The organism is Mesorhizobium metallidurans STM 2683, assembly GCF_000350085.1.
Taxonomy (GTDB): Bacteria; Pseudomonadota; Alphaproteobacteria; order Rhizobiales; family Rhizobiaceae; genus Mesorhizobium; species Mesorhizobium metallidurans.
In genome coordinates, this window is record NZ_CAUM01000055.1 from 1 (window position 1) to 112,516 (window position 112,516).

A 112,516-nucleotide genomic window follows, 5' to 3' on the forward strand; every position below is an offset into this window, starting at 1 on the left:
AATGCTTCTGAGGCACATTCCGCCGACGAGCCATGGGGGAAGGTTCGGCCTTGATCTTCGGGTTGGAACAGGATGGCGGAAGTGGAGAGACCAGTACGCGGCAAACGCAAGCCTCGCAAGACGGTGGCGCGTGGCCGCAGTGCGCCGTCGTCGGGTGAAAATAGAGGTTCTGCGAAAGCGCTTCGCGAACTGGTCGAGGCCGGTTCGGACTGGATTTGGGAGACTGATGCCGAGCTGCGCTTTTCCTGGCTTTCAGAAAGCTTTCAGACGGCCACCGGCATCGATCCGGCGAGCGTTCTCGGCCGCTTCTGCTTCAACTTCCTCGAACAGGTCCTGGTCGGCAACCGAAATGCCGCGGACCACCTGGAGGATCTGCGGGCACATCGGCCATTTCGCGATTTCGTCTTTGAGCTGAAGCGTGGCCGGGCGGATTGCCGTTGGGTTTGCATCAGCGCCTTTCCACGTTTCGACCCCGAGAAGAAATTTGCCGGGTATCGCGGCGTCGGCCGTAATGTCACAGCGCTCGCCGCTGCATTCGACGAGTTGAGGCGGACGCAAGAGCAAAATGCTGCGTCGACGGACGGCGAGACCGAACAGATCCTGTCCGACGTGGCGCGCACGGTAGCCACCGTGCTCATGGATGACGGACCCTATACGCTCGCCCCCAGCCAAGCTCATCCAGGGGTCTCCGGAACGTCCGAAAGCGAAGCGGCGGCCGAGCCCTTTGCCACCCTTCGCACAATGGTCGATTCGATGCCGATCGGCATTGTCCTCCTCGACGCCGAACTGCGCGTGGAAATGATCAACAAGGCCTTTTACGAGCTTTGCAAGGTCGACCCCCGGCGCGCCGATATAGGCAGCTCCTTTCGCGACGTCATGGAGGCCAGCCGGGATGTCGATCCCAATGGTTCCGATGAGGAGGCCTGGCGGAAGCACATCGCCGGGCGCGAGACGGAAATCAAGGCGGGCGTGGTGGGATCGCGACAATTGCCGCGCAATGACGGGCGGACGCTGGTCTCCTCGATAGCCTCGCTTGCCGACGGCAGGCGGCTGATTTCCTATGTCGACGTCACCGACATCAAGGACCGAGAGGCGGAACTTGCCGAGGCGCTGGAAAAATCGCGGCTTGCCGAGGCGGTGATCAACGACGTCAAGGATCCGATCTTCGTCAAGGACGACAATTTGCGCTTCGTGTTCGTCAACGAGGCGTTCGCCGCGCTGTACGGACAGCGGCCGCAGGCCATGCTCGGCAGGCCTGGTGGCGATTTCGTCAAGCCGGAAGAGGCCACACGCTTCGAAGAGAGCGAAAGGCAGGTCCTGGCGAGCGGCCGCCCCTATGAGGCGGAGGAAGACTTCGCCTATTCGGGCATCGGCAGCTCCCGCATCGTCAGGAAAAACCGTGTCTCGATGGCGAGCGGCCGCAATTATGTTGCCGGCTTCATCTTCGACATTTCCGGCATGAAGCGCCGCGAAACCGAAGCCGAAGATGCGCGCAAGCATCTCGCCACCGTGCTGGATTCACTACCCGCCGGTGTCCTCATCTACGATCGCGACGATAATTTCGTCTTTGCCAATCGCAAGCTGCAGGACATGCTGCCCGCCTTGAAATCCGCTTGGCAGGCTGGACATACATTCCGCGAGGCGTTGGCGCTCGGTCATTCCGCCGGCTATTTCCGCACCAGCGGCGATCCCGAACTCGACAAGCTCTATGACAGCGATCCCGGCCGTTGGCTCGACGGCATATTGGCCCGCTACCGCCTGCCCAGCGCGTCCTTCGAACGCGTCAATCCCGACGGCCGCTGGTATCAGGTCCACGACATGCGGACCGACGACGGCACGTTCATCGGCGTGCGTATCGACATCTCCGAGATCAAGAGCCGCGAAAAGGCACTGAATGACAGCATGCGCGAGAATGAGGTGTTCCGCAGCCTCATCGACAATGTGCCGGTGTCGATCTACGCCAAGCGCTCCGACCTCAGGCTGTTCTACGTCAACAAGCGCTGGTGCGATCTCACCGGCTTCAGGATGGAAGAGGCGATCGGCAAGACCGACATCGAGATTTTCGGGACGGATGGCGAAGCCTTCGTCAAGGGCGATCTTGCGGTGCTGCGCAGCGGTGAGACCCAAGAGATCGAGGAGACAGTAACGCTGGCCGATGGCAACTTCCGCCATCAGTTCGCACGCAAGGGCGCGCTGATCGCGTCGGACGGTTCGCACTATCTGATCGGCTCGACCACCGACATCACCGAGATGAAGCAGCGCGAAGCCGAACTGTGCGAGGCACGGCAGCGGGCGGTGCTTGCCGACCGCGCCAAGTCGGAATTCCTGGCCAATATGAGCCACGAGATCCGCACGCCGATGAACGGCGTGCTCGGCATGGCCGAGCTGCTGGCCAAATCCAATCTCGACCCGAAGCAGAGGATCTTCACGGATATCATCGTGAAGTCGGGGAACGCGCTGCTCACCATCATCAATGACATCCTGGATTTCTCCAAGATCGATGCCGGTCAGCTCGTGCTCGATCCGGCGCCCTTCAACCTTCGCGAGGCGATCGAGGACGTGGAGACGCTGGTGTCGGCGCGCGCCAAGGAGAAGGATATCGAGCTCATCGTGCGCGTCGAGCCTGGCCTTGAAAGCCTGTTCGTCGGCGATGCCGGCCGCATCAGGCAGATCGTCACCAACCTGCTCGGCAATGCGGTGAAGTTCACCGACGAAGGCCACGTGCTGGTCGATGTGAGGGGCGAAAGCGGTCCGGCGGGAACCAGGCTCACCATCTCGGTGACCGATACGGGCATCGGCATTCCGCAGGACAAGCTGAAGTTTGTCTTCGAGAAATTCAGCCAGGTCGACACTTCGTCGACAAGACGGCACGAAGGCACCGGGCTTGGCCTTGCCATCACCTCGCGGCTCGTCGATCTCATGGGAGGCGAGATCGGCGTCGACAGCGCCGAGGGCGAGGGCTCGACCTTCTGGTTCAAGGTGACACTGCCCGCAGCCGGGAACCAGAACGGGCAACGTATCATGCCGGTGGACGTGACCGGCGCGCGGGTGCTGATCGTCGACGACAATGCCGTCAACCAGACGATCCTGACCGAGCAGATGATTTCTTGGGGTTTCGATTCCTGCGCGGCAGAAAGCGGCGACGTGGGACTAGACGTGCTCGTCACCGCCGCTGCCTATGGCGTGCCGGTCGACTGCGTCGTTCTCGATTACCAGATGCCGGGGATGAACGGCGCCGAAATGGCGCGGATCATCCGCAATACTGCCGGCCTCGCCGGAACGCCGATCATCATGCTGACATCCGTCGACCAGTCGCTGGCCAACGCCAGCTTTCATGATCTGTGCATCGACGCCCAGCTGATCAAGCCGGCGCGCAGCTCGGTGCTGCTGGAAACGCTGGTTACCACCATCCAGCGCCGCCGCCACATCATGACCGGCACCGGCGCGCGGCCGACCGGTTCGGGAAACGACATGTCGCAGCCATTGCCGGCGCAATCGCCCGCCGCGGCGTCGAGCGCGTCCGAACAAGCGCTGCTTGAGCCACCGCCGGTTCGCCTCCGCGCCTCGTTGGGCGCCGAGCATCGGCTGGACATCCTCGTTGCCGAGGACAACGAGGTGAACCAGCTGGTCTTCAACCAAATTCTCGGAGAAACCGGCTACCGCTTCGAGATCGTCGACAATGGCCGCAAGGCGCTGGACGCAGTCGGCAGGCTTGATCCGCGCATGATCCTGATGGATGTCTCGATGCCTGAGATGAACGGCCTCGAAGCAACCGCCGCGGTTCGCCGGCTGGAGGAAGAGAGCGACAGGCATGTTCCGATCGTCGGCGTCAGCGCGCACGCGCTGAAGGACGATCGCGAGCGATGCCTGCAGGCAGGCATGGACGATTATCTGTCCAAGCCCATCAGTCCGAGGGCCCTGCTGGAAAAGGTCGAGCGCTGGCTCGACGCAGATGGCATGGTCCAGAGCAACGCGGGATAGAACGCTACAGTACCCGCGCGTCCTTTGGACGCCCCAACGAAGCTGGGGTTTTTGATTTTTGCACGTAGTCCTTTTCGAACCTTCGGTTCGTGGGTGATGCGCTAATTCATGAAGATTGTCGCAAAATCAGCCGAGATTCGGGTGGTGCCTGGCGGACGAGACTATGGTGCGATCGCACCATACCAAAGCGCACGCCCAGCCGGAACAATGAGTGCATTCGAGTTCCGCCCCTCCAGTTACGGGCGGGAGCAGCGACCGCCGGCAAGAGACAGCGTCAAATTCTACCCCAACGGACCCTGTTTCGGCGATGGCACGGGCCATGACATCCTCTGGCCGCATGCAACGCGCTCCCGCCCGGATTTTCTTTTTTGACCAGGGCGTCCGACCAGCGAACTGCCGGAAATCGTGCAAGTCGCTGATTCCAGCGGCAAACCGAGGCTATGCCGGCGAGAGCCCACGATCAATCCTTTCGACGTGGCTGTGCGGCGTTACCGGGGTGACATGAAACTGTCATGCAACTGTAATAATCGAAGGCTATTGGCCTCGGCGGGTGCCGACACACAATGGCGCCGAGAGACCATCTTCCGAACAGGAGCAGGCCATATGAAAAAATTCCTCCTTACGGCGTCGGCCGCGGCGCTTGCGCTCGCCGCGTCGGCTGGTTACGCCGCCGCGCGCGACCAGATCCAAATTGTCGGTTCGTCCACAGTGTTCCCCTTCACGACGGCTGTCGCTGAAAAGCTCGGCCAGAGCGGAAAGATCAAGACCCCGGTCGTCGAGTCGACTGGCACCGGCGGCGGCATGAAGCTGTTTTGCCAAGGCGTCGGCGAAAATACCCCCGACTTCACCAATGCCTCGCGCGCGATCAAGGACAGCGAACTTGAAACCTGCAAGGCAAACGGCGTGACGCCGGTCGAGATCAAGGTCGGCTTCGACGGCATCGTGTTCGCCAACTCGAAGGCAGGGACTGTCGTTGATCTGACCAAGGAACAGGTTTTCAAGGCGCTCGCCAAGAACGTCGCTGTTGACGGAAAGGTCGTCCCCAATCCCTACAAGAACTGGTCGGATGTCGATGCGTCGCTTCCCGCGACAAAGATCGAGGTGCTTGGCCCGCCGCCCACGTCTGGCACCCGCGATGCGTTCGTTGAACTCGTCATGGATGCGGCCTGCCAGAAAGAAGTGAAGGCGGCTAATGAAAAGGGCTGCGGCGAGATCCGCGAAGACGGCGCTTTTGTCGAAGCCGGCGAAAACGACAATCTGATCGTCCAGAAACTGGAAGCCAACTCCAATGCCTTTGGCATCTTTGGTTTCTCGTTCCTTGACCAGAACGCCGACAAGCTGCAAGGCCACAAGGTCGACGGCATCGAGCCGACCTTCGAGAACATCGCATCCGGCAAGTACGGCGTTTCCCGCTCGCTCTACATCTATGCCAAGAAAGAGCATGTCGGCGTCATCCCCGGCATGCAAGAGTTCATCGCCGAGTACACCTCGGAGGGCGCATGGGGTTCCGAGGGTTATCTGGCCGACAAGGGCCTGATCCCGATGCCGGACGCCGAGCGCGCCACTTGGGCCGAAAACGCCAAGGCCCTGAAGGGTATGGGCTCCTGATGTTTCGGGGTCCGGGCAAATATCCGCTCTGACCCTCATGCTCTAAAGCACAAAGCGCGGGACCAACGTCCCGTGCTTTGAGCCGGTGAATGACCGGCGGTCGAGGGGACGTCCTGAATCATGGTCGGTTATCTCGTTGTTCTTCTCTTAATTCTGGCCGCTGCGGCCTATTGGATTGGCCGGACACGCGCCGTTGCCAGTGTCAATGGCGACGTGGCGCGACTGCATTCGCTGCCTGGCCAGCATGGCACGTTTCTGGCGCTTTTTGCTGCCGGTCCCGCGTTGTTTGCGATCGTGTTGTGGTCGATGGTGACGCCGGGAATTGAATCGTCGATCATCGCCGACCGCTTCTCCGCCGAGTTGTCGGGAATGGGCGTTCCGCAGGCCGAAGCTTTCATGCGCGACGCTCGCGCGATGGCCTTTGGCGGGCTTGTCGGCTTCGCCGATCCCACGAAAGAGGCAGCCGCAGCCGTCTACAAATCGATTCATGCGACCAGCGCCTGGATCATCTGGGCCGTCGCGCTAATGCTTTCCGCGTCCGGATTTTACTGGGCCTATTCGCGCATCGCACAGGCCTACAGGGCGCGCCACGTGGTCGAGCGCGTTCTTCGCGCGTTCTTGATCGTCTGTTCGGCGGTCGCGATCCTGACGACGATCGGTATCGTCTTGTCGCTTATCTTCGAATCCTTGCGGTTCTTCCAACAGGTGCCGCTCTATAAATTTTTGTTCGGCACGCATTGGTCGCCGCAGAGCGCCTTCACCGGCGCCGGAGCGGAAGCCGGGGCGGTCAACCAGGACATTTTTGGCATGGTGCCGCTCTTTGCCGGCACGTTGCTCATCACCTTCATTGCCATGCTGGTCGCTGCGCCTATCGGGCTGATGGCTGCGATCTATCTTTCGGATTACGCCTCCAAAAGCGTCCGCGCGCTCGCAAAGCCGGTACTGGAAATCCTCGCCGGCATTCCGACCGTCGTCTACGGCTTCTTCGCCGCGCTGACGGTTGCGCCCTACTTCCGCAGTATGGGCGAAAGCCTGGGCCTCAACGTTGCGTCCGAATCCGCGCTCGCCGCAGGCGTGGTCATGGGTATCATGATCATTCCCTTCGTTTCCTCGCTTTCCGATGATGTGATCAACGCCGTTCCGCAATCCCTGAGAGACGGCTCTGCCGGCCTCGGCGCGACCAAGTCTGAAACCATCCGCAAGGTGATCCTTCCCGCGGCCCTTCCGGGCATCGTTTCGGCGATGCTGCTCGCAGTCAGCCGCGCAATCGGTGAAACAATGATCGTGGTCATGGCCGCGGGGCTGGCGGCAAATCTCACGGCGAACCCGCTCGAAGCGGTAACCACCGTGACAGTGCAGATCGTGACGCTGCTTGTGGGCGATCAGGAATTCGACAGCGCCAAGACGCTTGCAGCCTTCGCACTCGGCTTGGTGCTGTTCTGCATCACGCTTACCCTCAACATCGTCGCTTTGCGCGTCGTCCAGAAATACCGAGAGCAATATGACTGATGCGATCGCGTCATTCGGCGCCGGCAGACGGCCGGTCAGCATTCATACCGACGATGCCGCGAAGGCGCGGTTGAAGGGCCGTTACCGTGCGGAAACGTGGTTCAAATGGCTTGGCGCCGCAGCCGTCGCGTTGGCCGGCTTGTTCCTTGTGCTGCTCCTGTCGACGATCGTCACGCAGGCGATCCCGGCGCTGCGGCTGAACTACCTGACGCTGCCGATCGACCTTTCGGCGGCCAAGGTCGACCCGGCGAAGCTCGATGCCGTGAATTACGACGCCATTGCCCAGGAAGCGCTTGCGGCAAAATTTCCGGATGTGACGAGCCGTCAGGACAAGCGCCTGCTGCGCGGGCTGATTTCCACTGGCACCGGCGTCTTCCTGCGCAAAGATATTGCGGCCGATCCGGGGATGCTCGGACGAACGGTGAACTATGCGGTTCCACTTGACGATTTTGCCGACCTCTATCTCAAGGGTTTGCTTGCCGACGTCGGTTCGGACGAGGCGATTTCGACAAGCGTTACGCCTTCGGAAACCAGCGGCGACATCGATCTGACCTTCGGCGACGATACCATGCTGGCGCTGGCGCGTGGCTGGGGGGCGACCGAGGGCGAAAACGGCATGCTCACGCTGACGAGCGGCGCGTCGTCGCTGCTGGTCGCGTTCAATGGCGGCACGGTCAAGCTCACCGCGCTGTCGCCTGGCGCCAACGGAACGGCGGTCGCAAAGGGCACGGTGATCGAGGCGTTGGACAGCACGGCGCCAGCCGCGAGCGGCCAGGCATTCCTGCGTGTCATCGATACGCCGGAAGCGTCGCGAAAGATTTCAGACAAGGAGATCGCCTGGCTCGACACGCTGAAGAGCGCCGGCCTGATCGAAAGCCGGTTCAACTCGATCTTCTTCTTCACCGGCGCAAGCCGCGAGCCGGAACTGGCCGGTGTCTGGGGTGCGGTCGTCGGATCGTTCCTGACCATGATTGTAACGCTCGCCATCGCCTTCCCGATCGGTGTTTCGGCGGCGATCTATCTTGAGGAATTTGCGCCCAAGAACCGGCTGACGACGATCATCGAAGTGAATATCAACAATCTGGCGGCGGTGCCTTCGATCGTCTTCGGCCTGCTTGGACTTGCCGTATTCCTGAATTTCTTCGGCCTGCCGCGCTCGGCCCCGGTGGTCGGCGGCATGGTGCTGGCGCTGATGACCCTGCCGATCATCATTATCGCCTCACGCGCTTCGCTGCGCGCCGTGCCACCGTCGATCCGCGAGGCGGCGCTTGGCATCGGGGCGTCCAAGGTCCAGACCGTATTCCATCACGTCCTGCCGCTGGCGATGCCGGGTATCATGACCGGCACCATCCTCGGAATGGCGCATGCGCTGGGCGAAACCGCGCCGTTGCTGATGATCGGCATGGTCGCCTTCATCGTCGATATTCCCGGCGGCTTCACCGATCCCGCGACGATCCTGCCGGTGCAGATATTCATGTGGGCCGATTTTCCGGAAGCCGGGTTCCAGCAGAAGACTTCGGCGGCGATTTTGATTTTGTTGGTGTTTTTGGTCATCATGAATGCCATCGCGGTGATACTGCGCAGGCGCTTCGAGCGGCGCTGGTAAGGAGTAGAGGATATGAACATCATGACGGAAGCCAGCGTCGAACAGAAACTGGGTAGCGGAACCAACGAACCTTCGATCAAGATGAAGGGCGAAAAGGTCTCTGTTCATTACGGCGAGAAGCGAGCTCTGTTCGACGTGGATCTCGATGTCCGCGAGAACCAGGTGACGGCGCTAATCGGCCCGTCCGGCTGCGGCAAGTCGACCTTCCTGCGCTGCCTCAACCGGATGAATGACACGATCTCGATCGCCCGGGTCACCGGCAAGATCACGCTCGACAGCGAGGATATCTACGACCCGAAAATCGATGTCGTCGAGCTGCGAGCTCGCGTCGGCATGGTGTTCCAGAAGCCGAATCCGTTTCCGAAGTCGATCTACGAAAACGTCGCCTACGGTCCGCGCATTCACGGCCTGGCCAGGAGCAAGGCCGAGTTGGACGGCATCGTCGAATCGAGCCTGAAAAAGGCCGGTCTGTTCAACGAAGTGAAGGATCGCCTGCTCGAGTCGGGTACCGGTCTCTCCGGCGGACAGCAGCAGCGCCTATGCATCGCGCGCGCCATCGCTGTGTCGCCGGAGGTGATCCTGATGGACGAACCCTGTTCGGCGCTCGATCCGATAGCCACTGCCCGCGTCGAGGAACTGATTGACGAACTGCGCCAGAACTACACGATCGTCATCGTCACCCATTCGATGCAGCAGGCGGCGCGCGTGTCGCAGCGCACGGCGATGTTCCATCTCGGCTATCTGGTCGAGGAGGGCGCCACCGACAAGATGTTCACCAACCCCGACGACAAGCGAACCCAGGACTACATCACCGGCCGGTTCGGTTGAGCGGTCCGGCGGCGAATTTCGAACACGAGGACAGGATCATGGGCGAACATACCGTCGCGTCTTTTGACGAGGATCTGGCGCAGATCAGCAAATTGATCAGCGACATGGGCGATCTGGCCCGTTTGATGGTCAGTGGTTCGACCAAGGCGCTGCTGAACTCGGACAACACGCTGGCGCAGCGCGTCGTTTCCGACGACGCCATCATGGATGCGCGCCAGCGCGAGCTGGACGACCGCGCCATCACGCTGATCGCCAAGCGCCAGCCGATGGCCAATGATTTGCGTGCCGTGGTCGGCTCGATCCGCATGGCCGGCGATCTCGAACGGATCGGTGACCTTGCCAAGAACATCGCCAAGCGCGTCGGCACCGTCGGCCTCAGCGTCACGCCGCGCGACCTGTCGCATTCCATCGACGCGATGGCGCAGCTGGTGCTCATCCAGGTGCAAGGCGTGATCGAGGAATATGCCGCAAAGGACGCGTCGGCACTCGCCAAGCTCCGAAACGAGGATGAGCGCATCGACGTCAAATACACCTCGGTGTTCCGCGAGTTGCTGACCTACATGATGGAGGATCCGCGCAACATCACCGCTTGCACGCATCTCCTGTTCTGCGCCAAGAATCTTGAGCGCATCGGAGACCATGTCACCAACATCGCCGAGAACGCCTATTACGTGCTGACCGGCTCGCAGCTGCCCGCCAATCGTCCGAAGCAGGACGAAACGGCGATGTCGGCGCCCGCGGCATGACAGGGGCGACCGGTCGATGATCGCGCCACGCATCATGGTGGTGGAGGACGAGGAGCCGCTGGGAGTACTGCTCCGCTACAACCTCGAATCAGAGGGCTACCAGGTCGAAGTGGTGACGCGTGGCGACGAGGCCGAGATCCGGCTGCAGGAGAACGTGCCCGATCTGTTGGTGCTCGACTGGATGGTGCCGGCGGTTTCCGGCATCGAGCTCTGCCGGCGGCTCAGAATGCGGCCCGAAACCGAGCGGCTGCCGATCATCATGCTGACGGCGCGTGGCGAGGAGAGCGACCGCGTGCGCGGCCTCTCCACCGGCGCCGACGACTATCTGGTCAAGCCGTTCTCGACGCCGGAGTTCATGGCCAGGGTCAAGGCGCTGCTGCGCCGCGCCAAGCCCGAAGTGCTGTCCAGCGTGCTAAAAGTCGGCGATATCATGCTCGACCGCGAGTCGCATCGGGTCTATCGCAAGAAGAGCGAGATCCGGCTCGGGCCGACCGAATTCCGACTGCTCGAATTCATGATGCGGCACCCCGGTCGCGTCTTCTCGCGCAGCCAGTTGCTCGACAATGTCTGGGGCGAGACGATCTATATCGACGAGCGCACGGTCGACGTGCATGTCGGCCGGCTGCGCAAGGCGGTCAACAATGGCCGCATGCCCGATGTCATCCGCACCATCCGCGGCGCAGGCTACGCGATCAGGGAAGACTAAACGTAGCCTCTGAGTTCAGGCCACGTCTTTCTTTCCAGGCTTTGCCTGGATGCCCGGCGCGAAAATCTCCTGGTCGACGAAGCTCAGCGCCCGCATGGCGCAGCCTTCGCGGATCAGCGGCAGTTCATTCGGCTCGGTGTCGAAGGAGATCGAACCCGAATGCTGGCCGCCGGCGGTCTGGGCGATGGCTTCGCGCAGCGCCGGTTCGATCAGGTCGAAGGCGCCGGCGCTGACGCCGACCATGGCGACCGGCGCCGGATCGATCAGCGCAAACAGGCTGCCGAGGCCGAAGCCGAGTGCTTCGCCGGCCTTGCGGTAGGCTTCGCGTTCCGGCCCATCCGCCTCACGCGCCCGGACGGCCAGCGCCCGCATATCGGCGTCGCTGACGTCGGCGACCGGCTCGGCATCCTCACCCATCTGTCTCGCATTGCGCCAGATGGCGTAGTTGCCGGCATAGGCCTCGACACAGCCGCGCCGGCCGCAGCGGCAGAGCGCGCCGCCCGGCCGATGGATCATGTGGCCGAACTCGCCCCCCGAGGAATGGGTGCCGGTGAACAGTTCACCCTTCAACACCAGTCCCATGCCGATGCCGTGCGAGAGCAGGATGGCGATGAAGTCGTCGCGATAGCGGTTCGGGTCGCGCCAGCGCAACGCGACCGCCATCATGTTGCAGTCGTTCTCCATGGTGGCGGGAATGCCGAACTCGGCTTCCAATATGTCGGCGAAGGCTATGTTCGTCTGCGGCGTGATCGGCGACCACAGCATGGCGCGGGCATGGGAATCGGTGATGCCCTGGATCGCCAGCGCGATGCGGGCGATGCTTTGCACATCGAGGTCGGGATCTTCGAGCCGGCGCCGGACTATTGCCGTGCATTCGCCGATCAGTTCGTCACGCGGCATGGTCAGCGTGTCCAGCCGGCGCTGCTCCTCGGCAATCACCTGTCCGGCATAGTCGATGACGGCGACCGACAGGAAATTCAGCGACAACACGACGGTCAACACCGCCGCCGCCTCTGGATTGAGGGCGAGGCCCACCTGCGGCCGGCCGCGTTTCAGCGAAACGGCCTCGCCTGCCTTGCTCTCGCTCAGGATGCCTTCCCCGATCAGGTCGGAAGAGATCGCCGATATGGTCGAATGGCTGAGGCCGGTGGTCGCCGCGATCTCCGTCCGCGACGGCTGGCCGGCCCGGCGCACGGCCGAAATGACCATCGCCCGATTGCGCCGGCGCAAATCGTCATGGCGGATTCCAACCGACATTTTTCTCCTCCCTGTTTGCCTCCACCCGATTGCCGCGGCCGCTCATGAAATTGGCTGCCGTCGGCAATGTCCGACAAATACTGTCAGAAGGACTAGGGTCTGTCATTATTTATTCCGAGTCTCGAAAAAAACTCGGCAAGGCATCAAAATCCATCAGAATCGATGTTGACAGCGCCCAGGTGTTGGATCAGTATTTTTTCGAGGCTCGAAAAAATAGAGCCTTTGTGCCGACCTTCGGGTTAGTCTAGTCACGCCATACGTGGCGCAGGGAGGATATTATGAAGAGATTCGCAGCCGCCATCCTGGCGGGTGTCGCCATGTCGCTGACGCTCGCGTCGGTCGCGCAGGCGAAGGACAAGGTCATCGGCGTTTCGTGGTCGAACTTCCAGGAAGAGCGCTGGAAGACCGACGAAGCCGCGATGAAGGCAGCCATCGAGGCCGCCGGCGACAGGTATATTTCCGCCGACGCGCAGTCCAACCCCGGCAAGCAGCTCACCGATGTCGAGAGCCTGATCTCACAGGGCGCCAATGCGCTGATCATCCTCGCGCAGGATGCCTCGGCCATTGGGCCGGCAGTGCAGAAGGCGCTGGACGAAGGCATTCCGGTCGTCGGCTACGACAGGCTGATCGAGAACAAGGACGTGTTCTACCTGACCTTCGACAACAAGGAAGTCGGCCGCATGCAGGCCCGCGACGTGTTCAAGGCGAAGCCGGAAGGCAATTACGTCTTCATCAAGGGCTCGGGCGCCGATCCGAATGCCGATTTCCTGTTCGCCGGTTCGATGGAAGTGCTGAAGGCGGCAATGGACAGCGGCAAGATCAAGAATGTCGGCGAGGCTTACACGGACGGCTGGCTCCCCGCCAACGCCCAGAAGAACATGGAACAGTTCCTGACCGCCAACGACAACAAGGTCGATGCGGTGGTCGCAGCCAATGACGGCACCGCCGGCGGCGTCGTCGCCGCGCTGACGGCGCAAGGCCTGGCCGGAACCGTCCCCGTGTCTGGTCAGGACGGCGACTATGCCGCGCTCAACCGCATCGCGCTCGGCACGCAGACCGTGTCGGTGTGGAAGGACGCGCGCGAGCTCGGCAAGAATGCCGCCGAGATCGCCTCGCAGCTCGCCGACGGCAAGAAGATGACCGACATTGCCGGCGTCAAGGATTTCACCACGCCTGGCGGCAACACCGTCACCTCGCTGTTCCTGACGCCGATTGCCATCACCAAGGACAATCTCAACGTCGTCATCGATGCCGGCTGGATCAAGAAGGAAGAGGTCTGCGCCGGCGTGGCGACAGGCAGCGTCGCGGCCTGCAACTGATCTGGTCCATTTTGCAAGGTACGAGGCGCCGCGGCGGTCACGCCGCGGCGTTTTTTCAAAAAGATTTGTGTTTCAGCCGCGGACGGATAGCTTCTAGGCTGCGTTCCGGCATCCGCGGCAGACGGCAAACCGGTGGGAGGACATCATGACCGACACGACCTCTGGCCAGCCGGCCGATACCGCGCGTGCCTCTGAACTCGGCGCCGTCGCACGTTTCCTGAAAGCGACGGAGCTCGACACGCGCATGCTCGGCATGGTCGGCGCGCTGCTGGTCATCTGGATTGGCATCCACATCCTGTCGGGCGGGCTTTTCCTGACGCCACGCAATCTCTGGAACCTGTCGGTGCAGACCTCTTCGGTCGCGATCATGGCAACCGGCATGGTGCTGGTCATCGTGATGCGCAACATCGATCTGTCGGTAGGCTCCGTCGAAGGCGTGATCGGCATGGTGATGGGCGTGGCGCAGGCCGAATTCCTCATCCGCGTCATCGGGTTCCAGGTCGGAAATCCCTGGCTCTGGATCATCGCGCTGGCCATCGGCGTGGTGCTCGGTCTTGCGATCGGCGCCTTCCAGGGCTTCATCATCGCTTATCTCGAAGTGCCGGCCTTCATCGTGACGCTGGGCGGCCTGCTGGTCTGGCGCGGCATGGCATGGCTGATCACGAGCGGGCGCACGGTTGCGCCGCTCGACACCACCTTCCAGCTCATGGGCGGTGGGCCACGCGGCTCGATCGGCGCCACCGCGAGCTGGATTGTCGGCGTTCTGGCATGTGCGGCCGTGGCCTTCATGCTGCTCAACGGCCGTTCGCAGCGCAAGCGGTTCAATTTTCCGCTGCGTCCGGTCTGGGCGGAGACCTTGCTTGGTGTTGTCGCCTGCGCCGCCATCCTTGGCGCTGTGTGGGTCGCCAATTCCTATCCCTGGCCGATCGGCATCGTGCGCCAGTACGCCCAGCAGAACGGCATCACCGTTCCCGAAGGCGGCCTGTTCATCGCCCATGGCATCGCCATACCGGTGCTGATGGCGGTCACCGTCGGTATCGTCATGACCTTCATCACCAGGCGGACCCGCTTCGGCCGCTATGTCTTTGCCATCGGCGGCAATCCGGAAGCGGCGGAACTGGCCGGCATCAACACGCGCTGGGTGACCATGAAGGTGTTCATGATCATGGGCGTGCTGGCGGCGATCAGCGCGGCGATTGCGTCGGCCCGTCTCAATGCGTCGACCAATGCGCTGGGTACGCTGGACGAATTGCTGGTCATAGCCGCAGCCGTTATCGGCGGCACCTCGCTTGCCGGCGGCTCCGGCACGGTGCTCGGCGCGATGCTCGGCGCGCTTTTGATGCAGTCGCTGCAGTCCGGCATGGTGCTGCTCGGCATCGATTCGCCGCTGCAGAGCATCGTCGTCGGCGCGGTGCTGGTCGTCGCCGTCTGGCTCGACACCGTCTATCGCAAGCGGGTCTGAGCATGATCCCGAAAAGTGGAAACCGGTTTTCGGACAAGATCATGCTCAAGCAAGATCTATAGGGAGAAGCTAGAATGGACAAAACCGCTCCCACAGGCACGCCGCTGATCGACATGCGCAACATCTCGATCGCCTTTGGCGGCATTCGCGCCGTCGACGATGCGTCGATCGATCTCTTCCCGGGCGAGGTCGTGGCGCTGCTTGGCCACAATGGCGCCGGCAAGTCGACGCTGATCAAGATCCTGTCCGGCGCCTACAAGCGCGATGCCGGCCAGATCTTCGTCAATGGCGAGGAGGCGTCGATCTCCAATCCGCGCGACGCCAAGAAATACGGTATCGAGACGATCTACCAGACGCTGGCTCTTGCCGACAATGTCGACGCCGCCGCCAACCTCTTCCTCGGCCGCGAGCTGATGACCGGCTGGGGCACGCTCGACGATGTCGCCATGGAGGCCGAGGCGCGCAAGGTGATGGGCCGGCTCAATCCACGCTTCCAGCGCTTCAAGGAGCCGGTGATCAAGCTCTCGGGCGGCCAGCGGCAATCGGTGGCGATCGCGCGCGCCATCCTGTTCAACGCCCGTATCCTGATCATGGACGAGCCGACAGCGGCGCTTGGACCACAGGAGACGGCGCAGGTCGGTGAGCTGGTCAGGCAGCTCAAGGCCGACGGCATCGGCATCTTCCTGATCAGCCACGACGTCCACGATGTGTTCGAGCTTGCCGACCGCGTCTGCGTGATGAAGAACGGCCAGGTGGTGGGCACGGCGCGCACCAGCGACGTTACTCAGGATGAGGTGCTCGGCATGATCATCCTGGGCAGGTGCCCGCCCGGCGCCATCCCGGGGCCAGGCGCGCTGAAGATCGCCGCCTGAGGCGCGGCGATACTCGTTGCCCGACGACGAGCAAGGCCGGCTCGGAGCTCCGACAAGCGAAACGAGTTCGAAGTTGAAAGGCCGCCGCATGTCGCGGCAGACGGCGGCCTTCGCGGGCCTACCCCCGTCCCCGTTGGCGCGCTTGCGCATTACATTAGCGGTATCGAAAACACCAAATCAATATCATTTGCCATGGCAAATGAGATCCGTATCCAACCGTGACAAAAATGCCGCGTGGGAACGAAGGCGCGGTCGAAAGAGCCTTACTCGGCGGTCAGGTTCCTGGTCGGGCAACATCTTAGTAAGCCGGCTAAATTACTTCTGTGTGATAGGCCAGCCGTCATGATGAATTGGCCTCGCCATTGTGTTGACGCGGGGAGTTGCCCATAAAGGTTGCGAACCGATCATGGGCCGCATCCGCAGTTGAAGAAGTTCTTCCCGATTGTCGCTTTCATTGCCGTCGCGCTGATCAGCCTAACGATGGCGGGATTTGCCTATTTCGCCACGCAGGAGGCGGCTCGCATCAAGTTCGAGGCGACGGCGGACGACGCGCTCAACCGGATCGAGGGCCGCATCGACCTGCATCTATCGCTGCTGCGATCGACCCAGGCGTTGTTCGACGCCCGCAATGGCGATATTTCGCGAGGCGAGTTCAAGGCGTTCTTCAGCGCGCTCGATATCGACAAGAATTTCGCCGGCCTGCGCGGCATCGGCTTCCTGCGGCTGGCGAAAACCGGCGACGAGGCAGCGATCGAGCGCGACGTTTTGCACGACCATGGCACGGCGCATGCGATCTATCCGGATACGACACTGCCATGGCGCACGCCCATTGTGCTTTTCGAGCCGCTCGACCCTTCCAATCAATCCAGCATCGGCTACGACATGTTCACCGACCCGGTGCGTCGCGAGGCGATCGAAAAGGCAATGGCCGATGACCAGCAGCATGCAAGCGGGCTCGTCAAGCTCGGCCAGGAGACGGGCGCCGCGCAGACCTTCACCGGCTTCCTGGTCTTCGCGCGGCTCAATGTCGAAACCGCGCCGGACGTCATCAATGCGTCCAGGTCTTCGACATCAGGCTTTCTCTACGCGGCCTTCCGCGCTCGGGATCTGTTCCAGACCGCGCTCAGCCGCACGCCACTGCTGCCGGTCAACACCGAAATCTATGACGGCAAGATGGACGCAGACAATCTGTTGTTCCAGTCGGAAACGCCGCCGGTCTCGACCTTCGGCGACAGGCTGCTGGTTTCCCGCAAGATAACCGTCGCCGGCCGCCAGTGGACCGTCCTGTTTCGGCCGACAAGCGCCTTCTCGCAACCCTCCTCGCGCGCCATCCCGGTGATGCTCGGCCTGTTCGGGCTGCTGCTGGCAGGCGCGATCGCGCTGGTGGCACGCTATCAGGAGCGGGCCTATGACGCGGTGTCGCTGCTGCACGAGACGACGGAAAAGAGCCTGCTGGAAAAGGATCTGATGCTGCAGGAGATGAAGCACCGCATCAAGAACTCGATCACGCGGGTGCTGGCGATCGCCCGCCAGACGGCATCGCACGCCACCGACGTGAAGGAATTCTCCTCCTCCTTCTCGGCCCGGCTGCAAGCGATGGCGGCGTCCCAGGACATGCTGACACGTTCACGCTGGCAGAAGGCCGATCTCGGCGATCTCCTGCGCATCGAGCTTGGCCAGGTGTTCGGCAAGGAACTTCCCGACGGCATTCTGTCCGGGCCGCAGGTTTTGCTCGACGAGACGACGACGCAGGCGCTCGGCCTGACTTTTCACGAACTGGCGACGAACGCGCTGAAATATGGCGAAGCCGGCTCAGCCAATACCCTCAAGGGCGACTCGGCGTTGAAGGTCGACTGGTCGCTTGAAGGCCGGGGGCGCGACAGGATGCTGGCCCTCAACTGGCGCGAAGCCGGCCAGAAGCAGCTCGAAGCGCCGGCAAAAACCGGGTTTGGTACCAAGCTGATCGATCTGAACGTCACGCGCGAATTGAGCGGTACGATCAATCGCCATTTTCGCGATGACGGGTTGAGTGTGGAGATCAGGATTCCACTGCCGGCCTGAAACGGCATTGCCGCAATGACGGCATAAGCCGGCGCGCAAATGCGGAGACCGGGGTCTCCGCATTTGACGTTTCAGCTATCGAGCAAGTTAATTGCAGCGAGCGGTGTAGATCCGGCCGCGACGGTCTCTGTACTGGCAGTAGCCATTCTGCAGACGGCGCACGAGCAGACCGCCAATCGCACCAGCGCCGGCGCCAATCAAAGCGCCCTTACCGCCACCAACGGCGCCACCGATGAGAGCGCCGCCCACGGTGCCGATACCCACGTTTTCCTCCGTGGTGGTACAGCCGCTGACCGCGACCACGGCAACCATGGCAATAATCATATTCCGCATAGAGTCACTCCTCGCTTTGTCCTCACTTTAACAAGCTCCAGCCGCCATTTAGCACGAATTTGCAGCCTTTGCCTGCCCGATTTCATTGTTGGCTAAGATAGTCTTTTTCGGGGCGCGCGCCGTTCGATGCAACCATCAGATTGGAAATCTCCACCGATGCATCGAGCGTGCCGTCGGGACGAACGTTCCAGACGATCTGATCGTAATCATCTTCCAGAGCGGGGTCGACGGGAAGGCATTTGGCAACTATGCGCGCCGCTTGATCCTGCACGTCGCCCAAGGCGAAGCGACGCTCGGCAGTGCATTCCGCGGCGGTTTCGAAAACACTCACCGGTACGTTGAGTTCGCGGCACTCGGTCATGGTGTTCGAACAACCGATGACCAGCAACACGGCGGTGATGTGTTCCATGGCAACTATCCTCCCGCAACAAGAACGGCCCACAACAGCCAAAGTTCCTGTGCGAGCGACATGGCCAGTGAAACAATTGGAGGCGCGACACAGCCAAGTAACTGACGACGAGCCTCATTTGGCGCGGCAGTCAGCCTGAAGAAGTCTCGATCCGAGGTCAGGTCAACTGCAATGCCGCTATCAGCACGATGGCCGCGATCAATACGACAATTGCGAAGCGAAGCGAAGGATGACGGGACGTATGGGGTGAGGCTGGTACGTCGAGATCCTGAAATCCTCCCATCGAGACACGGGCGGCCTGCTCCAGCCTGTTCATATCTGAAACCGTCAAGATCATTCCTACCATACTGCGCTGCGAACGGCTGCCAAAACGTCGGGTGGATCGGCAAGTTTCCAGCTGTATCTGGGACCAATAGCATCGGACTTCATGGTGAACAGCCGGTTAACTTTCGGCTGCCATCCTCCGCGACCTTTCCAAGACAGTCATCATCTATTTGATCAATCCGTCTCGAAATTGCCGTGGGGAACGACAAGGCGGTATTCGAGGCGGCCGTCCGCGATTTCAAGCGTCGCCGTGCCGTTCAGCGATGAAGGCACGACGCGTTCGAGCGCGACACTGCCGAACCGCTTCTTGCTGCGCCTGATTTCGCTGGCTCCGATGGCCTCGGCCCATGTCAGCGACAGGGCGGTCTCGTCGGCGTGGGAGGCTGTCATATCCGCGGTCACCTCGACGAAGCCGTCGGCTCGCGACAGAGCGCCATAGCTGACCGAATTGACGGCGAGTTCATGCATGGCCAAGCCGATATGCAGCGCCGCATTGGGGTTGAGGTATGGATTCGCGCCCCGAAAACGCAGGCTGCGCAGCGGATCGGCCCCGTAGCGGCTGACCTGGCCGGACACGAGTTCGCGCAGTGCGGCTCCGCGCCAGTTGGACGACGTCACCAGGTCCTGGGATGAGGCAAGCGACTGCAACCTGCCGCGAAAGCGTGTCAGGAAATCAGGGAGCGTGTCCGAGTAACGGCCGGTCTGGGTGGCGATGCTCTGGATGATGGCCAAAAGGTTCTTCGAGCGGTGGCTGACCTCGCGCAGCAGCGTCTTCAGGGTCTGCTCGCGGCGCTTCTGCTCGGTCGTTTCGACCATGGTGGTGACGACGCCGATCACGGCATTGCCGTCGCCGTGATCGGCGTCTACCCACACCTGGAACCAGCGGACGCCATCGTCGGCGGGGACGCTGAGCTCGAGATGTTCCGGATTGCCGGATGCGATAACGCCGCGTTTGGCCGCGCCTATGCGTTCCGCCTGTGCCGGTGGCAAGATGCCGTTGCTGTCGGCCGTATCGACGGCCCATGGCGCACGCATGTTGCGCGCCCATACGGTTTTCATCTCGCGATCCTGGTAGAGAACCGAAATGCCGGCGTTGTGAAGCGCATGAAGAAGGGCGCGGCCAAGCTGCATTCCGCTCTCAGCGGGATGCAAAGCGATGATCTCGTCACTTTGTCCGCTGACTTTCATGTCTCCGGCTTTGGAATGCATGGTTCACGTCGCCCACCCGGTTTGACGCTGAACGGCTCACCGACAAATGGGTTCCCTAAAACGGTCCGCCGGACGGCGCTCCGTTGGGAACTCCGTCCGGCGGTGGCTGGAAACCGTTTGAGGGGTGCGGTCTCCAGTGTTCGCCCAGGCGACCATTGCGCCTCACGCCCGTTTGAACAGACCGGCGACAAGCGAAATGATCAGGAAAGCGAGAAAGATGAAAAACAGTATCTGCGCTATACCGGCAGACGTGCCGGCGATGCCGCCGAAACCAAGCGCACCGGCGATAATCGCCACGACGAGAAATACGAGCGCCCAGTAAAGCATGGTTTATCTCCTTCGACTGATATGCGAAAAACGTGGTTCGCTGACGTTTGTTCCACCAATTCCCGAAAAAGACGATCCATTAAAGGGGCTTTGCGATCTGAATTTTCATCGCAAGGAGATAGCCTGCTCAGCCCAACCGAGCGTCCGGAAAATGACGAGATGCGGGGCCTGCCCAAATCCTAAAGCGCGTCGAACTGAAAGGTTCAGTCAACGCGCTTTGAGTCTTTTCAAGCGTTAGGCAGCGGCTTTTGCATGCCGGTCGAAGAACAGCGCCTGGCTGATCAAGGCTTTGACCATATCCGGATTGAACGGCTTGGTGACAAGGAAGGTCGGTTCCGGCCGCTCGCCCGTGAGGAGGCGCTCGGGGAAGGCGGTAATGAAGATCACCGGGACCGACGTGGACGACAGGATCTCGTTCACCGCCTCGATGCCCGAGCTGCCGTCGGCAAGCTGGATGTCGGCGAGCACCATCCTTGGCCGCGTCTTGCCGAACATCGTCACGGCCTCGGTATGGGTGCGCGCCGTTCCGACGACGCGATGGCCGAGGCTTTCGACCATTTCCTCGATGTCCATGGCGATCAGAGGCTCGTCCTCGATGATCAGAACGTCGGTCGCCACCTGGCGGGAAATCTCGTTGCTCGCCTGGGCGAGAAGCTCGGAGAATTCCTGCTCGTCGGCGTCGAGGATCTCCGCCGCCTCATCCTCGCTGAAGCCTTCAACGGCGACCAGCAGGAAGGCCTGGCGGGGACGGGGCGCGATCGCATTCAGATTGGCTGCGGCGCGCTGTTCCCACGCCGACTGCGCATGTTCCTGCGGAACGCGGATGGCGACCGAGGTGAACAGCCTGGCGAAGACCTTGTAGAGCGCGATGCGTTCGGTGGATGCCTTGGGAAAGACGTCGATGTCGGCGATGATGGCTTCAAGCATCGCGGCGACCAGCGCGTCGCCACTCTCCTGCGATCCGGAAACGGCCCGCGAGAAGCGGCGCAGGAACGGCAGGTGCGGAGCGATGGTTGCTGACAGGCTCATGGCGGACGTCTCCCTCTGACGCGATTGCTTAGATTGCAGGTCAAGCCGATTGCAAGCCCCGAAAACACAAACGCCGATTTTCCGAAAAAGTTCCGACGGTTGCGGAACTAATATAAGCGGAAGGCGTTTGAAGTCGGGATGGGCAACCAGACAAGGATGCCGCTTGTGTTGAATATTGTGCGGCTCGGATGCTGGGAATGAAGGGCGAACCAAGGACATGACGAAGAATATTACGGCTGGCGCCGACAGGCGCCGGGCTGCTTCCGGCGACCTGCTCGGGCCGAACTCGGAAATCGGCCGCAAACTCAAACAATATTATGACGAGCTGGTCTCCGACCATGTGCCGGATCGCTTTGCCCAATTGCTGAGCCAATTGGAACAGGCCGAACCCGCACAGAAGAAGGACTGAGGCATGGCGGCCGTCTCCCAAGGCTTCAAGACCGATCTGCTCGGCTCCATCCCGAGCCTGCGGGCCTTTGCCGTGTCGCTGACGCAAAATGCGGACAAGGCCGACGATCTGGTGCAGGAAACGCTGGTCAAGGCCTGGGACAAGCATGAGAGCTTCCAGCCCGGCACCAATCTCAAGGCATGGCTGTTCACCATCCTGCGCAATGAATTCTATTCGCAAATGCGCAAGCGCGGCCGCGAAGTGCAGGACAGCGACGGCATCATGACGGCCCGGCTTGCCGTTCATCCGGCCCAGCATGGCCAGCTCGACCTCAAGGATTTTCGCGGCGCGCTCGAGCAATTGCCGGAAGACCAGCGCGAGGCCATTATCCTGATCGGCGCGTCGGGCTTTTCCTACGAGGAAGCCGCCGAGATCTGCGGCTGCGCGGTCGGAACGATCAAGAGCCGCGTCAGCCGCGCCAGGGCGCGGCTGCAGGAGATACTTAAAATTTCCGGTGAAGACGAGTTCGGCCCGGACGCGATCTCGGCGCAGGTGACTGGCTCGAACGCCGCTTGAAACATGGCCCCGATAGCGGATCGGCGAGCGTTTCAAACAAGAGGTCCGCGGCCACATGCCGCCGCCACCGCGCTGATGAGATCGTCCCCCGAATAGGGCTTCGTGACCAATCTGACATCCGGGAAGGACGCCTTGATTTCGTCCGCGTCCGAATAGCCCGAGGCAAAGACGAAGGGCACACCCGATTTGCGCAATCCCGAGGCGAAATCGAGCGTCGAGGCGCCGCCCAGCAAGAGATCGACGATGGCCGCGTCGAACCGTGAGGCAACGTCCTTTCGATCGATCTCGGCCAGATCGCGGGCAATAACCACGTCGCCGGCGCCATAGTCGCGGCAAAGCTGCTCGACATCCATGGCGATCAGAAATTCATCTTCCAGGACGAGGATCCGCAATCCGTCTAGCAGTGGGGGCACGTAGCAATGTCTCCTTCAAAGCGGGAGGAGTCATGAGCGCTATTTGGCATCCTGTCATTTAAAAAAGACATGCTGATCGTCGGTGGAGGAACCTCGATCCCCGCAAGGCGTTTGCACTGCGCCCTTTCGAAGAGGGTTTTCGAAGAGGGGTCGAAATGCCTGGCCAGAACGGTCGTTCCTTTTCCAGTCGACAATATCCATGCGAGAAGTGCCCGCTTCGGCCATTGCCAGCCTTTCGCGAGTTCGAGAAGCAGGAACTCGTCTTCGTCAGCACGTTCAAGAAAGGCGAGCTCGCCGTCGACAAGGGCGCCACTGTCCTGGTCGAGGGCAGCCACAGCGCCCATCTCTACACGGTGCTTTCCGGCTGGGCTTTCCGCTACAAATTGCTGTCGGACGGCCGCCGCCAGATCCTGAACTATTCCATACCGGGCGATCTTATCGGCTTGCAAGGCAGCCTGATGGGCAAGATGCAGCATTCCGTCGAGGCACTGTCGCCGATGCTGCTCTGCGTCTTCGAGCGCGAACGTCTGCACGAGCTCTAACGCAACCATCCGGGGCTCGCCTACGACATCACCTGGATCGCGTCGCGGGAGGAGCGCATGCTGGACGAGAACCTGCTCAGCATCGGTCGCCGCACCGCGCTCGAACGCGCCGCCTATCTGATCGCCTTCATCTCCAGCCGCGCCAGAGCGGTCGGACTGAATGGCAAGACGCCACTGCAGATCCCGATCGCCCAGCAGCACATCGCCGACACACTCGGCCTGTCGCTGGTCCATACCAACAAGACGATCCGCAAGCTGATGGACCGCAAGCTGATCGTCTGGCGCGACGGCGGTTGCGAGGTGGTTGACGGTGAAAGACTGAAGGACTTCGCCCGTTGGGAAGCGTTGGGAGAGCATCGCCGGCCGCTAATCTGAACACCCAGGCCAGGATGTTCTTGCCGGGCTGGACTCGGGTGCGGAAACGCCCTTTCATAGGCCCTGTGCCGATTTCGGAACCTTGACGTGCATCAGGCGTTTGAAACCAAGCAAACGCAAGGAGTTAAGCAATGGCGACTGCCGCAGGAAAGACCGCGAACGAAAGCCGGGCGAATTCGGATCTCGAAGCCGACATCAGGCAATTGAAAGCCGATATCGAAAAACTCACCAAGCAATTGGCCAAGACCGGCGAACATGGCTACGGGACGGCCCGGCGGGCTGCGACCGAAGGAGTCGAGCAATTGCGCGCCCAAGGCGAAGCAGCCTTCAAGAGCCTCAGCAGCAATGCCAAGGACATCGAGGCGCAGATGGTGGCGAGCGTGCGCGAAAAGCCGGTGACGTCGCTGGCGATCGCGGCCGGCGTCGGCTTCCTCTTCGCGCTTCTTGCACGGCGCTAATTCGACCGTGGGAATGCTGGCAACCCTGATCTCGGGTTTGGCTTCAGGGGAAACCGCCGCCGCCGTGCGCCGCGCGCGCACGGCTGCCGTCGTTTACGCGTTGGCGGGACTTGCCGCCTTTTGCGGCCTCGGTTTCCTCGTCGGAGCAGCCTACATCTGGGCTGCGGGCCGCTTTGGGTCGATGGCGGCCGCTTTCGGATTCGGGATCGGCTTCCTGGTGATCGCGGGGTTCATCCTGCTTGTCTATAAAGTATCGGCCGGCTCACGCGCCCGGCGACGGACCGAGCGGCGCAAGGCCGACATGAGGGCGATCGGCATTGCGGCCGCGCTCGCCGTGTTGCCAACGCTGCTCAAGGGGAAATGCGGCCTGGGTACCGTTCTCGGCCCGGCGATTGCGCTCGCCGCCTACGCCATCTATCGCGAGAACGTGAAACCCGGTCCCGACGATCCGGATGCCGGTGACACGAAATAATTCACTTCGACAGATCCTCCAGCGGCATCGATATTTCAGCGAACACGCCTTCGGGCCGGTATTCGTGGATCACTTCGCTGGAGATGACCTTGGCCAGGCTGCGGCGGATCAGGATCGAGCCGAAGCCGTGGCGTTCAGGCGTGACGACCTCAGGGCCGCCGCTCTCGCGCCAGGTCAGCACAAGGCGCCGCGCCTCTCTCTTGCCCAGGGTCTTCCAATCGAGATCGACCTTGCCCGAAGGCGCCGACAGCGATCCATATTGCAACGCATTGCTGGCCAGTTCGTGCAGGATCAGGCCAAGCCCAACCGCCTGGTCAGGTGTAAGCAGGAGATCGGGGCCTGAGATCGTCATGCGCGGCTGCTGGATGCTGTCGAACGGCTTCACCTCGATCTGCACGAGTTCGCGAATGCCGATGCCACGCCATTCGCGGTCGGACAGGAGGTTATGGGCGGCGCCCAGCGCCTGCAGCCTGGCGCCGAAAGCCTGGAGGAATTCGCTCGGGTGGCGGGCGTGGCGAACGGTCTGCGTTGCCAGCGCCTGCACCGTCGCCAGCGTGTTCTTGACGCGATGGTTCAGCTCGCGCAGCAGGAGCCGTTGGCGCTCGTCGCCGAGCTTGCGTTCGGTGATGTCGTAGTTGACACCAAAGATCAGCGTCGGCTTGCCGTCGCCATCGCGCTCTATGACACGGCCGCGCGTGGCGATCCATCGCGGCGGATCGAAGCCCTTGACGCGGTATTCGCCAAAATAGTCGTCGCTGCCGGTCAGCGCGTCGCGAAAGCGCGTCTCCGTCTGGTAGACGTCGCGCGGGTCGATGGCGGTCAGGATGACGCGCGCCTTCAGCCGGTTCGAGCGCGGCAGATTGAACAGCTCGGACAGGAGGACATCGCATTCGATGATGTCGGTGCGGATATCCCAGGCCCAGCTGGCGAGCGAGGCAGCGTCAAGGGCAATGGCGCGGCGCTTTTCCTCACGCGCGAGCGCGGCCTCGGCGATGGCAGCGCTGCGGGTGGCGTCCTTCAGCGTGAACAGGCTGGCGGCAAGGCCGGCCAGCGCTTTCAGTTGCCCGAGCCTGGCAGGAGATGGAAATGCATGCGGCTTGCGATCGAGCACACAGAGCGTGCCGATCCGAGCGCCAGCCACCACCATCGGGGCGCCGGCATAGAAGCGGACATGGTGCGCGCCGGTGACCAGCGGATTGGTTGAGAAGCGGGGATCGACGGCTGCATCGGTCACCACCAATGGTTCGTCGCCCGCTGCGATGGCATGGGCGCTGAAGGAAATGTCGGTCCCTGTCTCCGTCTCATTCAGCCCAACACAGGACTTGAACCATTGCCGCTCGGCATCGAGCAGCGTGACCAGCGCGACAGGCGCTTGCATCATCGCGGCGGCAAGCTCGCTGATCCGGTCGAAGTCAGGGTCAGCGGCTGTGTCGAGCACGTCGAGGCCATGCAGCACGGCAAGCCGGTCAGCATCCTCGACGGCGCGGAGGACGCTGGCCGGCAGTGCCGGTATTTTCTGGACTTGCTTATCCACCAAGCCCCCAAATTCCCCGGCTCGCAGTCATTGCCGCCACGCCGCCATGCGCCGTGGTCTCAGGAACTTTCGTAGCAGGGAATCGTTACCCGACCATGCCTTGCCAGACGGCGGCGCCAACCCACCGGGAGGCCAAACATGGCCAAGATCATTCCTGAAGACAAAGCTCGTCAAGGGCGCTGGGGTCGTCATGGCTTGCGTATCTTGATCGCCGCGCTGCTTCTGGCGTTCATCGCTTGGGGTATCGCCGAAATCTATGGCGAGATGATCGACAAGACGCCTACAGCCGAACAGGGTGAGCTTCCCAAAGGCTGAATCCTGCCAATTGACCGTGCCGGGCCGCATCACGCCGCCTTCGCTTGGGCAGAGCGCGCCGGAATCAGAACGTTCAGGGCGCCGGGATGGATTTCGATCGTCGTTTCGCGATCAAGCCCGACCAATTCGCCATCCATGACGGCGCGGAATTTTCTGGCCGCAGAGTGGATTTTCAGAATGACCCTGTCGGCCTGGTGGATTTCGACATGCTGGCTGGCGCGCCATCTGCCGCGCGCGATGTCGAAGAGGAACCTGACCAGTTCGCCGCGCTGCTGCGCCACCGTGACGTAGATGCCGAGCACGCCGCCGGCGGGATTGTCGGCATAGGGCAGGTGGCCCTCACCAAACAGATTGTTGGTGACGCCGATGCCGGTGGTGCGCGTCACAATCTCGGCCTCGCCGATGGCCAGCGTCACTTTCATTGCCGACGGATTCTTGATCGTCGCCCAGGCGGCCCGTGCGGAGGCCTGCATCTTTCCCAACCGAGATCCGAATTCCATGTTCTGGCGCAGCTGCACCATTCTGGCGTGCAGGCCGATCGAGAACTGATGCACGAATGGCTTGCCGTTGGCGGTTGCCACATCGACCGCGATCACCTCGCCGTCGGCGAAGGATTTCACGGCTGCGTCAAGCGTCTGCGGGATCCCGAGTCCGCGCGCAAACAGGTTCATGGTGCCGGCGGGCAGTATGGCAAGTGCTTTCTTCCGGCCCATCAACCGCGCTGCCGCAGCCGAAATGGTGCCGTCGCCACCACCGGCCAGCACGATGTCGACGCCGCGTTTGGAAGCGACGCTATCCAGTGTCGCGACGATGTCCTTGCCGGCAACGATGTCGATACCGACGGAATGACCAGCGGCCTCCAGCGTCCGGCGCATCTGGTCCGAAAAGGCGGAAAGATCGGTCGTGCGCAACGTGCCGCCGTCCCGGTTCAGCACCGCTGCAAATCGCATGCCCTACTCCGTTCAGGTGGCTGTGCCGGGCAGCCCGCCAAACCAGCCAAAGGCTGCAACGGGGTGGATGAAAAAAGGTTCCGCAAGCCCTGACGAAAATCCAGGAACGAATTCTACCGGCCTGACGCGTGTCTAGGTCTGGTTCAACGCATTCTCCACGACGCCGTTTTTTCGGAACAACAGCGTGCTCACAACGTTGTGAACATGTAGAGATGCCGCGTCCCTCCCCGGCAGCGTTCCAAGTGGGCGCGGCGTGCACGAAATCACGCATGAGGAGAGATGGTCATGGTTCGCACTCTTTTTGCCACGACGGCACTCGCCACGCTGATTGCCACGGGCGCTTATGCCCAGTCGGCAACTACGCCTGCGCCGGCACAGGCGCCCACCACCACCCAGGAAGCCGCCCCGGTCGTGCAGCGCGCCGAGGGTAGCCTTGCCACCAACATCATTGGCGAATCGGTTTACAATGGCACGGGTGATGATGCCCAGAATATCGGCATGGTCAGTGATGTCGTATTTGACGAAACCGGCCAGGCGAAATCCGCTGTCATAGGGGTTGGCGGCTTCCTCGGTATCGGCGCCAAGAACATCGCTTTTGATTATGGCAAGCTGCAATGGGTCGAAAGGAATGGCGACCGCTGGCTGGTCGCCCAGACGACAAAGGAAGAGTTGACGGCTCAGCCGGAATTTGACCGCAAGCCTTACGATCCAACCCCCGCGGCCTCAACCGACGCCGCAGCGCCGGGGGCGCCATCGGCCTCCGATAACACCGCGCAAGGCGGACCGCAGGCACCCGTGGACATGAATGCAGCACCGGCTGAACCGCCGAAGCGCGCCGAGGGCAATCTCGCCACCAACATCATCGGCGAAAGCGTTTACAACGGGACTGGCGATGATGCTCAAAACATTGGCGACGTCAACGATATCGTGCTTACCAAGGAGGGCAAGGCCGAGTCGCTTGTCATCGGCGTCGGCGGGTTCCTTGGCATGGGCGAAAAGAGCGTCGCTTATCCTTTCGACAAGGCTGCATGGGCGGAGAAGAACGGCGACCGTTGGCTGGTGGCCCAAACCACCAAGGAAGAGTTGACGGCGCAGCCGGACTTCGACCGCAAGGCCTATGATCCGGCCCCGGCGACCACAGCATCGAACGACGCTATAGCGCCGGCCCCGACGGCCACCGCTCCGGCCGATACCGCTGCTCCAGCCCCTATGGACAAGACGGCCGAGGCTCCGGCTGCGGCAGCACCTGATGCGAAGGCGACCGATCCCACTGAAACCGCGGCGATCGACAAGTCGACGCTGACCGAGGTGCCGGTCGGCGAAATTCGCGGCGACGACCTCAAAGGCACCACCGTCTATGGCGCCAATGACGCCAGGGTTGGCGAGATCGGCGATGTCGTGCTGGCGCCCGACAGCAAGCCCGATGCGGTGATCGTCGATGTCGGCGGCTTCCTCGGCATCGGTGAGAAGCAGGTGGCGGTCGGCATGGACAACCTCAAATTCATGACCGACAAGGACGGCAAGAAATACCTCTACACGACCTTCACCAAGGAACAGCTTCAGGCTCAAACTGCCTTTGACAAGAGCAGCTATGCCGAAAAGCGCGATCAGCAGCGGATGATCGTCCGGTAGGGCAGTAAGGGAGTATGGCAGTAGGGCAGTAGGCGAATAACGGGTGCCGCGGTGGTGCGGCCCGTAACATACTGCCCTACTGCCCTATTGCAATACTCCCCTACTTACATAGCCGGCAACGCCATCCTCCGTCAGCTCCGCCAGCGCAAGCGACTGGTCGAGATGCTCGGCCCGCCAGGCGAGGAGCTTTTCGGCTAATTCCAGCCGAATGGACAGGTAAGCAGGATTGGCGGCAAGGTTGTTCAACTCGCCCGCGTCGCTCTCCAGGTCGAACAAAAGCGGCGGCAGGCCGCCGCCGAAATGCACATACTTGAATCTTTCGGTGCGGATGACGGCGAGGTTGCACTGGCGTGATGCGATGCCGAAATGGCGTTCGGCCTCGCCTTCGGCAATCGAGCGGAAATCAAACTCCCAATGCGCGCCATCGCGCCAGTCTCGAGGCGCCTCATTGTCGAGGAATGGTTTTAGCGAGCGTCCGTCGAGATGCGGCGGCGGGTCTTGATCGAGCAGGTCGAGCAGCGTCGGCAGTATGTCCACAGCCTCGGTGAAGCGATCGACGCTGGTGCCGGCGGCCTTGCCACGACGCGGGTCGCGGACGATCAGCGGAATGTTGTAACTGCCGTCGAAGAAGCCGCCCTTACCCAACATGAAGTGGTCGCCCATCATCTCGGCATGGTCTGAGGTCAGCACGATGATGGTGTCGTTCCATGCATCCGCCGCCTTGACCGCTCGCCAGATGCGGCCAAGCTGCGCGTCGACTTCCGAGATCATGCCGTAATAGAGCGCGCGGATCCGACGAAAATTGTCGTCGCCCCAGTCGCACACCTTGCCCTTGGCGCCGGGGCGGAAATTGATGCGCTGCTGTCGGCCCATATCGTAAGCGAGATAGGGGTGGCTTTCTGCCTCGACCTGCCAACTCCCAGCACGGCGGAAAGCAGGACCGTCGGCGGGATCGTACATCGTGTTGTAGGGCTCCGGCACGATGAAGGGCGGGTGCGGGCTGATGAAGGAGAGATGCGCGAACCACGGCGCATCGCCCCCCTGCTCGCCGAGCCAGCGGAGGAATTCACCGGTCAGGAAGGCCGTTGGCGTCTCGTCCTTCGAATAGACTGGCGGCGCGCTGGTGACGACCCTGCTGGTGCTGTCCGCTTCACCCGCCGGTCGATGGATGTCGGGAGAGCCGGCGCTGGCATCGACGCCGCGTAATTTGAGCCAGGACAGCCATGGCTTCTGGTGCTCAGGCAAAAACTGGCGCACGGTGAAGCCGGGCAGCACGCCTTCATAGCTCCTCAGCGCTGGGTCGCCCGGCGCCAGGGTGCGCGGATCGAGCGCCACGTCGGTGTAGCCGAACAGGGTCGGATCATAGCCGAGGCCGCGCGAGGACAGCGCGATGTTGCCGTGACGGGCGTCGAGCGGCGTGCCGTTGCGGCAAACTCGGTTGTTCATCTGATAGAGGCCAGTGTAGAGGCAAGCACGGGCTGGCGAACAGGGTGCGGCCCCGCCATAGTGCCGGCGAAACAGCACGCCCTCGGCGGCCAGCGCGTCGGCATTCGGCGTCCTCACCACCTTGTGGCCCGCAGCCGACAGGCAGTCGCCGCGCCACTGGTCGCAACTGATCAGGAGAATGTTCGGGCGTGTGCCTTTTTTGGTCAATCCTGTATCCTCCTCACACGGTCCACGTTGCCGCTCATGGAGCCGAATTTCGATGGGGATGCAATCCTCGCCCTTTTGCAAAATGGTGAACAAAAATCTTTGTAATGTTCATTTTAAATGCACAGTCCATTCTGTGTTTACCGCCTTTGCCACTGATGAGCGGATCCTCATATTGGCGAGGAACAGCGGCATGGGCCGCACAGGAACAAGGGAAGGAGCAAGAAATGCTCGACCAGATCAAGGGACTGCATCACGTCACTTCAATGGCCAGGGATGCGCGCCAGAACAACGAATTCTTCACGAAAAAGCTCGGCCTGCGCCGGGTCAAGAAGACCGTCAATTTCGATGCGCCCGACGTCTATCACCTCTATTATGCCGATGAGGTCGGCACGCCCGGTTCGGTGATGACCTATTTCCCGTTTCCCAACATCGGCAGAGGTCGCCACGGTGTCGGCGAGGTCGGCACCACGGTCTATTCGGTGCCCGAGGGCACACTCGGCTATTGGGAAAAGCGTCTTGCCGACGAGGGCGTCACCGACCTGTCGCGCGACGAGATTTTTGGCGAGAAGCGTCTTGCCTTCGCCGGTCCCGACGGCGACGGTTTCGGGCTGGTCGAGGACAAGGCCGATAAGCGCGCGCCATGGGCGAAGGGCGGTGTACCCTCTGATGAGGCGATCCGCGGTTTTCATTCGGTGTCGCTCAGGCTGAGAGATGGCGGTGCCACCGAAGAGCTCCTGAAATTCATGGGCTTTGAGGAGGTCGACAAGGCAGGCAATGTCAGGCGGCTGGCGGTGAAGAAAGGCAATGGCGCCGACATCGTCGACATCGAAACGCTGCCGGGTGCGGGCTTTGCCAGTCTCGGCGCCGGCTCGGTCCACCATGTCGCTTTCGCCGTCGAGAACCGCGCCAAGCAGCTCGATGTGCGCAAGGCGCTGATGGACACTGGCTACCAGGTGACGCCGGTGATCGATCGCGACTATTTCTGGGCGATCTATTTCCGCACGCCGGGTGGGGTGCTGTTCGAAGTCGCCACCAACGAACCGGGCTTCGACCGCGATGAAGACACCGCCCATCTCGGCGAGGCGCTGAAGCTGCCGTCGCAGCACCAGCATCTCAGGCCCTATCTCGAACAGCACCTGCAGAAACTGGAAGACTGAGAACCCATGAATAAGGATTCCTACATCCATAAGGTGACGCCCGGTTCACCGGGCGGTCCGCTGCTCTTCGTCTTCCACGGCACCGGGGCTAACGAGAGCCAGCTTCTGTCTCTCGGGCGCGATCTTGCGCCGCAAGCGACCATCGTCTCGCCGCGCGGCGATGTGTCGGAACAAGGTGCGGCGCGCTTCTTTCGCCGCACCGGCGAGGGCGTCTATGACATGGACGACCTGGCGAGGGCGACGGACAAGATGGCCGGTTTCGTCAAGGCGCATATCGAGGCGGTGAAGCCATCGGCAGTGCTTGGCTTGGGGTACTCCAATGGCGCCAACATACTGGCCTCGATGGTGTTCGCGGCTCCAGGCCTGTTCGATGCCGCTGTGCTGATGCATCCGCTGATCCCGTTCGAGCCCGAGGTGAAGGGCAGCCTTGCCGGCCGCCGCATGCTGGTCACAGCAGGCCGGCGCGACCCGATCTGCCCGCCGAACCTGACCTCGCGGCTCGAAGCCTATTTGCGTGCCGATGGCGCCGATGTCACAGTGGAATGGCACGACGGCGGCCACGAGGTGCAGTCGAACGAGATCGAAGCAGCACGGCGGTTCCTCGCTGTCGCACTGGCTGAAGGAGCGTAAGCGATGCCTGACCAATTGCCGGAGATCGAACTGGAGGACCGCGGCTCCAAGGGCCGCTATCTCCTGCGTGGGCCTGGTGGCGCCGAGGCGGAGATGACCTTCACCAGGATCGGCGAGCATCAGATCATCATCGACCATACCGAGGTGCCGGATGCGTTTCGAGGGCAGGGCGCGGGGCTCCGTCTCGTCATCCGCGCCGTCGAGGACGCGCGCGCGGCGGGCAAGAAGATCATCCCGCTCTGTCCGTTCGCCAACGCCCAGTTCCGGCGCCACCTTGAATGGGCAGATGTGCTGAAGCAGTAGGCGGCGACGCTTGGTGTGAATGACGCCTGGATTACCGGGAGAAGGGCGTACGGCCTCATCGTGTGCCCTTTTGCCATTCGAGGCGTGTAGTCACAAAAGCATTATCGCCGTGGCATTTGCGCAGACCGCCCGTCTTGCCTAAGTAGATATAGCCGCTGACCGGGCCTGCCGACCAACCAATCGAATGAACCCTTGATGACCGAAACCGACCTCGTTCCCGTCTTCGACGGCCACAACGACACGCTGCTCAGGCTCTACCAGTCGAAAGATGCGGATGTCGAAAAGCTCTTCATCGAGGGAACGCAAGGTGGCCATATCGACCTGCCGCGCGCGAAAAAGGGTGGATTTGCCGGCGGCATGTTCGCGATCTTCCCGCCGCCGATCGAAAAATCCAGGCGCAGCGCGGTTCCGCCGGCACCGAGCGACACCGAACCTCTGCCGCCCGAGGTTCCCCACGCCGATGCGCTTGCTTCCACCATTGCCATGGCCTCCATCCTGCTCAGGCTGGAACGCGCTTCGGCGCTGACCGTCTGCCGGAGTGCCGGCGACGTGCGACATGCGATGGCGCAGGGGTCGATCGCGGCCGTGTTCCACATCGAGGGGGTCGAGGCGATCGACACCGAATTGACCATGCTGGACGTGCTGCACGCCGCCGGCCTGCGCTCGCTCGGCATCGTCTGGAGCCGCCCGAACGCCTTCGGCCACGGCGTGCCGTTCCGCTTTCCCTCGTCGCCCGACACCGGGCCCGGACTGACCGATGCCGGCAAGGCGCTGGTCAAGGCCTGCAACAAGCTCAAGATCATGATCGACCTTTCCCACCTCAACGAAAAGGGCTTTCGCGACGTCGCCGAAATCAGCGACGCGCCGCTGGTCGCGACCCATTCCAATGTCCACGCGATCTGCGGCCACTCACGCAACCTGACCGAATGGCAGCTCGGCGCGATCCGCGAGTCGGGCGGCATGGTCGGGTTGAACTTCGCTACCGGCTTCCTGCGCGAGGACGGCAGGATGAATGCCGACACCAGCCTCGACATCATGGTGCGCCATGTCGATTCGCTGCTGCAGGCGCTGGGCGAGGACGGCGTCGGCCTGGGTTCGGATTTCGATGGCGCCATGATACCGGCCCCGATCGGCGATGTCACCGGATTGCCGAAGCTTATCGATGCGTTCGCCGCGCGAGGCTTCGGACGCGCGCTGATCGAGAAGATCGCCTATCGCAATTGGTTCAATATGCTTGAGAGAACGATCGGGTAAATTCGCCCGCGTCGTTATTTGTAGCCCATCCGCGTCAGCCAGTCCTGGCCGACGCCGCGATCGCGGATGATGGGCAGCGGGTCGGTGGAGTCCAGCCGCGCGCAGACGCGGTAGGCTTCGAGCGTCTCGGTGCTCATCTCGCCGCGCTTGTAGAAGAACATCGCCGCGGCATAGCGCGTGCGGCCCGACCATTTTTCACCGAGCGGCGTGTTGACCAGTTGCCACTGTTCGGCGGCTTCCCCATCGACGTCGTGCTTGTCTGCCTCGTCCGTCACGATCAGAAATCCGCCGGCGGGTTGGCGGTGCGGCGATCGAGCTTGATGAAGGGCCGCGGCACCAATTTGGCCCGCTTCATCAGCTTCTGGTACTGCAATTCGCGCAGGGCGTAGATCTCGACCCAGAGGTCGTCGACCATCGTATCGCCGAACGGCCGCGCCAGCGAGGCGATGGCGATGTTGCGCTTCGCCATCGGCGACCACATGGCGGCGCTGACCAGCCCGACCTCCTGGCTTTTGCGATGATAGACGATGGCGTGTTCGGCCGGGATGTTGCCTTCGATCTCCAGCCCGACCAGAACATGCCGCAGTTTCCGCTTCGCCCGGGCTTCCAGGATGGCGCGGCGGCCGTTTAAATGGCCCTTTTCCAGATCGATCATGAAGCCGAGCCCGATCTCGTCCGGCATGCGTAAGCGGTCGGCGCGGATAGCGTGCTCAGAAGTGACGAAATCGGCATTGGCAACGATCAACCCGGCTTCGAGCCGGGCGCGGTTGAGGGCTGTGTAGCCGATGGCGCGGATGCCGCGCGGTTCGCCCGCCGCCATCAGTCGATCCCAGAGGCTAAGTGCCTGCGCGGCCGGCACGAACAATTCGTAGCCGAGGTCACCGGTGAAACCGGTGCGCGAGATAGTGACCGTGCTTCCATCATGCGGAAAGTCGGCGAGGTCGAAAATCTTCAACCGTTCGACGCCGGAAAAGCCGGCATCGCGCAGCACGGCAAAGGAAGTCGGACCCTGCAACGCCAGACCAGCGACGGCCTCGGTTTCTTCTTCGACGGTGACGTCAAACCCAATGGCGCTGTCGAGCAGCCAGGGCAAATGTCGCTCCTGCGAGCACAGCCGGAACCGCGTTGGCGACAAACGGAACAGCGTGCCGTCGTCGAGGACGAACCCCTCGTCGTCGCACCAGGCGGTATAGTGGACGCGGCCTGCTTTCAGTTTGGTCACGTCGCGCAGCGTGACGCGGTTGAGGAAGGCCTCGGCGTCCTTTCCCTCAATGCGGTATTTCGTCATCGGCGAGACGTCGAACAAAGCGGCCTGGCTGCGAATGGCGAAATATTCGAGCTCCTCATCCCACAGCGAGTGCGGGGCGCGGTAACCGGCCCAATTGTACCAGTCATTGGTGCGGGCCAGCGCCTCGATGCGCGGCTGGAAAGGCGTGCCGAGCCGCAGCGTGCGGAAATGAGATTGCGCTGTGGTGCGGGCTGTCGATGGTTTGATCTTGAGTTGGCGGTTCATGACGGCGTTCCCTCGCGCAGCCTTGGTCGATTGGGTGTTCATAACTAGCCCTTCATCCCAATAATGCGTCTTGCGGCATTCACCCCGGGCGCGCCGGAGACGCCGCCGCCAGGATGCGAGCCGGCGCCGGCGAGGAACAGTCCTTCGACCGGCGTTTCGTAGCCCGACCAGCCGGAGACGGGCCGCGACATCAGCATCTGATCGGCCTGTAATTCGCCGTGATGCCAGTGGCCCCCCGACATCCGGTAGCGCGTCTCGATGTCGGCCGGCGTCAAAAGTTCGGCATGGAGCACGGTCTTGCCGATCCCAGGTGCATAAGTCTCGAGCTGGGCCATGATTGCTTCGAGGAATTTCGGCTTGCCCGCGCCCCAACCTTCTTTCAGCGCATAGGGCGCATACTGCACCACGGCCGACAGCACACTGGCACCTGTTGGGGCGAGCGACGGATCGGCGAGGCTGGGCAGCGTGATCTCCATCACCGGTTCAGGTGAGAACGCGCCGTATTTCGATGGATTGAAGGCGCGCTCGACATGATCGGGCGAAGGCGCGATGACCAACCGGCCCTTGTGGCCGGCGGCATCGACGCCGGTGAATTCAGGCTGCCGGTCGAGCGCCAGATGAAGCTTCGCGGCATCGCCCTTCATGCGGATATTTTTCACCTTGCGCACGAAGCCGGTATCGATCTCGCGCGGCCCGACAAGGTCGAGAAACGTGGTTGCCGGATTGATGGCCGAGACAATCGTCCTGGCGCGAATTTCCTCACCATTGTCGAGCGCAATGCCGACGGCGCGGTTCTTCTCGACGATGATCCTTGCCACTGGCGTCCCCACACGGATCGTCGCGCCGGCCTTTTCCGCCGCTGTGCCGATGGCGGCGATGACCGCGCCCATACCGCCTTTCGGCAATATTTGCGCGCCGGCAACACCAGCGGTTTCGCCTGCCAGCCGGTAATAGAGGCCGAGCAGCGAGGTCGGCGAACGCGGGCCGAGATGGCTGCCCAGCGTGGCGTCGAAGGCGAGCAGGCCCTTCAGGCGGTCGTCGGCAAGTTGCTCGTCGAGCAGGTCGGCGACGTTCATCAACAGCACGCGCAGGAAATCGCGCATGTCTTCCTTGCCGAGTTTCTTTAATGCCAACGCGGTCTGGCCGAGTGCCGCCGTATCGAGCATCGACATGCCACCGAGATCGGGCGGGCGGCGGGAGAGAAACGGCTTCAATATGCCGGCATAGCGCAGCAACTGAGCGCGCAACTCCTTCCAGTCGGATTGCTCAGACGGGTTGGCGCCGGTCAGCACCTCGCCATAGGCGCCATGCAGCACAAGCGGCGGGCCGTTTTTCGACAGTGCCACCGACGGCACGAAGTCGCCGCGCGCGAATTGCAGCCCATGCTTCTCCAACTCCAGCGTCTTAATCACCTCGGGATGCAGACGGTTCAGCAGGTGGGCGACTGAGGAGACGCGAAAGCCGGGTGCGAATTCCTCGGTGCGCGCCGCGCCGCCGACGTCGCCGGCGGCCTCCAGCACCAGCACCTTGCGTCCGGCTTTCGCCAGCGTGGCGGCGGCGACGAGGCCGTTGTGGCCGCCGCCGATGACAACAGCATCAAATGACGTCATGGGCCGGGCTCATATGCTGATTTGGCTTGGCGAGGTCGCGCAGGATTTCGGCCGCGGCATTGCGGCCGGGAGCGCCCATGACGCCACCGCCGGGATGGGTGGACGAGCCGCAGATGTAGAGCCCGCCGACCGGCGAACGATATTGCGCGTAGCCCGGCACCGGGCGGTTGAACAAAAGCTGGTCGAAGGTCAGTTCGCCCTGGAAGATATTGCCTTCGGTGAGGCCAACCTCGGCCTCGATCTCGCGCGGCGTACGCACCTCCATGTGGACGATGCGGTCGCGGAAGCCCGGCGAATAGTCCGCAATCTGCGAGATCACGCTTTCGGCGAAGCCGTCGCGGTCGGCATCGGTCCAGTCGCGGCCATTCACCTTCGGCGGCGCGTATTGTACGAAGCAGCTCATGAAGTGCTTGCCCGGCGGCGCCATGGTCGGGTCGAGCGTAGTCGGGATCACCATGTCGAGGAAAGGGTCCGCCGACCAGCGCCCGGTCTTCCAGTCGTCATAGGCGCGCTCCATGCGCTCCATCGAATCGGTGAAATGCATGTCGCCGCGATAGACCGGCGAATCCTTCGGCAACGCCGGGAATTCGGGCAGTGAATCGAGCGCGATGTTGACCTTGCCGGAGGAGCCACGGATCTTGAAGTTCTTGACCCGGCGCAGGAAGATGTCGGGCAGTTCCTTTTCCTCGACCAGCTTGAGGAAGGTGCGTTTCACGTCGGCGTTGGAAACGACGAGCTTGCCATAAATCTCCTCGCCATCGGCAAGGACGATGCCTTTGGCCTTGCCGCGCTGGACCAGAACCTGGTCGACCTCGGCTCCGGTGCGGATGGTGCCGCCAGAGGCCTGGAAGGAGGCGGCGAGCGCCCTGGTGACGGCGCCCATGCCGCCGCGCGCATAGCCCCAGGCGCCGACCGAGCCGTCCACCTCGCCCATATAGTGGTGCAGCAGCACGTAAGCCGTGCCCGGCGACATCGGCCCGAGCGCGGTACCGATGATGCCTGACAAAGCGAAATTCGCCTTGATCACGTCGGTCTCGAAATATTCGTCGAGGAAGTCCGAGATCGACATCGTCCAGAAGCGCAACGTCAGCGCCATTTCCTCGGCCGACAGCCCGGCGAATTTTTTGCCGAGATAGAGAAGCTCGCCGAGGTCGCGTGGCCGGAAACTTGTCGGGTCGGGCGCCGTGCGCATCAGCAGCGGCTGGATGAAGCGGCACTGCCGCGTCACGTCGCGGGAATAGCGGTAATAGGCTTCGGCGTCGCGCCTGGAGAAGCGGGCGAATTCGCGCCGGTGGGCATCGTGATCACGGTAGTTGGCGAGGTAGTCGCCGCCGCGGGTGAACACCGCGCCGCCCTCGTAGGAAATCACCTGCAGGCCGAAGCGCGGCAATTCGAGGTCGCGCATGATCTCGGGGCGAAACAGCGAGCAGACATAGGAGCAGTTGGAATAGAGGAAACCGGGCGTCAATTCCCTGCTGGTGGCGGCGCCGCCGACCCAGTCGTTCTTCTCCACCACCAGCACGTCGAGGCCAGCGCGCTGCAGGTAGCAGGCATTGACCAGACCATTGTGTCCGCCGCCGATGACGATCGCATCCCAAGCCTTCATATGCGCCGAGCCTTCATGGCGACCTGCTCTTCATTTTTGCGTGATCCGCTCCCGTATGTACGGAATTTGGCATGGCAGCTGCTATTTTGTCCAGTCATTCTGAATGAATGTTCAACAAATGATGTTGCGTTTTCTCCGACATGCGCTAGGCTTTGCCGATATTCGGGAATGGGTTTTCGAGGTTGGGACCGAGGTCTGATGATCGAAACGGCAGACGCCGGGCCGGAATATGACGGCACCGCAATCCGCTTCCTCGAGGCGCTGTGGGGCGATGGTTATCTGTCGCCGGGTGGGCCGGTTGAGGTCGACCGCGTCGTCGAGGGCCTGTCGCTTGAGGGCAAGACGGTCCTCGATATAGGCTGCGGCTCCGGCGGCATCACGCTGCATCTGGTCGAGCGCCATGGTGCTGCCCACGCCACCGGTTTCGATGTCGAGCGTCCGGTGATCGAAACGGCCCGGCAAAGGGCGGCCGCGCGCGGGCTTGACGGTCGCGCGAGCTTCGTCCAGGCGCCACCGGGGCCATTGCCCTTCGCCGGTGCTTCCTTCGATGTCGTCTTCTCCAAGGACGCGCTGCTGCATGTGCCCGACAAGGATGGGCTGTTCGCCGAGATCTTCCGCGTGCTGAAGCCGGGCGGTGTCTTTGCCGCTTCAAACTGGATGATCTCGCATGATGGCGAACCATCGCCTGAAATGAAGGCCTATGTCGCCGCGGAAGGCCTGTCCTTCGCCATGGCGTCGCCGGCGCGCTATGCGCAAGCGATGCGCCGCGCCGGCTTTGCCGACGTTACCGTGCGCGACCGCAATCCCTGGTACCGCGAGGTCGCGCGCGAGGAACTCGCCCGCCTCAAGGGTCCGCTCTACCCGACGGTCGCGGCCGCGGTCGGGGCGGCCTATGTCGACAAGAACATACGAACCTGGGAAGCCATGCAGAAGGTGCTTGACAGCGGCGAGCACCGTCCCACTCATCTTCGCGGTCGAAAACCGGTTGGATAGCCGGCGATGCTGGAGACCGTCACACCCATGAAGACAGCAGAGGCCACTGAAGCCGCCCTTGAATCAGCGCGGAAAAACGAGACCGAAAAACGCGGCCGCAAGGCCTCGAAGGAAGTCAGGCAGCTTCAGCTGATCGAGGCGACGATCGATTCTTTGGCCAAGCGCGGCTATTCGGAGACGACGATGGCCGATGTCGCCGACGGGGCCGGCCTGTCGCGCGGCATCGTCAATTTCCATTTCGAGAGCAAGGAAAAGCTGCTTGTCGCCACGTTGGCATATATGGCCGACGAATATGCCGCGCATTGGCGCGCGGCCCTCACCAAGGCCGGTGACAATCCCGCCCGCCAGTTGCGGGCGCTGGTCGCTGCCGATTTCGATCGCTCGATCTGCAACAAGCGCAAGCTGGCCGCCTGGTGCGCCTTCTGGGGCGAGGCCAAGTCGCGCCCGACCTATCAGGCGCTGTGCGGGGCGCGCGACGCCGCCTACCAGAAGATCTTCATCGACCTTTGCGCGACGCTCAAAGAGAGCGGCGGTTATGCCTATGAGCCCCAAGTGATGGCGCTGGCGCTGAGCGCCATGCTGGAGGGGCTGTGGCTGCGGCTGATGATGGGCACCGAGGACGTCACCCGCGAGACCGCGCTGCAGGCGGCGAACGAATTCCTGTCGGCGGCATTTCCGAAACATTATCCGTGGGCCAGCGGCCCCAAGAAGGCCTGAAGCAAAAAACCAAAAGAGGATGGAACAGCAATGAAGACAATGACCCGACGCCTGACACTGACATTGGCGCTGGCCGGTGCGCTGGCGGCTTCGGCCGCCGCACTTGCGGTTGCCGCAGACAAGGACCTGATCGTCTTCGACTGGTCCGGCTACGAAGACCCCAGCTTCCATCCAAAATATGTCGAGAAGAACGGCGATTCGCCGACCTTCACCTTCTTCGGCGATGAGGACGAGGCGTTCGAAAAAGTCCGCTCCGGCTTCAAGGCCGATCTCGGCCATCCCTGCTCGCAGAGCGTGGTCAAATGGCGCGAGGCAGGGCTGCTTCAGCCGCTCGACACCTCGAAGATATCGGCCTGGAAAGACCTCAATCCCGGCATCATGGCGATGAAGGATCTCGCCACCACGGCCGATGGCAAGGCATGGTTCATGCCCTGGGACTGGGGCAATACGCAGCTCACCTACAATTCCGACAAGATAGACGCCAAGGACGTGCAGTCGCTGAAGGCCTTCGCCGATCCCAAGTTCAAGGGCAGGGTTTCGATCGGCGACAATGTCGACGACGCCTATGCGCTGGCCAGCCTTGCCATCGGGCTCAAGGACTGGACCAAGATGACGGACGACCAGTTCAAGCAGGCGTCCGACTTCCTGCGCGAGGTGCACAAGAACGTTCGCTCCTACTGGACCGACTCCACTGACATCGTCCAGCTGTTCAGTGGCGGCGAGGTCGATCTCGCCTGGGCATGGAATGATGCGACAGTGCAATCGGTCGCCGCCGGCGTGCCGATCCAAGCCAAGAAGGACACCGACGAGGGCATTTCCACCTGGGTTTGCGGGTATGTGCTGTTCAAGGACGCGCCCGGGAATACCGACAAGGCCTATGACTACCTGAACGCGGTCAACGATCCGGAAGTCGCCAAGGTGCTGGTCAAGGACTGGGGCTACGGCCAGGCCAACGCCAAGGGCATGGAAGGTGTCGACCAGGCGGTATTGAAGGAGAAGGGCTATGACGACGTGCAGAAATTCGTCGACAAGACGCTGTTCCAGGCGCCGGTTCCCTCCGAGCTCAAGCTCAAGATGATCGCCGAGTTCGAGAAGATCAAAGCCGGCTATTGAGCTCTGTTTGGCTGCCCCGTCCGCCTGCCAATATGGTGGGCGGACGGGCTCGCCAAAGCCTGGGAATTCTCCTAACCTCACTCGGATGAGTTCGCGACGGGGGAATTTCCAGCCATGAAGTCCATGCTTCGCAACCTTGCCATCGCTGCCGCATGCACGATCGGCGCTGGCGCTCATCTCGCATTTGCGGCGGGCGGCGGCGACCTCGTCGTGTTCGACTGGTCGGGCTACGAGGATCCGCTGCTGCATCCCGCCTACGCCACCAAATATGGTGCTGAGCCAACCTTCGCCTTCTTTGGCGACGAGGACGAAGCCTTCCAGAAGATGCGGGCCGGCTTCAAGGCCGATATTGCGCATCCCTGTTCGCAAAGCGTGGTGAAGTGGCGCGAAGCGGGCATGCTGCAGCCGCTCGACACATCGAAAATCACCGGCTGGAAAGACCTCAATCCCGGCATCATGGCGATGAAGGATCTCACTACTGCCGCCGACGGCAAGGTCTGGTTCATGCCCTTCGACTGGGGCAACACATCGCTGCTTTACCGCACCGACGATGTCACGGCGGAAGAAGCGCAGTCGCTGAGGATCTTCGCGGATCCGAAATTCAAGGGGCGCGTCACCATTGGCGACAATGTCGACGACGCCTACGCCCTGGCAAGCCTGGTCATCGGTCTCAAGGACTGGACCAAGATGACCGACGCCGAGTTTAAGGAGGCGTCCGATTTCCTGCGCGACGTGCACAGGAACATCCGCTTCTACTGGACCGACGACACCGACATCAACCAGGCCTTCTCAGGCAATGAGGTCGACCTCGCCTGGGGCTGGAACGAGACCTTCGTTACGCTCAAGAGCCAGGGCGTGTCGATCGCTATGAACCGCGACACCAAGGAGGGCATGTCGACCTGGGTGTGCGGCTATGTGCTGATGAAGGACGCGCCCGGAAATCTCGACCAGGCCTATGATTTCCTGAACGCGGTCAACGCGCCTGCCGTGTCGAGCTATATGGTCACGACATTCGGCTATGGCCACGGCAACGCCGCCGGCATGTCGGCGATCGAGCCCAAGCTGCTGGCCGAGCGGGGTTTCGACGATCTCGACAAATTTCTCGACAAGACCCTGTTCCAGCAACCGGTGGCGCCGGAGCTCAAGCAGCGGATGATCGAGGAGTTCGAGAAGATCAAGGCCGGCTATTGAAGCGCGGAACTGAAAGAGCCGATGTCATCATCGTCGGAGCCGGGTTCACCGGCCTGTCGGCGGCGCTGGAACTGAAGAAGGCCGGCATCGATTTCGTGCTGCTCGAAGCGCGCGACCGTGTCGGCGGTCGCGTGGAATCCAAACGCAATGGGCTGGGAGAGCGCATCGATAGCGGCGGCCAGTTCCTGTGCGAGGACATGCCGGAACTGATGACGCTGGTTGAAGCGCACGGCAAGACACTTGTCGAAACCTATGTCGAGGGGGAGTTCGTCACCCAGCCGCGGCTGAGCGCGAGCCAAGGCGAGCGAATCTTCCTCGCCTCGATGGCGATCCGCGACCGGATGAATGCGATCGCGCCCGACGATCCCGATATTGCCGGATTGACCGTCGCAGATTGGCTCGATCGCCAGCATGATCCTGTCGAGGTCAAGATGGCCTTTCGTTCGATGATCGAGGGCCTCTGGTGCCAGGCGCTGGAAAAGCTGCCGCTGTGGCACTTGATCGACAATGACCGTCGCATCACCAACGAGGTGCCGGAACTGCAATATTTCGTGCGCGAAACCATGCATGCTTTGGCGGATGATCTGGCCAGCGATCTCGGCGACCGCCTGCGATTGAATGCAGCGGTCGAAACCATCGATAACGGGCCGGAAGGCGTTCGCCTCGTCACGGCGGCAGGCGCGATCGAAGCGCGGACGGCACTTATCGCCGTGCCGCCGATGATGGCCTCGAAGCTCAATTTCGTGCCGGCGCTGCCGGCTGTCCTGGAAAGAGCGCTCGGCGTCTGGCAAAGCGGCGCGGTGATCAAGGTGCTGGTGCGCTATCCCACGGCGTTCTGGCGCGTTAGGGGCCTGAGCGGCATGGTGATGTGGCGCGACCTGCCGGGCCTGTTTGCCTGCGATGCCAGCAAGGACGACGACCATGCCGCGCTGGTCGTTTTCGTCGGCGGGCCACTGGCGTTGCGCTGGCGTGAACTCGGCGATGGCGCCCTGCGCGGCGAACTGACGGCAAGGTTGCAGGACGCGCTCGGTACCGAAGCAGCCGGTATTGCCGATCTCAGCTATCGCGATTGGACACACGATCGCTGGAGCGGCGGCGCCTACAGCGACCTCATCGTCGACGCGAGGGCGACGGATGCCGAACGGATCATCCTGGCCGGCGCACCGCCGGTCCATTTCGCCAGCTCGGAACTGTCGCCGTCATTTCCCGGCTATGTCGAGGGTGCGATCGTGGCGGGGCGGATCGCGGCGCGAAAGATCATTGCGGACGTTCAGTCCGCCATCGCCACCAGCGCCTCGGGGTCGTAGGCAAGGCGGATCGAGGTGCCGACGGGAATGTCGTCGGCGCCGAAATCATTGGTTTCGGTCACTGAGAGCGGCTTTTCCAGTCCAGGTATCTCGACGATCAAATGGGTGATCTCGCCGAAGTAATGGCGCTCGACCACCTTGCCGGCGACTTCGAATTTAGCCGTCGCATTGTCCCACAGCACGCGAAGGCGCTCAGGTCTTATGCCGAGCGTGGCTGCGCCGCCATTGCGGACAAAGGCTTTGGGCTTGTCGGTCTTGATGCGGCCGAAGCCCAGCGTGTCGACGACCAGCGAGGCGCCGTTCTCCTCGACGATCTCGGCCTTGACGAAATTCATGCCGCCGAGGAAGTCGGCGACCTGGCGGTTGACGGGGCGCTGGTAGATTTCCTTGGGCGAGGCGACCTGCGCGATCCTGCCGCCGAACATCACAGCGATACGATCGGACATGGCCAGCGCCTCATACTGGTCGTGGGTGACGAGCACGAAGGTGATGCCGACCGCCTGCTGCAGGCGGCGCAACTCTACCTGCATCTGCTCGCGCAGCTTCTTGTCCAGCGCCGACAGCGGCTCGTCGAGCAGCAGCACCTTCGGCCGCATCACCAGCGCGCGGGCCAGCGCCACGCGCTGGCGCTGGCCGCCGGAAAGTTCGGTGGCGAGACGTTTGCCAAGGCCGGTCAGCGAGACCTGGGCCAGCGCCTCCTCGACGCGGCGTTTTTCTTCCGGTCCCGCCAGCTTCAGCCGCTTCAGCCCGTAGGCGACATTCTGCTCGACATTGAGATGCGGGAAGATCGCATAGCTCTGGAAGACCATGTTCGTCGGCCGGCGGTTGGCGGGAATGCCCTCCATCGACTGACCGTCGACCGAGATCGAGCCGCTGGTCGGGTTGTCGAAACCGGCAATCATGCGTAGCAGCGTGGTCTTGCCGCAGCCGGACGGGCCGAGCAGCGAGAAGAATTCGCCCTCCTTGATGGTCAGTGAAGCGTCGTCGAGCGCCTTGAAGGCGCCGTAGCTGCGGGTGACGCTTTTGATCTCGATCATTGGCCGTTCGGTTTGGGTTCGTTCAGTCCGGGGCCGCTCAGGCATAGAGGCCCCCCTCGTTCTGGGTGCGTTTGGCTGCGTGGCGGCGCAGGATTTCGGCCACGGTCATCAAGAGGAAAGAGGCAGCCAGCAAAAGCGTGCCCAGCGCCAGAACACCAGGCAGCTTCGAGGCAAAGCGCAATTGGCCCCAGATATAGATCGGCAGCGTGGCCTCGGTGCCGGTCAGGAAGAAGGCGATGAGGAATTCATCGAGCGAAATGGTGAAGCAGACGAGCAGGCTGGAAATGATCGCCGGCGCCACCATCGGCAGCGTCACGCGCCTGAAAGTGCCGAACGCGCTCTCGCCGAGATCGGCGGAGGCTTCCTCCAGGCTGCGGTCGAAGCCCTCGAAGCCGGCGGTCAGCACCGTCATCGAATAGGGAATGCTGACGAGCACGTGACCAAGCACAACGGTGAACAGCGACAGGCTCAGGCCAAGTTGCAGTATCACCAACAGCAGGGAGATGGCGACGATGATTTCGGGCAGTACCAGCGGCGCCATGATCAGGCCGTTGATGGCGCGGCGGCCGGGGTAGCGGTAGCGGGTGATCGAACGGGCGGCGAGGATGCCGAGAACCGTCGACAGGATGGCGGCCGAGACGCCGACGACAAGGCTGTTCCAGGCGGCGTCGAGCAGCGCCGGCGTGCGCGGCAGATCCTCATACCATTTGAGCGTGAAGCCGGAGAGCGGGAATTTCGGCGTCGCGGCCGTGTTGACCGAGAAGATCGGCAGGAAGATGACCGGCAGATAGAGGAAGACGACGTAGAGAAACGCATAGGCCGACAGCCAGCCATTGGCCAGGAAGCGCCGCATCGCTGTCATCGCGCCAACCTCATCGCGCTAGCCTCTGGGCGGTACGGAGGATCAGCACGGTGGCGCCGGCGATCAGCGTCACGATCAGCATGGTGGTGACCGAGAGTGCCGCGCCCAGCGGCCAGTTGGACGCCTTGCCGAACTGGGCCTGGATGGCGTTGGCGATCATGACGCCGTCCTTGCCGCCGACGAGCTTGGGCGTGACATAGTCGCCGACGGTCGGGATCATGACGATCAACGCCGCCGAGATGACACCCGGCGCCGACAGCGGCAGCGTCACGCGCAGGAAGGAACGAATGGGACCGTCGCCAAGGTCCTTGGCCGCCTCGACCAGCGTGCGGTCGACCTTTTCCAGCGAGACGAAGATCGGCAGGATGGCGAAAGCGGCCCAGGCATGGGTCAGCGTGATGATGACGGCGCTCGAATTGTAGAGCAGCGCTGTCGACGGCTCGTCGATGACGCCAAGCCCCATCAGGCCGGAGTTCAAGACGCCGTTATAGCCGAGGATCACCTTCCATGACATCACGCGCAGGAGATAGCTGGTCCAGAACGGGATGGTGATCAGGAACAGCCACAGGCTCTTGTGGCGGCCGCCATGGAAGGAGATGAAGTAGGCGATCGGATAGGCAAGCACGACCGTGAAGAAGCTCACCGTCAGCGAGATGTAGAGCGAACGCCAGAGCAGGTCGCGATAGATCGGCTCGGTCAGCGCGATGCGGTAGTTTTCCAGCGTGAAGGTGCGGTCGATGGTGAGGTAATTCTGCGTCCAGAAGGAATGCGCGATGACCACCAGGATCGGCAGGACCAGAAGTATGAGCGCGTAGAGAAAGGTTGGGCTGATCAGGGCAAAGCCCTGGACGGGTTCGGACTGCAGAAGGGCGTTTCGCCTGGCTCGCGTCATACCGAATGCGGGCGACCCTTCTGCCGCCGCCGTCATTGCAAGCCCTCGGGCAGGACCCCGGGCGTGAACTCAATTGCTGGCGCGGATCGTCCTGCCATGCGGCGTCCCATTCGGCTGCTTGTTCCCACTTTTATGCCTGGAGTGCGACCGAACGAGAAACTGGTGACCGCGTTGCCGATCGTACTCCAAGCTTGCCGGCTTTCTTTCATCATGAGCGCATCCGCGGATTGAAATCAAGCGCTATTTCTGCAATATTGATTGAACGGACATTCAAAATGAAGTGAAGTCGACTTCTCCAAGGCTTGGTGCTTGGCTTCATGTCCAGGGAAAATTTGTAATCAAACGATGCGAGGCGACGATGGCGGCTGCAAGAGATCTGACGGCGACCGGAACGGCCGAGTCTAGCAGCGACGATGCCGTCGAGCTGGCTAAGCGTCATCTTATCCAGCCCTGGCCGTTTGCCGGTTCGGTCGGCGACGAAGCGCGCGCGCTGATCGGTGACGGCGACGGCATTTACATCACCGACAGCAGCGGCCAAAGGCTGATCGACGGCCCGGCCGGCATGTGGTGCATCAATATCGGCCATCGCCGCGAGGAGCTCGCCAAGGTGATGTACGACCAGGCGATGGCGCTGTCCTACAACACGCCATGGTACACGATGAACGCGCCGTCGGCGGAGCTTGCCATGCGCATCGCCGGCCATGCGCCCGGCGACCTCAACCATGTCTTCTTCACCACGGGCGGCTCCTCGGCGGTGGAGACGGCGCTGCGCTTCATGCAATTCTATAACAATGTGCGCGGCCGCCCGGAAAAGAAGCTGATCCTGAGCCGTGGCGGCGCCTATCACGGCTCGACCTATCTGTCGGCCTCGCTCAACGGGCGCCCGCGCGACCGCGACTGGATGGACGGCGCCGACGACCTCGTCGTCAAATTGTCGTCGCCCGATCCGTTCCGCCGTCCAAAAGGCATGAGCCTTGCCGCCTTCGCCGATCTGCTGGTCGATGAATTCCGCGATACCGTCGCCCGTGTCGGCACTGAGCGGATCGGCGCGTTCGTCGGCGAGCCGGTGCAGGCATCCGGCGGCGTCATCGTGCCGCCGGACGGCTACCTCAAGCGCATCCGCGAGATCTGCCGCGACAACGATATCCTCTATATCTCCGACGAGGTGGTGACGGCCTTCGGCCGGCTCGGCCATGTCCTTGCTTCCGGTGATGCCTTCGGCATCGATCCCGATATGATCACCTTCGCCAAGGGCGTGACATCAGGCTATTTTCCGCTCGGCGGCGTCATTATCTCGGAACGGCTGCTGGAGGAGTTGCGCCGCTCCAACCATCCCGATGCCATGTTCGGCCATGGGCTGACCTATACAAGCCATCCGGTCGGCTGCGCGGTGGCGCTGAAGAACCTCGACATCCTCGAAGACAGCGTGCTCGCCCATGCGCGCGAAATCGCGCCCTATTTCCAGGCGCAACTGAAGACGCTGGAGGAACTGCCGCTGGTCGGCGAGGTGCGGGGGCTCGGGCTGATGGGTTGCGTCGAATGCGTGGCCGACCGCGAAAGCAGGGATCCGCTGCAGCTCGACAAGAATGTCGGCAAGCGCATCGACACGCATTGCCACGAGCTTGGCCTTTTGGTCAGGCCGCTGATCAACATGTGCGTGATGTCGCCGCCGCTGATCATTTCGCGCGAGCAGATCGACGACATGGTGGCGATCCTGCGCGAAGGCATTTCACGAACAATGGACGATTTGCGGAAAGAAGGGGTGTGGCAGGGATAGCTCCCTTCTCCCCGCATAGTGACGGGGAGAGGGACGCTCTCGTCGACGGCTTCGCCAATCGCCATCATTGCAGAAACAGCCGTCCTACACCTGCGACCTTAGCGCGTCATTCAGCGCCCACATGTCCTTTTCCTCCGGCGCGGTCTCCAGTCCGAGCACCGGGATCTGCCTGCGCAGATGGTCGTGGTGGGTGCGCACGCCATATTCGAGGTCGGAGAGGTAAAAGCCCTCGAAAGCTTCGGACAGCATGGATTCGTTCGACCAGACGGAAAGCTGCACGTCCTCGTTCATGGTGTCGCGGTCGATGCGATAGGCGAGGTAACGCGCCGCCGCCTGTTCCCTGGTTTCGTCGGGGTAGCGGTAGATGGCGCCGCGCAGCAGCGTCTCGCCGGTGGACAGCGGGAACTCCTGATAGAACTGCACGGATTCCGGCATGATCGACAGCGCGTTGTTGGGGAAGATGCCGTAATAGATCCAGGCCTTGCGCAGATGCTCCGGCAGATGCGTCGCCGCTGGTGCGAGCTTGATGTACTGGCCTACACTCCAGCGCCGTCCGGCGTGCGGATTGTAGGTGGCGAAGGAGCGCGACACGCCGTTGATGAACGGCTCGTCGAAATAGGTCGCGCCGTAGAGATCCTGCAAGGCTGGATGGGCCATGGCGACATGGTAGCCCTCATTGTCGACGTCGCGCACCGACTTCCAGTTGACCGGCGACTTCTGGGTCCAGATGCCCCAGGACGGCACCATGTCGGCGATGCCGTAATGCGCCATCTCGGCCTCGATCGGCTTCAGCAATTCGGCCACCGACGGCTGCGGCCCGCCCTTGCGGAAGCGGATGAAGATGAAGCCCATCCAGATTTCGAGATCGAGCGGCATCAGGCGGAATTCGGTCTTGTCGAGATCGGGGAAGGAGCGCGGGCGGGCGGCGCCGCGCAGCGTACCGTCGAGATTGTAGACCCAGCCATGGAACGGGCAGACCAGTGCGTTCTTGCAGGTGCCCTGGCTGTCGGCGACGACGCGGCTGCCGCGGTGGCGGCACATATTGTTGAAGGCGCGCACGACGCCGTCCTTGCCGCGCACGATCAGCGCCCGTTCGCCGACCACGTCCATGGTCAGATAGTCGCCGGCATTCGGCACGTCGGAGACATGGCCGGCGATCTGCCAATGATTGCGGAAGACATACTCTTTCTCGAGTTCGAGAAGGGCGTCGGAATGATAGCTCCAGCCCGGCAAGCCCCGCCGGTCCCAATCATTGGGGATCGCCACGTCACGGAGGTGCGGGTTCATAAACGGCTCTTCATTTGTTGAATACTCATTCAATAAAAGCATATTTTTCATTCAAATGCAATGGCTTGTGGAAAACAGAATCTCCCACAAGGCTGAGTTTTGGCGCTTCCAGAACCGGCGTGGCGACAGAAAATCCCGGAAATTCCGGGTGTTAACATGGGTTGTGAAACGGCGCGCCATGCGAGGATTCGGGGCTGCCGCGTCGGGGAATGACCGCGCGTCTGGCATGGCAAAGATCGCCGCTGCCCCGAAATCCATTCCGAAGTGTGGGATTGGTCACTGTCCGGCGGCCGATTCAGGCTTAGAGGGGTGCTGCCAGCGTTCTTGCCACGCAAAGAGTTCGCAAACGAACCTTTGCCGGGTCTGACTAAATATGCCGATAATAGCCGAATTTTCTCGTTTCAAAGCCGTTACATGAGCAAGCGGGTGCACCATTCGCCCGTTACCAGGCGCGATTAAGTTCGTTTTACTAAAAAAAGAAAATCGACGACAGGGAACGATGATGTTTACCAAAACCCACACCGCCAGCCACGACCACCAACTCCAGCCCGGAGAGCGCAATGACCGCCGCCCGAAGCTGGCATTGCGCCAGTGCGCCAGCGACCATCCGATGGGGCTGTTCACGGTGCTGGCGGCTGCTGCATTCGTCGGTATGGCGTTCGCGCCGACGGTTGGCCCGGCCTTTGCCTCGCTGAACCCACCCGCCAACCTCATCGATGGCGCGACAACCACGACCAAGACCGGGCGCCTGCCGATGCCGCAGATCGATTTTGCCTGCAAGGGCCAGGCCTGGGGCGCCGAGAGCGTGGACTGCCTGCGCGCCATCGCCCAGCAGTCCGGAGTGCATAGGGCCCGCGCCGTCCGCATGATCGCGAATGCCGCGCCGATAGCCAGCGCGCCGAACGTTTTTTGAGTTTTTGGCGAGCATGATCTTTTCGAAGACCGGTTCCCACTTCTAGGGATCATGCTTCCCCGAGCGTCCTCCAGCGCTCAGTCAGGCTCCCGCCCGCACCGTCGGTCGGGAGTCTTCTTTTTGAAACGCTTTCTCTTTGTTTTGACGCAATTCCCAAGGAAAAGCGCTATGCGCTTTTCCCGGGAAAACCGTTTCACACTTTTCCTGGAATTGCTTAGCTGCCTGATGCCGCCTGTTCGGCAATGGCCGATAGCACGCCACGCACGTCGAGTGTGCTGAACGGCTTTTCCAGGATCTGCGGCCGCAGCGGCGCAGGCAAGGCCTCGATCTCGGCCTTGGCGCCGATCAGGTCGCCGGTGACCAAAACGAAGCGCCGCGCCAGATCAGGCCGCTCGGTGAGCAACTCGCGATAGATCGATATACCGCTGGTACCGGGCATACGCAGATCGGAAAAGACGATGTCCGGCGGCATGTGGCCGCCCAAGGTCGCAGCCGTCGATGCCCAGATCGGCACGATGCGCGACTTGATGCCCATCAGTTCCAGAATGTCGGAGAGCGAGGCGGCGACATCGGGCTCGTCATCGACGATCAGCGCATGGCGCAAGCCGCTCGACCGCACCGGGCCTTCGCCGGCGACGGCACCGCTGGCGGCGATCGCCGGCAACTGCACGACGAAACGTGCGCCCCTTGGCACAACCTCCTCGAACCAGACATTGCCGTTGTGCCTTTCGATGATCGACTTCGAGATCGACAGGCCGATGCCGGTGCCGACGCCGACCGGCTTGGTGGTGAAATAGGATTCGAAGATGCGGGCGCGTATCGCCTCCGGCACGCCAGGGCCGTTGTCCTCGACGGAGAAACTGGGATTGCCGCGGTCACTGCGAAAGGTGCGGACCTTGATCAGCCGGTCGCCGCCGATGCCGGCCAGGGCGTGCTGGCTGTTGACGAGGAAGTTGGCGGCCACCTGGGTCACATGGTCGGCGTCGGCCATGGCCAGCAGCGGACCGCTGGCAAAATCGGTATCGATGATGATGCCCGTCGATCTGGCGCCATAGGCCGTCACTTCGAGGGCTGCGCGAACCACCTGGTTGAGGTCGGTCTCGGCCTGGGCCGCCGGATGCAGGCGCACCATCGACAGGAAGCTCTTGACGATGCGGCCGCAGCGCTCGGCGGCGGCCCGCACCTTTTCGGCGCGCACCTTGGTCTGTGGATCGGACGCGAATTCGTGCAACAGCGTCGATTGAGCAACGACCACGGCCAACGGGTTGTTAAGCTCATGCGAAACGCCGGCAAGCAGCGAGCCCATCGCCGCCATCTTCTCGTTCTGGTGCAGCTTTTCGCGCTGGCGGCCGATCTCCTCTTCGGCTCGCAGCTTGTCGCGCAGGTCGCGGATCGAGCCGAAGATCAGGCGACGGTCGGCGACCCGCATCTCGGTCGCCGTCAATTCGATCGGGAAGACTTCGCCGGCCGCGTTCTGGGTGACGGTCTCGAGCCGCTGGCCGACCATCGGCGCGCCGCGCCCCGACATGTAATCGGCGCCCGACGCGTAGCCCTTGCGGTAATATTCCGGAACGACGGTGTCGAGCAGGTCCTTGCCGAGGATGTCGCTGCGCTGGTAGCCGAACATCTTTTCGGCGGCCGGATTGAATTCGATGATCGAACCGGTTTCGTCGATGACGATAATGGCGTCGAGCGAGGCCTGCAGCATGGTGCGGCGGATAACCTCGCTGGCATGGGCATCGGAAAGCGATCGCTCGATGGCGTCGCTGATGGCCAGCGCGATGATGTGCAGCGTGGCCTCTTCCTCGTCGGACCATTGACGCTCGTTCACACAATCGTTGATCGCCAGCGTGCCCCACAGATGGCCGTGCGCAAAGACCGACACCGACAGGAACGACTTGATGTGCTGCTTTTCGAAGTCGGCTCTCAGGAAGCCTTCGAGGTCGCGCGTGTGTCCGGCGAAGACCTTGCCTTGCCGCTCATCCCCGGCCAACTGTTCCAGCAACGGGTCCGAATTGACGACCGACTGCATGATTACCGTCGGCGATGCCAATTCGCCGCCGAACCGGGGATCGATCCAGTAGGCCGCGACCGACTGGGCAAAACCCTGGCCAGGCAGTTCGCGCAGACGAAACAGGATGCCGCGCTGGCAATCGAGCGCCGTGCAGAGTGTCGCGAGGATGGTGTCCATCTCGCGCTGCCAGTCACCAGCTTCGCGCAGCCGGCGAACGACATTGACAGCCGCCATCGCCGCGCCTTGCCTGGCGCCGTGCATATCGGTGCGTTCTGCCTCAGCAGTCATTGTCAGCCGTCATTTTCAGGGCCGCGCCAGGCCAGAGTGGATGCCAGCGGCCGTCCGTTCAGTTGCCTTCACCATTCGGCAACGAGAAGATATAGCCTTCGCCGCGCACCGTGCGCAGGAATTTCGGATTGGCCGGGTCCGCCTCGATCTTCTTTCTCAGCCGCATGATGCGGATATCGACCGCGCGTGACGATTCCGGATCCTCGACGAAGCCGATCGCCTCGGAGATCGCGGCCCGCGTCAACAGCCGGTTGGCGCGTGTCAGGAAAACCTCGAGCACATCGAACTCGCTCTTGGCCATGTCGATGGCCGTGCCGTTGGCGCCGGTGACGAACCTGCCGTCGAGATCGGCATGGAAGGGCCCGAAGCTCATGGAACGGCGGTCGGCCACAGCCTCGGCCTTGGTGCCCCTCGGTTCGGTCGGTTGCGGCACGCGGCGAAGCACGCTGCGGACCCTCGCCAGCACCTCGCGCAACTCGTAAGGCTTGACGATGTAGTCGTCGGCGCCGAGTTCCAGCCCGACGATGCGGTCGAGCGCGGTGCCGGCGGCGGTGGCATAGATGACGCCGATCGGCATTTTCGAGCGCAGCCAGCGGCCGAGCGACAGGCCGTCCTCGCCGGGCATGGCGATGTCGAGGATGGCCAGATGGAACGACTGCGTTTCCAGCAAGCTGCGCGCTGCGGCGGCACTTTCAGCCGTCGCCACATCGTAGCCGCTGGCGCCGAGATACTCGGCAACCGCGTCCCTCAGGTCGGGCTCGTCCTCGACGATGACAATTCGTGCCCGCACTATGCTCTCGCTCCCGCTTTCAGTGGAAAGTAGATTGGGTATAAACATCATGTCCAGCGCTCATATTCGGTTGCTGAGGGAATGGTAGGAAAAATGGCCGCACGATCCGTCATTGCGCTTGTTTCCGTCGCCGATGTGGTGGCGACCGATCTCGCCGACCATCTTGAGCGGCGCGGCCATGATGTGCGCCCGGTGCGGCAACCCTGGGAGGCCGAATCCCTGCTTTCGGGAAAGGGTATCGATGTCGCCATCATCGGCGACAGCCTCAGCCAGGCGGAGGGACGTGACCTGCTCAGGCGCTACGGCGGTGAGGGTGGGCCGGATTTCATCCTGATCTGCCGGCCGACCGATCTGGTCGACAAGGTGCTGGCGCTCGAACTGGGTGCGGCCGACGTCGTCGAGAGCCCGCTCAATGTCAGGGAACTCGCTGCCCGCATCGGTGGGTTGCTGACGCGGCGCGGCAGGAGCGCCGGGGAATTGATCGTATTGGAGAACGCCACGGTCGACCTGCGGTCGGCCATGGTCATGCATCGCTCCGGCACGGAGGAGCAATTGTCGCCGGGTCAAGTGGCGCTGCTCAAGCTGTTTCTGGCCAGTCCGCGGAAGGTGCTGACGCGAGACGACATCATTGCCGGAGCGCCCGCCGAAAATGCCGATGCCTTCGATCGCTCGATCGATTCGCGCATCGTGCGGCTGCGCCGCAAGCTCGACACCGAAACCATCACCACAATAAGGGGCGCGGGCTACCGGTTCGATCCGCCGATGCAGTTCACCGATTGAGGGCAGTTCACCGCCGATTGAGGCCAGGGCGGCCACCTGCTGTCCACAGCCCCGGCGCTCAACGCACCACAAGAAGCGACGGACCTGACGGTATTTCGCTGGTCCTCGTTTTGCCGGATCCCATTTCGCTGGCAATAGCGAATTCAGTCGCCTGGGCGCGATCCTTCAGAAGCACGGTGACAAGGCCGGCAAAACCGAGCAGGCCCTGCGCGTAGAGCAGTGCGGAAAGCACTGAAGCTGCAAATTTCGTGTTCATCGTATCCACTCCCCAAATTCAGATTATTCGTGACCTATCGGCGCGATCTCTTCCGAGGTCAGAGCGGCCACGCTGTTCTTCGCCGGACCTTGCTTCGGGATACCCCCGAAGTGCCCGCGCCGCTGCGGAGCCCCCCGACGCGGCGCGGGCCTTCGGTCCTCTCGGCTGCAAGTTGCCGGAGGGGCCGCGCATCTTTCTTCAGCCCAAAACCGACCCGCCAGAGGGCCTTGAGCCGGTTGACGCGCAGGCTGGAAACGATCCAGACCGTGGCGAGAAACAGGACGCCGCTTTCGATTTCATGCCGATTTTCGTTTGGCGCCGGCTGTTTCCGTTAGGTCAAATCTGCGGCTGGCCTGTATCCGCATCATGCCGCCCCACGCCGCGCTTTGTTGCAAGTTGGTTTCGAGCGAGGTGGAATTTCTTCCATAGGAGGGAAAAACCGAGTTTTCGCCGAGGGTTAGCCGGCATCTTCCGCTCGCCGGGCTCGACGGCAGCCGGCGCTGTTTGTTTCAGGTTTTACTTCGAAAGACCTGCACCAAGCAGTCGCTTCCGTTAACCACAGGAAACAGATCCGAAACAGAAACGCGTATCTTGCGAAATCGGGTCGAAACACACGCCAACGATAAGCCGGTCATCGAATTGGAACCGGCCATACCGGCAAACAGGGGACATCATGCACACCACCATTTCCGCCAAGCTCATCCACATCACCGCGGCCGCCCTGACGGGCGCGGCTCTTCTGCTCGGCGCCGGCAATGGCGCTGCGCAAGCCGCCAACAAGATCGTGGCGCGGGTCTCGCTTTCGCAGCAGACCATGGAAGTCCTGGTCGACGGGCGGCCGACCTTCGCCTGGAAAGGTCTCGACCGGCGCCAGGGGGTATGCCACGCCGACCGGCTCGTTCAAGCCGACCCGCATGCACCGGATGTGGTATTCGAAGAAATATGACAACGCGCCGATGCCGCATTCGGTCTTCTTCAGCGGCGGCTACGCCGTACATGCGACCAATGCAGTCAAGCGCCTGGGGCAGCCGGCCTCGCATGGCTGCGTGCGGCTGCATCCGGACAATGCCGCCGACTTCTACCAGCTTGTCGAGGTCTTCGGTCCGGCCAACACCAGCATCGTCATCGTCAAGTAGGCTGTGTGGGAGCGGTTGGGAGGCCCGAGCTATGGGCTTCACCGCTCCGGCTTCCCGCTGGAGGCGGCGGTAAAGTCAAGCAGCCAAAAAAGAGACCGGAGAAATCCGACCTCTTTTTTATTTGACCGTGCAGTTTTTGAGCATGACCCGAAAAGTGGGACCCGGTTTTCGGAAAAGATCATGCTCAAACAAAGAGATAGAGCCCCATCCCGATTCCATCGGGATGGAACAGGCTCTAGTCCTGCAGCGCAGGCATCAGCTTCGGGTCGGGCTTTTCGGCATGATGCGGCAGGTCCTTGCTGGCGATGAAGGTGTAGAACATCGGCACCACGAAAAGGGTGAACATGGTTCCGACCAGGATGCCGGTGAAGATCACCAGGCCCATCGAATAGCGCGCCGCGGCGCCCGCGCCGCTGGAGGTGATCAGCGGCACCACGCCGAGCGCCATCGCCGCCGTCGTCATCAGGATCGGCCGCAGCCGCACCTTGGCCGAGGCGATGATGGCATCGCGCCGCCGCATCCCGTGCCGCTCGCGCTGCTGGTTGGCGAACTCGACGAGAAGGATGCCGTGTTTGGTGATCAGGCCGATCAGCGTGATCAGACCGACCTGCGTGTAGATGTTCAATGTTCCCAGGCCCAGATTGAGCGGCACGATCGCGCCGAAGATCGACAGCGGCACCGCCATCATGATGATCAGCGGATCGCGGAAGCTTTCGAACTGCGCCGCCAGCACTAGGTAGATGACGATAATGGCGGCGGCGAAGGCGATCAGAATCGTGTTGCCCTGTTCCTTCTCCTGCCTGGACTGACCGGAATAGTCGATGAAGAAGGTGTCGGGCAGGCTTTCCTTGGCAATGTCCTCGATGGCCTTCAGCCCGTCGCCGGTGGTGACGCCGGGCAGCGGCAGCGCGGAAATCGTCGCCGAATTCAGCTGGTTGAACTGCTCGATGGCGGCTGGCGACGCGTTGGTCGAAATTTTCACCACTGCCGACAGCGGCACCATCTTACCGTCCACGCTACGCACGAAATATTCGCCAAGCTTTTCGGGGTTGTCGCGGAATTGCTGCGGCACTTGCGGGATGATGTCGTAGCTGTTGGAATCGCGATCGAACTGCGCCACCTCTGTGCCGCCGACCAGCAAGGTCAACGTCCGGCCGATATCCGCGATCGGCAGGTTGAGGGCGGCGGCGCGGTCGCGGTCGATCGTCACCGTGACTTGCGGCGCGTCATAGGCCATCGAATTCTGCACGACGATGAAGCGGCCGGAGGCCTGCGCCTTGTTCTTGATATTCTCGGCCGCCTCGTACACTTCGGAAGCGTCGCCGGTCGAGCGCACCACCATGGTGATCGGCAGGCCGCCGCCGGAACCCGGCAGCGTCGGCGGCGCAAAGACGAAAGCCTCGACGCCGGCGACCTTGGACAGCCGGCCCTGGATGTCTTCCTGGATTTCCTTGGAGCTGCGGGTGCGTTCGGCCCAGTCCTTGAAGGCAAAGCCGACGAAGGCGCTGTTCGTCTGGCCGCCGAAGGCGACGGCCGAGAACTGCGCTCGCGTTTCCGGCAAATCCTTGACCAGCCCGAGCATCTGGTTGACGTAGGTCTCGGTATAGTCCGATGTCGCGTAACGCGGCGCGGTCACCAGTGAAAGCAGGAAGCCCTGATCTTCCTCCGGCGCCAGTTCGCTTGATGTCTTGGTGAACGCAAAGCCGGTCACGGCGACAAGCGCGACAACGATTATGAGTGTCAGCGGGCGATAGTTCAGCGAACCGGTCACGGCCCGCTCATAGATGTGCTCGACCCGCGCGAAAGTGCCGTCGACAATACGCTGGAAACGGCCTGACGTGCCGGACTTCAAGAGGCGTGCCGACATCATCGGGGTGATGGTAATCGCGATGAGGCCCGACAACACCACCGAGCCGGCAAGCGTCACCGCAAATTCACGGAACAGCGCACCGGTCAGGCCCCCTGTGAAAGCCAGCGGCGCAAACACGGCGGCCAGCGTGATCGTCATGGCGACGATGGCGGAGAATATCTCGCGCATGCCGTTGAAGGCGGCCTGCATCGGCGACATGTGGTCTTCTTCCATGTGGCGGTGGATGTTTTCCACCACCACGATCGCGTCGTCGACGACCAGACCGATCGCCAGCACCATGGCCAGCAGCGACAACAGGTTGATCGAATACCCCACCGCAAACAGCAGGAAGCAGACACCGATCAGCGACAGCGGGATTGTAACGATCGGCATCATCACCGAGCGGAACGAGCCGAGGAAAAGCAGGATGACGACGACCACGATGGCGACCGCCTCGGCGATGGTCTTGAACACTTCCTCGATAGAGGCGCTGATCTGCTCGGTCGAATCATAGACGACCTCGATCGTCATGCCCTTAGGCAACGTCTCCTGGATCTCCGGCACGATCCTGGTGATCGCCGCCGCCGTCGTCAGCGGATTGGCTGCCGGCGTCGGGAAGATGGCGAGGAAGGTGCCGGGCTTGCCGTTGAAGCTGACCCTGGTGTCGGTGTTCGCCGCGCCTAGCTCGACACGCGCCACGTCGCGAAGCCGCACCACATTGCCGTCGGTCGAGCGCAGCGGCAGCTCGGCAAACGCCTCCGGTGTCTGGAGTGTCGAGCGCACGGTGATCGACGAGACGACATATTCATTCTGGGTGTTGCCGGGCGCCGACAGGAAGTTGGAATTGTTGATCGCCGTCAGTACCTCCGAGGCGGTCACGCCGCGCGCGGCAAGCCTGACCGGATCGATCCAGACGCGCATCGAATACTCCTGCGCGCCGAAGATCTGGACGTCGGCAACGCCTTCGACCGTCGACATGCGCGGCCGGATGACGCGCTCGATATACTCGGTCAACTGCTCCTTCGTCATGTTCGGATTCTGCATCGAGATATACATCATCGCGAACTGATCGCCGGTGCCTTTGACGATGACGGGATCCTTGGATGCTTCCGGCAAAGTGCCGCGCACGCCCTGTACCTTCGACAACACCTCGGCCAGGGCCACATCGGGATTCGAACCGAGTTTCATCTGCACCGTCACGGTGCTGGAGGACGGCCGGCTGGCCGACGTGACGTAATCGATGTTCTCGGTCGAAGCGACGGCCCGGGCGATCGGCGCGGAAATGAAGCCCTGGATCAGGTCGGCGCTGGCGCCCGGATAGGCAGTCGTGATCGTGATGGCGGTTTCGTCGACCTTCGGATACTGCCGGATCGACAGGTTGAAGATGCCCTGGAAGCCCAAGAGCAGGATCATGCAGGCCAGAACGGTCGAGAGGACCGGACGGCGGATGAAGATGTCGGAGAAACTCATTGCTGGCTTGCCTGCTGGTTCGCCGGCTTGGTCGGGTCGATCGTGTTGTCGACAGCTACGGACATGCCGTTGAAAAGCCGGTTCTGACCGGCGGTGACGACTTCGTCGCCGGGCGCAATGCCTTGCAGGATCTCGATAAGGCCAGCGTTGCGACGGCCCGGCTTGACGAAGACTTGAGTGAGCACGAGTTCGGGTTTCTGCCCTTCCGCCGCAGGTTTGGCAGGGTCGGCGGCTGTGTTGTCCGCAGATTTCGCCGCGCCATCCGCCGCGGGTTTGGCGACCTCCGCCGCGGGCTTATCGGCTGTCGGAGCGGTGGGCATTTCTCCAGGCTGCGCAGCCGGGGCCGGGGTGGCTTCGGTCTTGGCCGGACGCACGACAAAGACGAAGTCGCCGTAGAGGCTGGAGGTCAGCGCCGTCTGCGGCAGCGCCAGCACGTTGTTCTCCTCGGGCAGTTCGACGCGCACCTGCACGAACTGGCCGGGCGTCAGTTTGCCTTCGGGGTTGGCGACCTCCGCCCTGATCGTCACCAGCCGACTTGCCGGGTCGATCTTGGGGTCGATGCCGCGAATGGCGCCGGCGAAGGGCATGTCGCCGCCGCCGATGCCCAGCCGAATCGTCTGGCCGATCTTCAACAGGGGAAGCTGCTGTTCGGGAATCGAGAAGTCGACCCGCATCGTGTCCAGGTCCTGCAAGGTCACCACGGCGGCGCCCGGCGCCAGATACTGGCCGAGGTCGATCCTGGGGATGCCCACCGTGCCGTTGAAGGGCGCCCTCAATTGCTTCTGGTCGAGCACCGCCTGCAGCTTGTTGACCTGTGAGGCGGAGGCCGACGCTGCTGCGCGCGCCGCGTCGAGCGTGGCGTCGGTGCCGACGCCGCGTCTCTGCAGTTCGATCGCGCGCTGTAGTGCCGCCTTGTCGGATACGGCTTGCGCCTTGGTTGCCTCGAGATCGGCGCGTTCGACGGCATCGTCGAGCTGGACCAGAACCGCGTTGGTCTTGATCTTCTGGTTGGCGTGAAAAAGGATCTCCTTGACGATGCCGGCGGTTTCGACGGTCAGGTCGACGCCGCGCACCGCGCTCATCGTGCCGATCGCCTCGACGCCCGGCGTCCAGCTGATCGGCTTGACGATGGTCGTCGACACGGTCGCCGCCGGGGGTTTCATGGTGGCGAAATACTGCTTGATCCCGTTGTCGCGCAGAAAGTTGAAGCCGACGATGCCGCCGACCACGGCGACCAGCACGAGCAAAACCAAGGCGATGACGACGATCTGGATTATGCGTCTGAACAAGAGTGTCCCCCTCAACCGGCGATCGGCATGGCGGTCGATCTCGCGACACTATCCACGGCAGGTCCCAATTTCAAATAATGGCGGTTTTACTGTACCGTCTGGACGGTCTTGTCAATTGGGCCTAATGTTGCGACGGGAGGGCGCCATGAGAGCCCAAAGATCGAATTCGCGCGACAAGATTCTCGCAGCGGCCGCCGACGTCGCCCGGGAATCCGGGCCCGGAAGCCTGTCGCTGGATGCGGTTGCCAGCCGTGCCGGCGTGTCGAAGGGCGGACTGCTGTACAATTTTCCGACCAAGGCGAAATTGATGCAGGCGCTGGTGGAGGATTACCTGCGCGAGTTCGAGCGGGCGCTGGAGGCCGCACGTACGGCCGGAGCCAGCGGCGAGAGTCTGCTTGCCATCTATATCAAGCTTTCGGCCAGTGATTGCGAGGAGCCGCAACCATCGGCCTCGTGGATCTTTTCGGCGATCGCCGAGGATCCCGATTTCCTGACGCCGATAAAATTGTTCAAGCGGCAGCTCTTCGAGCGGCTGAAGGGCGAAACGCCTGATCTCAAGGCGCTGCTGGTCTGCTTTCTCGCCATCGAGGGGCTTCGCAGCATGAACCTCTTCGATTCGGATATCCTTTCGGCCGACGAACGCGGGCTGCTGGTATCGTCCCTGCTGCGGATTGCGGGATAAGTTGCCGCGGGCGGCTGAGAAGGCTCAAGGGGCAGGAAAGCACCCCGAGAAGGCTGCCTCGACAATGGCAAGCTTGGCGGCCTGGACGGCCATGTATTCCTGGTGGAACTGCCTTGAAACCCACATGACCGAATGCCCGCGCTGGTCCAGCCAGCCGACGCTGCCGAGATCTTCGGCGTCGCGCAATTTGCGTGACAGATGGGTTCGCGAAAGCTTGAGCCAGTTGGCGAACTCCGCGATCGACACCACGCTGGTCGGGATACGGTCGAGACCCGCATGGTCGGGATCGATGCCGGACATCAGCCGGTCCATGACGATGCCGCCGTTGTCGAGCCAGATGAACAGGGAAAAGGTCTGTTTGGGCTCGCGCACCGGCTGAGAAGAAAGCAGGCCGTCCGCCACCAGCGGCTGCAATCTGGAAAGCATGTAGGGTCGCGCGAGGAACGTGGTCAACCGGCCCCCGCCGTCGAGGCTGTCCAGCGTTTGCAGATGAGCAGTCACCCAGCCGGTAAATGTCTTCACTGTGGCCGCCGTAATCTGAAAGGGGCGGGCACGCCCATCCTCATGCGTCGGCAGATACTCGACGACGTGATAGTGCAGCATCTCCTTGATGAAGGCCTCGGCGGTGTTGCGGCTGGCCACCGAATGCCGGCTTATGGCCTCGATGAAACGGGCTGTCGTCAATTCCGTGCGATGGTCGCTCGGGTCTCGCCTGAAATGCAAGGCAAGACCGACATGGCCCATCAGCCAGCGCTGCTGCGTTGCGAACACGGAAGCAAGCCGCGGGCTCGCTTCATAAATCTGGATAAGCGCCAGCGACTGCGCCTGGACACAGCGATGCAACGCCGGATGGCCGGCAATGTCTTCAGCGTTTAGTGCTATCGTCCGCCCCTATGCTACGATCAGGCCTTTGCGTCCACGGCCCAGTGTATGGATTCGAATCCCCCGCCATTTGATGGCATCAGCATTCGGGAATTTCAAATCAGAAACCACATGGCGCGCCGGCTGCTGGGCGCGCGCGAAGATGCTGTAGCTCCTTTGATTTTTGCGCATGGCCTTCAGCGAAACTGGAGGCAAGGTCATGCATCAATTCAATAGTTTTGCCGGCGTGCCCGGAATCCGAATCCGCTCACTGCGCTGCCCCAAAAATCCGGACGTCGATCCCTGATCGATCACAATAAGGTTATCCAGGGTGCAACTCTGCGGTTCTGAGCCCGCGCCGCCGGATACTGAAAAACTAGGTCGGGTCCTCGCGGTGCAGATCATGGATGGCGACGCCCTCGACACTGGTCGGCAATGTCAGCCATTGGCGATGGCGCAGCGTGCGCTGGGTATCCTCAAGCCCCATCTCCCAGTGCTCGCGCATCGAGGTGCCCGAGAATTCGTAGTCCTTGGCGTGTCCCTCGCAACCCTTGTGCTGACATTGACCGCGCCGACACTGAGCCGCTTCTTGCCGTCGTGGAGGATGGACGGCGCGGCGGTGAGCGCCATGGTGCGCGAGGCCGAGCAAGCCTTCGGCAGTCTCGACATCCTGGTCAACAATGCCGGCATCCAGCATGTCGCGCCGATCGAGGAATTTTCCGACGACAAATGGGAAGCCATCATCCGCATCAATTTGCTTGCCGCCTTCTACGCGATCAAGGCGGCGCTGCCAGGTATGAAGGCGCGCAAATGGGGCCGCATCATCAACACGGCTTCAGTGCATGCGCTGGTCGCCTCGCCGTTCAAATCGGCCTATGTGTCGGCCAAGCACGGCATAACCGGCCTGACCAAAACGGTGGCCCTGGAAGCCGCGCAAGACGGCGTCACCGTCAATGCGATCGCACCCGGCTATGTCTGGACACCCTTGGTTGAAAAGCAGATACCGGACACGATGAAGGCGCGCGGCATGACCGAAGAGCAGGTCAAGCACGATGTGCTGCTGGCGGCACAACCGACCAAGGAATTCGTCACCGTCGAAGAGCTTGCGGCGCTGGCGCTGTTCCTGTGCTTGGATTCAGCCAAGCAGATCACCGGAACGACCTTGCCGATGGACGGAGGCTGGACCGCGCAATAAGCACCGACGTCAGTTCCGCCATCATTGTCAGGGCCGGATTTCCAACGTATTGGCCACCCCTGCCGGGCCGGTTGCGGAACAACCGGCCCGAGGCGCAGTGATACGCCAATGGGTGAAGCATGAGCGAAATCAGGGTGGAGCGTCTCAGCAAGCGGTTCAACGAAACCGCCGCGCTGGACGCCGTTTCGCTTGACTTTGCGGCGGGCTCCTTCACGGCACTGCTCGGCCCGTCCGGGTGCGGCAAGACCACGATGCTGAGGCTGATCGCCGGCTTCGAGGCGCCAAGCGAGGGCAGCGTCTTCTTCGGTGGGGAATTGATGGCCGATCCGCAGCGGCAGGTGCCGCCGGAAGCACGCGGCGTCGGGGTCGTCTTCCAGTCCTATGCGCTTTGGCCCCATATGGATGTCGCGGCAAACGTCGCCTATCCGCTGAAAGCCCGGCATGTCGAGCGGGGCGCGATCGCCGGCCGTGTCGGCGCTGTTCTCGACATCGTCGGGCTCAACGGTTTTGAAGGCCGCCGCATCGAGGAACTGTCCGGCGGCCAGCGCCAGCGCGTGGCGCTGGCGCGCTGCCTGGTCGCCGACGCCAGGATCATCCTGTTCGACGAACCGCTCGCCAATCTCGACATGCATCTGCGGGCGTCGATGGTCGACGCGTTTCGCGACATCCATCGCCGAACCGGCGCCACCATCGTCTACGTCACCCACGACCAGGCCGAGGCCCTGGCGTTGGCCGACCGTGTCGCCATCATGAGCCAGGGCAGGGTATTGCAGGCGGCGCCGCCGCAGGAGGTCTACCGCGCGCCTGCCAATGCGACGATCGCCGGCTTTGTCGGGCGCGGGTCGATCGTTGCGGGGATGGTGATCGATCCCGCTGGGGAGACCGCAACGGTCGACATAGCAGGCCATCGTCTCGTAGCGCGAAGTGCCGGGGCATCCGCGGGGCCGGCCAAGATCCTGCTGCGGCCGGAAGCGTTGCGGATTTCACCTGAGGGCATGCCGGCAACGGTGCTCGACAGCATCTATCGCGGCCCGGTTCATGAGGTGCGGCTGGCATTGTCGGCATTGGAACAGGAGCCACGGCAGGAGCTGCTGATCGACAGCACCGAGACTTTGGCAGTCGGCCAGAAGGTGCACGTCGCAGTCTCGGACGCGTGGGTGATCCCCGACCTCTGGACGACTACCGCCAGGGCAAGACATCAGCTGGAAGCCGCCGTCCGAACCGGTCGAGCACAAGCAGCAGGACGATGACAACCGCGATCGTGGAAACGGCGATCGCTGCCGCTTGCGTCCCCAGGCCGGCTTCCTCGAGGCTGAACAGCACCACGCCCAGCGTCTCGTTACCGCTCGACCAGAGCAGCGCCGAGACCGTCAGTTCGTTGAAGGCGCTCATGAAGACGAGCAGCCCGCCCGCCACGGCCGCGGGCGCCGCGAGTGGCGCGGTTATCGTCATGAGCCGGCGAATGGCTCCGGCTCCCGACACCGCTGCCGCCTCGTCGAGATCGCGCGAAATCTGTCCGACCGCGGTGGCCACCGGTTTCAAGGCGAGCGTGAAAAACCGCATCGCATAGGCGATCACGATGATCGATGGCGTTGCATAGAGGCTGCCGATCAGCGGCAGCGGGCGCAGGAACAAGAGGATGCAGGCAATGGCCAGGACGACGCCGGGGACGGCATAGGGCAGGTCGATGATGCCGCCGAGGAGACGCTGCCAGCGCCGTCCGAGCCGTTCGAGCACCGCGGTCACCGGGATGACGCCGATGGCGAGGATCAGTGCCGCACTACCGGCAAAAAGAATGGAATTGCGGAAGGCGCGGACCGTCGAGGCCTGGCGGACCAGAACCTCGGCATAGTTTGACGCGGTCATGGTCTGCCAGCCAAGTGGCACGCCGAAGGACGGGACCAGTGACGTCGCCAACAATGCGCAGGCCGGAAGCACAAGGATGAAGCCGACCACCAGCCAGCCAAGGCCGGCAAGCGGCAAGCGGTAGCGTCCGAGTTCGAAACGCGCCGGCGTGCCGGCGGTAAAGCGGTGCGCGGCGCCTCGCAGGGCCAGCGACTGGCAAGCGACACCGGCCAGCGCCAGCACGCCGACCAGCACCGACAGCGCCGTGATCTGCGGCAGCACGCCGGGACCGAAGCTCGACAGATCCTGATAGATCAGCGTCGGCAGCGTCAGATAGTTGACCGGCATTCCAAGCAGGGCCGGGATGCCGAAATTGCCGACGCCCGAGACGAAGGCGAGCGCGGCCGCGGCCACGATATACGGACGCACCACCGGCAGGACGATGGTCCACAGCACGGACAGCGGCTCGGCGCCTGAGGCCCTGGCCGCCTCGACGAGATCGTGCGGGATGCGGGAAAGCCCGGCCCGCAGCGTGATGAAGACGATCGGCGCGTGCTGGACGGCGTAAAGCAGGATGATGCCGTTGCGGCCGAGCATCGGATTGGGCGTGCCTGGCGGCGGCGCCATGCCGGCCATGCCGAGCAGCGTGCTGGACGGGCCGAACAGATGCAGCCACGACAGAGCCGTGACCTGCGGCGCGATCATCAGCGGCAACAGCAGCAGGAAGCCGAGCGCTTTTCGCCCGGGCAGGTCCGTCATGGTGACGGCGATGGCGAAGGGGCCACCGAGGCAGAGCGCCAGCAGGGCGCCAAAAAACGACGTGTCCAGCGTGTGCCACATCGCCCGCAAGGCGGCCGGCTTGGCCAGGCGCTGGGCGAATGCGCCGAAGTCGAGCTCGCCGCCCGGCGCGACAGCCGCGATGACGAGCCGCACCATCGGCAGCAGGCTGAGCAGCGCGATCACCAGCAGGACGGCGAGCGCCGATGCGCGGGATCCCGGTGTGGCCCGCCACATGTGCCCGCGTCGCGCCGGCACACTCTGCCCGGGGAGGATGTCCTGCGCGGACGACACCGTGGGCTACCCGGCTGGCTACTGGCTCATCACGGCGCCGAACTTTTCCTTGTTGGCGGCGTCGTTGGCGAGTGCCGCGGCTGCGTCGTAACCCAGCACCTTGATCGACGAACGGTCGGGATAGCCGGCCGGCAAGGCTACATCGGCGCGCGCCGGAATGTAGCCCATCTTGGCGGCAACTTCCTGGCCGTCCTTGGACAGCAGGAAATCGACGAAGGCCTTGGCGGCCTCGGTGTCCCTGGCCGTGGACAGGATGGCGACCGGCTCGGTGACGGCCGAAACGCCTTCCCTGGGGAAGACGAATTCGACAGGAGCGCCCTTGGCCTTCTCGCGAATGGGCATGTAGTCGACGATCATGCCGAACAGCTTGTCGCCGCCGCTGACCGCCTTCAGCACGTCGCCATTGCCGCCGCTCGCCTGGGCGCCGTTCTTGGCCAGCGCGTTGTAATAGTCCCAGCCCTCCGGCAGATTGCCGGTCAGCGTGACGGTGTGGATCATCGCGGCACCCGAAGTCAGCGGGCTCGGCATCGCGACAAGGCCCTTGGCCTCCGGCTTGGTCAGGTCTTCCCAACTCGCCGGCACGAAAGGCGCCTTGGTGTTGTAGACGATGCCGGTGGTGATCAGCTTGGTCGAGAAATAGGTCTTGTCCTTGTCGTAGAGAGCCGCGTCGATGCCGGAGACATCGGCCTCGGGATAGCTGAGCAGCCGGCCTTCCTTTTTCAGCCCTTCCATGGTCACGACATCGGCGATCAACAGCACGTCGGCCTGTGGCTGGCCGGCCTCGATCTCGGCACGCAGCTTCGCCAGGATCTTCGGCGTTCCATCGCGCACCCATTCGACCTTGATGCCGGGGTTCTTCGCCATGAAGGCATCGACGGTCTGCTGGGCGTCGGTGTTGGGCTGGCTGGTGTAGAGGACGAGCTTGCCGTCGGCAGCCGAAGCGCCTCCGATGGCGAATGCCAGCAACATGGTGGCGAGAATGATCTTGCGCATGAAAAACCCCACTTGGTGCGAAGAGACGTATTTGGTGTGAAGAGGCGGGTCCGGCTGACGCCGGATGCGGGAATGCTCTCCCTATAGCCGCAGGATAAACCTATTGTGACAAGCGGAGTCGACAGGAATTGACGGTTTCCGACGAGTCCAATGTGCCGCCCAGGGAACTTTTGTTCTGCTGACGATTTTGGATGTATGGTGGAAAGCCGAACGGCCAGAAGGGGATTGCCGATGACGACAAAACGCTATGCGATCCGCGTGCTCGCCCTCGCCATGGGTTGTAGCCTATCCGCCTCGGCCTTGGCGGGCGACAAATACCGCGACCACCGGCACCGCGACTATCGGGTTCAATCCGAACGCTACGTTCCCGCCGATCGCGATATCATCGATGTCCTGTTCGGCGGCCCGCGTTACTATGACCAGCAGTTGTTCACCACGGCCGCGGGAGCCTGCTCCTATCATCGGACAGGACCGGATGCGAACGCGCTGAACAAGATCAACGATCACCATTGCGGGAAGTAGCAGGCCGGATGCCGTGATCGCGGTGTTCTGCTGGTCGAGCCCATCGACAAGCCGGCGCGCTCCAGGCTTGAGGGAGGTATCCCATGAATTACGGTGAACCCAGATGGTCTCCGTCCGAAAAGAAGGTCGCCCGCGGTGCCTTCGATGCGGCGCTGGAGACGGTGCTCGATAAGACAATGGCCGAACTCAAAAGGAAGGCCAGCGCCGCGACGATACATTCCGACATGTGGGACATCGAAGACTATCTGCGGCAGCAACGGCGGAAGCTCGATGAAATGTTCGACTATCGCTATTCACAGCTTCCTTTCGTCTTTGCCCGCCTCATTCGAGAAGGCTACCTGGACGAGAATCTCCTTGTGGGCTTGTCGGACGATAAGTGGAAGGAGATACGCTCGTTCCTCACCTGGGCCGCCAAAGAATAGGGCTGCTCGCAGCCTGAGGGTGCGACAGGCGTCACCTTCGGTTTTCCTTCATCCGCTCGATGATCTCCGCCATCAGCGCCAGGTCGCGGCGCGAATCGGCAAGGTCCGTCAGCGGCCTGGTGCCGTCGGTGATGTGGCGGTGGAAAATCTCAAGTTCATTCGAGAAGGCGTCGCCATAGAGTGGCCCGAAGGTCCTGGTCACCGGGCCGAGCGGTCCGGCTTCGGTCACTTCGAGCCGCGTCGGCAGGCTGCGGATGTAGGGGGTGTCGTAGATGATGCGGATGCGTTTGGTATTCGAGCGCACCTCGATCATGGCGTCGAACAGGCCGAGGTCGTCGACGACCGCGTCATAGCAGCAGGCGAAATGGCCGTAGTCGAAGGTCACTGAGGTGTTGGCGCCGCCATTGGTACGGTGCGCGGCAAGCACGCGAACCGGTTCGCCGATGAGCCCGCGCATTGCCGAAATGTGGTGCGAGGAGAGCGCGGTCAGGCCACGATAGGCGCGCACGAGATCGGCCGGCGCATCGGCGCCCACCACTTCGCGGATCAGCGTGTCGCGCTCCCTGGCGCCGCGCTCCAGCAGTGCCGGGTAGATATCCCGGGGATAGAGGATGTCCTGGCTTTTCCCGAGGAAATGCCGGCCCTCGGAGATCAGGTCGAAGATGCGCACATGGGTGATGTCGGCAAGGGCGGGCAGTTCGTCCCTGGCCGCCAGATAGGCCGGCGCATAGCGGCGCATATAGCCGACGAAGATCGTCTTGGCGTAATCCGTCGTCAGCGCCAGCAATTCATCGATCTCGCGCACCGTCAGGCAAGCAGGCTTTTCCAGAAGGATGTGCTTGTTGGCTACTACGGCTGCACGCACGAAACGGCTGTGGGTGTCATCGGATGACAGCACGAAAACGGCGTCGATGTCGGGCGAATCGATCAGCGCCTCGGCCGTTTCGAAGGCCCTGGCGGTTGGGTATTCGGAGGTGCACAGCGCCACAAGGCTCGGCGAGACGTCATGGACGCCCGCTATCAGCCAACGGTTGCGCTGGTCGGCCAAGACAGGCAGATGGATCGATTGCGCGACCTCGCCAAGACCCACAAGTCCGACACGGATTACCGCCACGGCAAACTCCTTTCTTAAATCCAATTCGTAACGAGCCGGCTGGCCGGGCAGGTTTCTACGCCGCGCCGGTGACAAGCGCGACGAGTTCGTTGCCGGTGGTTTCAGACGAACGCACCGTCGCCACCATCCGTCCCGCCCGCATCACCCAGATCTGGTCGGACAGACGGCGCACCTGATCGAAATTGTGGCTGACCAGGATTACGCTCACCGCCTGCTCGCGCAAGCGCCGGATCAGCGCCTCGACATTGGCGGTTTCCTGCACGCCGAGCGCCGCCGTCGGTTCATCCATCACCACCAGCTTGGCGCCGGAGCCAGCGGCGCGGCAGATCGAGATCGCCTGCCGCTGCCCGCCCGACAGGCGCCGCACGCGCTGGTTGACCGACGGCATGTTGATCGACAGGCGCGACAGCATGGCGCGCGCCTGCTCTCGCATCGCCTTGCGGTCGAGCAGGGCGATCGGGCCGATCCGGCGCACGATCTCGCGGTTGAGGAACAGGTTCTGCGCCACGGTCAATTCGTCGATCAGCGCCAGGTTCTGGTGCACCGTCTCGATGCCGGCCTTGCGCGCCTCGTCGGGATTGGCGAAGGGACGCGGCCGGCCGTCGAAGAAGATCTCGCCGCCATCCGGCACGTGGACACCGACAAGACAGCGGATCAGCGTCGACTTGCCGGCGCCGTTGTCGCCGATGACCGCGGTGACCTCGCCGAGGCGGGCCTGGAAGGCGACGTCGGTGAAGGCGCGGATGCCGCCGAAATGCTTGCTCAATCCCTCGCAGGCGAGGATCGCCTCGGACGACGGGATGTGATGGACGGCGCTCATTTCTGGTACCGCATGATCAGGGCGGCCAGCACCACGATGGCGCCCACGGCGAGCGGTTGGTAGAAGGCCGAAACGCTGAGCAGGGTCAGTCCGTTGACCAGCGCGGTGAGCATCAGCGCGCCGATCGCCGGCCCGAGAATGCTGGCGCGGCCGCCGAACAGGCTGACGCCGCCGAGAACCACCGCTGCTACCGAATTGAGGAGAAGGCTGGTGTTGATCAGCGGTTCGGCCGAGCCGATGCGCGCCACCAGAAGCACCGAGGCGATGCCGGCGCAGAAGCCTGAAATCGTATAGGCGGCGATCTTGACCCGGTTGGTGCGGATGCCGAGCGCGCCGGCGCTTTCGACCTGGCCGCCGGTGGCCAGCAGATGCACGCCGAAGCGGGTGTGGTAGAGCGCGACATGTGCGACAATGACGGCCGCGATCGCCACCCAGACGGGATAGCCGAACGGTCCGAAGGAGCCGGAGGCGAGCTTGAGCAGGAAGGTGGAGCCGACCATCGTCGGCTCGCCGCCCGACAGGATCAGGCCGAGACCGGTGATGCCCGAAAGCGTGCCGAGCGTCACCACGAAGTCTGGAATTTTGCCGGCGGTGATGAGGACGCCGTTGAGGAGACCCACCGCGCTGGTGGCAAGAACAGCAAGCACGCAAGCCGCGAAGATGCCCCAGCCGGCGGCGTTGACGAGACCAAGGATGATGGCGCCCAGCATGACCGCGGCAGCCAGCGAGAGATCGATGCCGGCGGTCGCCACGACGAAGGTCTGGCCGATCGACAGCACGACCAGGATCGCCGCCGCCAGGAGCAGGGCCTGCAAATTGGCGATGCTGAGAAAGACCGGCTGGGCGATGCCGAAGACGATGACGAGGCCGACAAGGCCGACGACCGATGCCCAGTCGGCCCAGAAGGAAGGATCCAGGAGGAGAGCCGACAGGGAGGGGCGGCTCTCCTCCGCCGCGCCCGCGGTATGCACGGGCGCGTTTTGTTCAGGAGTGTTCACTTCAACATCTCGCGGAAGGGATCGGGATAGTCGCCGCCCGGGCGCGGGAAGTTCTTTAGCGAAGCTTCGGCATTGTCCTTGTTGATCAGCAGCACCGGCGCCGGCACGTTGGCGGGCAGTTCCTTGCCCATGGCCGCCGCCTTGCAGGCCTCCACGCCCATGGCGCCGACGACGTACGGATACTGAGCGACGGTGGCGGAGAGTTCACCGGCCGCGACCGATTTCAGCGCATCGACGATACCGTCGAGGCCGATCACCTTGACGTCCTTGCCCGAAGTCTGCACGGCCCGCTCGACACCGAGTGCCATGATGTCATTGGCGGCAAAGAAGCCGGCGAGATCGGGATGCGCGGCCAGGATATCGGTGGCCGCGGTCAGGGCCTTTTCGCGGTCCCAGTCGGCACTGACCATCACGACGACTTCGAGCTTGCCTTCGACGGCCTGCTTGAAGCCCTTGATGCGGGCGTTCGAGCCGACGTCGCCGACGATGCCGGCCACCAGGGCGACTTTGGAGCCGTTCGGCACCAGCTTCAGCATCTCCTCGCCGGCCAGCACCCCGGCGGCGACGTTGTCGGTGCCGATATAGGTCGAGATGGCGAAGCCCGCCGCCTTGGCCTGCTCGGCGTCGATGGTGCTGTCGATGTTGACGATCGGCTTCTTCTTCTGGGCGACGGGAACAAGCGCCTGGACGAGGTTGGAGACGCTGATCGGATTGACCAGGTAGCAATCGAAATCCTGCATGGCCATGGCGGTCAGGCGATCAGCCTGTCCTGTGGCGTCGCCCATATTGGCGGCGGCCTGGATAGTGACGCCGACGCCGTCGGCCTTGGCCTGCTCTTCGATGCCCTTCTGCATGTACTGGAAGAACGGATTGTCGAGGCCCTTGACGATGGCCGCGACCTTCGCCGCGTCTTCGGCATGGGCCGGCATTGAAAGTGCGATTGCAAACAGACCTGCGCCAAGCGTCAGGCAATTGAACATGCGCATGCTTCGTCCTCCTCCTAATTGTTGGTTGCGTTGTATCCGGCTCGTTTCTCGACGACCGGAATGCCTGTGCGGGGCGCGGCGGCTGGCCCAGCGCTTGCGACGGCAGGCTGCCGGCCAATCGTCGACCGCCATGCGGCTCGCAGATTCTGGGCCTGGTTCAGGCCGCTTTTCGTATCAGGCATTTCTCCTCCCAGAGTGCCGACCATCGCAGATCAGCATTTCCGCATGTTTTAGAAAAATTTGACACGCGTCAATAATTAAAATGGTGTGCGGTGGTGTTTCATGTGCTGCAATGCAGCACATTGATGTCACTGGAGGGGCGGCTCACGCGGAACGCAAAGGCGCCAGCGCCGGCCCATCCATACGAAACAGATGGCAAACCGACGGCGCGACGTCGAGGGCGATCGGACTGTGCAGCGGCGTGGTGTCGCCACCTTCGGCCTGCACCACCAGCGTGATGTCGGGCGTAACTTCGACATGCAGGATGGTCAGACCGCCCAGTCGTTCGGCCAGCGCGGCTTGTCCCTTGAAGCGGCCATCGGCTGAGATGCGCAGATGCTCCGGCCGCATGCCGAGCAGCAGTTCGTCGCCGGTCTTCACCGTGCCCGTCTCGACCGGCACCGTCAGCGTCTGGCCGCCGGGCAAGGTGACAGTGACGCCTTCGGCTCCGGTCAAAGCCACTTTCAGCTGTAAAAGGTTCATCTTCGGCGAACCGATAAAGCCGGCGACGAAGATGTTTGCCGGCCTGTTGTAGAGATCGAGCGGTGAGCCGACCTGCTCGATCGAGCCATTGTTCAACACGACGATCTTGTCGGCCATGGTCATGGCCTCGATCTGGTCGTGGGTGACGTAGATCATCGTCGCATTGAGCTGCTCATGCAGCCGCATCAGTTCGAGCCGCATGCTGACGCGCAAGGCAGCGTCGAGATTGGACAGCGGCTCGTCGAACAGGAACACTTTGGGATTGCGCACGATGGCGCGGCCAATGGCGACGCGCTGGCGCTGGCCGCCGGACAGCGCCTTCGGCCGCCGGTCGAGGAGATGCGACAGCTGCAGCACATCGGCGGCCTCCTTCACCTTGCGCTCCTTTTCGGCGGCGGATACGCCGGCGATCTTCAGCGCAAAGCCCATATTCTCGGCCACCGTCATATGCGGGTAGAGCGCATAGGACTGGAACACCATGGCCAGCCCACGCTCCGACGGATCGACGTCGTTGGCGCGCACGCCATCGATCAGAAGGTCGCCGGCGCTGATCCTTTCCAACCCGGCGATCATGCGCAGCAAAGTGGACTTGCCGCAGCCGGACGGGCCGACGAAGACCACGAATTCGCGATCCTCGACGTCGAGGTCGATCCCCTTGATGATCTCGACCGATCCGTAGGATTTGCGCGCGCCGCGCAGCTTGAGTTCAGCCATGGCTTGCCTCCCTGACATCGGCATGCTTGCTCGCGCCATTGTCTTCGTCCTGCGCCATCGCCAGCGGCGCGCCCGGCTCGCCCTCCCACAGGATCAGACTTGCCGCGCCGATCAGCCCGGCCCGGTCGCCGAGCTCCGCCGGCACGATCGGCACATCGCGATAGGCCGGCATCGCCCGCTGCTCGACGGTGGCCCTGATCCCCGGCGCCAGGAGGTCGAAGCCGTTGGCGAGGCCGCCGCCCATGACGATCAGGTCCGGCGAATAGAGATGCAGCAGGTTGGTGAAGCCGATGCCGAGCCACTTCGCCTCGGCGTCGACCAGTTCGAGCGCGCCGATGTCGCCGGCGCGCGCGGCCCCGACGACGTGCCTGGCCGAGACATCACCATCGCCGGAAAGGCGCCGGAGCAGGGAGCCGTCGCCCGGTGCGGTCAGCCGCGTGGCACGGCGTCCGAGCGCGGTGCCCGACGCTACGGCCTCGAAGCAGCCGACGGCGCCGCAAAAACAGCGGTCGCCTTCGCTGGTGATGGTCATGTGGCCGATCTCGGCCGCCAGCCCGCGCCGGCCGTGATAGATATGACCGTCTGCAACCACGCCGCCGCCAATGCCGGTCGATACGGTGACGAACACCAGCGAGCCGCTGCCACGGCCGGCGCCCAAGCGCCATTCGCCGAGAGCCGCCGCATTGGCGTCGTTCTCCAGCCGTACCGGCAGACCGAATTGCCGGCTAAGAATGTCGATCAACGGCACGTCGTGCCAGCCGGCCAGCGTCGGCGGCCCGATGACGATCCCCGCTTTGGGATCGAGTGGTCCCGGCGCGCACATGCCGATGCCGGCGACTTTTGCCTGCGGGTGCTCCGCCAGCAGGGTTCCAGCCAGGGCGATAATCTGGCCGATCACCGCCTCCGATCCCGCGCCCGCCATCGTCGGCGCCGAAACGCGGGCGGCAACGGTGCCGCTGCGCTCGACCAGCGCGCCACGCAGCTCCGTGCCGCCGAGATCGAAGGCAAGCGCGAGTTTTGTCATCAGGCGGCGACCTTCAGTCCGTGCAGCCAGGCCATGCGCTGCGCAAGGTCCGGGTCGCCGAAAGCCAGCGATCCGAGCACCACCGTCTCGGCGCCGGCGGCGCGCAGGTGCGGCACTGTCTCGTGCCGGATGCCGCCGTCGGCGGCGAGGATGATATCGGTCTCGCGCCCGGCCTTTTTCATCAGCGCGCGCGCCTCGATCAGGCGGTCGCAGGCCCGCTCGGACAGGCTCTGGCCCTTGACGCCGATCGAGGTGCCGAGCAGCGTCACGAATGCCACTTGCGACAGGAAGGGCGTGACCGCCGCGACCGGTGTTTCCAGCCTGAGCACGACGCCGGCCTCGGCGCCGAGCGCATGCGCCAGCCGCACGGCGCGCAGGCCGGCCTCGCCGTTTTCGGCGTGAACGCTGATCAGGTCGGCCCCGGCTTCGATGAACTGGCGCGTCTGCTCCTCGACGATCTCGGCTTCGACCATCAGGTGAACATGGATCGGCCTCGCCGTCAGCCTGGCGATCCGCGCCACCAGATCGGGAAAGAACAGGAAGCCGGGGGTGAAACGGGCATCGGCGACATCGATGTGATGCAGGTCGACGTAAGCGTCGATGCGCTTCAGGTCGCGCTCCATATTGGCAAGGTCCGCCGACCAAAGTGAAAATTCGCCGAGCAGCCGGTTGCGCGGCAAAGCGGCGATGGCGGCAGGACCGCACAGGGATTTGGTCGTCATGACGGAATAAGGCTCCGGAAGTTGGCGTGGGCATGAAGGAAATCAGTGATCTCGGCCTGCAGCTCGGCGAAATGCCTGGCGCTGTCGAGCGCCTTGGGAGGGATTTCGGCAAAGGTCGCGCCGGGAATAGTGGCAGCCAATTTGTGGGCGAGTGGCAAGGGATGCACCGCATCCACGGCGTTGCCGACGACCAGCGTGGGAACGCCAAGGCCAGCGGCGTCGCTCTCAGAAACGCCCGGGCCGTCGGCGGAGATGCCGGCGAGGATCTGCGCGAATGACGCCGAATCCGGCCGGTCGAAAAAACCCAGCAGCGAGGCGAGATTGTCAGGCGCCTCGCGCTTGAGACGCGCAGCCGTCTGCGATTGCTCGAAGATCGTTCTTGCCTTGTCGGGGCCGTGAGCGAGGACGAGGCTGGCGACCTCGGCGTTCGGTTGCATGTTCGCCGGCGCACTGCCGAAAATCCAGGCTGGACGCACGAGCAGCAGCCCGGCCACGCGGTCCGGGTGACGGCAGGCGAGGCGCAAGGCGATCGCGGCGCCCATCGAAATACCGCCGGCGACGAAACGGTCGAGGCCGGCCTGATCGGCGGCGGCAAGGACATCGTCCGCGAACATTTTTAGGGAAAACGGCCGACTGCTGCCTAGCCCGGAGCCGCCGTGCCCGCGACATTCCAGTGTGAGGCGCCGGACGCCGGCGCCGGCGGAGAAGGCCTGGGCGACCTGTGCCTCGCTGCCACCCAACCCGTGCTGGAATACGACCGTCAGCCCGTCGCCGGTGTCGGAAACCCGCAGCGTGGCGTCATCACGGACCAAGGTGGTCGGGCGTGCCATCAAGCCAACCCCTTCAGGAAACGGGCAACCCCGGGCGCTTCCTCGGCCGAAAGTCCGTGCGTCACCAGCGGCCCGTCAAAGCCCGATACCTTCAGGCGAGCGACGAAATCCGCGAAATCGACGACGCCACGGCCGGCGGTGGCGAAACGGCCGTCGGCGAAGCGGTCCTTGGCGTGCGCCATGGCGACATGGCCGGCCGTGCGTTCGACCGCGGCAGCCACGATAGCGCGCGCTTGAGCCTCGCTCGCCTGCTCGAACAGGTTTGCCGGATCGAGCACGACGCGCAGATGTTTCGAGTCCATTTCGGCAATGAGGCGCATCGCGTCGCCGGCCGAGGTGACGATGTTGGCCTGCTCGGGTTCGATGCCGAGATCGACGCCGTGACGTTCCGCCAACTCAAGCGCCTTCTCCATCTCGCTTGCCATGTCGGCCCATACCGATGGATCGGCATTGTCCGGGTGGTGCGCCCACTGGTCGTCGCGGTTGCGGGTTCCCGTGCATAGCGTGACCAGCGGAACGGAAAGATCCGCCGCGGCTTCGATGATGACGGCAAGCCGGCGCATGCCGTCGTCGCGCACCGCTTTGTCGGGATGCGCCATATTGTAGGTGCCGGACAGCGCCACCAGGGCGACGCCGGAGGCATCGGACGCGGCCGCGATGGAGCGTATGGCGTCCTCGGGAACGGCGTCCGGCATCGACGGCAGGCCGGCGCAGGCAAGGTTGAACTGGGTAACGGCAAATCCTGCGTCGCGCACCGCCGCCAGCACGCCGGCCGGTTCGCTGCCCGGGAAGGTCTTGGCAAACACCCCGACCTGCATCAAACCGCTCCCGTGACGCTGGCGATCTCGACCCGCTCGCCGCTCTCGACCGAACGGGCGATCGCCACCATGGCCCGGATCGAGGCAAGGCCGTCCTCGACGCTGGCGCCGCGCATCGGCTTGCCGTCAAGCACCGTCTCGGCGAGACCTTCGAGCTGGCGCCTGAAGAAATGTCCGTCCGCACCGAGCGGCTTGCGCGACGTCGCATCCTTCTCGTGGAAGATGTCGACTTCGCTCGCCCGGAAGTACCAGGGATTGAAGGTCCTGGCGATCACCGAGCCGTTCTCGCCATAGAGTTGAAAACCCTCGTGCCAGTCCATGCGCACGGCCACGGTGAGATCAAGATGGCCAAGCGCGCCGCTGGCGAATTCGGTCTCGACGAACCAGCAATAGGCGCCGAAGCGCTCATTGAGGCGCGCGCGCACGGCAAGGATCTCGCCGCACAGGAAGCGCGCCGTGTCGACCAGATGCGAGCCGTGCGCCAGCATGAAATATTGCCTGAGATCCGCCTTCGGGTTGCCGGCCGGTTTTCTCGCCAGCTTGCTGGTGACCGGCAGCGGCTGGACCGCGTCGGTGTTGGTGTAGCGGTGTGTGGAATCGCAATACCAGGCCTTCAGCGCCAGGATCTCGCCCATCTCGTCGCGGACGAAATCGCGCGCCGCCTCCAGCGCCGGGTCGAAGCGTTTCATGTGGCCGACCTGCAGCACCTTGCCGGAGCGCCTGACCGCGTCGGCGAGTTTTTGCCCCTCCTCGACCGAGACGCCGATCGGCTTTTCGCACAGCACGTGCTTGCCGGCCTCCAGCGCCTTGATCGACATCGGCACGTGATAGGCGTCCGAGGTGGCGACGATCACCGCTTCCAGTCGCGGATCGGCGAGCATCTCATCGTAGTCGCCGTACATCTTCTCAGGCTCATAGGTGGCGCCCATGCGGGCGAGCAGATCGTGCGCGGCATCGCAGATCGCATAGAGATCGGCATTGGCGGCCTTCACGCAGGACTCCAGATGGGCGAACTGCGCGATCGGCCCGCAGCCGAGCACACCGACACGAAGGCGACGGTCTTGCTTATGGATCATGATCTACGCCCCGTAGCCGCGCATGGTCTGGCGGTTGGTCTTGACCGCGGCGGCCGGATCAGCGGCGGCGGTTTCGGACTCCTCTTCCAGCACCAGCCAGCCATTGAAGTTGGGCGCCGCACTGGCGATCTCGATCACCTTTGGCGTATCGCAGACACCCTCGCCGAGCATCGCCCAGGTGCCGCTGGCGTCGACGTCCTTGAGATGAATATAACGGATACGGTCGCGATAGGTGGTCAGCGTGTCCGCCATATCAGCGTGGCCACGCAATATGTGGCCGGTATCGGGCACCCAGCCGACCAGCAACGGATCGATAAGTCCAAAGATCCCGTCGTAATCGGCACGGTCGAACAGCAGCGTGTTATGGTGCGAACTCGGATGCACCGCGACCTGGACGCCGGCCTTGCGGCCGAGTTCGCCGGCTTTGTTGTAGACTTCGGCAGCGATGGCGAACTTGTCGTCGCGCGGGCCGTCGGACATCACCGTCGCCGATCCCATCGACACCAATGCGCCTGGAAAGGCGGCGGCGAAGTCGATCCAGCGCTTGGCGGTCTCAAGGTCGGCGCCGATCTTTTCCTGTAATGTGAAACCGCTCTTCGAACCGAAGGCAAAGGAGACGAGCGTCAGCCCGGACGATTTCAGCGCGGCGGCGAATTCCGCCGGCCGGTCGGCGTAACGGCCTATCATCGTGTCGGTGATCTCGATGCCGGCATAGCCGCCGTCGGCGATCGCCTTGAGGAGGTCGTCCGGACCGCCGCTAAATCGGTCTCCGAGCATTTCCCAGGTAAAGGTCTGGCAGCCGACTTTCAGGTCTTTCACGATCGTCCTTTCATTCCTTGATGCCGCTCATTCTTTGATGCCACCTTGGGTCAACCCTTCGATGATGTGGCGCTGGAAGAACAGCACCAGCACGATCAAAGGAACGGTGACGACCGCCGACGCGGCGGCAATGTCGCCCCAGGGCACGTAATAGAGGTTGGTAAAGTTGGCGATGCCGACGGGGATGGTCTGGCGATCGATGTTGGAGGTGAAGGCGAGCGCGAACAGGAACTCGTTCCAGGCGGTGATGAAGGCGAGCAGGCCGGTCGTCACCAGGCTGGGGAGCGACATCGGCAGGATGATGTGCCAGAGCAGGCCGGGAATGCTGACGCCGTCCATGCGCGCCGCCTCGTCGATCTCGCGCGGCAGCGTCTCGAAATAGCCGAACAGCACCCAGGTGACGAGCGGCAGGCCGAGCGCCAGATAGGTGATGATCAACGCCGTGTAGGTATCGAGCAGGCCGAGATTGGTGGCGACCAGATAGAGCGGCCCGACCAGCGCGATCTGCGGGAACATGGACACCGAAAGGATGACCATCAATATGCCGAAGCGTCCCCTAACGTTGAGCCTGGACAGCGCGAAGGCGGCGAGCGAGCCGACGAAGAGGCACAGGAACGTCGTCGCCAGCGAGACCACCAGCGAGTTCCAGACATAGTGGTGCAGCTCCTTCTCGACGAAGGCGTTGTAATAGTGCTCGAGCGTGAAAGGGTCGGGGATCAGCGAGGGCGAGCCGGAGGTCAGCGCCTTGTCGAGCTGGAACGATGTCGAGAACTGCCAGATGAACGGACCGCCCGACCAGACAAGGATCAGCAGCGCGCCGAGATAGATGAAGACGGTCTGCAGCGGTGAGCGCGTGTCGTTCATTGCGCCCTCCTGATCTGCCGGATGAGATAGAGGCAGAAGGCCAGCGCAATCATGCCTTCGGTGACGAACATCGCCGTCGAGACGGCCGAGCCGTAGCCGAATTGCAGCGTCGAGAAGAGCACCTTGTAGGACAGCGTCGACAGCGTCTCGGTCGAATCGGCCGGGCCGCCGCCGGTCAGCACATAGACGAGGTCGAAGACGCGGAAGGCGTCGAGCGCACGGAACAGGCCGGCGATCAGCAGGGTCGGCATCAACAGCGGCAGGCGGATATGCCAGAAGGTGATCCAGCCCTTGGCGCCGTCCATGCGCGCCGCCTCGATCAGCGAATTGGGCACCGTCTGCAGCCCGGTCAAAAGCAGCAGCGCCATGAAGGGCGTGGTCTTCCAGACGTCGGCGATGATGATGGTGGTCATCGCGGTGTCGGGAGAGCCGTACCAGTTGATGTTCCGGTCGATCAGCCCAGCATGCAAAAGGATATAATTGATGATGCCGTTCTGGCCGTCGAACAGCCAGCCGAACATCTTTGAGGTGACGACGGTCGGCATCGCCCAGGGAACCAGCATGGCGGCGCGGACGAGCCCGCGGCCTTTAAAAGCCTCGCACAGGATGAGCGCCATGCCGAGCCCGATCACCGTCTCCAGGATCGTGGATGCCGCGGTGAACCACATCGTGTGCCACCAGGCGTTCCAGAACTGCGCGTCGCCCCAGAGCTGCACATAATTGGAGAAGCCCGAGAATTCGTTCTCCTGGGTGATCAGCGAGGTGTTGGTGAGCGAGAGGTATAGGCCGTTGACGATCGGGTAGAAGGAAACCGACGCCAGCGACACGAAGGCCGGCGTCAGCAGGAGCGAGGCCCAGACGGCGCCTGGAAGCGCCTTGCCAAGCCGCGGCCAGCCAATGCCGGAAACTGTGGCGGCCGCGGACATTGGTTCAGCCGACGATCTGGTTGATTTGCGCAGCCAGCGCATCCATCTCGGCCTGGACGTTGCCCGAAACCAGCGCCTTGGAGATGCCGGACTGGAGCGCGAGCGTCACCTTGGCGTATTCGGGCGTGATCGGCCGCGCCGTGGCGCCGGTGAACACCTTCTCGAGGCTTGCCATGAACGGCTGCTCAGACTTGATCTTCTCGTCCTGGAACAGCGCGGAGCGCGTCGGCGCGAGGCCAAAGTTCAAGGCGATACGCTGCTGGGTTTCGGTCGACGACAGCCAAGTGAGCAACTCGATCGCGGCTTCGCGCTGCTTGGAGTTGGCGTTGACGCCGAGCTGGTAGCCGCCGAGAGTGGCCGCGCTCTTGCCGCCAGGGAAGGCCGGAAGCGGCGCGACGCCGACCTTGTCCACAACCTGGGAAGCCTTGGCGTCCTGGGCGATTGGATAGACATAGGACCAGTTGCGCATGAACATCGCCTTGCCCGAGGTGAAGGGCTGGCGCGACGGTTCCTCGTCCCAGGACAGCACGTCCTGCGGGCTGATCTTGGTCTTGGCAATGGTGTCGTGCAGGAACTGGATCGCTTCGACGGCCGCCTTCTGGTTGATCAGCGACGACTTGCCGTCGGGCGCCAGGATCGCGCCATTGTTGGAGGTGATGATCTCGACCGCATCACAGACCAGAACCTCGGCCTGCTTGCCCTGCCAGAGATAACCGAAATCGACATCGCCGGCCTTCTGCGCGGCGGCGGCGATGGTCGCCATGTCGGCCCAGTTGTCCGGCACCTTGCCGCCATGCTTCTCCAGCACGTCCTTGCGGTAATAGAACATGCCCGAATCCATGAACCAGGGAAGGGCGGTCAGCTTGCCACCATAGGTACAGGCGTTGAGGGTGCCGGTGAAGTAGGCGCCGCGCTTGTCCGCCGGAAAAAACTCGTCGAGCGGCAACGCCCAGCCGGCGGCGGCAAAGCCGGCGATCCAGATCACATCCTGGCTGAAGACGTCAGGCGTGCCGGTGCGGCGGGCGAGCTGCTGGACGAGACCCTGATAGACTTCCGTCGAGGAACTCGGCGGCGGCAGTTCGATGTTCTTGACCAGAACGCGATCCTGCGACTCGTTGAAGGCCTTGATCAGATCGCCGAAGGTCTCCTTGCCGAAGAAGGCAGCACTGGCAAAGCTGATTTCGGCGCGCGACTGGGCGCGAGCCCGGCGGACACCAAGCCCGGTGCCGAGGCTGAGTGTCGCCGCACCCAACAGTCCGGCGCTGCCGATGAGAAACTGCCTGCGGTCGGCGACGGTCACATGCGCAACAGGCTTCGAGCCGGAGACCGGCCCCTTTTTCATGTCAGTCATTTTCTCCTCCTTGGGCTGGCAGCCTCCCGATGTTGCGCCAGCATTTCCGCATGTTCCATAAAAATTTTACGCGCGTCAAGATTTAAAATATTGTATAGCGGCTTCCGACTATGATCCGTTGCCGGTGCAATAGGTCGGACAGGACATTGCGGCGTTGGGAGGTGAATTCGAAAATGCACGGAAAATCGGTAGCTAAACTCGGTATCGGCGTTGTCGGATGCGGCAACATCTCGATGACCTATTTGCGCAATGCGGCGCTGTTCGGTGGGGTCGAGCTTCGCGCCTGCGCCGACATTTCGGCCGACATGGCCGCGCTCCGCGCCAAGGAATACGACATCCGCGCGGCCAGCGTCGATGCGCTGCTGGCCGACCCGGAGATCGACCTTGTCCTCAACCTGACCATTCCGGCGGCGCATTTCGACATTTCGCTCTCGGCACTTTCGGCGGGCAAGCATGTCTTCACCGAAAAGCCGCTGGCGACCTCGGCCGCCGACGGTCGGCGCATCGTCACCGAGGCGGCGAAACGCGGGCTGCTGCTTGGTTCGGCTCCGGATACCTTCCTCGGCGCCGCCGGGCGGTGTGCCCGCCGGCTGATGGACGAGGGCGCGATCGGTCGACCGGTGACCGGCACCGCCTTCATGATGGGGCGCGGCATGGAGCACTGGCATCCCAATCCGCAATTCTATTACCAGCCCGGCGGCGGCCCGGTCTTCGACATGGGGCCTTACTACCTGACGATGCTCGTCAATTTGCTTGGACCGGTGGCGCGTGTGATGGCCTTGGCAACGCGCGGCCAGGAAGAACGGCTGATCACCGCCGAAGGTCCCTTCAAGAACACCAGCTTCAAGGTCGGCACGCCGACCAACATCCTCTCGCTGCTGGAATTCCGTTCCGGCGCCACCGTCACCTTCGGCGCCTCCTGGGACGTCTTCAAGCACTCCAACCATCCGATCGAGCTGCACGGAACGGAAGGCTCGCTGCGCCTGCCCGATCCCGATACGTTCGGCGGCACCGTCTCACTTTCTGAACGCGGCACCGACTGGGCCGACTTCGCCAGCGAGGCCGAGCTCTATGGCGCGCGCAACTGGCCCTTCGCCACGCCCGACCGCGCCAACTACCGCATGCTCGGCGTCGCCGATCTTTCGCGGGCGCTGGCAACGGGCAGAAAGCCGCGCGCCTCCGGCGATCTTGCGCTGCATGTGCTGGAAATCATGGAAGCGATCCTGGCTTCGGGAGAAAGCCGCGAATCGGTTGCCGTCGATGGAACGGTCGATCAGCCGCCACTGCTCGGCGAAGACGAGGCGGCGAGCCTGCTTGCCTGAGGTCCGTCCATGACGACATCATCCCCGACGACACCGGCAGTGTCCTTGGTCGACCCGGAAGCCCGGCATGTGCTCGACCTCAGCCGGGAGGCCGGTGCCCGGCCATTCGAGACCGGCACGCCCGAAGAGGCGCGCCGCTCCTATGAAGACGGATTTCCCACACTCCAGGGCGAGCGCGAGCCGGTCGCTTCGGTGAGCGAGCGCACCATCGCCGGACCCGACGGCCCGGTGACGCTCAGGATCTATCGCGGGCGTGACGCGCCAGGAACAGATGCTCCCGCGCTGCTCTATCTGCATGGCGGCGGCTGGGTGGTCGGCAATCCGGAGTCCCACGACGAGATCTGCCGCTGGTTTGCCAACATGGCGGCCTGCATTGTCGTCTCGCCCGCCTACCGGCTGGCGCCGGAGCACAAATTCCCGGCGGCGATCGAGGATTGCCGTGCCGTGCTTTTCTTCATGCAAAGCGACGCTGGCGATCTGGGCATCGACACCAGGCGGGTTGCCATCGCCGGCGACAGCGCCGGCGGCAATCTCGCCACCGTGCTGTCATTGATCGCGCGCGGAAGCGAGAAGCCGCCGACCGCACAGCTATTGTTCTATCCGAACACGGATGCCTCGCAGACGGCGGACAGTTATCACCGCTTTGCCGACGGTTTTGGTCTCACGGCGGCTACCATGGCCTGGTTCCGCGATCACTACATAAGCAGTTCCAGCGACATCGACGACTGGCGCGTGTCGCCGCTGAAGGCGGCCAGCCTTATCGGAGCGCCGCCGGCCTTCCTCGCAATCGCCGGGCATGACATCCTGGCCGATGAAGGCGAGGCTTATGCGAAACGCCTGCAAGATGACGGCGTAACGGTCGTGTTGCGGCGCTGGCCGGGACAGATCCATGGCTTCGTCTCGATGGGTCGCCATGGCCCGGCGGCGCGGCAAGCTGTCGGTGCCGCGGTCGTCGCGTGGCGCGGCTTCGATCCTGCCTTTGAAAACCCTCAGGCCGACTGACGCATCACCAGCGTCGCGTCGAGGTAGACCTTGGGAGCGACAGCCGTCTCGTCCTCGTTCAGCAAGGCAAGCAGCGTCTCGACGCTGCGGCCGGCCATCGCGGTGAAGTCCTGCGCCATGGTGGTCAGCGCAGGGCAGGTGTAGCGGCTCAGCGGATGGTCGTCATGCGCGGCCACGCGCAGGTCGCAATCGCCCTTGCGGCCGACCTTGCGGCCCTGCGAGAAAGCGGCCGCCATGACGCCGAAGGCGAGACGGTCGTTGGCGCACAGAATGGTCTTGCCTGGCAGGCCGCCATTGCCGAGCATCTTTTCCATCTGCTCGTAGCCGATCCGTTCGAAATCCCAGGTGTAGTCGCGGGTGTTGCCGATGATGACAGGTTCATGCCCGAGCCGCTGCATCGAGGCGACATAGCTGTTCAGTCGTTCCGGCGAATTGTGGTTGACATGCGGTATGTCGAAATAGACCGGGGCGTCGCCGGAGCGGCAGAGATAGTCGACGATCGTCGAGACGCTCTGGCTGTTGTTGTTGCCCACGAAGGGCGTGCCGCCTTCAAGAAAAGTGTCGAAGTAGACGATGGGCATGGCCTGCGTCAGCTTCTCCAGCGTGCGATGGTCCGAGCGCAGGCCGAGCGGTGCGATCAGCGCGCCGGAAACTTTCAGCGACAGGATGGTTCGCGTCGCCTCCACTTCGAGCTCGCGCGAGCCGTGCGAGGAGATGACGATCGGCCAATAGCCCTCGTCGCGCAGCCTGAGCTCGATGCGGCTGACCATCTCGGAATAAAAGGGATCGGCGACCGTCGGCACCACGATGCCGATGCTGCGGGTGCGCTTGCGGTTAAGGTTGCGCGCGAACAGATTGGGCTGGTAGTCGGACGAGCGCAGCGCTTCCTCGATGCGCTTTCGCGTTGCCGGCTTGACGCTGGTCGGGTCGTCGAAAAACTTCGACAGTGTCGGCCTGGAGACGCCGCAGGAGCGGGCGAAATCCTCCATCGTCTTGTGCGTCATCGGCATTCAAACCCTCGCGTCATGGACCTGGTTCCACGCGCTGCCCGGCTCTACATACGGTGAGCCGGCGTGCAACTGCAAGGCAAAATTTTACAGACAAGTTTTCCAGTTTCAACGCGTATCAGTAAATTATTCCATGCGTAAATTTATTAATTAACGCGAAAAAGAGCAAGCCGTAATCACTTTCGAGAGGCGCAATGCCGGAAGGAATTCCGCAAGATTTCGACTTGTCGCGCAGACTCTGCCCTCAGCTCGGAACCTTCTTATTCCATCTGCGCAGCCGCGTGCCGACGTAAGACCTGGGACCGAAGGGAAGTCGAAGCCGCCCTGCAGGTCGGTTCGGATAATCTTCCAACTGCTGCCGCACGAATGTCATCAACCGGCAGAAGGCGGGCGCTTCCAGCTCTTGCAGGCGCGCGGCAAGACCGTCAGGGAGCGGCTTCGGGCGCCAGCCGAAATACGCCTCATAGGCGTCCGGCGTAGGGATCAGATGCCGCAGATACGCCGCCAGTTCGGCAGGGCTGCCGAAATCCGCCGCGTTGATGTAGGAGCCTTCCGGCGCGAATTCGCCGACATTCGGGGCACCGAGATAGACCGGCACCGAACCGGCTTTCAATGCATCGAAGAGCTTTTCCGTGACATAGTCTGTCTCGCTGGAGTTCTCCAAAGCGAGGCAGAACTTGTAGTGCGCGACGGTGTCGAGCTTCGTTTTCTTGCCGAGATCGGGGCCTTCAATCGTTCGGTTGCGAAAATGCCGGCCATAGGAATCGATCTTAATGTGGTGGGAAAGCTCCTGGACGAAGTCGACGCGCCCGCTATAGTTCAAGCGGGCCGATTGGAAGAGCACGGCCGGGGCCGCTTCCGTCTTCGCCACGATCGGTGTTGCTCGAACCTCCTCCCACCAGGAAGCGCGCGGCAGATAAGGCGCCCAGATGTCGGAGCCGCGTTCGTGCGTCATCGTGAAGTCGAAGTGCCGCATGATCTTCGGATCGGCGATCCGCTTGTAGTTTGACCGGCTCTCCATCGACCAGGCTATCCAAAACTGGCCGGGATATTTCCAGGCGTCGCCTATCTCGCGGAAATTCGGGATGTGGAAGACGACCGTCGCCGCCTCGGCAATCCGGCGCTTGTCCAGAGTCCACTGCCCCGGAAGGTCACAACGAATGGATGCGATGTCGACGGGCTTGCCGAAGAATGTCGTATAAAAAAGGATGAGCGGGTCTTTTGAAGGCATGGAAAGCAAGCCGGATACCTCAATACCGGCAAAGTCCTATACCCGCCTGTTCTAAAAGCAAATGCCTAGCCAACGGGCCTCCGGCGCCTAGGCGAAACCATCCAGAACCTCAAATCTGGTCGTGGCGCCATCGCAGCGCAGACGCATCCGGCAGTTCAGAGGGCGACTCAGGCTAGCCTGCGGAAATGTCGAGCGAATTTCGAGTCGGCGGGTTTAGGCTGTTTCCGCCGTGGCTGAGTGGTGATCCCGACAGGAATCGAACCTGTGACCTACAGATTAGGAATCTGCCGCTCTATCCTACTGAGCTACGGGACCACGCGGCCCGACACATAGCCGCTTCGGGGCGGTTCGCCAAGAGGCGGACGGCGCGCAATTATGCTGCGCCGCCTCTGGTGCCGACAGCTATGCCGCCAGCGCCGTTTCCGCGAGCTTCACCCAGTAGCTCATGCCGTGCGGAATGACCTCGTCGTTGAAGTCGTAGCCAGGGTGGTGAAGACCGGCGGTGTCGCCATTGCCGATGAAGATGAAGGCGCCTGGCCGGGCTTCCAGCATATAGGAGAAATCCTCGCCGCCCATCACCGGCTGGATGGCCCGGTGCACCTGGGCGTCGCCGGCTATCCCTGCCGCGATATCGCTGGCAAAGACCGTCTCTTCCGCATGGTTGAAGGTGACGGGATAGTTGGCGTTGTAATCGACCTCGATCATCGCGCCGAAGGCCGTGGCCACACCCTCGCAGATGGTGCGGATGCGCTCCTCGGATTTTTTGGCGATTTCCTTCTTCAGCGTGCGCACGGTGCCGGCGATCTCGGCGCTCTCGGGAATGACGTTATAGGCGTCGCCGGCATGGAATTTCGTCACCGACACCACGACCGCCTCGACGGGGTCGGTGCTGCGCGAGGCGATCGTCTGCAGCGCGCCGACCAACTGGCTGGTGATGACGATCGGGTCGATCGTGCCGTGCGGCATCGCCGCATGGCCGCCGCGGCCCTTGACGGTGATGGTGAATTCGGCGGTCGCCGCCATGATCGGGCCCGGCCTGATGGCGAACTGTCCGACCGGCAGGCCCGGCATATTGTGCATGCCGAACACTTTGGCGATGTCGAAGCGGTCCATCATGCCGTCCTTGACCATCTCGTTGCCACCGCCACCGCCCTCTTCGGCGGGCTGGAAGATCACCGCGACGGAACCGGTGAAATTGCGGGTCTCGGCAAGATATTTGGCGGCACCGAGCAGCATCGCGGTGTGGCCGTCATGGCCGCAGGCATGCATCTTGCCCGGAACGGTCGAGGCGTAGGGCTTGCCGGTGATCTCGTTGATCGGCAACGCATCCATGTCGGCGCGCAGCCCGATTGTCGCGCCGTCGCCCTGGCGGCCGCGGATGATGCCGACGACGCCGGTCTTGCCGAGCCCGGTCACCACCTCGTCGCAGCCGAAGGACTTCAGCTTGTCGGTGACAAAGGCGGCGGTCTTGAAGACGTCGAAATTCAGCTCTGGGGTCTGGTGCAAATGGCGGCGCCAGCCGGCGACCTCGTCCTGCATTTCGGCGGCGCGGTTCAGGATTGGCATGATGGTTCCATCTCGGCTGTTGGAGCAGACGGGCTGCGCCTGCTATTTTGCGATTGTGCCGGTTCGTTTACAATTGTCATTCAGGCGCTTTGCCATCTTGACGTCACATAGGGTAAATAGCACCGCAACATTATGGCCCAGGTTGAGGGATCGGACCATCATGCTGGCGATCGCGTAACGAAATCTTACGGAGCCAGGGGCGACTACGGCAAGAGGCGATTTCGGAATACACTATGCGGTACAGGCATTTCCCTGGAATTTTGTTGGCGGGCGCCGTGGCGTTTGCGGCGCTGGCCGGACCGGCTCTCGCCAATCCGACAATCGTGTTCGACCTGAAAAGCGGCAAGATTCTCCAGCATCAGGATGCTTTCAAGCGCTGGTATCCGGCTTCGCTGACCAAGCTGATGACCGCCTATGTGACGTTCCGCGCCATCGCGGCCGGCGAGGTCCAGCTCGATTCGCCGATCAAGGTGACGAAGCATTCCGCCGGCGAACCGCCAAGCAAGATGGGCTTCAAGCCTGGTTCGGTCATGCGGCTCGACAATGCGCTGAAGATGATGCTGGTCAAATCGGCCAACGACATCGCCATGGCCGTCGGCGAGAATGTCGGCGGTTCGCAGGCCGCCTTCGCCGAACGCATGAACGCCGAGGCGCGCCGGCTCGGCATGACCGGATCGCATTTCGTCAATCCCAACGGGCTCTATTCGCCGGACCAGTATACGACGGCGCGCGACCTCGCCTTGCTGGTGATGGCGATCCGCATGGACTTTCCGCAATATGTCCCCTGGTTCTCGATCGAGGGCCTGGCCGTCGGCAAGAAGGAGATTTCTAACTACAATCTCCTGATCGGCCGCTATCCGGGCGCCGACGGCATGAAAACGGGTTTCGTCTGCTCCTCGGGCTTCAACATGATTGGCTCGGCAACGCGCAACGGCCGCACGCTGGTCGCCGTGGTGCTCGGCGAACAATCGGCCATCACCCGTGCCGAGACGGCGGCCAGACTGCTCGACCAGGGTTTCGCGACGCCTCAGCCGAACTGGGTCACGATCGCGGCGCTGCCAGCCTATGGCGACACGACATCGGTGAACGATTTGCGCGACGAGCTTTGCAAGAAGAAGCCGCCCGAGGAGCAGTCGGAGGCCGCGACGCCCGTCGGCGACAAGGAAGTGCCGAAGTCGCCCTATCAGGAAGAGCTCGACCATGTGCCGACGCTGGTCGCTGTCGGCCTTGGCGGCGCCACCGGGCCGAAGCCGAAGGCCATGCTCGATGAATCCGGCCAGGAATATGCCGATGTGCCGCTGCCGACCTGGCGCCCAGATTTGCCGCCGCCGGCCGGCGCCGAACCGACAGTGATCGGTTCCGCCACCGCGGTCCAGGGCGACGAGCCAGCCAAGGTCCTGAACTAGGCCAATGGCCGGCTTTCCGATCCCCGTCTCGGTGCTGACCGGTTTTCTCGGCGCCGGCAAGACGACGCTGCTCAACCGGCTGCTCAGGGATCCCGCGCTGGCCGACACGGCGGTCATCATCAACGAGTTCGGCGAGGTGGCGATCGACCATCTTTTGGTCGAGCAGGCCTCCGACGGCATCATCCAGCTTTCCGACGGCTGCCTCTGCTGCACGGTGCGCGGCGAACTGGTCGACACGCTGGCCGATCTCGTCGACCGGCTGCAGACCGGCCGCATCGCCCGACTTGCCCGTGTCATCATCGAAACCACGGGGCTTGCCGATCCGGCGCCGGTGCTGCAGTCGATCATGGCGCATCCGGCGCTGGTCCAGGCCTTTCGGCTCGACGGCGTGATCACGCTGGTCGACGCGGTCAACGGCAATGCGACGCTCGACAATCATGTCGAGGCGGTGAAGCAGGTGGCCGTCGCCGACCGCATCGTGCTGACCAAGGCCGACCTTGCCGCCGATCCTTGCGAGGTCGAGGCGCTGAAAGCCCGGCTGCGGCAGATCAATCCGGGTGCAGAAGTGCTTGATGCCGGCGACAGCCGTATCGGTGCGGCGGCGCTGTTTGATTGCGGCCTCTACAATCCGGCCACCAAATCCGCCGATGTGCAGCGCTGGCTGGGTGAAGAGGCGCACCACGATCATCATCATGGTGATCACGATCATGGCCATCATCCGGGCGATCATGACCACCGGCACGATTCCCGCGTGCGCTCCTATTCGCTCGTTCATGACGGACCGGTGCCGTTCTCGGCGATCGAGATGTTCCTCGACCTGCTGCGATCGGCGCATGGCGGGCGCCTGCTGCGTATGAAGGGCGTCATCGAGCTCAGGGGAGACCCGTCGCGACCGCTGGTCGTCCACGGCGTGCAGAAAATCCTGCATCCGCCGGTGCAACTGCCGTCCTGGCCGGACGGCCAGCGCGGCACGCGGCTGGTGCTGATCACGCTCGACATGCCAGAAGACTATGTGCGGCGGCTGTTCGCCGCCTTCACCAACAAGCCCTTGATCGACACTCCGGATCGTGCGGCGCTGGCAGACAACCCGCTGGCGATTCCCGGGCGGTAGGCTTTTTGGCCGACGCAGAGCCTAGGCGACCCCGCCGCGCTCGACCAGAAAGCGATGGCCGCCGGAAACCGCTGTCGTTTCGACCAATTGATGACCGGCGTCGGAGCAGAAGGCCGGAATGTCGATGACGGCGAGCGGGTCGGTGGTCTCAAGCCAGAGCCGGCTGCCCGGCCGCATGGCGGCCAGCCGCTTCTTCGCCTTGAGCACGGGCAGGGGACAGTTCAGGCCCTTAAGATCGTAAACGACAGCGCGCTTGGCCAAGGCTGGAAGCTCAGCCGCCGAACATGCCGAGCAGCTTGTTCTTCAGCTTTGTTACCCGGCTTTCATCGGCATTCGCCGCCTTTTCGGCCGGGGCAACCTCGGGAGGCGACGCGATTGTCGCGGTAGCGACAGGCGCTTCGGCCGCGGCCCTTGCTTCCTCTTCCTCGGCCAGAGAATTAATCCTGGCCGTTTCCTTTTCGGCCAGTGCCTGAGCCCTGGCCGCTTCTTTCTCGGCCTTGGCTGCTTCTATGGCGGCAAGCCTCTGTTGCTCCGCCTTCCGCTTGGCGGCCTTCTCGGCGTCGATCGCGGCCATCTTGCGCCCGGCCGGCGAATCGATGCGGCCCATGCGCGCCGTCTCGCTCACCGAGCCGTCGGCGTTGAGCGACGGCGGCTCGATCGGCACGCGCTCGCCGCGGGCGCGCCGCTTCGACCAGTCGGAAACGATGCTGGCTTCCTTGACGCCGGCAATGGTCGGCCTGGGTGCCGGCACCGAGGCCTTGACCGCGCCGTTGAAGGCCGCGTCATAGGTGCTCTGGTAGGCGCTGTAGGCCGTTTTCAGCGAATCCGGCTGCGTGGCCGCGGGACAGGCGCCGGTCGGATTGAACGTCGCGCCATCGGCCGCCACCTGGTTGAAGACATAGCGCTTCTCGCAGACATCGACCTTCGGCGGCACCTTGGTGATCTCGAAATTGTCGTAGCCGACCTTCAGCATCTTCCAGAAGTCGTAGTTCGGGTCGTTGCGGTAGCGCGCCATGTTGGCGGCGGTCATGCGGAACGGAAAGGCCTGGATCTGGAACTCGGTCTGGCCGCCCTGGAAGGCGTCGCGGCCGAAGGCGTAGATCTGCTCGATCTGCGCGTCGGTCATCGAATAGCAGCCCGACGACGAGCAGGCGCCGTGGACCATCAGATTGGTACCGGTGCGGCCATTGGCGCGATCGTAGGCGTTCGGATAGCCGATGTCGAAGGAAAGGTGGTAGCTCGACCTCGGATTCATCTGAGCCGGGCGGACCGTATAGAAGCCCTCCGGCGCCTGACGGTCGCCCTCGGTGTATTTCGGCCCGAGCTTGCCCGACCATTTGCAGATGTCGTAGCTGGCGACCATGTCGTAACGACCGCTGGTCTTGGCCTTCCAGATTTCGAGCTTGCCCTCTTCCTTGAAGATGCGGGCCATAACCGGCGAGGTGCGGGCCATGCCCTTGGCCTTCATGTCGGCCAGTATCTTGTCCGGCAGCGGGTTGTTGGCCGAGGGGGCGAAGTCCTTCATCGAGGAATCGTTGCAGCCGGCGACGCCTAGCGCTGCGATCAGAAGTCCGGTGCGGGCAAGCTTGGCAAACATGGATGTCGCTACGTCTTGATCTTTTCGGACCGCAGGCTTAGGCGCCGCAAGGTCCGCACGCTGAACATTGACGGACCTAAGCCCGTTAACCTTGAAACCTTCGCAGGCGCCGGGCACATTCCCGCTCGGCAATCCGATTGAACCGAATGCAGCGGCAATTTTGTGGCGAAAGCGCCTAATCTTGCCACATTGCGGCACAGAAACCAGCTCACACTAAAGGTTGCGGCCCATCGACAGGTATTTTTCGCGGCGCTGCTCGCGAAAATCGGTGTTGGCGCCGGAAAACTCCTTCATCGTCCTGGCGATGAGGTCGCCGGTCGAGGCAATCACCGTTTCCGGGGCACGATGGGCGCCGCCGAGCGGTTCGGGAACGATGGCGTCGATGATCTTCAGCTCCAGAAGATCCTGGGCGGTGATCTTCATGTTGGTCGCCGCATCCTTCGAGCGGGTGGTGTCGCGCCACAGGATCGAGGCCGCACCTTCCGGCGAGATCACCGAATAGATGGCGTGTTCAAGCATGTAGACGCGGTTTGCGGTGGCAATCGCAATGGCGCCGCCCGAGCCGCCTTCGCCGATGACCACCGAGATCGACGGCACTTTCAGGCCGAGGCAGGCCGAGGTCGAGCGGGCGATGGCCTCCGCCTGGCCGCGTTCCTCGGCGCCGACGCCGGGATAGGCGCCCGCCGTGTCTACCAGCGTCAGCAGCGGGATCTTGAAGCGGTCGGCGAGTTCCATCAGCCGTACCGCCTTGCGATAGCCTTCAGGGCGCACCGAGCCGAAATTATGCTTCAGCCGGCTCGTGGTGTCCGAACCCTTTTCCTGGCCGATGATCGCCACCGGCTCGCCGCGGAAACGGGCGAAGCCGCCGACGATTGCCTGGTCCTCGCCGAAATTGCGGTCGCCGGCCAGCGGCGTGAAATCGCTGAACAGAGCCTTGATGTAGTCGATGCAGTGCGGCCTGTCCGGATGGCGCGCCACCTGCACCTTCTGCCACGGGGTCAGAGCCTTGTAGGCGTCGCGCAGCGCGTCGCGAGAACGCTTCTCGAGACGGCTGATCTCATCGCCGACATCGACCGCCTCGCCATTCTCGGCAAGCTTCTTCAACTCGAGGATCTTGCCTTCGAGATCCTGGACCGGCTTTTCGAAATCGAGGTAATTATACATTCTTGGGCGGACCGATAGACCGGAAGGCAATGACTGACGGAACCCTTGAAATCAAGGCTCCGAGCGGCGAAACGTCGTCCTCACATAGCGATATGGCGCCTAGTCGGCAAGCGGATGATGGTCGTTGACCAACCGTACCAGGCGCTCCTCCAGCACATGCGTGTAAATCTGCGTCGTTGAAATATCGGCATGGCCGAGCAACTGCTGCACGGCCCGGAGATCTGCGCCATTCTGTAGGAGATGGCTGGCGAAAGCATGGCGCAGCACATGCGGCGATATTTTCGCCGCTGAAATGCCGGCCCTGGACGCGAGGCCCTTCAGGTCGCGGGCAAAGACCTGCCTGGAGAGATAGCCGCTGTCGCTTGCCGCCGGAAACATGAACGGACTGTCGGCGAAAGCCGGCACCGTGGCCCGGGCTGCGATCCAGGCCCGCATCGCGTTGCGCGCCTTGGCCGATAGCGGCACCATGCGCTCCTTGTCGCCCTTGCCGCGCACCATGAAGAAACGGTCGTCGCGCAGCGCCACCGTCACCGGCAGGCCAACCAGTTCGGAAACCCGCAGGCCCGTGGCATAGAGCACCTCGACCAGCGCATGCAGGCGCAGCGCCGCCAGATCGTCGCCATCGTTGAGCGAGGCATCCCTTGCCTCCTCGGCCGCCCGGTCGATCAGCCGGCCGGTGTCGGCCTCATTCATCGTCTTGGGCAGCGGCCGGCCCTTCTTCGGGCTGTCCAGCGTTCCGGTCGGGTCGTCACCGCGCAGGCCCTCGGCATAGAGGAACTTGAAGAACTGGCGGATCGCCGACAGTTTGCGCGCCTGCGAGGAGGCGGCAAAGCCGCGCGCGGCGATGTCGTCGAGATAGGCGCGGATATCGGTGGCACCGGCGCCGGCCAGCCCGCCGCCAATCCCGGCTGAGGCGTCTTCGAGGTCGCGGCGATAGGAGGAAAGCGTGTTTTCGGCCGCGCCCCGCTCGGCGCTCATCATTTCGAGAAAGGCTTCGATGCGGGCCGCGCTGTTCATTGCTTTTGGTCAGTTTTTCTTGGGATTCAGCTTTTCCGGGGGGATGCGCACGCTCATTTCGGTCTTTCTCGGCTCGACGAACATCGCCAATGCGAACATCGCGCCATAGACAATGCCGGCCAGAATCGTGAGCGTCACGACAAAGCGGAACAGTGTCGGCATCAATTTTTGCCCGTCTTTTTGTTCTGCGTTTCCAAACCCTGTGCCCTTATGAGACGCCAATCCGGCCAATTCAAGGGCGAAGCGCGCACGACGCCGGGTGCCCGCCGCGCTTGACGAAAACGGGCTTTTGATGTCGATACCCGGCAAAGAGGGCGCGTCGCGTTCGAAACGGGTTCAAGCGACGTGCTTTGAGTTTAATTTTATGCATGTCGTTATCGCAAAACCGCTGCGCACTTTTGCGCGACATGCATTGGAAACATCATGGTGCCATGAACGCGCTGCCAGCAAATCCTCCCGACGAGAGCCATGCCGCGCTGCTTGGCCTGTTGGGCAACCGTTCCATCGTCTTTGTCGGCCTGATGGGCGCCGGCAAGACGGCGATCGGCCGCAAGGTGGCGACGATGCTGGGATTGCCTTTCATCGACAGCGACCAGGAGATCGAAAGCGTGTCGCGCATGAGCGTGCCCGAACTGTTCGAGCGCTACGGCGAAACGGAGTTCCGGGCGCTGGAGCAGCGCGTCATCCTGCGCGTGCTGGAACACGGCCCGCAGGTGCTGTCGACCGGCGGCGGCGCCTTCATGAATGCGCAGACGCGGGAGGCGATTGCGGGCCACGGCGTATCGGTATGGCTGAAGGCCGAGATCGAGCTGTTGATGGAGCGCGTTTCCAAGAAGCAGAACCGGCCGCTCCTGAAAAGTGCTGATCCGCGCGCCGTGCTCGAGCGGTTGATGGCCGAGCGCTATCCGGTCTACGCCGGCGCCAATGTCACGGTGCCGACCCGCGACGACCGCAAGGAGGTCATCGCGGCCGAGGTGGTGGAAGCGCTCCGCGGGCATTTCGGCGTTGCCGCCGTGACAGGCGAGGTGCGGTCGTGAGCGGCGATACGGCAGTCACCGTCGAGGTCGGGCTTGGCGAGCGCGCCTATGACATACTCATCGGTCCGGGGCTGCTTGAGCGCTCCGGCATGGAAATTGCGCAGCGTTTGCCAGGCACGCGCGCCGCGGTGATCACCGACGACAATGTCGCCGCGGCACATCTTCAAACGCTGAAGGCCGGCCTCGAAAAGGGCGGCATCCAGAGTGCCGTCATCACGCTGCCGGCGGGGGAGAAGACCAAGAGCTTTGCGCATCTCGAAGACGTAGTGGACGGCGTGCTGGCTGCCAGGTTGGAGCGCGGCGATGTCGTCATCGCGCTCGGCGGCGGCGTCATCGGCGACCTTGCCGGCTTTGCCGCCGGCATCGTGCGGCGCGGGATGAATTTCGTGCAGATCCCGACCTCGCTGCTCGCCCAGGTCGATTCCTCGGTCGGCGGCAAGACCGGCATCAACAGCGCGCGCGGCAAGAACCTCGTCGGCGTCTTCCACCAGCCAAAGCTGGTGCTGGCCGACACCGAGGTGCTCGACACGCTGCCGATCCGCGAATTCCGCGCCGGTTACGCCGAACTCGCCAAATACGGGCTCATCGACCGCCCGGATTTCTTCGCCTGGCTGGAGGAAAACTGGCGCGAGGTGTTTGCCGGCGGCCCGGCGCGGGCAAAGGCCATTGCCGAAGCCTGCCGCGCCAAAGCCGATGTCGTCGCCCGCGACGAGTTCGAGACCGGCGACCGCGCGCTGCTCAATCTCGGCCACACGTTCGGCCATGCGCTCGAAGCCGCCACGCAGTATGACGGCGCCCGGCTCGTCCATGGCGAGGGCGTCGCCATCGGCATGGCGCTGGCGCACCGGTTTTCGTCACGCCTCAATCTGGCCAGCCCCGACGATGCGGCGCGCGTCGAGGCGCATCTTCGCGCCGTCGGCCTGCCCTGGCGCATGGCCGACATACCGGGCGAATTGCCTGACGCCGAGGCGCTGCTTTCATTCATCACCCAGGACAAGAAGGTGTCGCGCGGCGCGCTGACCTTCATCCTGACGCGCGGCATCGGCCAGGCGTTCATCGCCAAGGATGTGCCGGCGTCGGAAGTGCTGTCGTTCCTGAAGGAGAACCATCCGGGCTCAGGGGAAAGCCGGGGATGAACGAGACCGGCTGGATCGTCGCTGCTATCCTTGCCGGGCTTGGCCTGCTGGCGTTCGCCTTCCGCGCGGGCCTGCTCGCGGCCTTCGGCTATGAGTTGCAGCGCATCGAGCCGCAGCGTTCGGCCCATGACGAATTGCGCGGCGCCGTCGATGATTTTCGCCGCGACGGCCAGGTGGTGCGCGAGGATCGCGACCGTATCGGTGGTCTGTTCGACCTCGCCGAGCTCGAAGTATCCGATGTCATGGTCCACCGCACCAACATGCGCTCGGTCAATGCCGACAATCCGCCGGAGGCGGTGGTGCGCGAGATCCTGCAGAGCCCGCATACCCGCATGCCTTTGTGGAAAGGCTCGCTCGACAATATCGTCGGCGTGCTGCACGCCAAGGACCTGCTGCGCGCGCTGAACGATGTCGGCAACGACTTTTCCAGGATCGACGTGATGAAGATCGCGTCAAAGCCGTGGTTCGTGCCCGACACCACGACATTGCAGGAACAGCTCAACGCCTTCCTGCGCCGCAAGGCGCATTTCGCCGTGGTTGTCGACGAATATGGCGAGGTCGAGGGGCTGGTGACGCTGGAGGACATCATCGAGGAGATCGTCGGCGAGATCGCCGACGAGCATGATGTCGAGATCCAGGGCGTCAAGCAGGAAGCCGACGGTTCGGTCGTCGTCGACGGCACGGTGCCGATCCGCGATCTGAACCGGGCGCTCGACTGGAACCTGCCGGACGAGGAAGTCACCACCATCGCCGGTCTCGTCATCCACGAGACGCAGTCGATTCCAGAGGAGAAACAGGCCTTTACCTTCCACGGCAAGCGCTTCGTCGTGATGAAGCGCGACAAGAACCGCATCGCCAGGCTGAGAATACGGCCGGCTGGCGAGAACTGATCAGCCGGCAGGGTCCTGACGCTCCTTGGCGAGCCTCATTCCGCGATCTGGCTCGTGGAACGTTCGTGGATCATGGTCCCGGTCTGAGCGTCGACCGCCACCAGGCTGACCTCGTAACCCCAGAGGCTGCGGACATGGCGTAGCGTCGAGTCGCGGCTACCCTCATCGAGCACAATGCCATCCTTCACCCGGTGTTGCAGTCGCAACTGCCGATCGCCGAGCAGGTCGACGTCAATCACCTGGATGTCCGGCCGGTTCGCTCCAACGTCGTAACTATTGGCCAGCGCAGAACGAATCTTGTCATAGCCACGCTCGTTGTGGATCGACGAGACTTCGAAATGCGGTTCGTCCGCCCCGTCGGCGAGCACGAACAGCCGCCATTTCCGGATCAGGGCCGGACTGAGATATTGGCGGATGAAGGATTCGTCGCGGTGGTTGGCCCAGGCATCGAGCAGGATCTCGCGCCAGTCGCCGCGGCCGGCAATATCCGGGAACCAGTCGCGGTCTTCCGCGGTCGGCACGGTCGCGATGCGCTGGATATCCTGCATCATGTCGAGACCGAGGGCGTAGGGATTGATGCCGGAAAACCGCGGATCGTCGAAGGCCGGCTGGAAGATCACATTCGAATGGTTGCGCAGGATTTCAAGCATGGCGCCTTCGCCGATCCGGCCACGATCGAACAGCATGTTCATGAGGGTATAGTGCACAAAAGTGGCGCAGCCTTCGTTCATCACCTGAGTTTGCCGCTGCGGATAAAAATACTGCGCAACGGCACGCACGATCCTGATAATCTCGCGCTGCCAGGGCTCGAGCACGAGGCTGTTCTTCTCCAGGAAGTAGAGCAGGTTTTCCTCTGGTAGGTTGAGTGCTTTCTTGCGCTCCGCCACGCCTTTCGCTTCCGCCTTGTCCGCCTCCTGCGAGGGCGGCAGCGTGCGCCACAGATCATTGTAGGAACGCTCCTCATATTCGAGGCGCTCGCGAAGCCCTTCGCGCTGCCGTTCCGATGACAGTTTCGGCGGCCGGTGATACCGGAACACGCCTTGCCCCATCAGCGCGTGCGCCGAATCGAGAATTGCCTCGACGGCGGCCAGGCCGTGCTGTTCCTCGCACCGGGCGATGTAGCCCTTGGCGAAGTCCAGATAGCTCAGGATGCCTCCGGCGTCCGTCCACTGCCGGAAGAGATGGTTGTTCTTGAAGAAATGGTTGTGTCCCAAGGCGGCATGGGCCGTCACCAAGGCCTGCAGGGCCATGGTGTTTTCCTCCATCAGATAGACGATGCAGGGATTGGAGTTGATGACCAATTCATAGGCCAGCCCGCGGCCGCCTTTGCGATAGAGAAGCTCGTTGTAAAGGAAATGCTTGCCGAATGACCAATGCCGGTACATCAGCGGCATGCCGACCGACGAGTAGGCGTCAAGCATCTGCTCGGACGAGATGATCTCCATCTGCACCGGATAGGTATCGAGACGAAGCTCCTCGATCGCGAGCGCTTCGATCTCGTCGTAGACTCGCGACAGTTTTTTGAAATCCCAGTCGGACCCCGAGAAAAGCAACCCGGATTTGTTGGCTTGTCTTATCATACGCCATACCTCACGCCATCTTGCGGAGAGCCGGCTGCCTGGCGAAGAGCTGGCGAAAGACCGGGTAGATATCGGCCGGGGCGGCAATGCGCCTCATCTGGAAATTCGGCCATTTCTGCTCGACGGCGCTGTAGGCGCGCCACAGCGAGGTCCCATTGTCGGTGCTGCCGAAAATATGGCTTTCCCGTTCGTCGATGATCTCTACATAGGCGAAATATTGGCACAGGCGCATGAGCTTGCCGTCGAGCAGTTTTATGCAGCGCTCGGAGTCGGTGGCGAAATTGTCGCCGTCCGAAGCCTGGGCGGCATAGATATTCCATTCAGCGGCCGGATAGCGTTGCTCGATAATGCGGTGCATTTCCGCCAGCGCGGTGGAAACGATCGTGCCGCCGCTTTGCGTGTGGTAGAAGAACGTATGCTCGTCCACCTCCTGGGCTTCGTGGGTATGACGAATGAAAACGATCTCAGTGCGCTCATAGCGTCGCGTCAGAAACAGATGCAGCAGCACGAAGAACCGTTTGGCCAGATCCTTCTCGCGCTCGCCCATCGATCCGGATACGTCCATCAGGCAAAACATGACGGCGCTGGCATTCGGCAGCGGCCGGGGATCGAAGCGATTGAAACGGATGTCGACCGGATCGACATAGGCAATTCGCCTGCGCCGCCGCTCAAGCCGCTCGAGTTCCTCCCGCAAGGCCGGGATGCGCTCGCGCGCTGTCGCGCTCGGGGGCTCCGACTCGAGCATGGCGAGCTGCTCGAAGATCGCATCCAGCTCCGCCTGCTTGGGGCGCCCGAGCGCAATGCGGCGACCGTGGCTGTTTCGCATCGTGCGCCCGACATTGATGTTGGTCGGTGACCCGGTTGCCGCGAAACCTGCCCGCTTGGACTTGAATGAAAGTATCTGCTTGAGATTGAGCTTGACCAGATCGGGCAGTTCGAGGTCTTCGAAAAAGAGGTCGAGGACTTCCTCGCGCGAAAGCACAAAGCGAAAGTCGTCCTCGGACGGCTTGTTCCATGGCGACGAGCCCCCCGCGTCACCGCTCTCGCCAGGTTTGGGGATCAGGTCGCCGGGGGAGAAAGTCCTGTTGCCCGGCAGGATGTGCTGACGCCGGCCGCTGTCCCTGGCATCGTTGAAGGCCGGTTCGCTGGTGTCTTTTTGAGGCATCGGCACGGCATGCTCCCGATCCACCTCGGCGATGCGACCTGACCGGATCCGGTCGCGAATGCTCCGCTTGAGTTCTTCGCGCGCGCGCCTCAGGAAGCGCTGGCGATTGCCCAGGCTTTTATCCTTCGGGTTCAGACGGCGGTCGATAAAGATCGGCATGAAACCGTTCGGGCTTTTCTCAACCCGCCTTGTTCACGCGCATGTACCAGTCGACCAGCCGGCGCACCTGCCGCTCGGTGTAGCCGCGCTCCACCATCCGCTGCACGAATTCATTGTGCCGCTTTTCCGTGACGCTATCCTGCTTGGAGCCGAAACTGATCACCGGCAAGAGGTCTTCGACCTGGCCGAACATGCGCTTCTCAATGACCTCGCGAAGCTTTTCATAACTTGTCCAGGACGGGTTGCGGCCATGGTTGCGCGCCCTGGCGCGCAGCGTGAATTTGACCACCTCGTTGCGGAAGTCCTTGGGATTGGCGATGCCCGCCGGCTTTTCGACCTGCGACAATTCCTTGTCGAGGACCTCGCGATTGAGAATCTGTCCCGTGTCCGGATCCTTGTAGTCCTGATCCTCGATCCAGGCATCCGCGTAGGCGATGTAGCGGTCGAAGAGGTTCTGCCCATATTCGCTGTATGATTCCAGGTAGGCCTTCTGGATTTCGTGGCCGATGAACTCGGCGTAGCGTGTCGCAAGTTCCGACTTGATGAATTCGAGATAGGCGGCTTCCGTTTCCTTCGGGAATTGCTCGCGCTTGATCGCCTCCTCCAGTATGTACATCAGATGTACAGGATCGGCGCCCACCTCCTTGGTGTCATAGTTGAATGTCTGCGACAGGATCTTGAAGGCAAAGCGCGTGCTGACCCCGGTCATGCCCTCATCGACGCCGGCGGCGTCGCGGTATTCCTGAACTGACTTCGCCTTGGGGTCGACTTCCCTGAGATTCTCGCCGTCATAGGCGCGCATCTTGGTGTAGAGCGGCGAATTGTCGTGCTCGGCAAGGCGGGTCGAGACCGTGAAACGGCTCAGAATGTCCAGCACTTCCGGCGCGCAGGGACTGCCGGCCAGTTCGCTCTCGCGCAGCAGTTTTTCGTAGATGTGCCTTTCTTCGGTGGTGCGCAGGCAATACGGGACCTTGACCACTAGGATGCGGTCGAGAAAAGCTTCGTTGTTCTTGTTGTTCTTGAATTGCTGCCATTCCGATTCGTTGGAATGGGCAACGACGATGCCCTGATAGGGGAAGGCACCGAAATTCTCGGTGCCGTTGTAGCTGCCTTCCTGGGTCGCCGTCAGCAACGGATGCAGCACCTTGATGGGTGCCTTGAACATCTCGACGAATTCGAGCAGACCCTGCGTGGTCCGGTTCAACCCGCCGCTGTAGGAATAGGCATCCGGATCGGACTGGCTGAAATTTTCCAATTGCCGGATGTCGACCTTGCCGACCAGGGCCGAGACGTCCTGATTGTTCTCGTCGCCAGGCTCCGTCTTGGCGATGCCGATCTGGCGCAGCCGCGAAGGCAGCAGCTTGACCACGCTGAATTTGGAAATGTCGCCGGACAATTCGTCGAGGCGCTTGGCCGCCCAAGGCGAAATAAGCCCGTTCAGGCGGCGGCGGGCTATTCCATACTTTTCCTCCAGCAGATCGCCCATGCGATCGGGATGGAAAAGGCCAAGCGGCGATTCGAAAATCGGGCTGATCTGGTTGCCGGCCTTCAGCGTGTAGATCGGGCGCTGCTCCATCAACTTCTTCAGCCGCTCGGCGAGTGAGGATTTGCCGCCGCCGACCGGGCCGAGGAGATAGAGGATCTGCTTGCGCTCTTCGAGCCCCTGCGAGGCATAGCGGAAATAGCCGGCGATGCGCTCGATCGTATCCTCCATCCCGTAGAAGTCGGAGAAGGAGGGATAGATCTTGAGGGTGCGGTTCGAAAAAATGCGGCCGAGCCGTTCATCCTTGCTGGTGTCGACCAGGTTCGGCGTGCCGATCGCCTCGACCATCCTTTCGGGCGCCGAAGCGTACATGGATTTGTCCTCGCGGCAGGCCAGCAGATACTGCTGAAGACTGATCTCTTCCTGAGCCGCGTTCGCATAAATCTCCGAAAACAGATCGAAGACGTCGGATTGATTGTCACGCATGATGGTTGCCTCGGAGCCGACCTGATGCGTAATCGGCTCATCCCTCTAACTGTGGGAAAGCGTTATTTGTTCCCCTCAAACATAATCGAGTCGGCTGCAATCACCAAGGTTTGAGGGAACCTTTCTTGTGAGGAAGGTGCCGCCAGCCATCCGACCTGCTACCAATCCTTAACTGGACGCGCGCGGCGCTCATGTGCATTCTCTTGCTCTTGCCGCAAAGCGGTCGGAGATGGCGATGATCGATCGACGAAGTTTTGTCCTGGCATCCATGACGGCTTTGCTGCCGGCCGGCGTGTCAGCTGCCTGGCGGCTGCGCCAACCCGCGCCGCAGACCGTCGATTACGGACCCGCCAAGCTCGACATCTATGCTCCAGACGGCGGGCGCGGCCTGCCGGTGGTCTTCTTCGTCCATGGCGGCGCGTGGCGGATCGGCAGCCGCACCAATGTCAACGCCAAGCCAGGCTTCCTGCTCGACCAAGGCTTCTGCTTCGTCTCCATCGACTATCGCATGCTGCCTGAGGTCGATGTCGCGACCCAGGCCAATGATGTCGAAGCGGCCTATCGCTATGTGCGCGCCAATATTGCCGACCATGGCGGCGACCCCAAGCGGATTGTAGCCATGGGTCACTCGGCCGGCTGCCATCTGGCAGCGCTGACCGGCCTGCGCGGCGGCTTGCCCGGCGTCGCGGCGCTCGTCCTTGACGATACCAGGGCCTATGACCTTGAGGCGCTGGCCAGGAGCGGCGGCATGACGCGGACCTATGCCCGGGCCTTCCCCGATCCGGCGCAATGGCGTACGCTGTCGCCGGCAACTCATATCGAGGGCCGCAAACATCCGCCGACCTTTGTCGCCTATTCGCGCGCAAAGGGGCGGGAGCAGGATTCCAGGGCCTTCGCCGAGCGTTTGCGCGCCACCGGGACCGAGGTTACGCTGTTCGACGGCAGCGCCTATTCGCACATGTCGATCAATCGCGATTTCGGCGAGGAGGGCGACGCCTTGACCGAAGCGGTGATGATTTTCCTGCAGGCGACGGTCGTCTGAGGCTTACCACCTGGTCTTTTCATCCGGCGCCGCCGGTTCGATCGCCAGCGCGTGCACGCCGGCCTTCAACTCCTCGGCCAGCAATTCGTTGACGGCACGGTGGCGCTCGATGCGGCTCATGCCGGCAAAGGCCGGGGAGACGATGCGGACGCGGAAATGCGTCTCGCCGGTGCCGTCATAGGCGCCATGATGGTCGGAGCCATTGTGGTGATGACCGGCATGGAGATGGCTTTCGTTGATGATGACGAGCCGCTCCGGCGAGAATGCCTTTTTCAGCTTGTCTTCCATCGTTGCCTGTATGGACATTCGCGCTTCCCTTCACCACATGTAGCGGCAGTTGCTCCCGAAAATCGGTAATCCTTTTTCGCGCTCGAAGGGCTCGCAATGCCGTCGCCGCGACAAAATACGCCAATCGCCCGCTTTATGCCGCGATTCAGCGGTTAGGGCGATCAACGCGAAAATGTCAATTCTTGTTTCGCACTAGCGAACAGCCCATAAATGGGTGAGATGAAACCGTACCCCAAATATTTCGAGAAGCTTCGCATACGGCCGGAGAAGGACGCGGAGCTGAAGTCGCGCTCGCCGATCTGCCAGTGGGATGGCTGCAAGGAGGCCGGCACCCATCGCGCGCCGGTCGGACGCATGAAGGAGGGCGAGTATTTCCAGTTCTGCTTCGATCATGTGCGCGAGTACAACAAGGGCTTCAATTACTTCTCCGGTGTCCCCGACACCGAGATCGCCCGTTTCCAGAAGGAAGCGATGACCGGCCACCGGCCGACCTGGAAGATGGGCATCGCCGGCGCCTCGACGCGCTCCTCGCCCGACTTCGCCCAGCAGCGCTCCGGCCGCGCCGGCTATTACAACCGCATGCGCGACCCGTTCGACCTGTTCAAAGGGCCAAAGGATCCGCGCGAGGCGCGCGAGCGCAAGGCCAAGCCGCTTGAGGCCAAGGCGCTGGAAACGCTTGGCCTTGATACAAAGGCGACTGGCAAGGAAATCAAGGCGCGCTATAAGGAACTGGTGAAGCGTCACCATCCGGATGCGAATGGCGGCGACAGAGGTTCGGAAGACCGGTTCCGCGATGTGCTCCAGGCCTATCGCGTGCTCAAGCAGGCAGGATTGTGCTGAGCAGCCTTACGGTTTGTGTCGTTTTCCAACTTTCATAAGGTTGGAAAAGGCTCTAAGACCGCCCCCGGACAAAATAGATTGCCGGCGAAAATCGGGCGTTTCGCCCGTGGAGACGTTGATAGAGATGAACAAGGTCGATCGCGACATCGCCAACCTGCCCGACACGACAGTGTCGGTGAGGGACAAATTCGGCTTCGACTCCAAGATGGTGGTGCCGGCCTATTCGGTGACCAGCGAGCATGTGCCCGACATCGATCCGGACTATCTGTTCGACAAGAACACGACGATGGCGATCCTTGCCGGTTTCGCCTACAACCGCCGCGTCATGGTGTCGGGCTATCACGGCACCGGCAAGTCGACCCATATCGAGCAGGTTGCCGCCCGCCTCAACTGGCCCTGCGTGCGCGTCAATCTCGACAGCCATGTCAGCCGCATCGATCTCGTCGGCAAGGATGCGATCGTGGTCAAGGACGGGCTGCAGATCACCGAATTCCGCGACGGCATCCTGCCCTGGGCCTACCAGCACAATGTCGCGCTGTGCTTCGACGAGTACGACGCCGGTCGCCCGGATGTCATGTTCGTCATCCAGCGCGTGCTGGAATCGTCGGGCCGGCTGACGCTGCTCGACCAGAGCCGGGTCATCCGTCCGCACCCGGCCTTCCGGCTGTTTTCGACCGCCAACACTGTCGGGCTGGGCGACACCACCGGCCTCTATCACGGCACCCAGCAGATCAACCAGGCGCAGATGGACCGCTGGTCGATAGTCACCACACTGAACTATCTGCCGCACGACAATGAGGTGAACATCGTGCTGGCCAAGGCCAAGCACTATCGCGACAGCAAGGGCAAGGACATCGTCAACAAGATGGTGCGTGTCGCCGACATGACGCGCTCGGCCTTCATCAATGGCGATCTGTCGACGGTGATGAGCCCGCGTACGGTCATCACCTGGGCCGAAAATGCCGAGATCTTCGGCAATATCGGCATGGCGTTCCGGCTGACCTTCCTCAACAAATGCGACGAGCTCGAGCGTTCCGTGGTCGCCGAGTTCTACCAGCGCGCCTTCGGCGAGGATCTGCCGGAATCAGCAGCCAATGTGGTGCTGGGCTAAGCAGAGTCTCGATGGCGGGTCCGGGCGACAACACGCGCAACAAGTCGAAGACGGGGGCTGAAGCCGACAGCTTCAAGCGCGCCGTCACCGTCTGCATGCGCGCCATCGCCGGCGACAAGGAACTCGAAGTCGGTTTCGCCAAGGACCGGCCGGCGCTCGCCGGCAGCCGCGCCCGCTTGCCCGAACTGCCAAAGAAGGCGTCGAAGGCCGACATTGCCATAACCCGCGGCCTCGGCGATTCCATGGCGCTGAAGCGCGCCTGCCACGATGCGCGCATCCACAACAAGCTGGCGCCCGAGGGCAAGCAGGCCCGCGCCATCTATGACGCTGTCGAGCAGGCCCGTGTCGAGGCGATCGGCAGCCGCGCCATGCAGGGCGTAGCCGACAATATCGGCTCTATGCTGGAGGACAAATACGCCAAGGCCAATCTCGTCGACGTCAAGGACAAGGCCGACGCGCCGATCGAGGAAGCGCTGGCGCTGATGGTGCGCGAAAAGCTGACCGGCCGCACTGTCCCGAAGAGCGGCGAGCGGCTGGTCGACCTCTGGCGGCCCTGGGTCGAGGAGAAGGCGAGCGCCGGCCTCGACGGTCTCTCGGCCAAGCTCGACGATCAGCAGGCTTTCGCCCGCGTCGTGCGCGAAATGCTCGCCTCCATGGAAATGGCCGAGGAACTTGGCGACGACCAGGAGACGGAAGACTCGGAAGACAATGACGATAACCAGCCGCAAGGCGAGGAGCAGAGCGAGGAGGGGGGCGAGGACGATTCCGGTTCCGAGCAGTCGCAGTCCGACGACACCGAGGCGTCGTCCGAGGACGAGCAGTCGGCCGAGACCGAGGCCTCCGACGCCACCGCCGACGACCTCTCCGACGAGGACGATGCGGACGCCGAGACGCCCGGCGAGGCGCGCCGCAACGACAATCCCTTCACCAATCTGTCGAAGGAGATCGACTACAAGATCTTCACCACGACCTTCGACGAGACCGTAGGCGCGGAGGAATTGTGCGAGGAAGAAGAGCTGGATCGGCTGCGCGCCTTCCTCGACAAGCAGCTTGCAAACCTGTCCGGCGTCGTCGGCCGGCTCGCCAACCGGCTGCAGCGCCGCCTGATGGCGCAGCAGAACCGCTCCTGGGATTTCGACCTCGAAGAGGGCTATCTCGATCCGGCGCGGCTGGTGCGCATCGTCATCGATCCGATGCAGCCGCTGTCCTTCAAGCAGGAGCGCGACACCAAATTCCGCGACACGGTGGTGACGCTGGTGCTCGACAATTCGGGCTCGATGCGCGGCCGGCCGATCACCGTCGCCGCCACCTGCGCCGACATTCTGGCGCGCACGCTGGAGCGCTGCGGCGTTTCGGTCGAGATCCTCGGCTTCACCACCCGCGCCTGGAAGGGCGGGCAGGCGCGCGAGAAATGGCTGAAGGAAGGCAAGCCGCCGAACCCCGGGCGGCTCAACGATCTGCGCCATATCATCTACAAATCCGCCGACCATCCGTGGCGGCGGGCGCGCCGCAACCTCGGGCTGATGATGCGCGAGGGCCTGCTCAAGGAAAACATCGACGGCGAAGCGCTGCTGTGGGCGCACAACCGCCTGATCGCGCGACCGGAGCAGCGCAAGATCCTGATGATGATCTCGGACGGCGCGCCGGTCGACGATTCGACGCTGTCGGTCAATCCGGGCAATTACCTCGAACGGCATCTGCGCGCCGTCATCGAGCTGATCGAGACGCGCTCGCCGGTCGAACTGCTCGCCATCGGCATCGGCCACGACGTCACCCGTTACTACAGGCGCGCCGTCACCATCGTCGACGCCGAGGAACTGGCAGGCGCCATGACCGAGCAGCTGGCGTCGCTGTTCGGCGAGGAAAGCGCGCGCGAGACGCGGCGCGGCGGCCTGCGGCGCGCCGGATGATCCTTTCGCGGGGCGGCTTTCGGCAGATGCTTTTCGCCGCCGCGGCGCTGTTCGTTGCCGGCGTTCTTTTGTCGCCGGTCATTGCCGCCGGCCCGGTGTCGGTCGGGCCGATCGAAATTTCCGCCCGCCCCATCAGGGAGTTCCAGATTGGCCGCGCGGAGACGAAATTCGGGCCGCTCGAATTCGTCGGCGGGCTGGAAATGACATCGCCGTCGCGCGATTTCGGCGCGCTGTCGGCCTTCCGCTTCCTGAAGCCTGGCAGCGACTTCATCGGCGTTGCCGACACCGGCTTCTGGTTCTTCGGCACGGTTACCCACGATGCCGAAAAGCGTCCTTCAGGCATCCAGAATTTCCGTATGCGGCAGATGGTCGACGCATCGGGCCAACCGGCCGGTGAGAAAGCCGAGGTCGACGCCGAAGGCCTCTCGGTCAAGGACGGCATCGCCACCGTCGGCTTCGAGCGTGATCACCGCGTTTCCCAATTCAACATCGATCCGGACGATATGAAGGCGCCGTTCAAACAATTGGACTTCCTGATTCCGGCCTGGGAGCTTCGGCGCAATCGCAGCTTCGAGACCGTCGCCCGCGCCAATCCTTACGGGCGGCACGAGGGCGGACTGGTCGTGGTGTCGGAAAAGAGCCTCGACAAGTCAGGCAACAACTATGCCGCCATCATCGAAGGGCCGAGGAAGGGCGTCTTCACCGTCAAGCGCAATGACGATTTCGACATCACCGACGGCGCCTTCCTGCCCAACGGCGACCTTTTGTTGCTGGAGCGCAGCCTTACCATGGCCGGCGGCTTGAAGATGCGGCTGCGGCGCATCTACGGCGAAAGCATCGAAAAGGGCGCCGTCGCCGATGGGCCGGTGCTGATGGAAGCCGACATGAGCTACCAGATCGACAATATGGAAGGGCTCGACATCTGGACCCGCGACGACGGCGCGCTGATGGTGTCGCTGATCTCGGACGACAACCACTCGATCCTGCAACGCAACCTCTATCTCGAATTCATCCTGCACGAGGATTGAGGGAAGTCGGCGAAGGGCCTGGCTTTGGCGGCGCCAGACCTACCGCGCGTTGGTCGCGAGCCAGATGATGTGGCGTGCGCCACGCTTGCCGTTGGCGCGGGTCTTGATCTCCTCGACGGCGAAGCCTGCCTGCTTGAGCCGCCGCGTGAAGCCAGCGTCCGGTCCCTGCGACCACACCGCCAGCACGCCGCCGGGCTTGAGCGCGACACGGGCGGCACAGAGGCCGGCCGCGCCGTAGAGAGCATCATTGGCCTTGTGGACGATCCCTTCCGGGCCGTTGTCGACGTCGAGCAGGATGGCGTCCCAGGTCGCTCTCTCCGATCGTATGAGCTGCCCGACATCCGCCGCGCGAATGGTGACACGCGGATCGTCGAGGCAGCCGACGAACATTTCGGCCATCGGGCCGCGCGCCCAGGCGACCACGGCGGTCACCAGTTCCGCAACGACGACGCCGGCATCATCGCCAAGCTCGGCAAGGGCGGCGCGCAGCGTGAAGCCCATGCCGAGGCCGCCGATCAGGATTTTGGGCTCGACGCGGCCGGCGATTCTTTCGCATGCGAGCCTGGCCAGCGCTTGCTCGGAGCCGCTGAGGCGGCTGTTCATCAGCTCATTCGAACCGAGCATGATCGAGAATTCGGCGCCGCGCCGCTTCAGGCGAAGCTCTTGTGCGCCGTCAGGCGTTTTTGCCGAGTCTATCTGGACCCAAGGGATCACAGCCTGATTCCATTTTTTGGAATCATGGCTAAACCGCGACCGCCGGCTGGCTCCAGCGGGCGGCAAGCAGCCGGTAGGGGATCAGCGCCACCACCGCGATGATCAGCTTCACGCTGAGGTCGCCGAGCGCCCAGGATATCCAGCGCGTGGTCTCGACCGGCAGCATGCCCATCAAAGGTGCCGTTTCGAGCGCGAAGCCATCGCTCGGGCCAGCGAAGGCGAAAGCCGCCGAAAAGGCGATGGTGAAGAATACCACGGTGTCGAAGACCGAGCCGACCAGCGTACCGACGATCGGCGCGCGCCACCAGTTCTGCCGGCGCAGCCGGTTGAACACTGTCACATCAAGCAATTGCGCGGTCAGGAAGGCTGCTCCCGAAGCCACCGCGATGCGCACCAGCCGATCGGCGGCCGTCTCGAATTCGATCAGGCCGTGGCGGAACAGGAAGGGCGGCACAATGATCGAACAGACCACCGCCGTCATGAAGCCGATAAAGACGATCCTGCGCGCCACGGCCGGGCCATAGCGGCGGTTGGCAAGATCGGTGACCAGGAAGGAGAAGGGATAGGTGAAGGCGCCCCAGGTCAGGATGTCGCCCAGCGACAGGCCGCCGATCGCACCCCGCATCGGGAACTGAACGAGGATGTTCGATGCCACGACGACAAGCGCCATGGCGGCCACAAAGGGCAAATATCGCGAGAAGGATGTCATTTTTTTATCCTGGGTAATGGAACCAGCGGAGCGCTATCCGAGAGCCGGATCGCATTCCCTCGTTGTTCTAGAGGCGGTCGCCCCGAAGAAATGCTTAAGCCGCCGGCTGTTCGGCCAGCTTCTTGGCGATCTGCTTCTTCAAGAGGCGGGCGCGCTGCGACAGCTCCTTGGCGTCGGCCTTGGCCAGGAAGGCGTCGAGGCCGCCGCGATGCTCGACCGAACGCAGCGCATTGGCCGAAATGCGCAAGCGCACATTCTGGTTCAGCGCCTCCGAGATCAGCGTCACATTGACGAGGTTCGGCAGGAAGCGGCGCTTGGTCTTGTTGTTGGCGTGGCTCACATTGTTGCCGGACATGACTGCCTTGGCAGTGAGTTCGCAGGTGCGGGACATGGTTCTAACCTTCAGTTCTCGGTCTGGCCAAACATTCGACCCGCGCCGGATGGCGCGCGGTTTCGGTCAGGCGGCCTTATGGAAAAAGTTGGCGTTCCATAGTTGCATTTCGCACGTGCGTCAAGCTCGGCCTGCCATGGACGCAGGGCAATCGGGTGAACGGACCCATTGACTCTATCCGAATCGCATCCAAGGCCGCTGACGCCTCAAAGCCCCATCTCTGATTGTAGGTCGAACCGGCAGGTTCTCCTTTTACGAGTCCGCAATGCCAGAACGAGAATGCTCTTCGGTTTCGGATTCAGCGTTTGTTCCTTCACCCGATTCCCCTGGCCATGGACGCATAAGGGCGTCCTCCACATAAAGGCCGGAATTCAGCCTATAAGCGGTCGCAAAGGGACATGCCAGTCCGGAACCGCCCATCTCCGGCCGAAAAACCGAGGACCAATCCCCGCTATGCGTCGTTCGTCCCATGTTGTTTTAGCCTTGCTTGCCGTTGCGCTGCCGACCGCGACATCCACTGCGGCGCCGCAATCCTTCAAGGGCGAGTATACGGTGTCGTTCCTTGGCCTTTCGGTGGCCAAGGCGACATTTTCCAGCAGTTACGAAGGCGATACCTATTCGATCGACGGCAGCGTCTCCAGCGCAGGCCTCGCCACGCTGTTCGACGATACGCGGGGCACGATTTCGTCCAAGGGCAAGATTTCGGGCAAGCAATTGCAGCCGCAGGCGTTCCGCGCCGACTACAAGTCGGGCAAGAAGGCCTCGATGATCGAAATCCAGTTTGCCAATGGCGCCGTCACCTCGACCAAGGTCGTGCCGGAGCCGAAGAAGCGCAATCCAAAGAACTGGATAGCGCTGGCCGCCAGCGATCTGTCATCCGTGCTCGATCCGATGGCAGCCACCGTCATCCATGCCGACAGCCTCGACAAGGTCTGCGGGCGCACGGTGAAACTCTATGACGGCGAGATGCGCGCCAATCTGGTGCTGACCTATGATTCGAAAGGCTCGACCTCGGTGCGGGGCTACAAGGGCGATACCGTCACCTGCAGGATGGGCTTCGAGCCGGTGGCGGGCTACCGCAAGAACCGCAAAGCCCTGAATTACCTGAAGAACCGCAGCGTCATCATGGTGACGTTTGCACCGCTTGGCCAAACCGGCGTATATGCGCCGATCCACGCCATGGTCACGACGCAGATAGGCACTCTCACCGTCAGCGCGGGGCGTTTCGAAGCAACTGAATAGGCGCGTTTCGCGCGTCGCCGGAGACGGGCATGGCGCGCGCAACACTGATCGGCTTCTCGGCGGTCGCCATGTGGGCGCTGCTGGCGCTGCTTACCGATGCTTCCGGGGCGGTGCCGCCCTTCCTGCTCTCGGCGATCACCTTTACGATCGGCACCGGCGTCGGCCTCGTCGCGCGGCTGTTCATGCCGACCGCCGACAGGAGCCAGAAGATACCGCGCCAAGCCAAAATACCACGCAAAGTCTGGGTGATCGGCATTGCCGGCCTGTTCGGCTACCACTTCTTCTACTTCACCGCATTGCGCAACGCGCCGGCGGTGGAAGCGAGCCTGATCGCCTATCTGTGGCCGCTGCTGATCGTGCTCGGATCGGCCTTGACGCCGGGCGAGCGGCTGGCCTGGAACCATGTCGCCGGCGCGCTGCTCGGCCTTGCCGGCACCGTCCTGATCGTCACCAAGGGCGGCGGCCTTGCCTTCGATGCGCGTTATGCCTTCGGCTATGCGATGGCCGGTGTCTGCGCGGTGCTGTGGTCGGCCTATTCGTTGTTGTCGCGGCGCTTCCCCTCGGTGCCGACCAGCATCGTCACCTGGTTCTGCGCGGCG

105 protein-coding genes, 1 tRNA gene and 3 pseudogenes (1 of these 109 cut by a window edge) are annotated in these 112,516 nt (G+C 62.8%); 50 read left to right on the top strand and 59 right to left on the bottom strand.

Annotated features, from left to right (window positions below):
• Window positions 1-72: 72 nt before the first annotated feature.
• From MESS2_RS09200 to phoB, 7 genes are all read left to right on the top strand, one after another.
• Complete coding sequence (locus MESS2_RS09200; protein ID WP_008873918.1) at window positions 73-3,981, top strand: PAS domain-containing hybrid sensor histidine kinase/response regulator; 3,909 nt, start codon at window positions 73-75, stop codon at window positions 3,979-3,981.
• A 603-nt stretch (window positions 3,982-4,584) separates the two neighbouring features.
• Window positions 4,585-5,589, top strand: a complete 1,005-nt coding sequence (locus tag MESS2_RS09205; protein WP_008873919.1) for a PstS family phosphate ABC transporter substrate-binding protein — start codon at window positions 4,585-4,587, stop codon at window positions 5,587-5,589.
• A 120-nt stretch (window positions 5,590-5,709) separates the two neighbouring features.
• Window positions 5,710-7,098 (top strand): phosphate ABC transporter permease subunit PstC, encoded by a 1,389-nt coding sequence (gene pstC, locus MESS2_RS09210; RefSeq protein ID WP_008873920.1) that lies wholly within the window; start codon window positions 5,710-5,712, stop codon window positions 7,096-7,098.
• Window positions 7,091-8,704 carry a phosphate ABC transporter permease PstA gene (gene pstA / locus MESS2_RS09215; RefSeq protein ID WP_008873921.1) on the top strand — a complete coding sequence of 538 codons (1,614 nt, stop codon included), beginning with the start codon at window positions 7,091-7,093 and terminating at the stop codon, window positions 8,702-8,704. Before pstC ends, pstA begins: the two co-directional genes overlap by 8 nt.
• Before the next feature lie 12 nt (window positions 8,705-8,716).
• Window positions 8,717-9,532, top strand: a complete 816-nt coding sequence (pstB, locus tag MESS2_RS09220) for a phosphate ABC transporter ATP-binding protein PstB (protein ID WP_040592572.1) — start codon at window positions 8,717-8,719, stop codon at window positions 9,530-9,532.
• 38 nt (window positions 9,533-9,570) lie between these two features.
• On the top strand, window positions 9,571-10,278 hold the full coding sequence (gene phoU / locus MESS2_RS09225; RefSeq protein ID WP_040592591.1) for a phosphate signaling complex protein PhoU: 708 nt from the start codon (window positions 9,571-9,573) through the stop codon (window positions 10,276-10,278).
• 16 nt (window positions 10,279-10,294) lie between these two features.
• Window positions 10,295-10,984, top strand: a complete 690-nt coding sequence (gene phoB, locus MESS2_RS09230) for a phosphate regulon transcriptional regulator PhoB (protein WP_008873924.1) — start codon at window positions 10,295-10,297, stop codon at window positions 10,982-10,984.
• A gap of 15 nt (window positions 10,985-10,999) precedes the next feature.
• Here the strand turns inward: phoB and MESS2_RS09235 are convergent, their stop codons facing one another.
• Window positions 11,000-12,241, bottom strand: coding sequence for an ROK family protein (locus MESS2_RS09235; RefSeq protein ID WP_008873925.1), 1,242 nt, complete (start codon window positions 12,239-12,241; stop codon window positions 11,000-11,002).
• A 278-nt stretch (window positions 12,242-12,519) separates the two neighbouring features.
• Here MESS2_RS09235 and xylF point away from each other — a divergent pair, with 278 nt between their 5' ends.
• The 4 genes from xylF (at window position 12,520) to MESS2_RS09255 (ending at window position 17,955) form a co-directional block, all read left to right on the top strand.
• A complete protein-coding gene (gene xylF, locus MESS2_RS09240; RefSeq protein WP_008873927.1) occupies window positions 12,520-13,560 on the top strand; it encodes a D-xylose ABC transporter substrate-binding protein in 1,041 nt (346 codons plus the stop codon).
• Window positions 13,561-13,705: 145 nt separating this feature from the next.
• Complete coding sequence (locus MESS2_RS09245; protein WP_008873928.1) at window positions 13,706-15,022, top strand: sugar ABC transporter permease; 1,317 nt, start codon at window positions 13,706-13,708, stop codon at window positions 15,020-15,022.
• 74 nt (window positions 15,023-15,096) lie between these two features.
• On the top strand, window positions 15,097-15,894 hold the full coding sequence (locus tag MESS2_RS09250; protein ID WP_008873929.1) for an ATP-binding cassette domain-containing protein: 798 nt from the start codon (window positions 15,097-15,099) through the stop codon (window positions 15,892-15,894).
• Window positions 15,895-16,317: 423 nt separating this feature from the next.
• Window positions 16,318-17,955, top strand: coding sequence for a CHASE domain-containing protein (locus MESS2_RS09255; protein ID WP_008873930.1), 1,638 nt, complete (start codon window positions 16,318-16,320; stop codon window positions 17,953-17,955).
• 87 nt (window positions 17,956-18,042) lie between these two features.
• Here the strand turns inward: MESS2_RS09255 and MESS2_RS09260 are convergent, their stop codons facing one another.
• The 6 genes from MESS2_RS09260 to MESS2_RS09285 all read right to left on the bottom strand — a co-directional run bounded on the left by MESS2_RS09260 (window position 18,043) and on the right by MESS2_RS09285 (window position 21,586).
• On the bottom strand, window positions 18,043-18,288 hold the full coding sequence (locus MESS2_RS09260; protein WP_008873931.1) for a YMGG-like glycine zipper-containing protein: 246 nt from the start codon (window positions 18,286-18,288) through the stop codon (window positions 18,043-18,045).
• Window positions 18,289-18,370: 82 nt separating this feature from the next.
• On the bottom strand, window positions 18,371-18,697 hold the full coding sequence (locus MESS2_RS09265) for a hypothetical protein (protein ID WP_008873932.1): 327 nt from the start codon (window positions 18,695-18,697) through the stop codon (window positions 18,371-18,373).
• A gap of 157 nt (window positions 18,698-18,854) precedes the next feature.
• Entirely contained in the window at window positions 18,855-19,034 is a 180-nt protein-coding gene (locus MESS2_RS32685) for a hypothetical protein (RefSeq protein ID WP_008873934.1), read from the bottom strand.
• A gap of 161 nt (window positions 19,035-19,195) precedes the next feature.
• Window positions 19,196-20,230, bottom strand: coding sequence for a sensor histidine kinase (locus tag MESS2_RS09275; protein ID WP_008873935.1), 1,035 nt, complete (start codon window positions 20,228-20,230; stop codon window positions 19,196-19,198).
• 162 nt (window positions 20,231-20,392) lie between these two features.
• On the bottom strand, window positions 20,393-20,557 hold the full coding sequence (locus MESS2_RS30840; RefSeq protein ID WP_040592574.1) for a DUF1328 domain-containing protein: 165 nt from the start codon (window positions 20,555-20,557) through the stop codon (window positions 20,393-20,395).
• Window positions 20,558-20,791: 234 nt separating this feature from the next.
• Window positions 20,792-21,586, bottom strand: a complete 795-nt coding sequence (locus tag MESS2_RS09285; protein ID WP_008873936.1) for a response regulator — start codon at window positions 21,584-21,586, stop codon at window positions 20,792-20,794.
• Window positions 21,587-21,803: 217 nt separating this feature from the next.
• Here MESS2_RS09285 and MESS2_RS09290 point away from each other — a divergent pair, with 217 nt between their 5' ends.
• Together MESS2_RS09290 and MESS2_RS09295 are read left to right on the top strand one after the other, a co-directional pair.
• Window positions 21,804-21,995: a NepR family anti-sigma factor gene (locus MESS2_RS09290; RefSeq protein ID WP_008873938.1), complete on the top strand. Its 192-nt coding sequence runs from the start codon at window positions 21,804-21,806 to the stop codon at window positions 21,993-21,995.
• 3 nt (window positions 21,996-21,998) lie between these two features.
• The gene (locus MESS2_RS09295; RefSeq protein WP_008873939.1) at window positions 21,999-22,550 is read left to right on the top strand and encodes a sigma-70 family RNA polymerase sigma factor; all 552 of its coding nucleotides are present in this window, start codon (window positions 21,999-22,001) and stop codon (window positions 22,548-22,550) included.
• Between the two features lie 32 nt (window positions 22,551-22,582).
• Here MESS2_RS09295 and MESS2_RS09300 read toward each other — a convergent pair whose 3' ends face one another.
• The gene (locus MESS2_RS09300; RefSeq protein ID WP_051069072.1) at window positions 22,583-22,903 is read right to left on the bottom strand and encodes a response regulator; all 321 of its coding nucleotides are present in this window, start codon (window positions 22,901-22,903) and stop codon (window positions 22,583-22,585) included.
• A 215-nt stretch (window positions 22,904-23,118) separates the two neighbouring features.
• Between MESS2_RS09300 and MESS2_RS09305 the strand changes: the two are divergent.
• The 3 genes and pseudogenes from MESS2_RS09305 (at window position 23,119) to MESS2_RS09315 (ending at window position 24,810) form a co-directional block, all read left to right on the top strand.
• Window positions 23,119-23,880: pseudogene (locus MESS2_RS09305) on the top strand (Crp/Fnr family transcriptional regulator).
• Window positions 23,881-24,011: 131 nt separating this feature from the next.
• Window positions 24,012-24,338 carry an ElaB/YgaM/YqjD family protein gene (locus MESS2_RS09310; RefSeq protein ID WP_008873942.1) on the top strand — a complete coding sequence of 109 codons (327 nt, stop codon included), beginning with the start codon at window positions 24,012-24,014 and terminating at the stop codon, window positions 24,336-24,338.
• A 7-nt stretch (window positions 24,339-24,345) separates the two neighbouring features.
• Window positions 24,346-24,810, top strand: coding sequence for a hypothetical protein (locus MESS2_RS09315; RefSeq protein ID WP_040592578.1), 465 nt, complete (start codon window positions 24,346-24,348; stop codon window positions 24,808-24,810).
• Between the two features lies 1 nt (window position 24,811).
• Here the strand turns inward: MESS2_RS09315 and MESS2_RS09320 are convergent, their stop codons facing one another.
• A complete protein-coding gene (locus MESS2_RS09320; RefSeq protein WP_008873944.1) occupies window positions 24,812-26,344 on the bottom strand; it encodes a sensor histidine kinase in 1,533 nt (510 codons plus the stop codon).
• 138 nt (window positions 26,345-26,482) lie between these two features.
• Here MESS2_RS09320 and MESS2_RS32690 point away from each other — a divergent pair, with 138 nt between their 5' ends.
• A complete protein-coding gene (locus tag MESS2_RS32690) occupies window positions 26,483-26,659 on the top strand; it encodes a hypothetical protein (RefSeq protein WP_008873945.1) in 177 nt (58 codons plus the stop codon).
• A 29-nt stretch (window positions 26,660-26,688) separates the two neighbouring features.
• On the opposite strand, the gene MESS2_RS09325 is transcribed toward MESS2_RS32690, so the two are convergent.
• Window positions 26,689-27,609 (bottom strand): diacylglycerol/lipid kinase family protein, encoded by a 921-nt coding sequence (locus tag MESS2_RS09325; protein ID WP_008873946.1) that lies wholly within the window; start codon window positions 27,607-27,609, stop codon window positions 26,689-26,691.
• Between the two features lie 285 nt (window positions 27,610-27,894).
• Between MESS2_RS09325 and MESS2_RS09330 the strand changes: the two genes are divergently transcribed.
• On the top strand, window positions 27,895-29,241 hold the full coding sequence (locus MESS2_RS09330) for a PRC-barrel domain-containing protein (protein WP_008873947.1): 1,347 nt from the start codon (window positions 27,895-27,897) through the stop codon (window positions 29,239-29,241).
• 84 nt (window positions 29,242-29,325) lie between these two features.
• Here MESS2_RS09330 and MESS2_RS09335 read toward each other — a convergent pair whose 3' ends face one another.
• Window positions 29,326-30,894 carry an alkaline phosphatase family protein gene (locus tag MESS2_RS09335; protein WP_008873948.1) on the bottom strand — a complete coding sequence of 523 codons (1,569 nt, stop codon included), beginning with the start codon at window positions 30,892-30,894 and terminating at the stop codon, window positions 29,326-29,328.
• A 224-nt stretch (window positions 30,895-31,118) separates the two neighbouring features.
• Between MESS2_RS09335 and MESS2_RS09340 the strand changes: the two genes are divergently transcribed.
• The 4 genes from MESS2_RS09340 (at window position 31,119) to MESS2_RS09355 (ending at window position 34,238) form a co-directional block, all read left to right on the top strand.
• The gene (locus MESS2_RS09340; protein ID WP_008873950.1) at window positions 31,119-32,051 is read left to right on the top strand and encodes a VOC family protein; all 933 of its coding nucleotides are present in this window, start codon (window positions 31,119-31,121) and stop codon (window positions 32,049-32,051) included.
• A gap of 6 nt (window positions 32,052-32,057) precedes the next feature.
• On the top strand, window positions 32,058-32,681 hold the full coding sequence (locus MESS2_RS09345; protein WP_008873951.1) for an alpha/beta hydrolase: 624 nt from the start codon (window positions 32,058-32,060) through the stop codon (window positions 32,679-32,681).
• A gap of 3 nt (window positions 32,682-32,684) precedes the next feature.
• The gene (locus MESS2_RS09350; RefSeq protein WP_008873952.1) at window positions 32,685-32,984 is read left to right on the top strand and encodes a GNAT family N-acetyltransferase; all 300 of its coding nucleotides are present in this window, start codon (window positions 32,685-32,687) and stop codon (window positions 32,982-32,984) included.
• A gap of 195 nt (window positions 32,985-33,179) precedes the next feature.
• Entirely contained in the window at window positions 33,180-34,238 is a 1,059-nt protein-coding gene (locus MESS2_RS09355; protein ID WP_008873953.1) for a dipeptidase, read from the top strand.
• A 14-nt stretch (window positions 34,239-34,252) separates the two neighbouring features.
• Here MESS2_RS09355 and MESS2_RS09360 read toward each other — a convergent pair whose 3' ends face one another.
• The 4 genes from MESS2_RS09360 to MESS2_RS09375 are packed head-to-tail and all read right to left on the bottom strand — an operon-like array spanning window position 34,253 to window position 38,967.
• On the bottom strand, window positions 34,253-34,513 hold the full coding sequence (locus tag MESS2_RS09360; protein ID WP_008873954.1) for a hypothetical protein: 261 nt from the start codon (window positions 34,511-34,513) through the stop codon (window positions 34,253-34,255).
• A 2-nt stretch (window positions 34,514-34,515) separates the two neighbouring features.
• A complete protein-coding gene (locus MESS2_RS09365; protein WP_040592593.1) occupies window positions 34,516-35,751 on the bottom strand; it encodes an aminomethyl transferase family protein in 1,236 nt (411 codons plus the stop codon).
• A gap of 44 nt (window positions 35,752-35,795) precedes the next feature.
• Complete coding sequence (locus tag MESS2_RS09370; RefSeq protein ID WP_008873956.1) at window positions 35,796-37,361, bottom strand: phytoene desaturase family protein; 1,566 nt, start codon at window positions 37,359-37,361, stop codon at window positions 35,796-35,798.
• Entirely contained in the window at window positions 37,348-38,967 is a 1,620-nt protein-coding gene (locus tag MESS2_RS09375; RefSeq protein ID WP_008873957.1) for a phytoene desaturase family protein, read from the bottom strand. Before MESS2_RS09375 ends, MESS2_RS09370 begins: the two co-directional genes overlap by 14 nt.
• 198 nt (window positions 38,968-39,165) lie before the next feature.
• Between MESS2_RS09375 and MESS2_RS09380 the strand changes: the two genes are divergently transcribed.
• The 5 genes from MESS2_RS09380 (at window position 39,166) to MESS2_RS09400 (ending at window position 44,288) form a co-directional block, all read left to right on the top strand.
• Window positions 39,166-39,960, top strand: a complete 795-nt coding sequence (locus MESS2_RS09380) for a class I SAM-dependent methyltransferase (RefSeq protein ID WP_008873958.1) — start codon at window positions 39,166-39,168, stop codon at window positions 39,958-39,960.
• A 6-nt stretch (window positions 39,961-39,966) separates the two neighbouring features.
• Window positions 39,967-40,677, top strand: coding sequence for a transcriptional regulator BetI (betI, locus tag MESS2_RS09385; protein WP_008873959.1), 711 nt, complete (start codon window positions 39,967-39,969; stop codon window positions 40,675-40,677).
• 30 nt (window positions 40,678-40,707) lie between these two features.
• Complete coding sequence (locus MESS2_RS09390; protein WP_008873960.1) at window positions 40,708-41,790, top strand: ABC transporter substrate-binding protein; 1,083 nt, start codon at window positions 40,708-40,710, stop codon at window positions 41,788-41,790.
• A gap of 114 nt (window positions 41,791-41,904) precedes the next feature.
• Window positions 41,905-42,981 carry an extracellular solute-binding protein gene (locus tag MESS2_RS09395; protein ID WP_008873961.1) on the top strand — a complete coding sequence of 359 codons (1,077 nt, stop codon included), beginning with the start codon at window positions 41,905-41,907 and terminating at the stop codon, window positions 42,979-42,981.
• Entirely contained in the window at window positions 42,978-44,288 is a 1,311-nt protein-coding gene (locus MESS2_RS09400; protein WP_008873962.1) for a flavin monoamine oxidase family protein, read from the top strand. Before MESS2_RS09395 ends, MESS2_RS09400 begins: the two co-directional genes overlap by 4 nt.
• Here the strand turns inward: MESS2_RS09400 and MESS2_RS09405 are convergent.
• From MESS2_RS09405 to MESS2_RS09415, 3 genes are read right to left on the bottom strand one after another with little or no spacing between them, the layout of a single operon-like run.
• Window positions 44,252-45,325: an ABC transporter ATP-binding protein gene (locus MESS2_RS09405; RefSeq protein WP_008873963.1), complete on the bottom strand. Its 1,074-nt coding sequence runs from the start codon at window positions 45,323-45,325 to the stop codon at window positions 44,252-44,254. The genes MESS2_RS09400 and MESS2_RS09405 overlap by 37 nt on opposite strands.
• 37 nt (window positions 45,326-45,362) lie before the next feature.
• Window positions 45,363-46,187, bottom strand: coding sequence for an ABC transporter permease (locus MESS2_RS09410; RefSeq protein WP_008873964.1), 825 nt, complete (start codon window positions 46,185-46,187; stop codon window positions 45,363-45,365).
• A 10-nt stretch (window positions 46,188-46,197) separates the two neighbouring features.
• Window positions 46,198-47,115, bottom strand: a complete 918-nt coding sequence (locus MESS2_RS09415) for an ABC transporter permease (RefSeq protein ID WP_008873965.1) — start codon at window positions 47,113-47,115, stop codon at window positions 46,198-46,200.
• A gap of 322 nt (window positions 47,116-47,437) precedes the next feature.
• Here MESS2_RS09415 and MESS2_RS09420 point away from each other — a divergent pair, with 322 nt between their 5' ends.
• Complete coding sequence (locus MESS2_RS09420) at window positions 47,438-48,856, top strand: aminotransferase (protein ID WP_008873966.1); 1,419 nt, start codon at window positions 47,438-47,440, stop codon at window positions 48,854-48,856.
• An 84-nt stretch (window positions 48,857-48,940) separates the two neighbouring features.
• Here MESS2_RS09420 and MESS2_RS09425 read toward each other — a convergent pair whose 3' ends face one another.
• Window positions 48,941-50,143, bottom strand: coding sequence for an aromatic ring-hydroxylating oxygenase subunit alpha (locus MESS2_RS09425; RefSeq protein WP_008873967.1), 1,203 nt, complete (start codon window positions 50,141-50,143; stop codon window positions 48,941-48,943).
• 502 nt (window positions 50,144-50,645) lie between these two features.
• Between MESS2_RS09425 and MESS2_RS09430 the strand changes: the two genes are divergently transcribed.
• The gene (locus tag MESS2_RS09430; protein ID WP_008873969.1) at window positions 50,646-51,056 is read left to right on the top strand and encodes a hypothetical protein; all 411 of its coding nucleotides are present in this window, start codon (window positions 50,646-50,648) and stop codon (window positions 51,054-51,056) included.
• A gap of 214 nt (window positions 51,057-51,270) precedes the next feature.
• Here MESS2_RS09430 and MESS2_RS09435 read toward each other — a convergent pair whose 3' ends face one another.
• Both MESS2_RS09435 and MESS2_RS09440 read right to left on the bottom strand, forming a co-directional pair.
• Window positions 51,271-53,358, bottom strand: coding sequence for a hybrid sensor histidine kinase/response regulator (locus MESS2_RS09435; protein WP_008873970.1), 2,088 nt, complete (start codon window positions 53,356-53,358; stop codon window positions 51,271-51,273).
• Window positions 53,359-53,416: 58 nt separating this feature from the next.
• Window positions 53,417-54,196, bottom strand: coding sequence for a response regulator (locus MESS2_RS09440; protein ID WP_209436089.1), 780 nt, complete (start codon window positions 54,194-54,196; stop codon window positions 53,417-53,419).
• 45 nt (window positions 54,197-54,241) lie between these two features.
• Here MESS2_RS09440 and MESS2_RS09445 point away from each other — a divergent pair, with 45 nt between their 5' ends.
• Window positions 54,242-54,928 carry a response regulator transcription factor gene (locus MESS2_RS09445; protein WP_008873972.1) on the top strand — a complete coding sequence of 229 codons (687 nt, stop codon included), beginning with the start codon at window positions 54,242-54,244 and terminating at the stop codon, window positions 54,926-54,928.
• 58 nt (window positions 54,929-54,986) lie between these two features.
• On the opposite strand, the gene MESS2_RS09450 is transcribed toward MESS2_RS09445, so the two are convergent.
• Window positions 54,987-55,184, bottom strand: a complete 198-nt coding sequence (locus MESS2_RS09450) for a hypothetical protein (RefSeq protein ID WP_008873973.1) — start codon at window positions 55,182-55,184, stop codon at window positions 54,987-54,989.
• 673 nt (window positions 55,185-55,857) lie between these two features.
• Here MESS2_RS09450 and MESS2_RS09455 point away from each other — a divergent pair.
• Window positions 55,858-56,320: pseudogene (locus tag MESS2_RS09455) on the top strand (L,D-transpeptidase).
• A 235-nt stretch (window positions 56,321-56,555) separates the two neighbouring features.
• On the opposite strand, the gene MESS2_RS09460 reads toward MESS2_RS09455, so the two are convergent.
• Window positions 56,556-59,639 carry an efflux RND transporter permease subunit gene (locus tag MESS2_RS09460; protein WP_008873976.1) on the bottom strand — a complete coding sequence of 1,028 codons (3,084 nt, stop codon included), beginning with the start codon at window positions 59,637-59,639 and terminating at the stop codon, window positions 56,556-56,558.
• The gene (locus MESS2_RS09465) at window positions 59,636-60,928 is read right to left on the bottom strand and encodes an efflux RND transporter periplasmic adaptor subunit (RefSeq protein WP_008873977.1); all 1,293 of its coding nucleotides are present in this window, start codon (window positions 60,926-60,928) and stop codon (window positions 59,636-59,638) included. Before MESS2_RS09465 ends, MESS2_RS09460 begins: the two co-directional genes overlap by 4 nt.
• 145 nt (window positions 60,929-61,073) lie before the next feature.
• On the opposite strand from MESS2_RS09465, the gene MESS2_RS09470 reads away from it, so the two are divergent.
• The gene (locus MESS2_RS09470) at window positions 61,074-61,610 is read left to right on the top strand and encodes a TetR/AcrR family transcriptional regulator (RefSeq protein WP_008873978.1); all 537 of its coding nucleotides are present in this window, start codon (window positions 61,074-61,076) and stop codon (window positions 61,608-61,610) included.
• 24 nt (window positions 61,611-61,634) lie between these two features.
• Here MESS2_RS09470 and MESS2_RS09475 read toward each other — a convergent pair whose 3' ends face one another.
• The 3 genes and pseudogenes from MESS2_RS09475 to MESS2_RS30855 all read right to left on the bottom strand — a co-directional run.
• Entirely contained in the window at window positions 61,635-62,492 is an 858-nt protein-coding gene (locus tag MESS2_RS09475) for a hypothetical protein (RefSeq protein ID WP_040592579.1), read from the bottom strand.
• Window positions 62,493-62,501: 9 nt separating this feature from the next.
• Entirely contained in the window at window positions 62,502-62,693 is a 192-nt protein-coding gene (locus MESS2_RS09480) for a hypothetical protein (protein WP_008873980.1), read from the bottom strand.
• Window positions 62,694-62,847: 154 nt separating this feature from the next.
• Window positions 62,848-63,030: pseudogene (locus MESS2_RS30855) on the bottom strand (DUF3734 domain-containing protein); the annotation flags it as partial.
• 30 nt (window positions 63,031-63,060) lie between these two features.
• On the opposite strand from MESS2_RS30855, the gene MESS2_RS09485 reads away from it, so the two are divergent.
• Window positions 63,061-63,666: a 3-hydroxybutyrate dehydrogenase gene (locus MESS2_RS09485; RefSeq protein WP_425277748.1), complete on the top strand. Its 606-nt coding sequence runs from the start codon at window positions 63,061-63,063 to the stop codon at window positions 63,664-63,666.
• 119 nt (window positions 63,667-63,785) lie between these two features.
• Entirely contained in the window at window positions 63,786-64,916 is a 1,131-nt protein-coding gene (locus tag MESS2_RS09490) for an ABC transporter ATP-binding protein (RefSeq protein WP_008873983.1), read from the top strand.
• On the opposite strand, the gene MESS2_RS09495 is transcribed toward MESS2_RS09490, so the two are convergent.
• Complete coding sequence (locus MESS2_RS09495; protein ID WP_008873984.1) at window positions 64,846-66,525, bottom strand: ABC transporter permease; 1,680 nt, start codon at window positions 66,523-66,525, stop codon at window positions 64,846-64,848. The two genes, MESS2_RS09490 and MESS2_RS09495, sit on opposite strands and share 71 nt — an antisense overlap.
• 75 nt (window positions 66,526-66,600) lie before the next feature.
• Window positions 66,601-67,575, bottom strand: a complete 975-nt coding sequence (locus MESS2_RS09500; RefSeq protein ID WP_008873985.1) for an ABC transporter substrate-binding protein — start codon at window positions 67,573-67,575, stop codon at window positions 66,601-66,603.
• A 231-nt stretch (window positions 67,576-67,806) separates the two neighbouring features.
• Here MESS2_RS09500 and MESS2_RS09505 point away from each other — a divergent pair, with 231 nt between their 5' ends.
• On the top strand, window positions 67,807-68,097 hold the full coding sequence (locus MESS2_RS09505) for a hypothetical protein (protein WP_008873986.1): 291 nt from the start codon (window positions 67,807-67,809) through the stop codon (window positions 68,095-68,097).
• Between the two features lie 83 nt (window positions 68,098-68,180).
• On the top strand, window positions 68,181-68,519 hold the full coding sequence (locus MESS2_RS09510) for a hypothetical protein (RefSeq protein ID WP_008873987.1): 339 nt from the start codon (window positions 68,181-68,183) through the stop codon (window positions 68,517-68,519).
• Between the two features lie 31 nt (window positions 68,520-68,550).
• Here the strand turns inward: MESS2_RS09510 and MESS2_RS09515 are convergent, their stop codons facing one another.
• From MESS2_RS09515 to MESS2_RS09580, 14 genes are all read right to left on the bottom strand, one after another.
• Entirely contained in the window at window positions 68,551-69,633 is a 1,083-nt protein-coding gene (locus MESS2_RS09515; protein ID WP_008873988.1) for a Gfo/Idh/MocA family protein, read from the bottom strand.
• Window positions 69,634-69,688: 55 nt separating this feature from the next.
• Window positions 69,689-70,453, bottom strand: a complete 765-nt coding sequence (locus MESS2_RS09520) for an ATP-binding cassette domain-containing protein (protein ID WP_008873989.1) — start codon at window positions 70,451-70,453, stop codon at window positions 69,689-69,691.
• The gene (locus tag MESS2_RS09525) at window positions 70,450-71,451 is read right to left on the bottom strand and encodes an ABC transporter permease (RefSeq protein ID WP_008873990.1); all 1,002 of its coding nucleotides are present in this window, start codon (window positions 71,449-71,451) and stop codon (window positions 70,450-70,452) included. Before MESS2_RS09525 ends, MESS2_RS09520 begins: the two co-directional genes overlap by 4 nt.
• Window positions 71,448-72,437: a sugar ABC transporter substrate-binding protein gene (locus MESS2_RS09530; RefSeq protein ID WP_008873991.1), complete on the bottom strand. Its 990-nt coding sequence runs from the start codon at window positions 72,435-72,437 to the stop codon at window positions 71,448-71,450. Before MESS2_RS09530 ends, MESS2_RS09525 begins: the two co-directional genes overlap by 4 nt.
• A gap of 324 nt (window positions 72,438-72,761) precedes the next feature.
• Entirely contained in the window at window positions 72,762-73,853 is a 1,092-nt protein-coding gene (locus MESS2_RS09535) for an ABC transporter ATP-binding protein (protein WP_008873992.1), read from the bottom strand.
• Complete coding sequence (locus MESS2_RS09540) at window positions 73,846-74,877, bottom strand: ROK family protein (RefSeq protein ID WP_008873993.1); 1,032 nt, start codon at window positions 74,875-74,877, stop codon at window positions 73,846-73,848. Before MESS2_RS09540 ends, MESS2_RS09535 begins: the two co-directional genes overlap by 8 nt.
• Window positions 74,877-75,599: a ribulose-phosphate 3-epimerase gene (locus tag MESS2_RS09545; protein ID WP_008873994.1), complete on the bottom strand. Its 723-nt coding sequence runs from the start codon at window positions 75,597-75,599 to the stop codon at window positions 74,877-74,879. Before MESS2_RS09545 ends, MESS2_RS09540 begins: the two co-directional genes overlap by 1 nt.
• The gene (locus MESS2_RS09550) at window positions 75,596-76,429 is read right to left on the bottom strand and encodes an alpha/beta fold hydrolase (protein WP_008873995.1); all 834 of its coding nucleotides are present in this window, start codon (window positions 76,427-76,429) and stop codon (window positions 75,596-75,598) included. Before MESS2_RS09550 ends, MESS2_RS09545 begins: the two co-directional genes overlap by 4 nt.
• Window positions 76,429-77,247, bottom strand: a complete 819-nt coding sequence (locus MESS2_RS09555; protein ID WP_008873996.1) for a sugar phosphate isomerase/epimerase family protein — start codon at window positions 77,245-77,247, stop codon at window positions 76,429-76,431. The genes MESS2_RS09550 and MESS2_RS09555 overlap by 1 nt, the downstream gene beginning before the upstream one ends.
• Window positions 77,247-78,323, bottom strand: coding sequence for a Gfo/Idh/MocA family protein (locus MESS2_RS09560; protein ID WP_008873997.1), 1,077 nt, complete (start codon window positions 78,321-78,323; stop codon window positions 77,247-77,249). Before MESS2_RS09560 ends, MESS2_RS09555 begins: the two co-directional genes overlap by 1 nt.
• Window positions 78,324-78,326: 3 nt before the next feature.
• Entirely contained in the window at window positions 78,327-79,100 is a 774-nt protein-coding gene (locus MESS2_RS09565; RefSeq protein ID WP_051069074.1) for a sugar phosphate isomerase/epimerase family protein, read from the bottom strand.
• A 69-nt stretch (window positions 79,101-79,169) separates the two neighbouring features.
• Window positions 79,170-80,006 (bottom strand): carbohydrate ABC transporter permease, encoded by an 837-nt coding sequence (locus MESS2_RS09570; RefSeq protein WP_008873999.1) that lies wholly within the window; start codon window positions 80,004-80,006, stop codon window positions 79,170-79,172.
• Window positions 80,003-80,932 (bottom strand): carbohydrate ABC transporter permease, encoded by a 930-nt coding sequence (locus MESS2_RS09575; protein ID WP_008874000.1) that lies wholly within the window; start codon window positions 80,930-80,932, stop codon window positions 80,003-80,005. The genes MESS2_RS09570 and MESS2_RS09575 overlap by 4 nt, the downstream gene beginning before the upstream one ends.
• A gap of 4 nt (window positions 80,933-80,936) precedes the next feature.
• On the bottom strand, window positions 80,937-82,283 hold the full coding sequence (locus tag MESS2_RS09580) for an ABC transporter substrate-binding protein (RefSeq protein WP_008874001.1): 1,347 nt from the start codon (window positions 82,281-82,283) through the stop codon (window positions 80,937-80,939).
• 173 nt (window positions 82,284-82,456) lie between these two features.
• Here MESS2_RS09580 and MESS2_RS09585 point away from each other — a divergent pair, with 173 nt between their 5' ends.
• Both MESS2_RS09585 and MESS2_RS09590 read left to right on the top strand, forming a co-directional pair.
• Window positions 82,457-83,605: a Gfo/Idh/MocA family protein gene (locus tag MESS2_RS09585; protein ID WP_008874002.1), complete on the top strand. Its 1,149-nt coding sequence runs from the start codon at window positions 82,457-82,459 to the stop codon at window positions 83,603-83,605.
• 9 nt (window positions 83,606-83,614) lie between these two features.
• Window positions 83,615-84,607, top strand: a complete 993-nt coding sequence (locus MESS2_RS09590; RefSeq protein WP_008874003.1) for an alpha/beta hydrolase — start codon at window positions 83,615-83,617, stop codon at window positions 84,605-84,607.
• Here the strand turns inward: MESS2_RS09590 and MESS2_RS09595 are convergent.
• The 4 genes from MESS2_RS09595 to MESS2_RS09610 form a co-directional block, all read right to left on the bottom strand.
• Window positions 84,595-85,617 (bottom strand): LacI family DNA-binding transcriptional regulator, encoded by a 1,023-nt coding sequence (locus tag MESS2_RS09595; protein WP_008874004.1) that lies wholly within the window; start codon window positions 85,615-85,617, stop codon window positions 84,595-84,597. The genes MESS2_RS09590 and MESS2_RS09595 overlap by 13 nt on opposite strands.
• Window positions 85,618-85,858: 241 nt before the next feature.
• Window positions 85,859-86,845, bottom strand: a complete 987-nt coding sequence (locus MESS2_RS09600) for a glycosyltransferase family 10 domain-containing protein (RefSeq protein WP_008874005.1) — start codon at window positions 86,843-86,845, stop codon at window positions 85,859-85,861.
• Between the two features lie 238 nt (window positions 86,846-87,083).
• Window positions 87,084-87,160, bottom strand: a tRNA-Arg gene (locus MESS2_RS09605).
• An 87-nt stretch (window positions 87,161-87,247) separates the two neighbouring features.
• The gene (locus MESS2_RS09610; RefSeq protein WP_008874006.1) at window positions 87,248-88,411 is read right to left on the bottom strand and encodes a M20 aminoacylase family protein; all 1,164 of its coding nucleotides are present in this window, start codon (window positions 88,409-88,411) and stop codon (window positions 87,248-87,250) included.
• Window positions 88,412-88,644: 233 nt separating this feature from the next.
• On the opposite strand from MESS2_RS09610, the gene MESS2_RS09615 reads away from it, so the two are divergent.
• Both MESS2_RS09615 and MESS2_RS09620 read left to right on the top strand, forming a co-directional pair.
• On the top strand, window positions 88,645-89,817 hold the full coding sequence (locus MESS2_RS09615; RefSeq protein ID WP_008874008.1) for a D-alanyl-D-alanine carboxypeptidase family protein: 1,173 nt from the start codon (window positions 88,645-88,647) through the stop codon (window positions 89,815-89,817).
• A gap of 4 nt (window positions 89,818-89,821) precedes the next feature.
• Window positions 89,822-90,928 carry a CobW family GTP-binding protein gene (locus MESS2_RS09620; RefSeq protein ID WP_008874009.1) on the top strand — a complete coding sequence of 369 codons (1,107 nt, stop codon included), beginning with the start codon at window positions 89,822-89,824 and terminating at the stop codon, window positions 90,926-90,928.
• A gap of 21 nt (window positions 90,929-90,949) precedes the next feature.
• Here MESS2_RS09620 and MESS2_RS09625 read toward each other — a convergent pair whose 3' ends face one another.
• From MESS2_RS09625 to MESS2_RS09645, 5 genes are all read right to left on the bottom strand, one after another.
• Window positions 90,950-91,189: a sulfurtransferase TusA family protein gene (locus tag MESS2_RS09625; RefSeq protein ID WP_008874010.1), complete on the bottom strand. Its 240-nt coding sequence runs from the start codon at window positions 91,187-91,189 to the stop codon at window positions 90,950-90,952.
• A gap of 10 nt (window positions 91,190-91,199) precedes the next feature.
• Complete coding sequence (locus MESS2_RS09630) at window positions 91,200-92,525, bottom strand: L,D-transpeptidase family protein (protein WP_008874011.1); 1,326 nt, start codon at window positions 92,523-92,525, stop codon at window positions 91,200-91,202.
• Window positions 92,526-92,738: 213 nt separating this feature from the next.
• Window positions 92,739-93,689 carry an acetyl-CoA carboxylase carboxyltransferase subunit alpha gene (locus MESS2_RS09635; protein WP_008874012.1) on the bottom strand — a complete coding sequence of 317 codons (951 nt, stop codon included), beginning with the start codon at window positions 93,687-93,689 and terminating at the stop codon, window positions 92,739-92,741.
• 99 nt (window positions 93,690-93,788) lie between these two features.
• Window positions 93,789-94,706, bottom strand: coding sequence for a site-specific tyrosine recombinase XerD (locus tag MESS2_RS09640; RefSeq protein ID WP_008874013.1), 918 nt, complete (start codon window positions 94,704-94,706; stop codon window positions 93,789-93,791).
• A 9-nt stretch (window positions 94,707-94,715) separates the two neighbouring features.
• Window positions 94,716-94,868, bottom strand: a complete 153-nt coding sequence (locus MESS2_RS09645) for a hypothetical protein (protein ID WP_008874014.1) — start codon at window positions 94,866-94,868, stop codon at window positions 94,716-94,718.
• A 269-nt stretch (window positions 94,869-95,137) separates the two neighbouring features.
• On the opposite strand from MESS2_RS09645, the gene MESS2_RS09650 reads away from it, so the two are divergent.
• The 3 genes from MESS2_RS09650 to MESS2_RS09660 are packed head-to-tail and all read left to right on the top strand — an operon-like array spanning window position 95,138 to window position 97,769.
• On the top strand, window positions 95,138-95,743 hold the full coding sequence (locus MESS2_RS09650) for a shikimate kinase (protein ID WP_040592584.1): 606 nt from the start codon (window positions 95,138-95,140) through the stop codon (window positions 95,741-95,743).
• Window positions 95,740-96,879 (top strand): 3-dehydroquinate synthase, encoded by a 1,140-nt coding sequence (aroB, locus tag MESS2_RS09655; protein WP_040592585.1) that lies wholly within the window; start codon window positions 95,740-95,742, stop codon window positions 96,877-96,879. The genes MESS2_RS09650 and aroB overlap by 4 nt, the downstream gene beginning before the upstream one ends.
• Complete coding sequence (locus MESS2_RS09660; RefSeq protein WP_008874015.1) at window positions 96,876-97,769, top strand: HlyC/CorC family transporter; 894 nt, start codon at window positions 96,876-96,878, stop codon at window positions 97,767-97,769. Before aroB ends, MESS2_RS09660 begins: the two co-directional genes overlap by 4 nt.
• A gap of 35 nt (window positions 97,770-97,804) precedes the next feature.
• Here the strand turns inward: MESS2_RS09660 and MESS2_RS09665 are convergent, their stop codons facing one another.
• From MESS2_RS09665 to MESS2_RS09675, 3 genes are read right to left on the bottom strand one after another with little or no spacing between them, the layout of a single operon-like run.
• A complete protein-coding gene (locus tag MESS2_RS09665; protein WP_008874016.1) occupies window positions 97,805-99,349 on the bottom strand; it encodes a SpoVR family protein in 1,545 nt (514 codons plus the stop codon).
• A 10-nt stretch (window positions 99,350-99,359) separates the two neighbouring features.
• Window positions 99,360-100,673 carry a YeaH/YhbH family protein gene (locus MESS2_RS09670; protein ID WP_008874017.1) on the bottom strand — a complete coding sequence of 438 codons (1,314 nt, stop codon included), beginning with the start codon at window positions 100,671-100,673 and terminating at the stop codon, window positions 99,360-99,362.
• A gap of 19 nt (window positions 100,674-100,692) precedes the next feature.
• Window positions 100,693-102,642 (bottom strand): PrkA family serine protein kinase, encoded by a 1,950-nt coding sequence (locus MESS2_RS09675; protein WP_008874018.1) that lies wholly within the window; start codon window positions 102,640-102,642, stop codon window positions 100,693-100,695.
• A 235-nt stretch (window positions 102,643-102,877) separates the two neighbouring features.
• On the opposite strand from MESS2_RS09675, the gene MESS2_RS09680 reads away from it, so the two are divergent.
• A complete protein-coding gene (locus tag MESS2_RS09680; protein ID WP_008874019.1) occupies window positions 102,878-103,684 on the top strand; it encodes an alpha/beta hydrolase in 807 nt (268 codons plus the stop codon).
• Between the two features lie 3 nt (window positions 103,685-103,687).
• Here the strand turns inward: MESS2_RS09680 and MESS2_RS09685 are convergent, their stop codons facing one another.
• On the bottom strand, window positions 103,688-103,990 hold the full coding sequence (locus tag MESS2_RS09685; protein ID WP_008874020.1) for a BolA family protein: 303 nt from the start codon (window positions 103,988-103,990) through the stop codon (window positions 103,688-103,690).
• A 192-nt stretch (window positions 103,991-104,182) separates the two neighbouring features.
• Here MESS2_RS09685 and MESS2_RS09690 point away from each other — a divergent pair, with 192 nt between their 5' ends.
• From MESS2_RS09690 to MESS2_RS09705, 4 genes are all read left to right on the top strand, one after another.
• On the top strand, window positions 104,183-104,812 hold the full coding sequence (locus MESS2_RS09690) for a J domain-containing protein (RefSeq protein ID WP_006328375.1): 630 nt from the start codon (window positions 104,183-104,185) through the stop codon (window positions 104,810-104,812).
• Window positions 104,813-104,936: 124 nt separating this feature from the next.
• Window positions 104,937-105,923, top strand: coding sequence for a cobaltochelatase subunit CobS (cobS, locus tag MESS2_RS09695; RefSeq protein ID WP_008874021.1), 987 nt, complete (start codon window positions 104,937-104,939; stop codon window positions 105,921-105,923).
• Window positions 105,924-105,934: 11 nt separating this feature from the next.
• On the top strand, window positions 105,935-107,833 hold the full coding sequence (gene cobT / locus MESS2_RS09700; protein ID WP_008874022.1) for a cobaltochelatase subunit CobT: 1,899 nt from the start codon (window positions 105,935-105,937) through the stop codon (window positions 107,831-107,833).
• Window positions 107,830-108,861 (top strand): esterase-like activity of phytase family protein, encoded by a 1,032-nt coding sequence (locus MESS2_RS09705; RefSeq protein WP_008874023.1) that lies wholly within the window; start codon window positions 107,830-107,832, stop codon window positions 108,859-108,861. Before cobT ends, MESS2_RS09705 begins: the two co-directional genes overlap by 4 nt.
• Before the next feature lie 39 nt (window positions 108,862-108,900).
• Here MESS2_RS09705 and MESS2_RS09710 read toward each other — a convergent pair whose 3' ends face one another.
• The 3 genes from MESS2_RS09710 to rpmB all read right to left on the bottom strand — a co-directional run bounded on the left by MESS2_RS09710 (window position 108,901) and on the right by rpmB (window position 110,675).
• Complete coding sequence (locus MESS2_RS09710; protein WP_008874024.1) at window positions 108,901-109,575, bottom strand: spermidine synthase; 675 nt, start codon at window positions 109,573-109,575, stop codon at window positions 108,901-108,903.
• Window positions 109,576-109,603: 28 nt separating this feature from the next.
• The gene (locus MESS2_RS09715; RefSeq protein WP_008874025.1) at window positions 109,604-110,284 is read right to left on the bottom strand and encodes a queuosine precursor transporter; all 681 of its coding nucleotides are present in this window, start codon (window positions 110,282-110,284) and stop codon (window positions 109,604-109,606) included.
• A 94-nt stretch (window positions 110,285-110,378) separates the two neighbouring features.
• A complete protein-coding gene (gene rpmB / locus MESS2_RS09720) occupies window positions 110,379-110,675 on the bottom strand; it encodes a 50S ribosomal protein L28 (protein ID WP_006328411.1) in 297 nt (98 codons plus the stop codon).
• 453 nt (window positions 110,676-111,128) lie between these two features.
• On the opposite strand from rpmB, the gene MESS2_RS09725 reads away from it, so the two are divergent.
• Window positions 111,129-111,917, top strand: a complete 789-nt coding sequence (locus MESS2_RS09725; RefSeq protein ID WP_008874027.1) for a DUF3108 domain-containing protein — start codon at window positions 111,129-111,131, stop codon at window positions 111,915-111,917.
• A 29-nt stretch (window positions 111,918-111,946) separates the two neighbouring features.
• Window positions 111,947-112,516: the 5' portion of an aromatic amino acid exporter YddG gene (yddG, locus tag MESS2_RS09730; protein ID WP_008874028.1), read on the top strand. It continues 336 nt past the right edge of the window; only the first 570 of its 906 coding nucleotides appear in the window; the start codon lies at window positions 111,947-111,949; its stop codon lies beyond the right edge, outside the window.

Excerpts from the sequence above, each read along its gene's own strand:
- MESS2_RS09200 (WP_008873918.1), top strand. The coding sequence starts at position 73 with ATGGCGGAAGTGGAGAGACCAGTACGCGGCAAACGCAAGCCTCGCAAG.
- MESS2_RS09205 (WP_008873919.1), top strand. The coding sequence starts at position 4,585 with ATGAAAAAATTCCTCCTTACGGCGTCGGCCGCGGCGCTTGCGCTCGCC.
- pstC (WP_008873920.1), top strand. The coding sequence starts at position 5,710 with ATGGTCGGTTATCTCGTTGTTCTTCTCTTAATTCTGGCCGCTGCGGCC.
- pstA (WP_008873921.1), top strand. The coding sequence starts at position 7,091 with ATGACTGATGCGATCGCGTCATTCGGCGCCGGCAGACGGCCGGTCAGC.
- pstB (WP_040592572.1), top strand. The coding sequence starts at position 8,717 with ATGAACATCATGACGGAAGCCAGCGTCGAACAGAAACTGGGTAGCGGA.
- phoU (WP_040592591.1), top strand. The coding sequence starts at position 9,571 with ATGGGCGAACATACCGTCGCGTCTTTTGACGAGGATCTGGCGCAGATC.
- phoB (WP_008873924.1), top strand. The coding sequence starts at position 10,295 with ATGATCGCGCCACGCATCATGGTGGTGGAGGACGAGGAGCCGCTGGGA.
- MESS2_RS09235 (WP_008873925.1), bottom strand. The coding sequence starts at position 12,241 with ATGTCGGTTGGAATCCGCCATGACGATTTGCGCCGGCGCAATCGGGCG.
- xylF (WP_008873927.1), top strand. The coding sequence starts at position 12,520 with ATGAAGAGATTCGCAGCCGCCATCCTGGCGGGTGTCGCCATGTCGCTG.
- MESS2_RS09245 (WP_008873928.1), top strand. The coding sequence starts at position 13,706 with ATGACCGACACGACCTCTGGCCAGCCGGCCGATACCGCGCGTGCCTCT.
- MESS2_RS09250 (WP_008873929.1), top strand. The coding sequence starts at position 15,097 with ATGGACAAAACCGCTCCCACAGGCACGCCGCTGATCGACATGCGCAAC.
- MESS2_RS09260 (WP_008873931.1), bottom strand. The coding sequence starts at position 18,288 with ATGCGGAATATGATTATTGCCATGGTTGCCGTGGTCGCGGTCAGCGGC.
- MESS2_RS09265 (WP_008873932.1), bottom strand. The coding sequence starts at position 18,697 with ATGGAACACATCACCGCCGTGTTGCTGGTCATCGGTTGTTCGAACACC.
- MESS2_RS32685 (WP_008873934.1), bottom strand. The coding sequence starts at position 19,034 with ATGATCTTGACGGTTTCAGATATGAACAGGCTGGAGCAGGCCGCCCGT.
- MESS2_RS09275 (WP_008873935.1), bottom strand. The coding sequence starts at position 20,230 with ATGCATTCCAAAGCCGGAGACATGAAAGTCAGCGGACAAAGTGACGAG.
- MESS2_RS30840 (WP_040592574.1), bottom strand. The coding sequence starts at position 20,557 with ATGCTTTACTGGGCGCTCGTATTTCTCGTCGTGGCGATTATCGCCGGT.
- MESS2_RS09285 (WP_008873936.1), bottom strand. The coding sequence starts at position 21,586 with ATGAGCCTGTCAGCAACCATCGCTCCGCACCTGCCGTTCCTGCGCCGC.
- MESS2_RS09290 (WP_008873938.1), top strand. The coding sequence starts at position 21,804 with ATGACGAAGAATATTACGGCTGGCGCCGACAGGCGCCGGGCTGCTTCC.
- MESS2_RS09295 (WP_008873939.1), top strand. The coding sequence starts at position 21,999 with ATGGCGGCCGTCTCCCAAGGCTTCAAGACCGATCTGCTCGGCTCCATC.
- MESS2_RS09300 (WP_051069072.1), bottom strand. The coding sequence starts at position 22,903 with ATGGATGTCGAGCAGCTTTGCCGCGACTATGGCGCCGGCGACGTGGTT.
- MESS2_RS09310 (WP_008873942.1), top strand. The coding sequence starts at position 24,012 with ATGGCGACTGCCGCAGGAAAGACCGCGAACGAAAGCCGGGCGAATTCG.
- MESS2_RS32690 (WP_008873945.1), top strand. The coding sequence starts at position 26,483 with ATGGCCAAGATCATTCCTGAAGACAAAGCTCGTCAAGGGCGCTGGGGT.
- MESS2_RS09325 (WP_008873946.1), bottom strand. The coding sequence starts at position 27,609 with ATGCGATTTGCAGCGGTGCTGAACCGGGACGGCGGCACGTTGCGCACG.
- MESS2_RS09330 (WP_008873947.1), top strand. The coding sequence starts at position 27,895 with ATGGTTCGCACTCTTTTTGCCACGACGGCACTCGCCACGCTGATTGCC.
- MESS2_RS09340 (WP_008873950.1), top strand. The coding sequence starts at position 31,119 with ATGCTCGACCAGATCAAGGGACTGCATCACGTCACTTCAATGGCCAGG.
- MESS2_RS09345 (WP_008873951.1), top strand. The coding sequence starts at position 32,058 with ATGAATAAGGATTCCTACATCCATAAGGTGACGCCCGGTTCACCGGGC.
- MESS2_RS09350 (WP_008873952.1), top strand. The coding sequence starts at position 32,685 with ATGCCTGACCAATTGCCGGAGATCGAACTGGAGGACCGCGGCTCCAAG.
- MESS2_RS09355 (WP_008873953.1), top strand. The coding sequence starts at position 33,180 with ATGACCGAAACCGACCTCGTTCCCGTCTTCGACGGCCACAACGACACG.
- MESS2_RS09365 (WP_040592593.1), bottom strand. The coding sequence starts at position 35,751 with ATGAACCGCCAACTCAAGATCAAACCATCGACAGCCCGCACCACAGCG.
- MESS2_RS09370 (WP_008873956.1), bottom strand. The coding sequence starts at position 37,361 with ATGACGTCATTTGATGCTGTTGTCATCGGCGGCGGCCACAACGGCCTC.
- MESS2_RS09375 (WP_008873957.1), bottom strand. The coding sequence starts at position 38,967 with ATGAAGGCTTGGGATGCGATCGTCATCGGCGGCGGACACAATGGTCTG.
- MESS2_RS09380 (WP_008873958.1), top strand. The coding sequence starts at position 39,166 with ATGATCGAAACGGCAGACGCCGGGCCGGAATATGACGGCACCGCAATC.
- betI (WP_008873959.1), top strand. The coding sequence starts at position 39,967 with ATGCTGGAGACCGTCACACCCATGAAGACAGCAGAGGCCACTGAAGCC.
- MESS2_RS09390 (WP_008873960.1), top strand. The coding sequence starts at position 40,708 with ATGAAGACAATGACCCGACGCCTGACACTGACATTGGCGCTGGCCGGT.
- MESS2_RS09395 (WP_008873961.1), top strand. The coding sequence starts at position 41,905 with ATGAAGTCCATGCTTCGCAACCTTGCCATCGCTGCCGCATGCACGATC.
- MESS2_RS09405 (WP_008873963.1), bottom strand. The coding sequence starts at position 45,325 with ATGATCGAGATCAAAAGCGTCACCCGCAGCTACGGCGCCTTCAAGGCG.
- MESS2_RS09410 (WP_008873964.1), bottom strand. The coding sequence starts at position 46,187 with ATGACAGCGATGCGGCGCTTCCTGGCCAATGGCTGGCTGTCGGCCTAT.
- MESS2_RS09415 (WP_008873965.1), bottom strand. The coding sequence starts at position 47,115 with ATGACGGCGGCGGCAGAAGGGTCGCCCGCATTCGGTATGACGCGAGCC.
- MESS2_RS09420 (WP_008873966.1), top strand. The coding sequence starts at position 47,438 with ATGGCGGCTGCAAGAGATCTGACGGCGACCGGAACGGCCGAGTCTAGC.
- MESS2_RS09425 (WP_008873967.1), bottom strand. The coding sequence starts at position 50,143 with ATGAACCCGCACCTCCGTGACGTGGCGATCCCCAATGATTGGGACCGG.
- MESS2_RS09430 (WP_008873969.1), top strand. The coding sequence starts at position 50,646 with ATGTTTACCAAAACCCACACCGCCAGCCACGACCACCAACTCCAGCCC.
- MESS2_RS09435 (WP_008873970.1), bottom strand. The coding sequence starts at position 53,358 with ATGACTGCTGAGGCAGAACGCACCGATATGCACGGCGCCAGGCAAGGC.
- MESS2_RS09440 (WP_209436089.1), bottom strand. The coding sequence starts at position 54,196 with ATGTTTATACCCAATCTACTTTCCACTGAAAGCGGGAGCGAGAGCATA.
- MESS2_RS09445 (WP_008873972.1), top strand. The coding sequence starts at position 54,242 with ATGGCCGCACGATCCGTCATTGCGCTTGTTTCCGTCGCCGATGTGGTG.
- MESS2_RS09450 (WP_008873973.1), bottom strand. The coding sequence starts at position 55,184 with ATGAACACGAAATTTGCAGCTTCAGTGCTTTCCGCACTGCTCTACGCG.
- MESS2_RS09460 (WP_008873976.1), bottom strand. The coding sequence starts at position 59,639 with ATGAGTTTCTCCGACATCTTCATCCGCCGTCCGGTCCTCTCGACCGTT.
- MESS2_RS09470 (WP_008873978.1), top strand. The coding sequence starts at position 61,074 with ATGAGAGCCCAAAGATCGAATTCGCGCGACAAGATTCTCGCAGCGGCC.
- MESS2_RS09480 (WP_008873980.1), bottom strand. The coding sequence starts at position 62,693 with ATGACCTTGCCTCCAGTTTCGCTGAAGGCCATGCGCAAAAATCAAAGG.
- MESS2_RS09490 (WP_008873983.1), top strand. The coding sequence starts at position 63,786 with ATGAGCGAAATCAGGGTGGAGCGTCTCAGCAAGCGGTTCAACGAAACC.
- MESS2_RS09495 (WP_008873984.1), bottom strand. The coding sequence starts at position 66,525 with ATGTGGCGGGCCACACCGGGATCCCGCGCATCGGCGCTCGCCGTCCTG.
- MESS2_RS09500 (WP_008873985.1), bottom strand. The coding sequence starts at position 67,575 with ATGCGCAAGATCATTCTCGCCACCATGTTGCTGGCATTCGCCATCGGA.
- MESS2_RS09505 (WP_008873986.1), top strand. The coding sequence starts at position 67,807 with ATGACGACAAAACGCTATGCGATCCGCGTGCTCGCCCTCGCCATGGGT.
- MESS2_RS09510 (WP_008873987.1), top strand. The coding sequence starts at position 68,181 with ATGAATTACGGTGAACCCAGATGGTCTCCGTCCGAAAAGAAGGTCGCC.
- MESS2_RS09520 (WP_008873989.1), bottom strand. The coding sequence starts at position 70,453 with ATGAGCGCCGTCCATCACATCCCGTCGTCCGAGGCGATCCTCGCCTGC.
- MESS2_RS09530 (WP_008873991.1), bottom strand. The coding sequence starts at position 72,437 with ATGCGCATGTTCAATTGCCTGACGCTTGGCGCAGGTCTGTTTGCAATC.
- MESS2_RS09535 (WP_008873992.1), bottom strand. The coding sequence starts at position 73,853 with ATGGCTGAACTCAAGCTGCGCGGCGCGCGCAAATCCTACGGATCGGTC.
- MESS2_RS09540 (WP_008873993.1), bottom strand. The coding sequence starts at position 74,877 with ATGACAAAACTCGCGCTTGCCTTCGATCTCGGCGGCACGGAGCTGCGT.
- MESS2_RS09545 (WP_008873994.1), bottom strand. The coding sequence starts at position 75,599 with ATGACGACCAAATCCCTGTGCGGTCCTGCCGCCATCGCCGCTTTGCCG.
- MESS2_RS09550 (WP_008873995.1), bottom strand. The coding sequence starts at position 76,429 with ATGGCACGCCCGACCACCTTGGTCCGTGATGACGCCACGCTGCGGGTT.
- MESS2_RS09555 (WP_008873996.1), bottom strand. The coding sequence starts at position 77,247 with ATGCAGGTCGGGGTGTTTGCCAAGACCTTCCCGGGCAGCGAACCGGCC.
- MESS2_RS09560 (WP_008873997.1), bottom strand. The coding sequence starts at position 78,323 with ATGATCCATAAGCAAGACCGTCGCCTTCGTGTCGGTGTGCTCGGCTGC.
- MESS2_RS09565 (WP_051069074.1), bottom strand. The coding sequence starts at position 79,100 with ATGCTCGGAGACCGATTTAGCGGCGGTCCGGACGACCTCCTCAAGGCG.
- MESS2_RS09570 (WP_008873999.1), bottom strand. The coding sequence starts at position 80,006 with ATGAACGACACGCGCTCACCGCTGCAGACCGTCTTCATCTATCTCGGC.
- MESS2_RS09575 (WP_008874000.1), bottom strand. The coding sequence starts at position 80,932 with ATGTCCGCGGCCGCCACAGTTTCCGGCATTGGCTGGCCGCGGCTTGGC.
- MESS2_RS09580 (WP_008874001.1), bottom strand. The coding sequence starts at position 82,283 with ATGACTGACATGAAAAAGGGGCCGGTCTCCGGCTCGAAGCCTGTTGCG.
- MESS2_RS09585 (WP_008874002.1), top strand. The coding sequence starts at position 82,457 with ATGCACGGAAAATCGGTAGCTAAACTCGGTATCGGCGTTGTCGGATGC.
- MESS2_RS09590 (WP_008874003.1), top strand. The coding sequence starts at position 83,615 with ATGACGACATCATCCCCGACGACACCGGCAGTGTCCTTGGTCGACCCG.
- MESS2_RS09595 (WP_008874004.1), bottom strand. The coding sequence starts at position 85,617 with ATGCCGATGACGCACAAGACGATGGAGGATTTCGCCCGCTCCTGCGGC.
- MESS2_RS09600 (WP_008874005.1), bottom strand. The coding sequence starts at position 86,845 with ATGCCTTCAAAAGACCCGCTCATCCTTTTTTATACGACATTCTTCGGC.
- MESS2_RS09610 (WP_008874006.1), bottom strand. The coding sequence starts at position 88,411 with ATGCCAATCCTGAACCGCGCCGCCGAAATGCAGGACGAGGTCGCCGGC.
- MESS2_RS09615 (WP_008874008.1), top strand. The coding sequence starts at position 88,645 with ATGCGGTACAGGCATTTCCCTGGAATTTTGTTGGCGGGCGCCGTGGCG.
- MESS2_RS09620 (WP_008874009.1), top strand. The coding sequence starts at position 89,822 with ATGGCCGGCTTTCCGATCCCCGTCTCGGTGCTGACCGGTTTTCTCGGC.
- MESS2_RS09630 (WP_008874011.1), bottom strand. The coding sequence starts at position 92,525 with ATGTTTGCCAAGCTTGCCCGCACCGGACTTCTGATCGCAGCGCTAGGC.
- MESS2_RS09635 (WP_008874012.1), bottom strand. The coding sequence starts at position 93,689 with ATGTATAATTACCTCGATTTCGAAAAGCCGGTCCAGGATCTCGAAGGC.
- MESS2_RS09640 (WP_008874013.1), bottom strand. The coding sequence starts at position 94,706 with ATGAACAGCGCGGCCCGCATCGAAGCCTTTCTCGAAATGATGAGCGCC.
- MESS2_RS09645 (WP_008874014.1), bottom strand. The coding sequence starts at position 94,868 with ATGCCGACACTGTTCCGCTTTGTCGTGACGCTCACGATTCTGGCCGGC.
- MESS2_RS09650 (WP_040592584.1), top strand. The coding sequence starts at position 95,138 with ATGAACGCGCTGCCAGCAAATCCTCCCGACGAGAGCCATGCCGCGCTG.
- MESS2_RS09660 (WP_008874015.1), top strand. The coding sequence starts at position 96,876 with ATGAACGAGACCGGCTGGATCGTCGCTGCTATCCTTGCCGGGCTTGGC.
- MESS2_RS09665 (WP_008874016.1), bottom strand. The coding sequence starts at position 99,349 with ATGATAAGACAAGCCAACAAATCCGGGTTGCTTTTCTCGGGGTCCGAC.
- MESS2_RS09670 (WP_008874017.1), bottom strand. The coding sequence starts at position 100,673 with ATGCCGATCTTTATCGACCGCCGTCTGAACCCGAAGGATAAAAGCCTG.
- MESS2_RS09675 (WP_008874018.1), bottom strand. The coding sequence starts at position 102,642 with ATGCGTGACAATCAATCCGACGTCTTCGATCTGTTTTCGGAGATTTAT.
- MESS2_RS09680 (WP_008874019.1), top strand. The coding sequence starts at position 102,878 with ATGATCGATCGACGAAGTTTTGTCCTGGCATCCATGACGGCTTTGCTG.
- MESS2_RS09685 (WP_008874020.1), bottom strand. The coding sequence starts at position 103,990 with ATGTCCATACAGGCAACGATGGAAGACAAGCTGAAAAAGGCATTCTCG.
- MESS2_RS09690 (WP_006328375.1), top strand. The coding sequence starts at position 104,183 with ATGGGTGAGATGAAACCGTACCCCAAATATTTCGAGAAGCTTCGCATA.
- cobS (WP_008874021.1), top strand. The coding sequence starts at position 104,937 with ATGAACAAGGTCGATCGCGACATCGCCAACCTGCCCGACACGACAGTG.
- cobT (WP_008874022.1), top strand. The coding sequence starts at position 105,935 with ATGGCGGGTCCGGGCGACAACACGCGCAACAAGTCGAAGACGGGGGCT.
- MESS2_RS09705 (WP_008874023.1), top strand. The coding sequence starts at position 107,830 with ATGATCCTTTCGCGGGGCGGCTTTCGGCAGATGCTTTTCGCCGCCGCG.
- MESS2_RS09715 (WP_008874025.1), bottom strand. The coding sequence starts at position 110,284 with ATGACATCCTTCTCGCGATATTTGCCCTTTGTGGCCGCCATGGCGCTT.
- rpmB (WP_006328411.1), bottom strand. The coding sequence starts at position 110,675 with ATGTCCCGCACCTGCGAACTCACTGCCAAGGCAGTCATGTCCGGCAAC.
- MESS2_RS09725 (WP_008874027.1), top strand. The coding sequence starts at position 111,129 with ATGCGTCGTTCGTCCCATGTTGTTTTAGCCTTGCTTGCCGTTGCGCTG.